General features: G+C 42.8%; 89 protein-coding genes and 2 pseudogenes (1 of these 91 cut by a window edge). 79 read left to right on the top strand and 12 right to left on the bottom strand.

Features of this window, described 5'->3' with window-relative positions:
* The 15 genes and pseudogenes from G601_RS27300 to G601_RS0106865 form a co-directional block, all read left to right on the top strand.
* Nucleotides 1–262 (top strand): annotated as a pseudogene (locus G601_RS27300) (group II intron reverse transcriptase/maturase); the annotation flags it as partial.
* A gap of 178 nt (nucleotides 263–440) precedes the next feature.
* Nucleotides 441–1,007, top strand: coding sequence for an RNA polymerase sigma factor (locus G601_RS0106930; RefSeq protein WP_026664930.1), 567 nt, complete (start codon nucleotides 441–443; stop codon nucleotides 1,005–1,007).
* Nucleotides 1,004–1,420 (top strand): hypothetical protein, encoded by a 417-nt coding sequence (locus G601_RS0106925; RefSeq protein WP_026492823.1) that lies wholly within the window; start codon nucleotides 1,004–1,006, stop codon nucleotides 1,418–1,420. The genes G601_RS0106930 and G601_RS0106925 overlap by 4 nt, the downstream gene beginning before the upstream one ends.
* Before the next feature lie 3 nt (nucleotides 1,421–1,423).
* On the top strand, nucleotides 1,424–2,032 hold the full coding sequence (locus tag G601_RS0106920; protein ID WP_026664929.1) for a hypothetical protein: 609 nt from the start codon (nucleotides 1,424–1,426) through the stop codon (nucleotides 2,030–2,032).
* Nucleotides 2,025–2,570: a LiaF transmembrane domain-containing protein gene (locus G601_RS24830; RefSeq protein ID WP_051205653.1), complete on the top strand. Its 546-nt coding sequence runs from the start codon at nucleotides 2,025–2,027 to the stop codon at nucleotides 2,568–2,570. The genes G601_RS0106920 and G601_RS24830 overlap by 8 nt, the downstream gene beginning before the upstream one ends.
* A gap of 258 nt (nucleotides 2,571–2,828) precedes the next feature.
* On the top strand, nucleotides 2,829–3,146 hold the full coding sequence (gene trxA, locus G601_RS0106910; protein WP_026492821.1) for a thioredoxin: 318 nt from the start codon (nucleotides 2,829–2,831) through the stop codon (nucleotides 3,144–3,146).
* Nucleotides 3,147–3,230: 84 nt separating this feature from the next.
* Nucleotides 3,231–4,001, top strand: a complete 771-nt coding sequence (locus G601_RS0106905; RefSeq protein WP_330368813.1) for an SDR family NAD(P)-dependent oxidoreductase — start codon at nucleotides 3,231–3,233, stop codon at nucleotides 3,999–4,001.
* Nucleotides 4,002–4,662: 661 nt separating this feature from the next.
* Nucleotides 4,663–5,982 carry a nickel pincer cofactor biosynthesis protein LarC gene (larC, locus tag G601_RS0106900; RefSeq protein ID WP_026664927.1) on the top strand — a complete coding sequence of 440 codons (1,320 nt, stop codon included), beginning with the start codon at nucleotides 4,663–4,665 and terminating at the stop codon, nucleotides 5,980–5,982.
* A 71-nt stretch (nucleotides 5,983–6,053) separates the two neighbouring features.
* Nucleotides 6,054–6,968, top strand: a complete 915-nt coding sequence (locus tag G601_RS22275) for an AraC family transcriptional regulator (protein WP_051205652.1) — start codon at nucleotides 6,054–6,056, stop codon at nucleotides 6,966–6,968.
* Between the two features lie 101 nt (nucleotides 6,969–7,069).
* Nucleotides 7,070–8,419 (top strand): MFS transporter, encoded by a 1,350-nt coding sequence (locus G601_RS0106890; RefSeq protein WP_026664926.1) that lies wholly within the window; start codon nucleotides 7,070–7,072, stop codon nucleotides 8,417–8,419.
* Nucleotides 8,420–8,488: 69 nt separating this feature from the next.
* Complete coding sequence (locus G601_RS0106885) at nucleotides 8,489–9,373, top strand: alpha/beta hydrolase (RefSeq protein WP_026664925.1); 885 nt, start codon at nucleotides 8,489–8,491, stop codon at nucleotides 9,371–9,373.
* 122 nt (nucleotides 9,374–9,495) lie between these two features.
* Complete coding sequence (locus G601_RS0106880) at nucleotides 9,496–10,500, top strand: substrate-binding periplasmic protein (protein ID WP_026664924.1); 1,005 nt, start codon at nucleotides 9,496–9,498, stop codon at nucleotides 10,498–10,500.
* A 178-nt stretch (nucleotides 10,501–10,678) separates the two neighbouring features.
* Complete coding sequence (locus G601_RS0106875) at nucleotides 10,679–12,109, top strand: TldD/PmbA family protein (protein ID WP_026664923.1); 1,431 nt, start codon at nucleotides 10,679–10,681, stop codon at nucleotides 12,107–12,109.
* 134 nt (nucleotides 12,110–12,243) lie between these two features.
* A complete protein-coding gene (locus G601_RS0106870) occupies nucleotides 12,244–13,524 on the top strand; it encodes a metallopeptidase TldD-related protein (RefSeq protein WP_026664922.1) in 1,281 nt (426 codons plus the stop codon).
* Nucleotides 13,525–13,605: 81 nt separating this feature from the next.
* Nucleotides 13,606–14,913 carry a GGDEF domain-containing protein gene (locus tag G601_RS0106865; RefSeq protein ID WP_026664921.1) on the top strand — a complete coding sequence of 436 codons (1,308 nt, stop codon included), beginning with the start codon at nucleotides 13,606–13,608 and terminating at the stop codon, nucleotides 14,911–14,913.
* Nucleotides 14,914–15,103: 190 nt separating this feature from the next.
* Here the strand turns inward: G601_RS0106865 and G601_RS0106860 are convergent, their stop codons facing one another.
* Nucleotides 15,104–15,904 carry an FRG domain-containing protein gene (locus G601_RS0106860; RefSeq protein ID WP_026664920.1) on the bottom strand — a complete coding sequence of 267 codons (801 nt, stop codon included), beginning with the start codon at nucleotides 15,902–15,904 and terminating at the stop codon, nucleotides 15,104–15,106.
* Nucleotides 15,905–16,056: 152 nt separating this feature from the next.
* Between G601_RS0106860 and G601_RS0106855 the strand changes: the two genes are divergently transcribed.
* From G601_RS0106855 to G601_RS0106755, 21 genes are all read left to right on the top strand, one after another.
* Complete coding sequence (locus tag G601_RS0106855) at nucleotides 16,057–16,863, top strand: alpha/beta fold hydrolase (protein WP_026664919.1); 807 nt, start codon at nucleotides 16,057–16,059, stop codon at nucleotides 16,861–16,863.
* 132 nt (nucleotides 16,864–16,995) lie between these two features.
* A complete protein-coding gene (locus G601_RS0106850; protein ID WP_026492810.1) occupies nucleotides 16,996–17,268 on the top strand; it encodes a hypothetical protein in 273 nt (90 codons plus the stop codon).
* Nucleotides 17,269–17,369: 101 nt separating this feature from the next.
* Nucleotides 17,370–18,638, top strand: a complete 1,269-nt coding sequence (gene hisS, locus G601_RS0106845) for a histidine--tRNA ligase (RefSeq protein WP_026664918.1) — start codon at nucleotides 17,370–17,372, stop codon at nucleotides 18,636–18,638.
* A gap of 148 nt (nucleotides 18,639–18,786) precedes the next feature.
* Nucleotides 18,787–20,178 carry an MATE family efflux transporter gene (locus G601_RS0106840; protein ID WP_026664917.1) on the top strand — a complete coding sequence of 464 codons (1,392 nt, stop codon included), beginning with the start codon at nucleotides 18,787–18,789 and terminating at the stop codon, nucleotides 20,176–20,178.
* Nucleotide 20,179: 1 nt separating this feature from the next.
* Entirely contained in the window at nucleotides 20,180–20,839 is a 660-nt protein-coding gene (locus G601_RS0106835) for an HAD family hydrolase (RefSeq protein ID WP_026492807.1), read from the top strand.
* Nucleotides 20,840–20,841: 2 nt separating this feature from the next.
* Nucleotides 20,842–22,146: an HlyC/CorC family transporter gene (locus tag G601_RS0106830; protein ID WP_035790422.1), complete on the top strand. Its 1,305-nt coding sequence runs from the start codon at nucleotides 20,842–20,844 to the stop codon at nucleotides 22,144–22,146.
* A 112-nt stretch (nucleotides 22,147–22,258) separates the two neighbouring features.
* Nucleotides 22,259–22,408 (top strand): six-cysteine ranthipeptide SCIFF, encoded by a 150-nt coding sequence (gene scfA, locus G601_RS22270; protein WP_022762634.1) that lies wholly within the window; start codon nucleotides 22,259–22,261, stop codon nucleotides 22,406–22,408.
* A gap of 122 nt (nucleotides 22,409–22,530) precedes the next feature.
* Entirely contained in the window at nucleotides 22,531–23,958 is a 1,428-nt protein-coding gene (scfB, locus tag G601_RS0106820; RefSeq protein ID WP_026664915.1) for a thioether cross-link-forming SCIFF peptide maturase, read from the top strand.
* A gap of 20 nt (nucleotides 23,959–23,978) precedes the next feature.
* Entirely contained in the window at nucleotides 23,979–26,258 is a 2,280-nt protein-coding gene (locus G601_RS0106815) for a protein translocase subunit SecDF (protein ID WP_026664914.1), read from the top strand.
* 352 nt (nucleotides 26,259–26,610) lie between these two features.
* Nucleotides 26,611–28,395, top strand: coding sequence for a single-stranded-DNA-specific exonuclease RecJ (gene recJ, locus G601_RS0106810; protein WP_026664913.1), 1,785 nt, complete (start codon nucleotides 26,611–26,613; stop codon nucleotides 28,393–28,395).
* 194 nt (nucleotides 28,396–28,589) lie between these two features.
* Nucleotides 28,590–30,086, top strand: a complete 1,497-nt coding sequence (locus G601_RS0106805) for a UDP-N-acetylmuramoyl-L-alanyl-D-glutamate--2,6-diaminopimelate ligase (protein WP_026492802.1) — start codon at nucleotides 28,590–28,592, stop codon at nucleotides 30,084–30,086.
* Nucleotides 30,086–32,350 (top strand): replication restart helicase PriA, encoded by a 2,265-nt coding sequence (gene priA / locus G601_RS0106800; RefSeq protein ID WP_026664912.1) that lies wholly within the window; start codon nucleotides 30,086–30,088, stop codon nucleotides 32,348–32,350. Before G601_RS0106805 ends, priA begins: the two co-directional genes overlap by 1 nt.
* Before the next feature lie 67 nt (nucleotides 32,351–32,417).
* Nucleotides 32,418–32,912, top strand: coding sequence for a peptide deformylase (def, locus tag G601_RS0106795; protein ID WP_026664911.1), 495 nt, complete (start codon nucleotides 32,418–32,420; stop codon nucleotides 32,910–32,912).
* Between the two features lie 101 nt (nucleotides 32,913–33,013).
* On the top strand, nucleotides 33,014–34,735 hold the full coding sequence (locus G601_RS22265; RefSeq protein WP_051205651.1) for a L,D-transpeptidase family protein: 1,722 nt from the start codon (nucleotides 33,014–33,016) through the stop codon (nucleotides 34,733–34,735).
* Between the two features lie 67 nt (nucleotides 34,736–34,802).
* Nucleotides 34,803–35,804, top strand: coding sequence for a lysylphosphatidylglycerol synthase transmembrane domain-containing protein (locus tag G601_RS0106785; protein WP_207638028.1), 1,002 nt, complete (start codon nucleotides 34,803–34,805; stop codon nucleotides 35,802–35,804).
* Nucleotides 35,783–36,496 (top strand): CDP-alcohol phosphatidyltransferase family protein, encoded by a 714-nt coding sequence (locus G601_RS0106780; protein ID WP_242834392.1) that lies wholly within the window; start codon nucleotides 35,783–35,785, stop codon nucleotides 36,494–36,496. Before G601_RS0106785 ends, G601_RS0106780 begins: the two co-directional genes overlap by 22 nt.
* Before the next feature lie 92 nt (nucleotides 36,497–36,588).
* Nucleotides 36,589–37,317 (top strand): phosphatidylserine decarboxylase, encoded by a 729-nt coding sequence (locus G601_RS0106775; RefSeq protein ID WP_242834391.1) that lies wholly within the window; start codon nucleotides 36,589–36,591, stop codon nucleotides 37,315–37,317.
* Nucleotides 37,318–37,490: 173 nt separating this feature from the next.
* Nucleotides 37,491–37,994: a hypothetical protein gene (locus tag G601_RS0106770; RefSeq protein ID WP_026664907.1), complete on the top strand. Its 504-nt coding sequence runs from the start codon at nucleotides 37,491–37,493 to the stop codon at nucleotides 37,992–37,994.
* Nucleotides 37,995–38,052: 58 nt separating this feature from the next.
* Nucleotides 38,053–38,541: a hypothetical protein gene (locus G601_RS0106765; RefSeq protein ID WP_026664906.1), complete on the top strand. Its 489-nt coding sequence runs from the start codon at nucleotides 38,053–38,055 to the stop codon at nucleotides 38,539–38,541.
* Nucleotides 38,542–38,686: 145 nt separating this feature from the next.
* Nucleotides 38,687–40,255, top strand: coding sequence for a hypothetical protein (locus tag G601_RS0106760; protein ID WP_026664905.1), 1,569 nt, complete (start codon nucleotides 38,687–38,689; stop codon nucleotides 40,253–40,255).
* Nucleotides 40,256–40,403: 148 nt separating this feature from the next.
* Complete coding sequence (locus G601_RS0106755; protein WP_026664904.1) at nucleotides 40,404–41,747, top strand: dicarboxylate/amino acid:cation symporter; 1,344 nt, start codon at nucleotides 40,404–40,406, stop codon at nucleotides 41,745–41,747.
* A gap of 790 nt (nucleotides 41,748–42,537) precedes the next feature.
* On the opposite strand, the gene tnpA is transcribed toward G601_RS0106755, so the two are convergent.
* A complete protein-coding gene (gene tnpA / locus G601_RS22260; protein WP_081673417.1) occupies nucleotides 42,538–42,954 on the bottom strand; it encodes an IS200/IS605 family transposase in 417 nt (138 codons plus the stop codon).
* Between the two features lie 263 nt (nucleotides 42,955–43,217).
* Between tnpA and G601_RS0106740 the strand changes: the two genes are divergently transcribed.
* The 10 genes from G601_RS0106740 (at nucleotide 43,218) to G601_RS0106695 (ending at nucleotide 52,649) form a co-directional block, all read left to right on the top strand.
* A complete protein-coding gene (locus tag G601_RS0106740; protein ID WP_026493054.1) occupies nucleotides 43,218–43,568 on the top strand; it encodes a CidA/LrgA family protein in 351 nt (116 codons plus the stop codon).
* A 1-nt stretch (nucleotide 43,569) separates the two neighbouring features.
* A complete protein-coding gene (locus tag G601_RS0106735) occupies nucleotides 43,570–44,262 on the top strand; it encodes an LrgB family protein (protein ID WP_026664903.1) in 693 nt (230 codons plus the stop codon).
* A gap of 309 nt (nucleotides 44,263–44,571) precedes the next feature.
* Complete coding sequence (fmt, locus tag G601_RS0106730) at nucleotides 44,572–45,501, top strand: methionyl-tRNA formyltransferase (RefSeq protein WP_026664902.1); 930 nt, start codon at nucleotides 44,572–44,574, stop codon at nucleotides 45,499–45,501.
* Nucleotides 45,502–45,611: 110 nt separating this feature from the next.
* Entirely contained in the window at nucleotides 45,612–46,319 is a 708-nt protein-coding gene (locus tag G601_RS0106725) for a zinc metallopeptidase (RefSeq protein ID WP_026664901.1), read from the top strand.
* A gap of 1 nt (nucleotide 46,320) precedes the next feature.
* Nucleotides 46,321–47,703, top strand: a complete 1,383-nt coding sequence (gene rsmB / locus G601_RS0106720) for a 16S rRNA (cytosine(967)-C(5))-methyltransferase RsmB (RefSeq protein ID WP_026664900.1) — start codon at nucleotides 46,321–46,323, stop codon at nucleotides 47,701–47,703.
* Nucleotides 47,703–48,743: a 23S rRNA (adenine(2503)-C(2))-methyltransferase RlmN gene (gene rlmN, locus G601_RS0106715; RefSeq protein ID WP_026664899.1), complete on the top strand. Its 1,041-nt coding sequence runs from the start codon at nucleotides 47,703–47,705 to the stop codon at nucleotides 48,741–48,743. Before rsmB ends, rlmN begins: the two co-directional genes overlap by 1 nt.
* A gap of 123 nt (nucleotides 48,744–48,866) precedes the next feature.
* Nucleotides 48,867–49,730 carry a DegV family protein gene (locus G601_RS0106710; RefSeq protein ID WP_026492955.1) on the top strand — a complete coding sequence of 288 codons (864 nt, stop codon included), beginning with the start codon at nucleotides 48,867–48,869 and terminating at the stop codon, nucleotides 49,728–49,730.
* An 18-nt stretch (nucleotides 49,731–49,748) separates the two neighbouring features.
* Nucleotides 49,749–51,230, top strand: coding sequence for a DUF1846 domain-containing protein (locus tag G601_RS0106705; protein WP_026664898.1), 1,482 nt, complete (start codon nucleotides 49,749–49,751; stop codon nucleotides 51,228–51,230).
* A gap of 154 nt (nucleotides 51,231–51,384) precedes the next feature.
* On the top strand, nucleotides 51,385–51,840 hold the full coding sequence (locus G601_RS0106700; protein WP_026492957.1) for a hypothetical protein: 456 nt from the start codon (nucleotides 51,385–51,387) through the stop codon (nucleotides 51,838–51,840).
* Between the two features lie 296 nt (nucleotides 51,841–52,136).
* On the top strand, nucleotides 52,137–52,649 hold the full coding sequence (locus G601_RS0106695) for a CarD family transcriptional regulator (protein ID WP_026664897.1): 513 nt from the start codon (nucleotides 52,137–52,139) through the stop codon (nucleotides 52,647–52,649).
* Nucleotides 52,650–52,754: 105 nt separating this feature from the next.
* On the opposite strand, the gene G601_RS0106690 is transcribed toward G601_RS0106695, so the two are convergent.
* Both G601_RS0106690 and G601_RS0106685 read right to left on the bottom strand, forming a co-directional pair.
* Nucleotides 52,755–53,513: a response regulator transcription factor gene (locus tag G601_RS0106690; protein ID WP_026492959.1), complete on the bottom strand. Its 759-nt coding sequence runs from the start codon at nucleotides 53,511–53,513 to the stop codon at nucleotides 52,755–52,757.
* Nucleotides 53,514–53,518: 5 nt separating this feature from the next.
* A complete protein-coding gene (locus G601_RS0106685) occupies nucleotides 53,519–55,210 on the bottom strand; it encodes a sensor histidine kinase (RefSeq protein WP_026664896.1) in 1,692 nt (563 codons plus the stop codon).
* A 244-nt stretch (nucleotides 55,211–55,454) separates the two neighbouring features.
* Here G601_RS0106685 and G601_RS0106680 point away from each other — a divergent pair, with 244 nt between their 5' ends.
* The 7 genes from G601_RS0106680 (at nucleotide 55,455) to G601_RS0106645 (ending at nucleotide 66,982) form a co-directional block, all read left to right on the top strand.
* Nucleotides 55,455–56,264, top strand: a complete 810-nt coding sequence (locus tag G601_RS0106680) for an ABC transporter permease (RefSeq protein WP_242834390.1) — start codon at nucleotides 55,455–55,457, stop codon at nucleotides 56,262–56,264.
* A 12-nt stretch (nucleotides 56,265–56,276) separates the two neighbouring features.
* Nucleotides 56,277–57,206, top strand: coding sequence for a carbohydrate ABC transporter permease (locus G601_RS0106675; protein ID WP_242830097.1), 930 nt, complete (start codon nucleotides 56,277–56,279; stop codon nucleotides 57,204–57,206).
* Between the two features lie 104 nt (nucleotides 57,207–57,310).
* Nucleotides 57,311–58,918 carry an extracellular solute-binding protein gene (locus tag G601_RS0106670; protein ID WP_026664894.1) on the top strand — a complete coding sequence of 536 codons (1,608 nt, stop codon included), beginning with the start codon at nucleotides 57,311–57,313 and terminating at the stop codon, nucleotides 58,916–58,918.
* A 15-nt stretch (nucleotides 58,919–58,933) separates the two neighbouring features.
* Nucleotides 58,934–61,336 (top strand): glycoside hydrolase family 31 protein, encoded by a 2,403-nt coding sequence (locus G601_RS0106665; protein ID WP_026664893.1) that lies wholly within the window; start codon nucleotides 58,934–58,936, stop codon nucleotides 61,334–61,336.
* Between the two features lie 915 nt (nucleotides 61,337–62,251).
* On the top strand, nucleotides 62,252–63,583 hold the full coding sequence (locus G601_RS0106655) for a hypothetical protein (protein ID WP_155834479.1): 1,332 nt from the start codon (nucleotides 62,252–62,254) through the stop codon (nucleotides 63,581–63,583).
* A gap of 24 nt (nucleotides 63,584–63,607) precedes the next feature.
* The gene (locus tag G601_RS24825; protein ID WP_026664891.1) at nucleotides 63,608–65,221 is read left to right on the top strand and encodes an Ig-like domain-containing protein; all 1,614 of its coding nucleotides are present in this window, start codon (nucleotides 63,608–63,610) and stop codon (nucleotides 65,219–65,221) included.
* A 237-nt stretch (nucleotides 65,222–65,458) separates the two neighbouring features.
* Nucleotides 65,459–66,982 (top strand): AbgT family transporter, encoded by a 1,524-nt coding sequence (locus G601_RS0106645; RefSeq protein ID WP_026664890.1) that lies wholly within the window; start codon nucleotides 65,459–65,461, stop codon nucleotides 66,980–66,982.
* Between the two features lie 252 nt (nucleotides 66,983–67,234).
* Here the strand turns inward: G601_RS0106645 and G601_RS0106635 are convergent, their stop codons facing one another.
* Entirely contained in the window at nucleotides 67,235–67,420 is a 186-nt protein-coding gene (locus tag G601_RS0106635; protein ID WP_207638027.1) for a hypothetical protein, read from the bottom strand.
* Between the two features lie 404 nt (nucleotides 67,421–67,824).
* Between G601_RS0106635 and G601_RS24820 the strand changes: the two genes are divergently transcribed.
* The 4 genes from G601_RS24820 to G601_RS0106610 all read left to right on the top strand — a co-directional run bounded on the left by G601_RS24820 (nucleotide 67,825) and on the right by G601_RS0106610 (nucleotide 74,755).
* Complete coding sequence (locus G601_RS24820; RefSeq protein ID WP_196808828.1) at nucleotides 67,825–70,197, top strand: RNA polymerase sigma factor; 2,373 nt, start codon at nucleotides 67,825–67,827, stop codon at nucleotides 70,195–70,197.
* Between the two features lie 158 nt (nucleotides 70,198–70,355).
* On the top strand, nucleotides 70,356–71,240 hold the full coding sequence (locus tag G601_RS0106625; RefSeq protein WP_026493312.1) for a hypothetical protein: 885 nt from the start codon (nucleotides 70,356–70,358) through the stop codon (nucleotides 71,238–71,240).
* A 150-nt stretch (nucleotides 71,241–71,390) separates the two neighbouring features.
* Nucleotides 71,391–72,539, top strand: a complete 1,149-nt coding sequence (locus G601_RS0106620; protein ID WP_035790419.1) for a hypothetical protein — start codon at nucleotides 71,391–71,393, stop codon at nucleotides 72,537–72,539.
* A 509-nt stretch (nucleotides 72,540–73,048) separates the two neighbouring features.
* Nucleotides 73,049–74,755, top strand: coding sequence for an alpha-amylase family glycosyl hydrolase (locus G601_RS0106610; RefSeq protein WP_026493314.1), 1,707 nt, complete (start codon nucleotides 73,049–73,051; stop codon nucleotides 74,753–74,755).
* A 26-nt stretch (nucleotides 74,756–74,781) separates the two neighbouring features.
* Here the strand turns inward: G601_RS0106610 and G601_RS0106605 are convergent, their stop codons facing one another.
* Entirely contained in the window at nucleotides 74,782–75,246 is a 465-nt protein-coding gene (locus tag G601_RS0106605) for a Crp/Fnr family transcriptional regulator (protein ID WP_026493315.1), read from the bottom strand.
* A 51-nt stretch (nucleotides 75,247–75,297) separates the two neighbouring features.
* Nucleotides 75,298–77,019 carry a methyl-accepting chemotaxis protein gene (locus tag G601_RS0106600; protein WP_026493316.1) on the bottom strand — a complete coding sequence of 574 codons (1,722 nt, stop codon included), beginning with the start codon at nucleotides 77,017–77,019 and terminating at the stop codon, nucleotides 75,298–75,300.
* A 173-nt stretch (nucleotides 77,020–77,192) separates the two neighbouring features.
* Between G601_RS0106600 and G601_RS0106595 the strand changes: the two genes are divergently transcribed.
* The 12 genes from G601_RS0106595 (at nucleotide 77,193) to G601_RS22245 (ending at nucleotide 86,227) form a co-directional block, all read left to right on the top strand.
* Nucleotides 77,193–78,440: an alanyl-tRNA editing protein gene (locus G601_RS0106595; RefSeq protein ID WP_035787278.1), complete on the top strand. Its 1,248-nt coding sequence runs from the start codon at nucleotides 77,193–77,195 to the stop codon at nucleotides 78,438–78,440.
* 44 nt (nucleotides 78,441–78,484) lie between these two features.
* Nucleotides 78,485–79,204 carry an AzlC family ABC transporter permease gene (locus G601_RS0106590; protein ID WP_442852392.1) on the top strand — a complete coding sequence of 240 codons (720 nt, stop codon included), beginning with the start codon at nucleotides 78,485–78,487 and terminating at the stop codon, nucleotides 79,202–79,204.
* Complete coding sequence (locus tag G601_RS0106585; protein WP_026664887.1) at nucleotides 79,197–79,505, top strand: AzlD domain-containing protein; 309 nt, start codon at nucleotides 79,197–79,199, stop codon at nucleotides 79,503–79,505. The genes G601_RS0106590 and G601_RS0106585 overlap by 8 nt, the downstream gene beginning before the upstream one ends.
* 13 nt (nucleotides 79,506–79,518) lie before the next feature.
* Nucleotides 79,519–80,091 carry a 2-C-methyl-D-erythritol 2,4-cyclodiphosphate synthase gene (gene ispF / locus G601_RS0106580; protein WP_026493320.1) on the top strand — a complete coding sequence of 191 codons (573 nt, stop codon included), beginning with the start codon at nucleotides 79,519–79,521 and terminating at the stop codon, nucleotides 80,089–80,091.
* Between the two features lie 19 nt (nucleotides 80,092–80,110).
* Nucleotides 80,111–80,620 carry a Mini-ribonuclease 3 gene (locus G601_RS0106575; protein WP_242834389.1) on the top strand — a complete coding sequence of 170 codons (510 nt, stop codon included), beginning with the start codon at nucleotides 80,111–80,113 and terminating at the stop codon, nucleotides 80,618–80,620.
* Nucleotides 80,617–81,378, top strand: coding sequence for a 23S rRNA (guanosine(2251)-2'-O)-methyltransferase RlmB (gene rlmB / locus G601_RS0106570; RefSeq protein ID WP_026493322.1), 762 nt, complete (start codon nucleotides 80,617–80,619; stop codon nucleotides 81,376–81,378). The genes G601_RS0106575 and rlmB overlap by 4 nt, the downstream gene beginning before the upstream one ends.
* A gap of 14 nt (nucleotides 81,379–81,392) precedes the next feature.
* Nucleotides 81,393–82,025: an RNA polymerase sporulation sigma factor SigH gene (gene sigH / locus G601_RS0106565; protein WP_026493323.1), complete on the top strand. Its 633-nt coding sequence runs from the start codon at nucleotides 81,393–81,395 to the stop codon at nucleotides 82,023–82,025.
* Between the two features lie 160 nt (nucleotides 82,026–82,185).
* Nucleotides 82,186–82,395: a 50S ribosomal protein L31 gene (gene rpmE, locus G601_RS0106560; protein WP_026493324.1), complete on the top strand. Its 210-nt coding sequence runs from the start codon at nucleotides 82,186–82,188 to the stop codon at nucleotides 82,393–82,395.
* 249 nt (nucleotides 82,396–82,644) lie between these two features.
* Complete coding sequence (locus G601_RS0106555) at nucleotides 82,645–83,607, top strand: DUF1385 domain-containing protein (RefSeq protein WP_026493325.1); 963 nt, start codon at nucleotides 82,645–82,647, stop codon at nucleotides 83,605–83,607.
* A gap of 39 nt (nucleotides 83,608–83,646) precedes the next feature.
* Entirely contained in the window at nucleotides 83,647–84,483 is an 837-nt protein-coding gene (prmC, locus tag G601_RS0106550; protein WP_026664886.1) for a peptide chain release factor N(5)-glutamine methyltransferase, read from the top strand.
* 133 nt (nucleotides 84,484–84,616) lie between these two features.
* A complete protein-coding gene (gene prfA / locus G601_RS0106545; RefSeq protein ID WP_026493327.1) occupies nucleotides 84,617–85,687 on the top strand; it encodes a peptide chain release factor 1 in 1,071 nt (356 codons plus the stop codon).
* Between the two features lie 180 nt (nucleotides 85,688–85,867).
* Nucleotides 85,868–86,227 (top strand): Hpt domain-containing protein, encoded by a 360-nt coding sequence (locus G601_RS22245; protein WP_051205649.1) that lies wholly within the window; start codon nucleotides 85,868–85,870, stop codon nucleotides 86,225–86,227.
* Nucleotides 86,228–86,350: 123 nt separating this feature from the next.
* Here the strand turns inward: G601_RS22245 and G601_RS0106535 are convergent, their stop codons facing one another.
* Nucleotides 86,351–87,187 (bottom strand): DegV family protein, encoded by an 837-nt coding sequence (locus G601_RS0106535; RefSeq protein WP_026493328.1) that lies wholly within the window; start codon nucleotides 87,185–87,187, stop codon nucleotides 86,351–86,353.
* A gap of 785 nt (nucleotides 87,188–87,972) precedes the next feature.
* Here G601_RS0106535 and G601_RS24815 point away from each other — a divergent pair.
* The 5 genes from G601_RS24815 to G601_RS0106505 all read left to right on the top strand — a co-directional run bounded on the left by G601_RS24815 (nucleotide 87,973) and on the right by G601_RS0106505 (nucleotide 91,710).
* Nucleotides 87,973–88,773 carry a hypothetical protein gene (locus tag G601_RS24815; protein ID WP_051205648.1) on the top strand — a complete coding sequence of 267 codons (801 nt, stop codon included), beginning with the start codon at nucleotides 87,973–87,975 and terminating at the stop codon, nucleotides 88,771–88,773.
* Nucleotides 88,774–88,838: 65 nt separating this feature from the next.
* Nucleotides 88,839–89,315 (top strand): DUF5721 family protein, encoded by a 477-nt coding sequence (locus tag G601_RS0106520; RefSeq protein ID WP_026664885.1) that lies wholly within the window; start codon nucleotides 88,839–88,841, stop codon nucleotides 89,313–89,315.
* Nucleotides 89,316–89,389: 74 nt separating this feature from the next.
* The gene (locus G601_RS0106515) at nucleotides 89,390–90,475 is read left to right on the top strand and encodes a S66 family peptidase (RefSeq protein WP_081673415.1); all 1,086 of its coding nucleotides are present in this window, start codon (nucleotides 89,390–89,392) and stop codon (nucleotides 90,473–90,475) included.
* 95 nt (nucleotides 90,476–90,570) lie between these two features.
* The gene (locus G601_RS0106510; protein WP_026493331.1) at nucleotides 90,571–90,864 is read left to right on the top strand and encodes a DUF1294 domain-containing protein; all 294 of its coding nucleotides are present in this window, start codon (nucleotides 90,571–90,573) and stop codon (nucleotides 90,862–90,864) included.
* Nucleotides 90,865–90,945: 81 nt separating this feature from the next.
* A complete protein-coding gene (locus G601_RS0106505; protein WP_026664883.1) occupies nucleotides 90,946–91,710 on the top strand; it encodes a hypothetical protein in 765 nt (254 codons plus the stop codon).
* A gap of 65 nt (nucleotides 91,711–91,775) precedes the next feature.
* Here G601_RS0106505 and G601_RS0106500 read toward each other — a convergent pair whose 3' ends face one another.
* Together G601_RS0106500 and G601_RS22235 are read right to left on the bottom strand one after the other, a co-directional pair.
* Nucleotides 91,776–92,804: a type II TA system antitoxin MqsA family protein gene (locus tag G601_RS0106500; RefSeq protein WP_035787249.1), complete on the bottom strand. Its 1,029-nt coding sequence runs from the start codon at nucleotides 92,802–92,804 to the stop codon at nucleotides 91,776–91,778.
* A complete protein-coding gene (locus tag G601_RS22235; protein ID WP_035790418.1) occupies nucleotides 92,779–93,249 on the bottom strand; it encodes a hypothetical protein in 471 nt (156 codons plus the stop codon). Before G601_RS22235 ends, G601_RS0106500 begins: the two co-directional genes overlap by 26 nt.
* A 53-nt stretch (nucleotides 93,250–93,302) precedes the next feature.
* Between G601_RS22235 and G601_RS27145 the strand changes: the two are divergent.
* A pseudogene (locus G601_RS27145) lies at nucleotides 93,303–94,300 on the top strand (YwqG family protein).
* A gap of 91 nt (nucleotides 94,301–94,391) precedes the next feature.
* Nucleotides 94,392–95,084 carry a YczE/YyaS/YitT family protein gene (locus tag G601_RS0106480; RefSeq protein ID WP_026664880.1) on the top strand — a complete coding sequence of 231 codons (693 nt, stop codon included), beginning with the start codon at nucleotides 94,392–94,394 and terminating at the stop codon, nucleotides 95,082–95,084.
* A gap of 21 nt (nucleotides 95,085–95,105) precedes the next feature.
* Here G601_RS0106480 and G601_RS22230 read toward each other — a convergent pair whose 3' ends face one another.
* Nucleotides 95,106–96,437, bottom strand: coding sequence for an MATE family efflux transporter (locus tag G601_RS22230; RefSeq protein ID WP_155834478.1), 1,332 nt, complete (start codon nucleotides 96,435–96,437; stop codon nucleotides 95,106–95,108).
* A gap of 170 nt (nucleotides 96,438–96,607) precedes the next feature.
* On the opposite strand from G601_RS22230, the gene G601_RS0106470 reads away from it, so the two are divergent.
* Both G601_RS0106470 and G601_RS0106465 read left to right on the top strand, forming a co-directional pair.
* Nucleotides 96,608–97,918 (top strand): hypothetical protein, encoded by a 1,311-nt coding sequence (locus G601_RS0106470; protein WP_155834477.1) that lies wholly within the window; start codon nucleotides 96,608–96,610, stop codon nucleotides 97,916–97,918.
* Nucleotides 97,919–97,943: 25 nt separating this feature from the next.
* Entirely contained in the window at nucleotides 97,944–99,776 is a 1,833-nt protein-coding gene (locus G601_RS0106465) for a hypothetical protein (protein ID WP_026664878.1), read from the top strand.
* Nucleotides 99,777–99,852: 76 nt separating this feature from the next.
* Here the strand turns inward: G601_RS0106465 and G601_RS0106460 are convergent, their stop codons facing one another.
* Nucleotides 99,853–101,079: an argininosuccinate synthase gene (locus G601_RS0106460; RefSeq protein ID WP_026493338.1), complete on the bottom strand. Its 1,227-nt coding sequence runs from the start codon at nucleotides 101,077–101,079 to the stop codon at nucleotides 99,853–99,855.
* Between the two features lie 363 nt (nucleotides 101,080–101,442).
* Between G601_RS0106460 and argC the strand changes: the two genes are divergently transcribed.
* Nucleotides 101,443–101,723 carry the beginning of an N-acetyl-gamma-glutamyl-phosphate reductase gene (argC, locus tag G601_RS0106455; protein WP_026664877.1) on the top strand. It continues 775 nt past the right edge of the window, so only the first 281 of its 1,056 coding nucleotides appear in the window; the start codon lies at nucleotides 101,443–101,445; the stop codon falls past the right edge of the window.

Raw genomic sequence — 101,723 nt, 5'->3', positions numbered from 1 at the left:
TACAGAACTTGATAGAAATATCAGGTATCGACTTCGCATGTGCATTTGGAAACACTGGAAAACTCCACAGAACAGAGCGAAGAACTTGGTAAAGCTAGGAATACCCAAATGGGCGGCATATAGAACCGCCTATAACGGAAAAGCGATTGCAAGCGTATGCTCAAAGACAGATGTGCAGAGAGCAATAAGCCCGAAAAGGCTTAAGCAATTTGGACTTATCTCAATGTTAGATTACTACACCGAGAGGTGTGTCACTTGTTAAGTTGATTGAACCGCCGTGTACGGAACCGTACGCACGGTGGTGTGAGAGGTCGAAAATGTCTCTATAATGAGACATTTTCTCCTACTCGATTCCAAATAGGGCTTTAAAAAATTTTTTTATCTTTTTTGAAAAAATCGTGAAGACATTTTTATGATACACTCGTTATATGTAATGAGAGATGAAAAAAGCACGAAGGGAGGTGGAAAAAATAGAGGCGAATGAAAACTTAATACGCTGGATGGGTGAGTACAAGAACCTGATTTTTTCCATCTGTCTGAGAATGACCGGTGACTATTTTACCGCGGAGGACATTGCTCAGGAAACCTTCCTCTCAGCATATATGCACATGGACAAGTTTGATGGGAATAATGAAAAGGCCTGGCTTTGCAGGATCGCAGCCAATAAGTGCACTGATTACCTAAGGAGCGCAGCTGCAAAATCGGTACCGACGGCAGAGGACGAGATGCCGACTGCAGCACAAAGCGCCTACGTGGCTGCCAGCGAAGCGGCTAATAATCCGGCAGATATTTATGAAACAGAAGATGTAATGAATACTTTTACCCGGTGTTGCGAAGAGCTTCCGGAAGCCTATAGTGACATAGCGCTGCAACACTTTATCAGAGGACGGACAGCAAAGGAGATCGCCGAAGAAAAGGGCGACAATCTTAAAACTATACAGACAAGGATCTTCAGGGCAAAAGAAATGCTGAAGAAAACTTGTAGAAAGGAGTGGCTGGAAGCATGAATGAAGAATTCGAATATTTAAGCGATGAAGAATTACAAAAGCTAATAGATGAAACTGAAAGCGCAGGACTGCTCCAGGCGCCTCCGGATTTTGAAGCATCTGTAATGAAAAGAATTAACCAGGATGAATCAAAAACCAGTGAAGAAAGTAACAACACAATTTCATTTGAGGAAAAGAAAAAGCAATATGCAAGATTCAGGTTTCAGGTTTGTATGGCGATGGCCGCTGCGATTCTGTTTTTACTGGTGGCACCGTTCTTAGCTGCCAATGAAAACTTCGTTGCAATAAAGGAAGCGGCAGCAACAACCCAGCTTGAAAAGAAAAATGACAATACAAAATACATATCTAATATTTTTGGAAGCCACGTTATAAGCGACACTATTTCCAATACAGGTTTTAATATGGAGGACTAAAAAATGAGACCACAGCAGAAAAGAGGATTATTTAATTTTTTATGCGCATTCATGCCCGGCGCTTCAGAGATGAATATGGGCTTTATGAAAATGGGACTGAGCATCATGGCGGTGTTCGTGATTTCCTTCGGACTTATTCCGCTTCTTAGCCTTAACGATATTTTCATGGTAGTACCTATGATCATGTGGTTTTATGGATTTTTCCATGCGAGAAATCTTACACATTCAGCCCCGGAAGTATTCGCATCCTTAAAGGACGATTTCTTCTGGAATGAGCTGGTTACCGGCAAGGCAATCAATATCAAGTCAGAGACTCTCCGCAAGTGCGGCGCATGGGCTCTTATAGTTATGGGCGTACTCATGCTCTGGAACATCGTATGGGATCCGATCTCAGATTATCTGCAGTATCTTATGTATGAGCAGGAGCACGGCAGAATCGCAGGATACATTTATCAGCTTGTTTATTCATTCCCTAAGTGTGTGGTTGGTGCACTTATCATCGTGATCGGTGTGAAGCTTATTTTAGGAAAAAAGCAGCAGCTCTACATAACCGACACTTCATCAAACCCTATTCTTATAGCGGATGATAAAAAGGAGGAGAAAAATGCCTGATAATATCACAGCAAGTGCTGTTAACAAGGAAGTTCTGCTCTCGCAAGGTTCGACGGAACACGCTCGCACTAGCTTCGATAATACCTCAGCAAGTGCTGTTAACAAAGAAGTTCTGCTCTCGCGAAGCTCGCCAGAACACGCTCGCACTAGCTTCGACAATACCTCAGCAAGTGCTGTTAAAAAGGAAGTTCTGCTCTCGCGAAGCTCGCCAGAACACGCTCGCACTAGCTTCGATAAAACCTCAGCAAGTGCTCGCAGCCATCGCGTCGGAACTATAACTACCGGGTTATGCTTTATCGGATTTGGCGTTGCTTTTCTGCTTCATACCACACTTGGCATGTTTTCCTATGAAAATATCCTCTCTGTATGGCCGCTGATCCTCATATCCCTTGGAATAGAAGTTCTCGCTGCCAGCAAGTTCTGTAAGACCTTTGTTTATGACAAGGCAGGCGCATTCATGATGATCATGATGGGATTTTTCTCCATGAGCATGGCCTTCGCAGATATATGCTTAAAGCACGCAGAAGTATTTTGGTAAAAAGATATCCTCATCCCGTTTTTCTTAAAAAGGAAGAATGGGATGAGGATTTTGCTTTTGTTGGGACACTTCTATCTGCGCATTGTGTATCGCTGGTTTCTTTTCTTTAGGGTAGTATACTTTTCCGTACCAGGTACATACAAACTGCGTAGTTGATATATTTTTTATACCACATATAATGTAAGTATCAACTAAGAAAAGCAGTTTACTATCAACAAAGATAGAGAAAGGCGCCACAAAGGCGAGACGGTGATATATATGGAATACAAATTTACAAGTGAGAATTTTGATGCAGAGGTTGTAAACAGCGAGGTTCCGGTACTGGTTGATTTCTATGCAAACTGGTGCGGCCCCTGCAAGATGATGGGACCTGTTGTCGATGAGCTTGCAAAGGAATATGACGGCAGGATCAAGGTTGGCAAGGTAAATATTGATGAGGAACCTCAGCTCGCTCAGAAGTATGGAGTAATGAGCATTCCCTATTTCGCATTCATTAAAAACGGTAAGATAGTTGATGATGAGCTCGGTGCAGTTCCCAAGGCAAGACTTGAGAGCAAAATACAGAGTATTGCGTAAGTTTAATTGTTTGGCATATCAATTTTTTGTATAATTATCTATGTAGAATTGGTAAGCTTGAAAAAAGTTTTATGAGAGGAGACCATGATGACCAAAACGGTTTTCATAACCGGTGCAACCTCCGGAATCGGAAGAGAGTTTGCTAAAGCTTACGCATCCAAAGGATACAGGCTTATCCTGACAGGAAGGCGTACTGACAGACTAAACGATATACGTGGTAAGATTGGGGACAATTGCAGAATTATAACGACTGACCTTTCGGGGGAGGAGGACTGCAAGAAGCTCCTTCAAGAAATTGATGATGAGCATATAGATATTTTCATAAATAATGCAGGCTTTGGAACCGCCGGAACCTTTCTGGAGACGGATCTTGATAAAGAGATTTCCATGGTGAAGGTCAATGATATAGCCATGCATATTCTGTTTAAGGGTATTCTTGCAAAGATGAACAAGCAGGGTAAGGGCACCATCCTTAACGTTGCTTCATCAGCAGGGCTTCTTCCTGCCGGCCCCTACATGGCAACCTACTACGCCTCCAAGGCTTATGTAGTGTCTTTGACAAAGGCAGTTGCCAGGGAACTGAAGGAAAAGGGCAGCCCTGTGTACGTCTGCTGCCTCTGCCCCGGACCTGTGGATACAGAGTTTAACAGTAATGCTGACGTAACCTTTGCACTAAAGGGAATCTCAGCAAGGCAGTGCGTCCGCGAGTGCCTAAGGGAAATGAATAAGAGAAAAACAGTGATAGTACCTACTCTTCGAATGAAGCTTGCCGTGGCCTTCCAGCGCTTTGTGCCTGACAGTATTTTGGTGAGCATGGTGGGACATCAGCAGAAAAAGAAGATATATGCGGAGTGATATGATTTAAGCTGGTTAGCTGTATTTGGGAATCTCTTGAAACATATATTGTTGTTGATGTTTCCAGATGGGCTCTAGGGTTTGGGGTTATTTCCACGGGGTATTTCCGCGGGTTATTTCCAGGTTGCTTCCAGAGGGGCTTTCTGGTGGCGGTAAGTCTGAAAGTGAGATTGCGCGTAAGTAGACGTAATCGAAATTTATTTTTGAAGAGGCCGTTACGCCGGGAATAAGATTGGACATTAAATTGACGCAACGGAGGACCGGAGAGAAGAGAGGCTGTTACGCCGGTAATAGTGTTGGGCTCTAAATAGACGTAACGGCGGATGGAAGTGGAGAGAAGCTGTTACACCGGTTTTAAGAATGGCCTAGGAATTGACGCAACGGAAATCGGAAGTGAAGAATAACCGTTACGTCAGAATAGAGAATAGCAATAGGATAGACTTAAAGGCTTTTGATAATTCATATTTTTAGTAAGTCAGAAAAGTATATATAGCTCCAATAGACGTAACACAGTCCACAGATATGAAATAGCAAGTCAACCGGGAAAAAGAATAATCAGATGATAGACGTAACGTGCAAGAGAGACTTAAACAACAAGTCAGTCTGTAAAGGGAGATAATACAGATAGACTTAATTCAATAACACAAATGAGGAATAGAGCATGAAAACACTTTACATAGAATGCAAAATGGGAGTTGCGGGAGACATGTTATCGGCGGCGCTTCTGGAGCTTTGCGATAACAGGGATGAGATGCTGGGAAAGCTTGCAGGACTTGGGATTCCCGGAGTGACTTTCTCGCTTGATAAGACAGAGAAGTGTGGGATCATGGGAAGCCATCTTACAGTCAAGGTAAATGGTGAGGAAGAGATAAGTGAGGATGTGGAGCATCACCATCATGAGGAAGCTCCGCACTCGCATGGCTCGCCGGAACATCATCACCATGATCACAAGGAAGTTCCGTTCTCGCAAGGCTCGACGGAACACGTTCACACTAGCCTCGAAGAAACCTCGGCAAGTGTTCACAGCCACCACAGCCATCGCCACCTCTCAGACATCGAGCATATTGTGAGCTCCCTGAACACAACCGCCGAAGTTAAAAAGGACATCATGAATGTCTACAAGCTTATTGCTGAAGCTGAGAGCACTGTTCACGGAACAACAGTATCAGAGGTGCATTTCCATGAAGTTGGCAGCATGGATGCAGTTGCGGATATATCTGCAACCTGCCTTATCATGAATGGGCTTGCACCTGGAAAAATAATCGCTTCGCCCATAAATGTGGGAAGCGGTCAGGTGAAGTGCGCCCATGGAATTCTTCCGGTGCCGACGCCTGCGACAGCGCTTCTTCTTAAGGGGATTCCCTTCTATAGTTCAGACGTAAAGGGTGAGCTGTGCACTCCCACAGGAGCGGCTCTCATTAAATATTTTGCCAAGGAATTCGGGGCTCAGCCTGCTATGAACATTGACGCAATCGGCTATGGTATGGGCAAAAAAGACTTTCCTCAGGCTAACTGCGTAAGGACATTCTATGGAACAGGCATAAATTCAGATGCAGATAAAACAGGAACAGCTTCAGATTCTGACCTCACAGACACCATTTCAGAGCTTGTCTGCAATCTTGATGATATGACACCCGAGGCCATCGGCTTTGCAACAGAGCGCCTCATGGAGGAGGGAGCCCTTGATGTGTTTACGACCTCCATTGGCATGAAGAAGAACCGCCCGGGTACAATGCTGACAGTACTCTGCAGAGAAAATGAGAAGGACAGCTTTGTCAGGAAAATCTTCAAATACACAACAACTATCGGGGTTCGTGAGAATATCTGCAAGCGCTATATTTTAAAGCGTGAAGAGGATACCATCACCACACCTGATGGAGATATAAGGGTAAAAAAGGTGAGCGGCTATGGCGTAAGCCGGGAAAAGCAGGAATACGAGGACCGCGCTAAAATAGCCAGAAAGAATGACACGGCATTATAAATGATGCACGAACCAGAAAAGCAATAATCTATTGGATACTGCATCAAAATATTTAAAAGTAAGTAATACCTATGAGTGAAAAAAACGTAAGCTACGAACAATTTGAATACACCGCAGAAGCGCCCTTTCAGATTCTGAATGTCTACTACAATAGCAACATGTCTGAGGGCGCTGAAAAGCTTGAGCACCACTGGCACTCTGAGCTGGAGCTGACCCATATACTTAAGGGGGATAAGACTGTTCACGTGGTGGACGGGCAGAAGATAAACGACACCTGCGGGAAGACGATAATAGTTAATTCGGACAGTATCCACAACATTATTGCAGATTACTCTGATATTGAGCTTGGTGATGTTGCGGCTACGGTCCTTATTATTTCCAGGACTTTTCTTAAGGAAACACTTCCGCGATATGAAGAGATGTACTTTATTCCGGACAGTAAAAATGGCAGCGAAGAAATTGGCAGCATCATGAAAAGGCTGACAAAATATGGCAATGACATCGATGGCAATCCGCGGATGGAAGAATATGATTACCTGTTTGTGAAGGGCCTGGTTTACGAGCTCCTTCACTGCCTTATGAAATACCGGCTTGCCTGGAGAAGAGATGAGTTCCCTATCAACAAGGCCAAGAATTTTGAGCGCATAAAGGGTGCGATTTCTTACATCGAGAATCACTATGATGAACCGCTTTCTCAGGAAGAAATAGCAAAAAAGTTCTACTTTTCCAGCGGCTATTTTTCAAGATGCTTTCATAATGCAATGAACATGACCTTCGTGGAGTACGTATCAAAGTGCAGAGTTCATCAGGCAAGATTCCTTTTAATAAGCACGGATAAGTCAGTTTTGGAAATTGCTCTGGAGTGCGGATTTTCCGACAGCAGACGCTTTATTTTGAGCTTCAAAAAAAGGAATATGGAATTACGCCGTTACAGTATAGAAAAACTGAGCAATCACATTCTAATGTCAAAAAACGGTAATTTTTAAGACCGAATTAGCAAAGAAAAAGACACCACCTATTTTATATAATCCTACTTGTCCCAAAGAGGACAGGACGTTATGAAATTTTTAGGAGGTGTCTTTTTAAAATGGAAGGTAGATCAAAAAAACTATCATTTTGGGAAAAAGTTTCTTATGGTATGGGTGACTGCGGAGCGAATGTTGTAGTAGCAATGTGCTCAACATTCCTTACCGCTTATTACACAGATACAGTAGGTATCGCTGCAGCAGCGATCGGAACAATGATGCTGCTTGCGAGAGTGTTCGATGGTGTTACAGACATTCTCATGGGAACAATTGTTGATAAGACAAAGACCAGATGGGGTAAGGCTCGTCCGTGGCTTCTCTGGACAGCACCTTTTATGGGATTGTCACTGGTACTTCTCTTTAATGTTCCGGCAGGAATGAGCGATAGCGGCAAGCTTATCTGGGCTTATCTTACATACATTTTCCAGAGCTGCATCGTTTACACAGCTAACAACCTGCCTTACAATGCTCTTCTTTCCCGTATGACTCTTGACGTTCAGGACAGAGGAAGCACAGCAGCAATGAGATTCGTAATGACACAGATCACAACACTTATCATCAACGCTGTTACATCAAAACTTCTTGAGTCAACAGGATGGTTCAAGCTTTCAGTAATCTATGCGATTATCGCATGCGCACTCTGCATCGTAAGCTTCCTTGGATGTAAGGAGCACATCGGTGAGAACGAGGCAACAGGTGAAGTTAAGGTTGATACAGTTCCTCTTAAGGATGCTTTCGGAGCACTTCTTAAGAACAGATATTTCTTCATCCAGAGTCTTCTGTTCCTTTTCCTCTATGTTGGAGTTGTAAGCACAGGAACAATGACATTCTACTTCTGCGATAACATTCTTGGTAACATCGGAGTTATCACACTTACATCAATGGCAACAACAATTCCTGCCATGATCGTAAACCTTATTCTTCCCGGACTTATCGCTAAGTTTGGTAAGTGGAAGATGATGATCGGTGGATGTGTTCTTATGATACTCGGTTCAATCGTTGTAGGCGCTGCAGGCGCAAGCATCCCGCTTGTTATGACAGGTCTTGTAATCAAGGGTATCGGTATGGGACCCATCATGAGTGGTATCTTTGCTATGACAGCTGACGTTGTTGACTACGGTGAATGGAAAACAGGAATCCGTTCAGAGGGTCTTGTAAACAGCTGCACATCCTTCGGTATGAAGGTTGGTATCGGTGTTGGTTCAGCACTTGGAACATGGATCATCGCATTCGGTGGATACGACGGCATGGCTGAGGTTCAGACACAGACTGCACTTAACAGCATCAGATTTGGATTTGGTTACAACGGCGCTATCATCGGTGCTATCTGCCTTGTTCTTTGCATAATGATGAACATCGACAAGTACATCGAGGATATCCAGAGAGATCTTGAAGCTAAGAGAATCAAATAAGAAATAAAAAGTAATTACAAATATCGCTAACTCTAACGCGGTTTTATAGAAAAATGGGAGGGTTACAAAATGTCAGAATTATCAGATATGATAAGAAAAATGTTCAAGGAGGGTGATGATATCCGCGATGCGGGTCTCACCACTCCTGAAGATATAAAGCGCTTTGACGACATTGTTTACGGAAGTGATGAAAATTGGCAGGTTTTGGATGTATATCGTCCGAAAAATGCAGAGGGTAAGCTCCCTGTCATCATCAGCGTTCACGGCGGCGGCTGGGTTTACGGCGACAAGGAGCGCTACCAGTTTTACTGCATGAGTCTTGCACAGCGCGGCTTTGCAGTTGTTAACTTCACTTACAGACTTGCACCGGAATTCAAGTTCCCGTCATCCTTGGAGGATACAAACCTTGTAGCTGAATTTGTCATGAAAAATGCAGAGGAGTACGGCTTCGATACAGAGAATATCTTTGCTGTAGGAGATTCAGCAGGTGCTCATCTTTTAGGACTGTATTCAGGCTTCCTTACAAACAAGGAATATGCTAATAAGTATGAGTTCAAGGCACCTGAGGGCTTTTCACTAAAAGCTGTTGCCCTTAACTGTGGCGTATCCAGAATTACTTCTGATGATAAGGAGTCCCAGGACTTCCAGCTTATGAAGGAGCTCCTTCCCGGAGGTGCAACAGACGAAGAGATTGAAAACATCTCAGTTGTTAACTTTATCACCCATGATTATCCTGCAACCTTTGTTATGACTGCAGATGGTGATTTCCTCAAGGATAAACAGCTTCCCCTTGTGGCTAAGCTCATGGAGTGCAATGTTCCTAACGTATTCAGATACTACTATGTTCCCGGCGACCAGCCCTTGGGACATGTTTTCCACTGCAATATGAAGCTCGATGAAGCTGCAAGATGCAACGACGAGGAATGCAATTTCTTTAAATCATTTATCAGATAATGACCGAATCCTGGCTGAAAGGCCGGGGATTTTTTGGTGTTATTTGCCGATTTTTTTAGATTTATTTAATCGAATTTCCGTTATATTTTTGCTAACATTTTCGTAACAGGAGGACTTTGGCCTTGAAAAGAAAATGGAAGGTGTGGCGGGGATTTTATCTGCTGTCACTTATTTTTATACTCCTAATTACATATACAGGCTGCGCGGGAGATGATAATAAAGAAATCACGTCCCTTGAGCAGCTGTGTGACCCCGGAAGAAAAATCGGTGTGAGCCTTAACTGCCCTGAGGAAAAGCAGATGAAGGAGGATTTTCCCGAGGCAGAGATAATAGTATATACCGATATTCAGATTGGCTATAAGGACGTGGCAACCGGCCGCATTGATGCTTATGTGGCTTCAAAGGTACAGATGAGGACTGCAATAAAGCATGGCACGCAGGGTGTGCGCCTTTTGGATGCCGTTTATGCCGGGAATCCGGTAGCAGTCGGCATATCTCCCAAGTGTGCTATTCCTGATTTTAAGGAAAAACTGGACAGTTTTATTGATGAACTCAAGACCGATGGAACAATTGATGATATGCGAAAAAGGTGGGTGGAGGATGACAACTACACCATGCCGGATATTCCTGAGGCACAGGAACCTTCTACGCATCTGAGAGTTGCTACAGTTGGTACATTGGAACCATATTCATATTATGAGGGTAATGAGTTAACCGGACTGGATATAGAGCTGGCTAAAAGATTCGCATATTGGCTTAATGCTGATCTGGAGTTCAAAGTATATGACTTTAGCGGCATTATAGCGGCAGCACAGAGTGGAGATGCAGATTGCGTTATGGCTAATCTCTACTATGATGCTGAGCGTGCGGAGGCGATTCCGTTTTCTGAGGTCCTCTTTGATGAGGAGGTAGCTGTTATGGTAAGGGATGATGCCTCAGGGGCTGGGCCGGTCAGCTTAACGGGATTGTGGAAATCATTAAAATTCAGCTTTGAAAGAACCTTTATACGTGAAGACCGCTGGCTGCTTTTTGTGAATGGAATTATCACTACGCTACTTATAACAGTTTTGTCTGTTGCTTTGGGGACAATACTGGGGCTTGTCATGTATATTAAAAATATAATTTAATAATATAGCAGGGCTGTGAAAATTATTGTTCACAGTCCTATATTTTTGCCTACGAAATGGTTTGAGTAAATAGGGCAGAACATTTATAATGGACAAGTGGCCTTAATGTCCGCTAAGGCCGCCAAAAAGTTCAGCTTGCAGAGATTTTACTTAAATAAAATGAAAGGAAATAAAACAGATGAAAGCAAAGTTTTCAACATACCTTGAGAGCCTCGCTCCCAGCCTTAAAAAGCTGATTGATGAGCTCTCAAAGGATTATGATTATGTAAGTATACTTGCCAGTGATTCCAAGGGTTTTGGCATTCAGGCATCACAGAAGAGCAAGACCATAACCGGTGAAAATATGACAACCGAGAGAGGCTGCGTTGTAAGAGTATATAAGGATGGCCTTTACAGCGAGTACTCCTTTAATAAGCCTGAGTCAGACATCAGTGCACAGGCAGCAAAATTGAAGAGCATTCTCGACGATCAGCTTGCAATTATAAAAAGAACCTCAACAGAGGTTTTCGATACAGCAAAGCTTGATGACGAGCCCTGCGAGCTTTTTGTTGAGATGGAGACAGATATCCTTCCTAAGGATGTAGACCTTGGCGCACTTATGGTGAAGCTCCAGAGCTACAGCGACAAAGCAATGGCTATGAAGGATTACATGATCGACGCTCCTGCTTCCGCTAAGTCAACCCATGTGTGCAAGATGTTCCTTACCAAGAACCGCGACATGCGTCAGAGCTACGTTTACACAGAGGGAACCATCCTTGCGATCGGAGCAAAGAACGGCAGAAATACCATGACAATCGAGGGTGTTTCAGGTCGTACCGGTGCCGGAATCTTAGACGGCCTTGAGGAGAAGATCGAAGTGGCTGTAAACGCAGTAGGTGATATGCTTGATGCTTCACCCGTTGTGCCCGGAGAATACGAGATCATCACAAGCCCTGAGGTTACAGGACTTATTGCTCACGAGGCCTTTGGTCACGGCGTTGAGATGGATATGTTTGTAAAGGGAAGAGCTCTCGGCGCAGAGTATATCGACAAGCGCGTGGGTTCAGATCTTGTTTCCATGCACGAGGGTGCAAACTGCGTTGTTGACGTTGCAAGCTATGCCTTCGATGATGAGGGAACTCTGGCAGGAGATGTTACTGAGATCGACCACGGTATCTTAAAGACCGGTGTATGCGACGCTCTTGCTGCGCTTCGCCTTGGCACCAAGCCTACAGGTAACGGTAAGCGTGAGAACTTTGAGCACAAGGTTTACACCAGAATGACTAATACAATGTTTGACAGCGGCAGCGACTCCAAGGAGGATATGATCGCTTCGGTGAAGAAGGGCTATTACCTTGAGGGTATGTTCTCAGGTATGGAGGATCCCAAGCACTGGGGTATTCAGTGTATTGTGGCAAGAGGACGTGAGATCATTGATGGCAAGTTCACAGGAAAAGTGGTTGCGCCCGTGGTTATGACAGGCTATGTACCGGACCTTCTTGGCTCAATTTCCATGGTCAGCACCGACCGCGAATCCTTCGGAAACGGCGGCTGCGGAAAGGGACACAAGGAATGGGTTAAGGTTTCCGACGGTGGTCCGTACCTGAAGGCAGTTGCAAGACTCGGTTAAGTATTTTATAAAGCCTTCCCCCTTAGGGGGCGCACGATGTCCAGTGGACATCGGTTTTGCGCGAACCGAAGCGGAGCGAAGACAGGTGCCCGAAGGGCGGATGAGGGGAATACACATAAAGGTGGGTAATTGAGATGATAGAAAAACTACTAAATATACTCAAAGCCTCAAACGCAGATGGCTTTGAAATTACAGACACAACAACACTGGCATACGAATTCTATTTCATAAAGCACAGGCTGGATCAGAACAGAGTAAGAGACGTCCAGCACATTAACGTCAAGGTTTACAAGAAGCTTGATGATGGCAAGATGCTTGGAAGTGCATCAGGTGAAATTTATCCTACACTCACAGAGGATGAGATTAAGGATGAGGTCGATAAGCTTATATCAAGAGCTGAGAACGTTAAGAATCCGTTCTATGAACTTAATAAGCCTGCAGACTTTTATATATCCAAAAATGAGAAGGTGGATGTTTCAAAAATCGCCGAGAACTTTGTAGAAGCTATGAAGTCCGTACCTGAGACAGATACTGAGTACATCAACTCCTACGAAATTTTTGCTGAGAAAAATATAAGACACTTCATTAATTCGGAAGGCATTGATATCACCTTCGAATATCCTTCATCGATGGTGGAGGTTGTTGTTAATGCAAGAGAGGGTGAGCACGAGATTGAGCTGTATCGCCTTTATAAAGCAGGAAGCTGCGACGGCGAAAACCTTAAGAAGGAGATTGCAGAGGTTCTTAAGTATGGTAAGGACAAGCTCATCGCTAAGCCCACACCCAAGCTTGGTAAGGCAGCAGTTGTATTCCCCACAAGCGATGCGGTTCAGATTTACAGCTGGTTTGTTGAGAAGTGCAACGCAGGCTTCATCTACAGTAAGTACTCTGACTGGGAAATCGGAAAAGATATTGCATCTAATGCAAAGGGTGACAAGGTGACACTTTGCTCTGTAAAGAACCTTCCCAATTCATCAAGGAACTTTGATGTGGACGACGAGGGTGCGCCTATCTATGACATGACAGTAATCGAAAACAATGTGCCCAAGACCTTCTTTGGCGGACGAAGATTCAGATATTATCTTGGAATCAAGGATTCATATCTTGCCTGCAATTTTGATGTGACAGGCGGAAGCAAGACCTCTGAAGAGATTAGAGATGGCAAGTATCTTGAGGTTGTTGAGTTTTCCGATTTTGAAGTTGATCCCATCTCAGGCGATATCGCCGGTGAGATCAGACTTGGCTATTATCACGACGGAGACAAGGTGACACCTGTAAGCGGTGGTTCTATCTCCGGTTGCATGACTGATTTTGTAAAAGAGATGTATATGTCCAAAGAAAAGCGCCAGTACGACAATTTCTACATCCCTGCGCTCACAAGGCTTGAGAATGTCAGCGTTACAGGAGCTGAATAATAGAACATGATAAATCTTTTCATCAGCGAATAAAAAGAGTAAAATGGTTCTATATTTTTTTATATAGAGGGGTTGTAGGGTATGAGCAATAAAGCACTTGAAAACTACTCAGTGGAAGAAGTTTTGGGGCTCCTTCAGGATAGTTATGATGCTGTTGTTTTGGTAGATTCCAAAGAACACAGATACAGATCGCTCAGACGCAAAGGCGTTTTTGAAACTTACATTGACGAATATGGTGATTATCATGAACTTATTCAGAAGCTATGGTTTCATTTATATGACACTAATCAAGAGATAACGGATGACTACAAGGCGTTTATTTCTTTTTATGATGAATACGAAGGAAAATACAGCAGAAGATTTAAAATCGTAGGCGGTGAGAATAACAAACCTTATACCGGTCAGATGACGGTCTATCCGTTGAAGGATGAGAAGAAGTATATTTTTGTCCTGAATGTGTTGGATGATATCACAACCGTTGATGATCTTATGACAGACAAAAAGGTTCATACGATCCAGAATACATTTCTGTTTTCAATGTACGTGGATCTGGTGAGAGATACTACCAACAGTATTAGTATTACGGAAATATCCGAGGATACAGTTAATTACAACATAAAGTACAGTCAGTGGCGTTCCATGGTCGTTGGAATGATCTGGCCGGAGGACAGGGAGCAGTTCCTTCAGCTGACTGATCCTGAATATTTGAAGAAAAATCTGGCTCCCGGACGTACCACCACCTTTGATTGTCAGATGAAGAACCTCGAGGGAGTTTATATCTGGGTAAAGCTGATCTTCAGCAGAACAAAAACCACCATGCCGGATGATTTCCGTTTCGTATTCATGGTTCAGAATATTCATGAACATGCGCTGGAGATTATGTCTACTCTGAAGGTCTATGAAAATCGTGCGATCACTGATGCGCTGACAGGACTTTACAACTACGGCGGCATTAAGACCGAGATGCTCAATGCTATCGACATGTTCAATAAGGATAGCGTGCCTGTGTCTCTTATCATGCTTGATCTGGATTTCTTTAAAAACGTTAATGATACCTACGGACATTCTGCAGGAGATAAGACGCTTAAGGCTTTTGCGGATATTCTTATTGAAACCGCAAAGGGCAAGAGGGCTTCTGTAGGCCGCTGGGGCGGTGAGGAATTCCTTATCGTCTGCTCTGAGAAGACTCTTGAAGAGCTCAGCCCCTGTGCAGAGGAGCTTAGGAAAAATGTGGAAGAGACTGATTTTCCTGAGGTTGGACATCTCACCTGCTCTATCGGTGTCACACAGATAAAAGAGGGGGATTCCTTCGACGACGCATTTAAGCGTGTGGACAAAGCTCTGTACGAGTCAAAGAACAACGGTAGAAACAGAGTTACAGTTTTATAAATTCATAATGAATCGAGTAGGCTGACTCCTACTCGATTTCGCACACGAACATTCCGCACTTCGTGCTCCATGTTCTTACAACCGGCAAATGAATTTGTATGCAAGCATCCATTCGCTTGCCGGTCTTGTGCAACAAATAAAAAAAGTTTCCTCAAATTGTTTTGGGGAAACTTTTTGCTTTATATAGGATTTACTTAACGAAGTAGTGTCTTCCGAGCCATCTGGACAACCCGTCCAGACCCGGATATACGATACGCTCTGAGATATTCTGGTGGTCAAGCATATCGCGGATCTGCCATCGAAGCTCCTTGTCGATTATGTATTTGTAAGTGTTTTTTGTGTTTTTATCAAGGAAGCCTTCTATATCATTCATGTCGCTTGGAATGACTGAGAAGAAGGAATACTGGTTAACTATGCGCCTGTCCACGGAAGGCGGCTCAATGATGACCATTGACCTGTCGCCCATGTCTGAGTCGTACATCTCAAGGCTTGCGCAGACATCCTGCATCATGTCCACTGAGAATACGGTGTTACTAAGGCGCTCGCTTTCCTTTTTATATTTCTCAGGTAAAAGATCGTGGATCTCATGTATATCAATTCGCCACACAGCGCTGTCGTGCTGTGACATCTGATTCATATCGAACTCGGAGGTTGAAAAGTGGAGTGCGATAAGCGGCGAGTAGGACCAGTCAAGGAGTCTTGTGGGAAGTCCGTGGTGCTGCCCGAATATCATCTGCCTCCACACGGAACGCTCGATGGAGGGCTCCTCAAGGGCGGCGTATTTGGTGAAGTTTCTTAAGATACAGGGCTCCAGTGCTTTTCGCATATCCTTGCAATTACGCATGAGACTTGTCACAAGCTTAAATTCTGAGTTTGGCTGACCTCTGTAGACGAAGAGATTCCTGTATCTCCCGAGGTCGCTACGAAAATCCTGTTCCGAAATCATTGAGAAAAGTGAGCTCATATCACTGATTTTTACCGTGTTTATCATATAGAAGCCCTCCATATATTAATCATATACATTAAGCGGCAGCGTTACAATTATGAAAGAATAAAAGAAAAATAAAGCATTGATACCTTTTTGAATGGTATAATTTATATGTTGTTTCTATATAATGATTACAAAATGAGGGGTGTGATTATATGGCTACAGTTTCTTGTGTTAAAACAAAAGATTTTGAAATGGATTACTGCAAGTTTGGACATGGTGAGAGGATTTTTGCAATAATCCCGGGACTCAGTGTGCAGAGCGTTATGAGCGCTGCCACAGCCATTGAGGACAGCTATAAGACCATATCGGATCAGTTCACAACCTATGTATTTGATAGAAGAAAAGAGGTTCCGGAGGATTATTCCATAGAGGATATGGCCAGGGATACTGCAAAAGCCATGAAGGAGCTTGGACTTAAGGATACATATCTCTTCGGGGCTTCCCAGGGTGGAATGATATCTATGGTCATCGCAATGGAATATCCTGAGCTTGTAAAAAAGCTAGCGCTCGGCTCAACCTCATCCCAGATTCATCCCGAGCAGCGCAAGGTTATAGATAAATGGATAAGCCTTGCTGAAGCCGGAGATAAAGAGGGGCTCTACCAGGAATTTGGAAAAGAGATATATCCGCCCGCTGTTTACGAGCAGTTTAAGGACTATTTTTCAGAAGTAAGTAAGACCGTCACTGACGCGGAGCTTAAAAAGTTCATAATCCTTGCAAAAAGCATTCCGAAGTTTAATGTGACAGACGGACTTAAAAAGATAAATTGTCCTGTGCTTGCTCTTGGAGTTTATGAGGACTCCGTTCTTGATGCCGACGCCACTATGGAAATAGCTCAGGAACTTGACGAAAGACCTGATTTCAAGCTCTACATGTACATTGGCTACGGTCATGCGGCCTTTGACACGGCACCTGATTACAAGCAGAGAGTGCTGGATTTTTACCTTGAAGGAGAATGATTTATGAAAAATGGCGGCGCCGCACTTGTATTTTTGCCGCTGTCCATTTATCATGTTTGAGATGTATCTTTTGTGGTATTCTAATAAAGATATTTTGGCTTATATTTAAAAGCCTTTGCTTATGGGGGAAATATGGCAAAGAACTTTGGTCAGGAACTTAAGATGACACAGACAGGATTCCTTACTTCCAAGTCCGGGAAAACCTTTATCAGGATTTACTTTTCCCGCCGCAGGACACTCACTGAGGATGATACTGCGGAAGGTATTATTCCGGGCTACAAGATTCTGAAATCCGACGGATTTGAGGAAGAGGAGATTGCTGCACTTGAGTTTTACATCAAGCACAACCGTGAGGAGATCGTGAAAAGAGCGAAGGTTCTTTCAAATCCCTTGAATTGGCTGTGAAGACTTGGTGAGGTATTTTCGAACCTGGTCTGAACGTGTTCTGGCGAGCGGTAGCGAGAGCAGAACTTCCTTATCAACAAGAAAAAAGAAAGAGGTATGTAATGGCACTTATCAAAAAGCCCGTAACAGGCATGAAGGATATTCTCCCTGAAGAGATGAAACTTAGAGACTACGTGATTGGAATTATCAAGGATACCTATGCGGGATTCGGTTTTACTTCAATAGATACTCCCTGCGTTGAGTCACTTGCTAACCTTAACAGCAAGCAGGGCGGTGAGAACGAGAAGCTTATTTTCAAGATCATGAAAAGAGGAGAGAAGCTTAAGCTCGAGAGCGCTAAGGAGGAGAACGACCTCACTGATTCAGGACTTCGCTATGACCTGACAGTTCCGCTCGTAAGATATTATTCAAATCACCAGAATGAGCTTCCTTCACCCTTCAAGGCACTTCAGATGGGCTATGTATGGAGAGCTGACAGACCTCAGAAGGGCAGATATCGCCAGTTCATGCAGTGCGACATCGATATTCTTGGTGAGCCCACTAACCTTGCAGAGATAGAGCTTATCCTTGCAACCACAACTACACTTGGAAGACTTGGCTTTAAGGGCTTCCAGATCAGAATAAATGAGAGACGTATGCTCAAGGCTATGGCTGCCTACAGCGGATTCCCGGAGGAGAGCTATGATTCAGTTTTCATAACTCTTGATAAGATGGATAAGATCGGCTTAGAGGGCGTTGCTGAGGAGCTTGAAAAGGACGGCTTTGCCAAGGAGAGCATCGATAAGTACCTCAACCTGTTCAAGAACGTAGAGGGTAAGGGCGCTATCGACGGAATCAGATTCCTTGCTGAGGAGCTTGGTGAGTTCCTTGACGCTGACGTTAAGAGCAATCTTGAGGAGATCATCTCCAGCGTTGATGCTACTAAGAGTGCGGAGTTTGAGCTTGTATTTGATCCCACACTTGTTCGTGGAATGTCATATTATACAGGAACTATTTTTGAGGTTGCTATGCCTCAGTACGGCGGAAGCTGCGGTGGCGGCGGACGCTACGACAAGATGGTTGGTAAGTTCACAGGTCAGGACACACCTGCATGTGGATTCTCCATCGGCTTTGAGCGTATCATCATGATCATGATGGACGAGGGCTTCCAGATTCCCGATGAAAAGGCCAAGGTAGCCTTCCTTGTTGAAAAGGGTATCGGCGGAGAGCAGCTTTCAGAGATCATCGCTGAGGCTCAGAAGGAAAGAGCAGACGGCAGACAGGTTCTTGTTGTCCGCATGAATAAGAACAAGAAATTCCAGAAGGAGCAGCTCACAACTCAGGGCTACACAGAATTCAAGGATTTCTATAAGACTGAATTAAAACACTGATTTATTCTTCCACAATGGAAGGCTGATGCAATTCAAGCCTTCTCCCTCTGGGGCGCACGACGTCCAGTGGACGTCGGTTCTGCGCGGACCGAAGCGGAGCGGAGACAGGTGTCAGCGAAGCTGACGGATGAGGGTATCATTATTTAAAATGAGAAAGAACAAAAGTTACGAGATAGACATGACTAAGGGGGCTCTTCTTCCGAAGATTCTCCTTTTTTCCATTCCACTTATTTTATCAAGTGTGATGCAGCTTCTCTTTAATGCGGCTGATATCGTGGTTGTCGGCCAGTTTTCAGGAGACCAGACACTTGGTGCCAACTGCGTTGCAGCTATCGGCTCAACGGGTTCGGTAATAAACATGCTCCTTAGCGTGTTCATGGGGCTGTCTGTGGGAGTTAACGTTCTTGCAGCCAGATACTATGCTGCAAGACAGCAAAAGGAACTTGAAGAAACAGTTCATACTACAGTTGCCCTGGCGCTTATCGGTGGCGTTATCATTGCGATAATAGGCCTGGTCGCTGCCAGACCTATTCTGGAGCTCATGGGATCTCCGGAGGAGGTCATCGGTCTGTCAACAACGTATATGAAGATATATTTTATCGGAATGCCGGTAACAATGCTCTATAATTTTGGAGCAGCGGTACTTCGCGCAGCAGGTGATACCAGAAGACCTCTGTATTATCTGATGAACGCCGGTGTTATAAATGTGATTCTGAATCTTATCTTTGTTATAGGATTTCAGATGAACGTTGCAGGTGTTGCTCTTGCAACCATCATTTCACAGGCAGTATCTGCATTTTTGATAGTAAAGGCTCTTGTTAATACAAATGAGATATATAAGCTTGATATTAAGAAGGTCAGAGTAAATGCTGATAAAGCAAAGAGAATCATCAGGGTGGGGCTTCCCGCAGGACTTCAGGGAACCATCTTTTCATTCTCAAATGTGCTTATCCAGTCATCCATAAACGAATTCGGTTCTGTGGCAATGGCAGGAAGCGCAGCAGCTGCCAATATCGAGGGCTTTGTTTACATGGCTATGAACGCTGTTTATCAGGCCTGCGTATCCTTTACAAGCCAGAACGTGGGAGCCAATAAGCCTGACAGAATCGGCAAGGTTCTTAGAACCTGTCTGGCGGTGGTGTTCGTTGTAGGCGCTGCCATGGGTAATCTGTTCTACTTTTTTGGAAGTCAGCTTGTTGGAATTTACACCAAGGAGCCCGCGACAATTCAGTACGGCGTTCAGCGTATGGCTGTAATCTGCACGGTTTATTTTCTGTGCGGCTTCATGGATGTTATCTGCGGAAGTCTCAGGGGAATGGGATATTCTACAGTACCTATGATCGTATCCATAATCGGTGCCTGCGGACTTAGAATAGTCTGGATCCTGACAGTGTTCAGACTTTATCATAACCTTACGGTTTTGTTTATTTCATACCCGGTGACCTGGTTCATCACGGCCTCGGCTCACCTCATAAGCTATTTTATTATAAAGAAAAAGGTCGTCTCCAAAATGGGCGGCGGAAAGGCAGTAACTGCATAAAATGTCACAATATAAGGCTGTAATTTTTGATTTGGACGGAACACTTCTGTACACACTTGAGGACCTTAAAAACAGTGCCAACTACGCATTAGAAAAGCATGGGATGGACACCTGCAGCCTTCATGAAATTCAGTACAGAGTTGGAAACGGCGTTCAGAAGCTGATGGAGCGATGCGTTCCGGAGGGACTGGAGAACCCTGAATTTGAAGCTGTATTTGCTGATTTTAAAGAACATTATAAAATACATTGTAACGACAACAGTGGTCCCTATGATGGGATACCGGAGGTACTTGCAAGATTAAAGGAGCAGGGCTACAAGCTCGCCATAGTATCCAACAAATTCATGGATGCCACCAGGGAGCTGGCAAAGCTTTATTTTAAGGATACGATAGACGTTGCTATCGGCGAGACCAAGGATATCCGCAAAAAGCCTGCACCGGACACTGTTATCGAGGCTATGAAAATTCTTGGCGTAACAGCAGATGAATGCATCTATGTAGGTGATTCGGACGTGGACATCAACACTGCCAGGAATTCGGGAATGCCCTGTATATGCGTTGAATGGGGCTTCAGAACAAGGAAGGAACAGGAAGAAGCAGGTGGGGTGATTTTTGCAAATAAGCCTGCGGACATCTTTGACATAGTTGAAGGGGGTAAATAAATTTGCAACAGAACATAATACAGCTGATCGTTTTGATTATTCTTGTGTTTTTATCTGCGTTTTTCTCATCTGCAGAGACAGCCATGAGCTGCGTCAGCAGGGTGAGAATCAAGACTCTTGTGGATGAAAATAATAAGAAAGCTGTCAAGGTTCAGAAGATTCTTGATAATTATCAGGACATGCTTTCTGCGGTTCTTATCGGCAACAATATAGTCAATATTTCAGCGTCTGCCCTTATGACCATTTTTGTTCAGAGGATATGGGGCGACTGGGCGATAAGTATCGGAACCGGAGTTCTCACAATCGTTGTTCTCATAATCGGTGAGATCATTCCCAAGACAATCGCTACAACCTATGCGGAAAATCTGGCACTTTTCTATGCCGGAATAATCCTTCTTATCATGAAGATACTCACTCCCGTTATCTGGATCGTCAATGCGGTTGCGGATATAGTCCTTAAGGTGCTGAGAGTTGATAAGAACAGCCACAAGCTCATGACTGAAAACGAGCTTAAGACCTACGTTGACGTAAGCCATGAGGACGGTGTCATCGAGAGTGGTGAAAAGGAAATGATCTATAACGTGTTCGAATTTTCGGATGCGGTTGCAAAGGACGTAATGATCCCCAGAATCGACATGGTTTGTGTCAGCGCTGATGCTGAGTATCATGAGGTTCTCAGGATTTTTAAGCAGGAGATGTACACAAGAATCCCTGTTTACGAGGATAATCAGGACAATATCATTGGTCTTATCAATATTAAGGACATGGTTCTGGTGTCTGACAAGGACAACTTCAAGATAAGCGATTATCTCCGCGAGGCTTATTACACCTATGAGTATAAAAAGACCGCTGATCTTCTTCTGGAGATGAGGAAAAATGCTCAGAACGTAGCCTTTGTACTTAGCGAATACGGAGCAACTGTCGGAATGATCACTCTTGAGGACCTTCTTGAGGAGATCGTCGGTGAGATCCGAGACGAGTACGATTCTGATGAGGAAGAGCAGATCAGAGAGCTGGGCGACGGCCGCTTCATTGTTGAAGGTAATATGAAGCTTGATGATGTAAACGATGCTCTCGGAACTGCCTTTGAATCCGATGATTATGATTCAATCGGCGGACTTATGATCGAGAGCCTCGACAGACTCCCCAGAGGAGGAGAAACCACAAAGCTTGAAAATGGCGTGGAACTCACAGCTAACGGCATTAAGAGAAACCGTATCACGGATGTTCTTGTGTATATTCCGGAGGGCGCTTTTGAGGTTAAGGAGAGCGCGGCTGAAAACGAGCAAAGCTCAGAAGATAAGTAATTTTTTACTTGAAAAATATATCTTTTCCCAAGACTTAAACTATGGTATACTATAGAACTGTGGAAAACTGTTGTTTTTCAGTATTAATCCTGTATGAAAAGGAGACGAGACTATGAAGCACGTAAAGACACTTGCAACAAGAAATCTTAAGGAGTCTATGAAGAAGGGCGGCTGCGGCGAATGCCAGACATCTTGCCAGTCTGCTTGCAAGACTTCCTGCACTGTTGGTAACCAGAGCTGCGAGCAGGTTGCTAATAAGTAATTGTGTGTTTAACTAAATAGTTTTAATAAAACAGGCAGCGGCCATGCCGCTGCTTGATTTATGAAAACTATGATAAAAATGCACGAATAATCCTAAATTAGAAAAGGTAGTGAGAATTTTATATGGTACATGCATACAAGAACAACGGCTACGATATTGTTCTGGATGTAAACAGTGGTTCCGTTCACGTTGTGGATGACATTGTTTTTGATCTTATTCATCCTGTGGAGGAACAATTGATAAAGCGCTTTAAGTCTGCTGATATCACTGCAGAGGGCGCGGAGGCTGTAAGTGATGAATCACTTATTCCTGAGCTTGTTTCAGAGCTTTCAGGCAGCTTTTCACAGTACAGCACAGAGGATTTATCTGATGCTATATCCGATATACTTGAGCTTCGCAGAGGCGAGGTGCTTTATACGGATGATGTTTACGAGAATTACGTAGAAGAGTTCAAGGAGAGAGATACAGTAATCAAGGCGCTTTGTCTTAATATCGCCCATGATTGCAACCTCAGATGTAAATACTGCTTTGCGGACGAGGGTGAGTATCACGGAAGAAAGGCACTGATGACCGAGGAGGTCGGTAAGGCTGCTCTTGATTTCCTTATCAAGCATTCCGGAGGAAGGAAGAACCTTGAGGTTGACTTTTTCGGAGGAGAGCCACTTCTCAACTGGGACGTTGTTAAGAAGATAGTTGAGTACGGACGAAGCCTTGAGAAGGAACACGATAAGAACTTCCGCTTCACACTTACAACTAACGGTACTCTTCTTACAGATGAGATACTTGAATTTGCCAATAAGGAGATGGGGAACATCGTCCTTTCAATAGACGGACGTAAGGAAGTCAACGACAAGATGCGTCCCATGCGTGGCGGTCAGGGAACATACGATAACATCGTTCCCAAGTTTAAGAAGGTTGCGGAGAGCCGTCACCAGCTCAGATACTTTGTAAGAGGTACATTTACACATAACAATCTGGATTTCTGTGAGGATGTTAAGCATCTTGCGGATCTCGGTTTCAAGCAGATATCTGTTGAGCCTGTTGTAGCGAAGCCGGAAGATTGGTATGCTATTAAGGAAGAGGATATTCCTTATCTTTGTGAGCAGTATGATGAGCTTGCAAAGTTCTATCTCCAGAGACAGAAGGAAGGAAATGGCTTTAACTTCTTCCATTTCAACATAGACCTTGAAGGTGGTCCGTGTGTTGCCAAGAGACTTTCAGGTTGTGGCTCAGGATGTGAATATCTTGGTGTTACACCTTGGGGAGACCTTTATCCCTGTCACCAGTTTGTTGGTAACGAAGACTTTATTATGGGTAATGTTTTTGAAGGAATCACACGACCTGATCTTCAGAAACAGTTTAAAGAGAGCAATGTGTACTCCAGACCTGAGTGTCAGAAGTGCTTTGCAAGATATTATTGCAGCGGAGGTTGTGCTGCAAACGCCTATAACTTTAATGGCGACATAAATACAACCTATCATACGGGATGTGAGCTTCAGAGAAAGCGTGTAGAGTGCGCGATAATGATCAAAGCTGCACAGGCCGAATGAGTAAAACGGAGGGTGAAAAGATGAAAAGAGTAAAATCAGTAGTCGCTTTGCTTGTAGCATTACTGCTGCTTGGAGGGCTTGGATACACATCAGTGTACGGTCTTGGAAGCGATAAGTCAGGATCACTTAAGAGTATCAATCTCGGACTTGATCTTGCAGGTGGTGTAAGTATCACCTATGAAGTACTTGGTGATGGTACACCCAGTGCTGAGGATATGTCAGATACAATCTACAAGCTTCAGCAGCGTGTAGATCAGTACAGTACAGAGTCACAGGTTTATCAGGAAGGTTCAAACAGAATTAACATCGAGATTCCCGGTGTTACAGATGCGAACAAGATTCTTGAGGAACTTGGTCAGCCCGGTAACCTTTACTTCATCGCACAGACTGATAGTGAGGGTAATGAGAACTACACATACAATTCAGGCTTCACAGTAGATGAGGATGGCAATTACGTCCTTAGCGAAGATGGCCAGATCGGTTACGTTCTCAACAAGTCAATTGAAGAGCTTGAGAAAGAGGGCTCAATTGTACTTAAGGGTGAAGATGTAGCAGATGCTCAGGCAGGCTACCAGAATTCCGGAACAGCTAACACTCAGGAAGTAGTTGTTTCTCTTGATTTCACAGATGCAGGTAAGACAAAGTTTGCTGAGGCTACTAAGAAGGCATTTGCAAACGGCGAGTCTATCGCAATCTATTATGACGGCGAGTTCATCTCAGTTCCTAACGTACAGGCTGAGATCACAGACGGTAGAGCTATCATCACCGGTGAGAAGACATTCGAGGATGCATCAAACCTTGCATCAATGATCCGTATCGGTGGACTTAAGCTTCAGCTTAACGAGCTCCGTTCTAACGTAGTAGGTGCTCAGCTCGGTTCTGACGCTATTCATACAAGTATGATCGCAGCAATTGCAGGTTTCATTGCAATCATCCTGTTCATGATCATCGTTTATAAGCTTCTCGGTGTTGCAGCAAGTATTGCTCTTATGTTCTATTGCGGACTTGAGATACTTCTTCTTTCAGCATTTGAGATCACACTTACACTTCCCGGTATCGCAGGTATCATCCTTTCAGTAGGTATGGCCGTAGATGCTAACGTGCTTGTATTCGCACGTATTAGAGAAGAGATTTCAAGTGGTAAGGATGTTAAGGCTGCTATCAAGGCAGGTTACGGAAAAGCTCTTTCAGCTATCCTTGACGGTAACATCACAACACTTATTGCAGCAGCAATCCTTGGCCTTCGCGGAACAGGTACAGTTAAGGGATTTGCTTCAACACTTGCACTTGGTATTGTTGTATCAATGTTCACAGCTCTCTTTGTTACAAGAGCTATTACAAATATCTTCTATGGTCTTGGCCTTGAGGATAAGAAGTGGTATGGAAAAGCTAAGGAGCTTAAGCTCTTTGATTTCACAACCAAGAGAAAGCTTTTCTACGGCATTTCCGTTGCAATCATCGTTATTGGCTTCGTAGTAATGGGTATCAACGGTGGACGCGGAGAAGGCGCATTCAACTACAGTCTTGACTTCGTAGGTGGTACATCCACAAGCGTAACCTTCAACGAGCAGTGGACAACTGAGAAGCTTGACAGCGAGATCGTTCCTAAGATCAGAGAGCTCACCGGTGTAGATTCAGTTCAGGTTCAGACTGTTGCAGGATCTAACCAGGTTATCTTTAAGACAGTAACACTTACAGTTGATCAGCGTGAAGCTGTAGACAACATGTTCAAGACTGATTACTCAGTACCTGCTGACAGCATCGCAGCTGAGTCCATCAGTTCAACAATCAGTAATGAGATGCGTGCAGACGCAACATCAGCTATGATCATCGCTCTTATCCTTATGCTTGCATACATCTGGGTAAGATTCAGAGATATCAAGTTTGGTGCAGCAGCTATCATCGCACTTGCACATGACGCACTTGTCGTTATCACATGCTATGCACTTACAAGAATTCAGGTTGGTGGTACATTCATCGCAGCAATTCTTACCATCATCGGTTACTCCATAAACGATACCATCGTTACATTCGACCGTATCCGTGAGAATCAGGTATTCCTGAATCGTAAGGATCAGCTTGATGATCTTGTTAACAAGAGTGTAAGCCAGACAATTACACGAAGCTTGTTCACATCAGTAACAACCTTCATCATGGTTCTTGCACTTGCAATCTTCGGTGTGCCGGATATCCGCAACTTTGCACTTCCTCTTATGGTCGGTGTTGTTGCTGGTACATATTCATCAATCTTTATCGCATCACCGGTATGGCTTGATCTCAAGAAGAAGTTCACAAAATAAATCAAGATGATGAGGGGCTGTCACAGTAATGTGGCAGCCCATAATTTTTTTAGGGATAGAAGGTCTGGGGCTCAGGTGAAACGGCAAAATATATAATATTTGCTCGTGTTAAACCAAGAACTCCGGTGAGCCCAAGACACAATCTCTGCGTGCAATGGCACTTGAGATTGTTGGTCTCACCTCCGTGGTTTAAATCTCGCAAAGTATTATATATTTTTGCCTTACCACCTGAGCCCCAGACCTTTTATTCCTACCGAAACGTTGTGGATGTAGAATACAATGACTACAACAATATTCATTACAAAGTTTATATTGTAGGATATAAAAGAAATAATGATTTAAGAGGTTATAAATGGCTAAGTGGTTAGTAATAGCTAAAGGCGCGGATTTTCAGAAAATAGCAAAGGAACACGGGATTTCGCCTATTACAGCAAGGATTCTTAGAAATAGGGACGTAGTTACGGATGAAGATATTGAAATGTACCTCAAGGCAGATGAGAAGTATCTTCATAACCCTCATTTGCTCAAAGATATAGATTTGGCTGCAGATATCATGAAGCAGCGAATAGAAGCGGGAGATCCCATACGAGTTATCGGTGACTATGACGTTGACGGAATCTGTTCTTCATACATTCTCTTATCCGGAATTAAGCTCTGTGGCGGTAATGTTGATGTGGTTCTGCCTCATAGAATTACTGACGGCTATGGTCTTAGTATCAACCTCGTAGATAAGGCTCATGTTGATGGTAAGAAGACCATTATAACCTGTGATAACGGTATTGCAGCGATAGAGCAGATTGCTCACGCAAAAGAGCTGGGAATGACTGTAATAGTTACTGACCACCATGAGGTTAGCTACAGTGAGGTGGATAAGGAGAAGATGATTCTTCCTCCTGCTGATGCGGTTGTTGATCCCAAGCGCAGGGATGATGAGTATCCCTATCATGAGATCTGTGGAGCCATGGTTGCGTTTAAGTTTATCCAGGTGCTCACAGAGAAGATGGGACTTAAGAAGGATACAGTGCTTGAGAGATTCTTTGATGAGATGACCATCTTTGCGGGATGGGCTACAGTTTGTGACGTAATGCCTCTTAAGGATGAAAACAGAGTTATTGTGAAGAAGTCCTTTGAGTGTATCTCAAGGACTGAGAATCCCGGAGTAAGAGCGCTTCTTATGGCTAACGAGATTGAGCCGGATAAGGTTAGCTGCTATATTTATGGATTTGTAATAGGACCCTGCCTTAATGCGACGGGAAGACTTGATACTGCCATGAGAGGGCTTGAGCTTTTAACAGAGACTAATTCAAATAAAGCAGCCAGAATAGCCCTGGAGCTTAAGCAGTTAAATGATGAACGTAAGAATATGACCCAGCAGGGCAAGGATGAGGCGATGGAGATTCTGGATGGCTATGGAGATAACCTTCCGGATGTCCTTGTTATTTACATGCCAGAGCTTCATGAATCCCTTGCGGGAATTATTGCAGGTAAGATAAGAGAAGAGTTTAATCACCCTGTGTTTGTAATTACAGATGCAGGAGAAGGCCTTATTAAGGGCTCAGGTCGTTCAATTGAGAGCTATCACATGTTTGATGCCTTAAGTGAATGTAGAGAACTTATGACCAAGTACGGTGGACATAAGATGGCTGCCGGTTTTTCACTTCCAAAGGATAACCTTGAAGCCTTCAGGGATGCTCTTAATGCCAACAGTAAGCTTACAGCGGATGACTTTGTTGAGATTATCCGTCTTGATATGGAGCTTCCTTTAAGATATGTCTCAATGGGACTTCTTAAAGAACTAAAGACCCTTGAACCCTTTGGACAGGGCAATCCTGAGCCTGTATTTGCAGCAAGGGATGTTGAGCTTGTTAAAGGTAGAATTATGGGTAAAAATGCCAACGTGGCCAAGATAGTAGTAAAAGATCCTGAGGGACAAAGTCTTGATATGATGGTATTTGGAAGTCTCTTTGATAGATGGAATGAATTTCTTGATAATAATTTTGGAGTCAGTCAGAGAGAAAAGCTATATAACGGAGGATTTCATGATAAAATGGTAGTTAAGATTGCGTATCAGCCCAAGATAAATGAATTCAGAGGCGAAGAGAGCATTCAGATAGTTTTGAAAGATTTTCTTCCATAAAACCACAAAACACACGCTCTTTGGGAAGCGTGTGTCTGCGGTTTCTTATGAGGGGGAGATAGTTAGTTCATCAACTATCTTGGTTATAATATACATTCTAAATGTGAACTGTTTGTGTTCAAATACTTAAGAAAAACAGTAGATTTATTTATGAATTTATTAAGAAAAAATTTATAAAAGAGGAGAAAGAGGAAATGAAACTGGAAAACCTGCTTAAAAAACTTGATTATGACGCAACTGTCGGTAATTCAGGAACTAAGGCAGATGTAGCATCTGTAGAGATTACCGAGGTTGTAAAGGACAACAGAAAGATTACCGAGGGATGCCTTTTTATCTGTATAGAGGGTATGAACTTCGATGGACATTCTGCAGCTAAGGAAGCCGCTGAAAAGGGTGCTGCAGCTATAGTAGTAGAGAAGGATGTGGAGCTTCCTGAGGGAACATCGACTGTAGTAGTCAAAGTTGAGAGCACCAGATATGCAATGGCTTTCATCTCAGCAGAGTGGTTCGGTAACCCCGCTGAGAGCCTTAAGACTGTAGGTATCACAGGAACAAAGGGTAAGACCACAACTACTTACCTTATCAGAAATATGCTCGAGGACGCCGGACACAAGTGCGGACTTATCGGAACCATCGAGGTTATCATCGGCGATGAACACATTCACGCTGAGAACACCACACCTGAGTCATACGATCTTCAGGAATATATGAGAAAAATGGTTGATGCAGGATGTGACACAGTTGTCATGGAGGTGTCTTCACAGGCTCTTATGCTTCACAGAAGTCAGGGATTCGTTTATGACATTGGTGTCTTTACTAATATTGAGCCTGATCACATCGGCCCCGGAGAGCACAAGGACTTCGATGACTACATGCACTGCAAGGGACTTCTTTTCAAGCAGTGTAGAGTAGGTATTGCCAATGCGGATGATCCCCATGTAGAGGACGTTACTGAGGGACATACCTGTGAGCTTACAACCTATGGCTTCTCAGATCAGGCTGACCTTCGTGCGATCAACCTTGCATACCTTCATAAGCCCGGTGAACTTGGAGTTATGTTTGATACTGAGGGTGCTATTCAGATGCATGCACAGGTTCCCACACCAGGAAGATTCAGCGTTTACAACGCACTCTGTGCAATTGATGTTGCCAAGCACCTTGGCTGCAAGGAGGATGTGATCGCTGAAGCTCTTAAGAAGGCTCACGTAAAGGGCAGAATCGAGATGGTGAAGGTTTCAGACGAGTTCACACTTATGATCGACTACGCTCACAATGCGATGGCACTTAAGAGTCTCCTTAGCACTCTTCGCGACTACCATCCCACAAGACTTGTCAGCGTATTTGGCTGTGGCGGTAACCGCTCCAAGCTCAGAAGATTCGAGATGGGTGAGGTTTCCGGTAAGCTTGCGGATTTCACGATCATCACATCTGACAATCCGAGATTCGAGGAGCCTGCTGATATCATGAACGATATCGAGACAGGTATGAAGAAGACTGATGGCGAGTACATCAAGATCGAGGACAGAAAGGAAGCCATCCGCTATGCCATCGAGCACGGCGAGCAGGGCGATATCATAGTTCTTGCAGGTAAAGGACACGAGGACTATCAGGAAATCAAGGGAGTTAAATATCCCATGGATGAGAGAGTGCTCATTCAGGAGATTTTGAAGGAGATACAGGAAAAGGCTTGATGGAAAAAGGGAGCTTATCTTTTGCAAACATAATAATCGATATCTCCCACGAGAAAGTGGACAGACCTTTTCAATACATAATCCCTGAGAGGTTAAAGGACAGAATCCGCCCGGGGAGCTGCGTCAGCATTCCATTTGGAAAGGGAAACACCGTAAGGCAGGGCTATGTTATCGGAATCACTGACAGGCCTGAGTTCGACCCGGCCAAGACCAAGGAAATCCTTGATATCACAGAGGGTGAGATGTCTGCCGAGGGTATCATGGTTCAGCTGGCTGCCTGGATGAGGGAGAGCTACGGCTCAACCATGATAAATGCGCTAAGGACGGTAATCCCCGTAAGGAAGAAGTCCAAAACTCTGGTACACAGATATATAAGGCTCATGATGGATGAGACTGAGGCCAGAGCCTTTTATGAAAACTGCGTAAAAAAGCATCAGGTGGCAAGAGGAAGGCTCTTAGAGGCCCTTTTGGAGAACCCCTCAGAGAGGATTCCCTACGAGCTTGTCACAGGTAAGCTTAATGTAAATGCAGCTGTAATAAGGGCACTTTCAGATAAGAACGTGATAGCTGTTGACAGCGAGGAATACTACAGGAATCCTGTGGGTGATGTTAATGTTCATAAAAAGGATATCACCTTAAGCCCCGAGCAGCAGCGCATCGTGGATGAAGTCATAGCGGATTACGATGCCGGAAAACGCGGAACTTACCTCATTCACGGAATCACGGGAAGCGGTAAGACCGAGGTTTACATAGAGATGATAGATGCCATTATCTCAAGGGGAAAACAGGCCATTGTGCTTATCCCTGAGATAGCACTCACCTATCAGACCCTTATGAGGTTTTACAGACACTTCGGGGAGAGGGTTTCGGTTATGAACTCCACACTGTCTCCCGGAGAAAAGTACGACCAGGCGCAGCGCGCTAAGGAAGGCGATATAGACATTATCATCGGACCGAGATCTGCGCTGTTTACGCCTTTTCCCAATGTGGGACTTATTATCATAGACGAGGAGCATGAGACCTCATACAAAAGTGAGACCATGCCCAAGTACCACGCAAGGGAGACGGCCATAGAGCTTGCAAAGCTTGTTCCGGGCGGAGCAAGTGTGGTTCTTGGTTCAGCGACACCCTCACTTGAAGCCTATTACAGGGCAAAGAATGGCGAATACAAGCTCTTTGAATTAAACAGAAGACTTACGGGAGGAACACTGCCGGAGGTTGAGATTGCTGACCTCAGGGAGGAGCTTCGCTCAGGTAACCGCTCGATATTTAGCAGAAGCCTTCAGGAAAAAATGCAGGAGACTTTAGATACCGGTCATCAGGCCATGCTTTTCATAAACAGAAGAGGGCTTGCTGGCTTCGTGTCCTGCAGATCCTGCGGATATGTGTTTAAGTGCCCCCACTGCGACGTCTCAATGTCGGAGCACAGAGGTGGTATGCTGGTGTGCCATTACTGCGGCTATACACAGCCCATATCAAGAACCTGCCCTGAGTGCGGCTCAAGATACGTATCAGCCTTCAGAGCGGGAACACAGCAGATAGAAAAAGAGGTAAACAAGATTTTTCCTAAGGCCAGGGTGCTCAGGATGGACGCTGATACCACAAGGACCAAGGGCAGTTATGAAAAGATACTCTCTGCCTTTGCTTCCGAAGAGGCGGATGTGCTTGTGGGCACGCAGATGATAGTAAAAGGGCACGATTTTCCTAATGTTACTCTTGTTGGAATTCTGGCAGCTGATATGTCCCTCAATGCAGGGGATTACAGAGCCGGAGAGCGCACCTTCCAGCTGCTGACACAGGCCGCGGGAAGAGCGGGAAGAGGAACACACCCCGGGAACGTTGTCATCCAGACCTATCAGCCGGATAACTATGCGATAATCAGCGCTGCGGAGCAGGATTATAAGGCCTTTTACGAGGAGGAAATATCCTACAGGAGCCTTCTCAGGTATCCGCCGGCAGCTCATATGCTTGCTATCCAGATGTGGGCCAAGGATGAGAACTTTGGTAAGGAAAAGGCCAATCAGCTAAGGGCATACATCGACAGAATGCGCATTGAGGATACGATCATTATCGGTCCTGCAATGGCCGCCATAAGTAAGATAAACGACGTTTACAGAATGGTCATCTATGTGAAAAATGCGGATTTTGATGTTTTGACAAAAATAAAGGATGCCCTTGAAAATATTTTGGATGAATGGGAAAGCAGGGGAATTACAAGGCAGATTCAGGTTCAGTTTGATTTTGATCCCATGAACTTCATGTAAAGTTTGATTAAATTGTGATATACTGAAATGTACATGTTTAGTTTTGCACAATAGAAAGGTAATAGTAATGGCACTTAGAGAAATCAGAGAATATGGTGATGATGTACTTGCACGTCCCTGCAAGGAAGTTAAGGAAGTAACTCCCAGGATCCGCGAGCTTATAGATGATATGTTTGAGACAATGTATGACGCTAACGGCGTTGGACTCGCTGCTCCCCAGGTTGGAGTTTTGAAGAGAATAGTTGTTATTGATTGTTCACCTGAGTGTGACGATCCTCATCTTTTAATAAACCCTGTGATCCTTGAGACATCAGGAGAGCAGACAGGTTATGAGGGATGTCTTTCACTTCCCGGCAAATCCGGCGTTGTGACAAGACCTAATTATGTTAAGGTTAGAGCTCTTGATATTGATATGAAGCCCTTCGAGCTTGAAGGAACAGAGCTTCTTGCAAGAGCTATTTGCCACGAATGCGATCATCTCGACGGACATATGTATGTCGAGAAGGTTGAAGGCGATCTTGTAAATAACGAAGATTTACAGCAGCCTTCAGAAGAGGAATAATTATATAAGATATTTAACTGCCATGGATACTTAGTGTATTTATGGCAGACATTTTAATGAGGGGTGCGGATGTTATTTCTTAATTCGCATTATGAGACAATATGAGTAGGACAAAAGCTAAACGAAGCATAGCAGGAATCATCCTGGGAATAACATTTATTATATTTTTGCTCTTCTATATGGGAGTATCGATTTATTTCATGAGTCATTTTGCATTTAATGTCTACGTGAATGATATTCCGGCATATAAGATGACGGCAAAGGAAATTGAGACGGAAGTAACTGACGGACTGATGAAATACGTCCTTACCATCAAGGGAAGGGGAGATATCACAGAGACTATTTCTGCGAACGATATAAATCTTTCACTTCGAATGGACGGACAGTTTGACAGAGCATTAAAAGAGCAGAATCCTCTTTTGTGGCCTGCATATCTGTTCAAGGACACTCATCTTACGACAGATAATATAGTAGTGTATTCAAAGGAAACAGTAGAGAACAAGATAGACTCCCTGGCATATTTTTCTCCTGAAAATATTAAGGAGCCAGTTGATGCATACGTATCCGAGGAGTCCGGAGAGGACGGCTTCTATATTGTTCCCGAGGATTATGGTCAGTCTCCCATAAGAGATATCGTTGTGGAGAAGATATGCTCTGCAATAGATGTCTTAGAGCCTGAGGTTACACTTGACGATGAATGCTATAAAGCACCGGAGCTGTTTTCAGATAATCCGGAGATGACAGCTCTGTGTGATAACCTTAATAACTTCTGCAAAGCCAATATTGTCTACGAATTTGGCGCTGATACCGTTGTTGTGGATGGCACAAAGATAAGAGAGTGGTGTGCCATAAACGGGACAGAGGTCAGCCTTGATGAGGAAAAGGTTAAGGACTTTGTAAACAGTATTGCAAGGCAGTATGACACCTTCGGTAAGACCAGGACCATCATTTCCCACAGCGGTGAGGAAGTGACTGTTTCCGGCGGAGATTACGGTTGGTGGATGGACAGAAGTACAGAGACTTCTGAGCTTATCGCAGCTATTAAAAATGGCGATAAGGGTACCCGCGTTCCCGTGTATTTCGGAACCGCGGCAGCCTATGGTGAGCAGGACTATGGCACCTCCTATGTGGAGATCGACCTTACAGCGCAGCATCTCTGGGTTTATCAGGATGGTCAGGTCGTAGAGGATTCCGATTTCGTATCAGGCTGTGTTAACAAGTCCAGAGTGACTCCCGTGGGAACCTACGGAATTACCTATAAGGAGAGAGACGCTACACTTGTAGGTGAGAACTATTCTTCTCCTGTTAAATACTGGATGCCCTTTAATGGAAATGTAGGGATGCATGATGCCAGCTGGAGATCCAAGTTCGGTGGATATGACTATATTCTGAACGGATCCCACGGATGTATTAATCTTCCCACAGAAAAAGCCGAAAAAATATATGATTTGGTTTCCAAGGGCGAAGCAGTTCTCGTATACGGAGGACTTACATCTCCCGTGCCTGTTGTGGAGGTCGAAGTGACAGATCCCAAAACAGGTGAGGTGAAGGTTGAAAAGCGCCCTGTTATCAATGGTAAAGTAGCCGGAACTGATTCTGAGGCTTCTACAGAAAATAATACTTCTGAGGAGAATCAGACTACCGAAGAAAATACTACTTCGGGAGAAAGTACTACAACAGAAGAAAATACAGGCGCAGGAGAAGCTACTTCCACAGAGGGTGAGACTCCTTCTGAAAACAGTTTGGATAATGTGAACGGAGAGGGGGCTACAGGCGAAAGCACTGCTCCTTCAGAGGGTGGCGAAACGACACCACAAAATTAAAAATACTTGGGAAGGTTTTTTTGGAATGGCTAAGGATAAAAAGTCAAATTTCAAAAAAATATTTTGGATGCTATTTTCCGTCCTTCTTGCTGCTTTGACAGTGTGGACCATACTTAGAGAGAGTAAGACGCTTTCCCTGCCAAAGCTATTGGAAGTGGTAGCGGATGGTAATAAGTTCTATCTGATCGTTGCTATGATATGTGCCGTGGGATATGTGTTTTTTGAGGCGGTTGCCATATGCTCGATCCTTAACGGCATTAACTATAAAAGGAGCCTGTGGAACGGTATTATCTATAGCACCTCAGATGTTTATTTTTCAGCGATAACTCCTTCAGCAACTGGAGGACAGCCTGCCAGTGCATATTTTATGCATGAAGATGGTATTCCCGGAGGAGTGGTATCTGCCACGCTGATTCTGAACCTTATGATGTATACCGCAGCAATCGGATTTCTGGGGATTGTTGCGATAATCCTTAATCCCGACTTTTTCAGGGAATTCGGATTGGCACCAAGAGTGCTTATAATGGTTGGATTTGTAGTACTTATCCTGCTTATTATGGTGTTCTTTACCATGCTTAAGGACAGTGACAAGGTTTTTGGTATTCTTAAGCGCGTAGTTGTATTTTTGAAGGATAAAAGACTTTTAAGGCACGGCGAAGACAGACTTGCAAGACTTGATAAAGCTCACAAGGACTACAGTAACTGTGCGAAGATGTTTGCGGGAAGAAGTGATATCCTTATAAAAGCATTTATATGGAATGTCCTGCAGAGAGCATCACAGATAGCGATTCCGATGTTTATGAACCTGTCCTTTGGCGGATTTAAGAGAGATGCTATTACGCTTTTTTCAAAGCAGTGTCTCATAACAATCGGTTATAACTTTGTTCCGGTTCCCGGAGCTATGGGAATAGCAGACTATCTGATGATAGACGGCTTTTCAAAGATAATGACACATGAGGCTGCACTGCAGCTGGATATGGTCAGCAGAGCAATATCATTTTATATTTGCGTTACTATAAGCGGTCTGATAACGCTTGGAGGATATCTATGGAAAAAGAGAGAAAATTGATAGGTGTGTATGATTACACGATTATTCTTACATATCTTTCGACTATATCAGGTGCACTTGGAATAATAATAACCATGACAGGAATTGGTCATCCCTATGGTGGAACGTTGTTTTTGATGGCGTCTGGACTTTTTGATGCCTTCGATGGAACGGTTGCAAGGACCAAGAAGAACCGCACCGATTTTGAGAAGGAGTTCGGAGCACAGATCGATTCACTTTCTGATCTTATCTGCTTCGGCGTGCTCCCTGCATCTATAGGTGTTGCACAGCTTAGAATCCATGGTGCTTTCAGGGATGTCATTAAGGAGAGCGGCAATAGTGCCAAGACATCTCTTGTGCTGATTCTTTTACTGATCGCTGTTTTTTATGTTCTGTCAGCTCTTGTAAGACTTGCGTATTTTAATGCCACAGCAGGAGAGAGAGCAAAGCAGAAGCAGGAGTTTGGAAGAGAGTATTACACAGGACTTCCTGTTACAGCAGCTGCCCTTATTTTTCCGCTTACACTGATCATCCATTACTTTACAATCCTTGACCTTACCTTCTTTTACTTTTTTATGCTGCTCCTGGTTGGGATTCTCTTTATTGGCAATTTTAAGATTCCGAAGCCCGGACTTAAGATGATTTTGGTTGGAACTTTGATTGGTGTTGCTGAGTTTTCAGCAGTAGTTTACATACTGGTATCTAATTTATGAGCATACTTGAATTTTTATATAAAACAAAAACCGGAAGAATTTTACTTAAGCCTTTGACCTTAAAACCCCTGTCAGACATGATGGGGGCTTTTATGGATTCCGGGGTTTCTGCTATTTTTATTAAGCCCTTTGCCAGAAAAAACGGAATAAGGATGGAAGATTATATACTTGATGACATCCGCTCCTTTAACGACTTTTTCTGCAGAAGGATAAAGAGCGGACTTCGTCCCATCAGCCCTGACGAAGATACTGTGATTGCGCCCTGCGACGGCCTTCTTAAGGTGAGCAGGATAACGAACAGAACTGTGCTGAACGTGAAGCAGAGCAGATTTTCAATAAGAACCCTGCTCCGTGACAAGAAGCTTGCGGATAGCCTGGAGGGCGGATACTGCCTTGTTTACAGGCTTTGCGTTAATCATTATCACAGATATGTCTACTTTACTGATGGATTCAAGTTCCCTGACCGTAAGATAAATGGCTTTTACCACACCGTAAGACCTGTAGCCCTCGAGGAGATACCTGTGTTTACGGAAAACAGCAGGCAGTACTCTGTAATAGACAGCGATAAGCTGGGCAAATGTGTTCAGATGGAAGTAGGCGCAATGATGGTTGGCAGAATTGCTAATGAGAAGCACAGCGCCGGCAGGGTTATAAGGGGAATGGAAAAGGGACACTTTGAGTTTGGCGGATCGACCATAATCGTCCTTATTCCCAAGGGTAAATTCAATCCCAGAGCAGATATCCTTGAGAATTCACGAAAGGGCATTGAAACATCAGTAAAACTCGGCGAAGCAGTGGGTAAGCTTATACAAAATAACTGAATTTATGCGATAGAGATAATATCTATTTAATTTTTTGAGAACGTCGTTAATTTTTTGATTATACGATGTTCTTTCTTTTTTTAGGAAAAGTTTATGTGCCATATATGGGGGTCAAAACTATAATTATAAGTGTAGAAGGGGTTTTTGCTTCTTATGTATGGAGAATTACAATCATGATGACATTAAAGGAATACGCTAAGAGTCGTACTATCAGTTATGAAAGCGTAAGAGCACAGGCACAGAAATATAAGGAAGAGCTCGAAGGTCATGTGACAATAGAGGATAACCATCGCGTGATAGATGACTATGCCTGCAATTTTCTTGACCAGCACAGGCTTAAAAGAATTATTGTAATGCAGTCGGATAACGATGACTTAAAGCATGAGCTTGAACGTGTTCAGGAAGAAAACGAAGAGCTTAAGTATGCGATAATTGAGCTTCAGAAGGAACTTCAGGATATGGCCAAAAAGAATGCAGACTTGAAGGAGGATCTGGCAAGAACGGATACGCTGCTTATGCTTGCGGACAAGGAACACGAGCACATGGTCAAGGTTCAGGATGAAATAAGGCAGTCTCATGATGCGCTTCTTGAATCCCAAAAGGACCTGATCGAGGCAACAGAGGAACTGGCAAGATATCACAGAACATTTTTTGGATTATATATTAGGGAACTCTGAATAATAGTGGATTCCTGATTTCTTTTGGTGAGCAATCCGGGGGCTGAAGAGGGTGATTATGAAGTTAGCTGACAAGAGTATTGGAAAAACTCCTGAAAGAATAAATGATTATATACCTGTAGTGACTCCGTCCATATGGGTTTTCTTAGCAACACTTCTGGCTTTTCTTGGAGTTGTAATTATATGGGGAAATGTTGGAAGAGTACCCTTAAAGCTTACAACGACAGGGGTTGGCTATAATTACGAGCATCGGCTGGAAATAGAAGATATCACCTACGAGCAGATGATTAGTGGTGATTTTGATGTTGATACAAATTTTTGCTTACTTAATCCTGATGGAATAACAAGTGAAAATATTCACAAAAAGCCGGCGACAGTAATTCTAAAAGATGGCAGGCAGATTAGCGGATATGCGGAGCTTACCTATACAACTCCATGTACTGAAAAAGAAATAAAGGAAACTTTAAAGGAATACGATCTGGATACCGATTGGGTATATAAGGGTCTGGATATGGGGCAGTATAGATATGTTGTTTATGTAAACTGAAAAGGGCAGCGCTTCATCTGTTGATAGTCTGGCGAAGCTGGAGATCCTTGATAAGATCGCCTGGGATAAAAATGAGAGATGGAAAATAGAAGATAATGAGCTTTTGCCTCTTCAAAACCCTCCTAAAAAAGAAGGGCTTGTTTTGATGACTGAAAAGGACGAAGAGGGAAATGATATTGAACTTATAGATTTGCTCACTGAAGCGGTGACAGCGTGGGCAAAAGGCGCCAGGACCATGATAGCCGCAGAAGGGGATGAGGAGGGTATCGGATGGATGAGGTCAAAAACGATAGAAACTCTCCTTGCGGCATGCCATGGATTTGATACTAAGCTTACAGACAGTGCTTTTGATAAGAAGATTCTTCCGATATTACTTGATAAAATATATGTCGGATTGGATAAACATGAGGGACTGGTTTTAACATCAATCAATCTGGATGAAAATATTGTTGACGGATTTAAGAATGCTTTTAACCGTTTTTGCAGATGCCTTGCGGTAAGGATGAGGGAAGCACCTGGCCAAATGTACAGGCTTCTTGCGGGGATAAGGGATAAGTCCCAGAAAATTGATGAGTATAGCGTAGACCTTGGGCTCTGGGCAAGGAACCTTGCTGCTTCAGAATATTTGCGTGCGGATAAGGTCTTTATCAGCAATTATGAGGCGCTTGCAAAGAGTATCAGGGAGATGATCATAAGGCTATATGCTTCGCCCGAGGTTTTTTTCAGGGATATATCGGGAATTTCCTTATTTTTTCCAAATACAGATTCAACGACTGATAATTCCAATTTGGAGAAATATTTATTTAGTCACAGGGTGAGCCATAGAGATGGATTTAAGACCTGGCCCTTTCATGGCTATGTTATAGGACTTGCGAGGCCGGGAACCGATGAGGAAGCACAGGATTTTTGTCCTGAGTACGATTATCTAAAGGACGGTTATTGGGAGCTTGCAGCTCTGTATAATGCCATGAGAGAAGCGGCAAGACTTATGGAAGATAACGAGAATAGTGTGGATGAGATATATGACAAAATAAAGCAGGAGCTTTTCATATATGGAAAGTCATATCTGCTTTCGGAAAGCGATGCCAGGAAGTTAGCCACTGAGTTATTGAATGTAACGGATGGCGTTTTTGAGCAGGATTTGGTAGTCCGATACATATACGAGGGAGATGAGGGCAAATACTCAAGAAACAGAGGCCTCGGATATCTGCCGCTTAATAAGTGCGATGGTGGCAACCTGGATGATGGTGCTTGGTGGTTTTGGGCAAAGGATAATAATTCAAGGTTTTTCATTCATGTATATGGCATAGAAGGCAGGGATTATCTAAACGGTGAAATTACAATTCTGGTGCCCGTATTATTGGACAGTAAAATTTTCATGCTGAGAGTTAGATTTGACGAAGGCGCAGCATATGGGCAGATAGAAGGATATTACAGATACTATTTTCAATATGACAGGATAACGGATTATATCAGCGGCGATGCAGCGCTTATAGGAAAGGAGATGGCTTTCCCTGGCTCAGTATCGGAGGGAGCAAGATATGAGATGGCGTTTGACAATGAAAAAGCCGAGAACTTTGTAATTGGCACTATCAGGTACGGAAAGGATTCTGCCTTAGTCAGGGACCGCTTTGCGGAGAATGAGCTGCCATCTCAGTATGAGTCCATAAGTGTTAAGCGGTACAGGCGGGATGTATTTGGGAATAAATATTAGGATGATATTCTTTTTTTCTAATCTATTCCTTATAGGAATGATCCTGCTTGTCGTATGGATTATATTCCTTATAGGCTGGCTAACGCTTGGACTTCCTATTGGACCGTAATGGCGGTATATGGTTTTTGAAAGCTGTAAAGGGGGTAAAATGGTGAAAAAGAATGATGCTAATGATATTGAAATGCTAATTAAGAATGCTCGGGGGTTCTTTGAAAAGAGAAAGGTTCAGATGGAACAATCAAAGTATAAACAGCTTATACTGAACTTTTCAGCACTTTTTGCAGGTGTATTATTGGGAATAATTCTTAAGTATACATGTCCCGATGCTGTAATTCAGGCGCTTATAAAGAATCTGCTCAGTCCTGTGACTACCATGTTTCTAAATGCACTGAAGGTTATCGTTGGACCGCTGGTATTCTTTTCAATAACATCAAGTATAGCGGATTTTGGGGATATGAAGTCTCTTGGGCGCATTGCGGGTAAGGTAATTACCGGCTATTCCATTACATCCTTTATAGCAATTGGGATAGGAGCATTGGTGTGGTTCATTTTTCCTATAGGTGATCCCTCATTAAAGGCTCTTGTTTCTGATGCGGCGGACTCCACAATTGCCAATGGTCAAAATGTATCTACATCTGTTCTCGATGAGATTATAGATATAGTTCCAAGCGAGATTGTGTCTCCGTTTTTGAAGGAAGATATGCTTCAGATTATTTTCCTTGCGGTGCTTATGGGAGTTGCAGTTTCAGCGGTGGCAGATAAGCTGCATGTTTTCAAGGATATAATAAGTGACGGCTATCTTGTCTGCTCCAGGATTACAACAATAATAATAAATATCATGCCGTTGGCAATTTTCTGTTCAATGGCAAAGATGGTTTTCAACATGGAGATCAAGTCACTTTTGTCAGTGTTTGTGTGGGTTCCTGTCATATATTTGGGAGATATCATGATGCTTGGAGTCTACAGCCTGATAATAATGATATTTGCAAGGTTGAATCCGATTACGTTCTTCAAGAAATATTATCCTACGATGGTGGTTGCATTTACTCTTGCTTCAAGTAATGCAGCACTTCCGACCTCAATGGAAACCTGCGGGAAATCCCTTGGAATTTCCAAGAAGATATATGCATTTTCGCTGCCTCTGGGAGCAACTATCAACATGGACGGAAGCTGCGTTACTCTCATGTTAAGCTCTCTGTTTATGGCAAAAATATATGGAATCTCAATCACTCCTGCGATAATATTGCAGCTTGTATTTTCAATATATATACTCTCGGTAGGCGCCCCTGGCGTTCCGGGAGCAGCCCTTATCTGCCTGTCACTTCTTGTTCCGCAGATTGGTGTGCCGTCAAATTCAATAAGCATAGTCATGGGACTTTATGCTTTGGTGGGAATGATGCAGGTACTTACCAATGTAACAGGAGATGCGGTGGTAACTCTGGCTGTTGCCAGAGGAGAGAAGCTTGTGGATGTGGAGAAATTTAAGGCATAGGGGGAATCTCCGGCTCGGAATCTAAGAACAATCAGAAGTGCGGTATTGCACGGATACAGTATGGGGGCTCGTGGCGGTGGGGTGTCGGTGGTGTTTTTGGTGGGCAGCAGTTGAGTCAGGAATAGGAGAAAAGGGGTAACTGGTGTACTGGAAATATGCTGCAGATAGCTGTGGATCCACCAGAAGAAGGAATGGGAAGATTATTGGTGTAACGGGAACTGAGGTAAGTGGACACCAGTTGAGTCAGAAGCAGAGAAGAAGAGATAACAGGTGTAATAGGGGGTTAGGTAGGGGGATTATAGTTACGTCAGGAGCAAAGAAATAGAGGGAATTGGTGTAAAGATAATTTGCTATAGAATAATTGGTTGAGTCAGGAATAAGAAAAAAAGGATAACTGGCGTATTGATGATATGATGCTAAGATTTGCTGTTACACCAGAAGAAGGCAAAGGCATATACTTGGTGGAATATGTACTCAGACGGATGAATTGCAGTTGAGTCGGAAGTAAAGATTAAGCGGGAATTGGTGTAAAGATGTTCTGCTATGGAAGAATTCGTTGAGTCAGGAATAGGAAAAAGATATAACTGGTGTATTGGAAATATTATATTGAGACTTGCAATTACACCAAAAGAAGAGGAAGACAGATAATTGGTGGAATAAGAATCGAGGCTGGTAGATTGAAGTTGAGTCGAAATCAGGAAATAAGTGTTAACAGGTGTAATGTAAAATTATAAATAATTAGCGAGAAAACCCCTTCCGACGCTGTCGGTCGGGGATGAATCGCCGGTCTTCAACGCTTTGCTTTAACATGTTTTCCAGATTTCTCATATTTTCTTCGATGGTCATCAGTGCGCTGTTCTTCTATGTATTTTTTGACGGTTTCCATGGATACGGAACCGGTAGTAGCGCAGAAATAACTGGCGCTCCAGAATGGTGAATCACCCCAGAGATACTTTTCGATATGCTCTTTGTATCTTAAATGAACCTCTCGTGAAAGTACGGTCTTTAATGTGTTGATCAGCTTTACCGGTGCCACATCTGGAGCCATTGAGATAAGAAGGTGCATGTGATCCCTGTCTGTTTCAGCTGAGAGCAGGTCACAGTCCATCCTTCCACAGAGATATGCGGCGTGGTTTTTCATGAAATCACCCATCTCGTCTGTGATGACCTTTTTCCTTCCACTTGAATGCGGAATTAAATTCCGCATTCAAGTGGAAGGGGTTTTTCGCTAAGTATTTATAAAAAGAAAAATATCATAGTTATGGCAATGATACGGGCTCTTTTTTATTTACGATTACAGGCTTTGCCTGTTCAGATAAAATAACTTTAAGTCTAATTTAATCGACCATTTCATTAAATTTTTTGTGAGATATTATTCTTGAATTTTAAAATATCCCTGATGTAGAATACACAATGTTTGCAGATGGTATGGCAAAAGATAGTGTCTGCTGTAGAATCGAGGATGTTTTTATGAAGTATATAAAACAGTTTTTGGTAATTCTTGCGTTTTCATTTACGGGTGAACTTTTGAAGCTCATTCTACCGTTCCCAATTCCTGCAAGTATATATGGAATGGCACTGTTATTTACTGCCTTGATTACAGGAGTGGTGAAGTATACAGATGTTAAGGATGCAGGATCTTTTTTGATTGAGATAATGCCTGTTATGTTCATTCCTGCAGGTGTGGGTCTTGTTAACAGCTGGGTTAATCTCAAACCGATTCTTATACCAGTTAGCATTATTACTGTTGTAACGATTATAACAGTAATGCTTTCTACCGGTTGGATTTCACAGATTATTATCAGAAGGACAAAAAAGTAAGATGAACGCTTTATTTCAAAATTCCCTGTTCGCAGGAGTTACATTAAGTCTTGTTTCATACATGATAGGAGTTTCCCTAAAGAAAAAGTTTAAACTTGGAATATTTAATCCGCTGCTTATAGCTATTATTCTGTCCTGTGGTACTTTAGTAATAGGAAAAGTGGATTATGAAGTTTATAACGAAGGAGCAAAATACCTAAGCTATTTACTTACTCCTGCAACAGTTTGCCTTGCAATCCCTCTTTATGAGCAGTTTGAATTACTGAAGAAAAATTATAAGGCTGTTCTGCTGGGACTGCTGGCAGGTACAGTGACAAGTTTAGTAACAGTTTTAGTACTGTCTGTGTTATGTGGATTGTCTCATGAAGAATATGTGACACTTTTACCAAAGTCTATTACAACAGCTATTGGAATGGGTGTTTCTGAAGAATTAGGCGGTTACGTTACCATTACTGTGGCTGTCATAATAATAACAGGCGTTCTTGGAAATATGTTTGGAGAATTCATCTGCAAAGCTGCGCATATTGAGGAGCCTATAGCAAAAGGACTGGCTTTTGGTGCAAGTTCCCACGCCATTGGAACAGCTAAGGCAATCGAGATAGGTGATGTAGAAGGCGCAATGAGTGGCCTTGCTATTGCAGTATCAGGTATTTTTACTGTTCTCTTGGCTTCTGTTTTTGCAGGTCTGCACTGATTGTAATTATTTACAATGTATATAAATAATGGTATATTTTAACTGTTATTTGTAGTATTTCATAATTTTATAAAAAACGAAACTGCAGAATTTACATTCAACGAGAGCATTCCGGTGGGAATATATCCGGGATTTGAATTGAAAATTAATATGTGATCATACAGTAATAATTCCAAACTCCGGCTTATTTACCGCCGTTGTGCAAAAGAGTCCAAAATGCTACACTGTTAGTGGGTGTTTTGGGCTTTTGTATTGCGTGAAAATGCCTATTAAAACATTATATTATTTAACGAGGAGAATAGATTCAGAATGAAAATAGTTTACATGGGTACTCCGGATTTTTCGGTGCCACCCCTTGAAAAGATGATAGAGGCAGGTCATGAGATAGTAGCAGTTGTGACACAGCCGGATAAGCCTAAGGGAAGAAGTGGAGAGCCAGCACCTTCACCGGTTAAGGAATGTGCACTTGGGCACGGACTTAAGATTCTGCAGCCCAAGAAGATAAGAGAGGCCGAGGTTGTGGCTGAGCTTAAGACACTTGGCGCAGACATATTTGTTGTGGCAGCATTTGGACAGATTCTCTCTCAGGAAGTTCTTGATATACCTAAGTTTGGATGCGTGAATATCCATGCATCATTACTTCCTAAATACAGAGGTGCTGCACCGATTCAGATGTGCATACTGAACGGTGACAAGACTACCGGAGTCACGATCATGCAGATGAATGCAGGCATGGATACAGGTGACATCCTGATAACCAAGGAGATTCCGATAGAGGAAGATGACACAGCAGGAACACTTTTTGATAAACTCATGTATCTTGGAGCTGATCTTATTGTAGAAGCACTTCCCAAGATTGAAAATGGCGAACTTACACCTACACCTCAGAATGATGCTGAGGCTACAAAGTGTGGCAAGATCAGTAAGGACATGGGCTGCATTAACTGGAGCGACTCAGCAGAGAAGATATCATACCTTGTAAGAGGCATGAATCCTTGGCCCAGTGCCTTCACAAAGCTTAACGGCAAGATGCTGAAAATCTGGAAAGCAAAAAAGGTAGCAGGGGAAGCTACAGGAGATGTCGGAACTGTTGCAGCTGTATCAAAAGAAAGCTTCACAGTAAACACAGGAGAAGGCCTTCTGGAAATTACAGAATTACAGCTCGAAGGTAAAAAGCGAATGGCAACCTCAGCATTCCTTGTTGGATATAAACTCAATGCGGGAGACAACCTCGGCTAATTCCTTGAATCAGATGAATTAGGATACCTGAATCCTAAATCTCTTCATTGTGCCTTCACATGATGGCTACTACAATTAAATTATATTACTTAATAAACGGAGGAGTTTGTATGTACAGATATGGATATTACGGAATTGATCCGACTTATATTTTGGTTTTGATTGGTGCGATACTTTGCGTTGCTGCCAGTGCTATGGTTAAGTCAACCTACAGCAAATACGCAAGAGTAAGAAGTATGTCAGGAATGACAGGAGCGCAGGTTGCTACCGAGATACTTAGAAGAAATGGAATAACAGATGTGGCAGTAGTACATGTGCCGGGAGATCTGACGGACCACTATGATCCCAGGAACCACACGGTTAACCTCTCAGACAGCACATACGGATCTACAAGCGTTGCTGCCATAGGCGTTGCGGCACATGAGTGCGGGCACGTGCTTCAGCACTATAAGGGCTACATACCGATTAAGATCAGAACAGCTCTTGTACCTGCTGCTAACATTGGTTCAAAGCTTGGACTTCCTATCATCTTCCTGGGACTTATCATTGGCATGACACCCCTTGCAAGGATAGGAATCTGGGTATTTGCACTTGCTGTAGCTTTTCAGATTGTGACACTTCCCGTTGAGTTCGACGCATCTCACAGGGCACTTGTGATGCTTGGAGATTACGGCTTCCTTGCTAATGATGAGGTTGCTCTTTCACGAAAAGTTCTTACCGCAGCTGCACTTACATACGTTGCGTCAGCTGCTTCATCTATTTTGCAGCTTCTTCGCCTTATTTTAGTAGTTAACGGCGGAAGCAGAAACAGGAGGTAAGATGGCTGGGGAAATCAATGAAAGGCGCGTAGCGCTTGATATCCTTACTGAGATGGGTAAAAGCGAATCCCACCAGAAGGCCGTGATCAAGCTTGCCCTTAACAAGTATGATTATCTCGAGGCAAAGCAGAAATCCTTTATAAAATGTCTGGCGGAAGGAACGATAGAACGCCAGATTACGCTGGATTATGTCATAGGCCAGTTTTCCAAAACGCCTATAAAGAAGATGGCGAAGCCTATTCTGTATATTCTCAGAATGGGAGTGTACCAGATTCTCTATATGGACTTAGTGCCTGATTCAGCGGCGGTTAATGAAGCTGTTAAGCTCGCTCAAAAGCTTCATTTCATAGGGCTGAAGGGCTTTGTTAATGCTGTGCTTAGGAACGTATCAAGGAAAAAGGACGAGATCGTATGGCCTGATCCCGGCGAATCAACGGAATCAAGGGTTAGCTATCTCTCTGTAAAATATTCAGAGCCCGAGTGGCTTGCTGCTATGTTTATGGAGGAGTTTGGCTTTAAGCAGACTGCTGAGATATTCAAGTTTTTCTTAGAGCCAAGACCTGTAACTGTGAGATTTAGCAGCAGGTTCAGCGCAGAGCAGCTCCGAAGTATTCTGGCTAAGATGAAGAGTGCCAATAACGGCAATATCGTGATGAAGCCAAGTCCGCTTCTTCACTACGCAATGGACCTTTATCACACAGACAATATAAAGTACATCCCCGGATTTGAGGAGGGAGCCTTCATGGTTCAGGACATAAGCTCAATGCTTGTGACTGAAGTGGCTGAGCTTCACAAGGGAGATACGGTTATAGACGTGTGTGCTGCTCCAGGAGGTAAGAGCCTCCACGCAGCCGACGTACTCAGTAATACAGGAAAAGTCATATCAAGAGATATATCTGAAAATAAGTGCATTTTAATACGTGATAACATAACGAGAATGGGCTATACCAACGTTACTGTTCAGGAGTATGATGCAGAAAGGCACGATGCTTCACTGGAAAATAGAGCAGACGTGCTCTACTGCGACCTTCCCTGCTCAGGATTTGGTGTAATCGGAAGAAAGCCTGACATCAAGATGAACACAGACATGAATGCTATCATGAACCTTCAGCAGAAGCAGAGAAACATTCTGAACAGTGTCTGGAATTATGTTAAGCCGGGCGGAACGCTTATTTACAGCACCTGTACACTTTCTATTCAGGAAAATGAGGATAACTTCAGGTGGATACTTGATAACCTACCATTTGAGGCGGTTAGTATAGTGGACAGACTCCCCGAAAAAATGAAGGAGATGCCAACAGCCGGTGCAGGCTATATTCGCATCATCCCCGGAGAGTTCGGAACAGATGGATTTTTCATAGCAAAGTTCAAACGTAAGGAATAATGATGACAGATATTAAATCACTTACAAAAGAAGAATTAACAAATATGGTTAAGGACATGGGGGAGCCCGGCTTTCGAGCCGGGCAGCTTTATGACTGGATGCACAAAAAGCAGGCAAGAAGCTTTGATGAGATGACAAATCTCTCTAAAAGCCTTAGAGAAAAGCTGAGCTCAGAGTGCAGTTATGTTTCCCTTAAGGTCGTAAGAGTTCAGGAATCAAAGCTCGATGGCACAAGAAAATACCTGTTTGAGCTTCATGACGGAAACCTCATAGAGAGCGTTTTCATGAAGTATCGCTTTGGTAACAGTGTGTGCGTATCATCCCAGGTGGGATGTCGCATGGGCTGCCGTTTTTGCGCATCGACAATAGACGGCGTGGAGAGAAATCTTGAGCCTTCAGAGATCCTAGACCAGATATATGCCATAACAAGAGATACCGGTGAGAAGGTCTCAAGAGTAGTTGTGATGGGAAGTGGAGAGCCCCTTGATAACTACGACAACATCCTTAAGTTCATAAGGCTTCTCACAGATGAAAACGGGCTGAATCTAGGACAGAGGAATCTCACGATTTCAACCTGCGGAATAGTGCCCAACATGAAGCGCCTTGCAGATGAAAAGCTGCAGATAAACCTTGCAATATCGCTCCATGCGTCCAATCAGGCAAAGAGACAGGAGCTTATGCCTATCGCCAATAAATATTCGATAGATGAGCTTCTTGATGCCTGCAGATATTATTTTGACAAGACAGGAAGACAGCTTACCTTCGAGTACTCACTGGTGGGCGGAGTTAACGACACCGATGAGGATGCGGACGAGCTTGCGGATATTCTCGGTAAGCTTAACTGCGTCGTGAACCTCATTCCGGTCAATCCCATTAAGGAGAGAGACTTCGTGGAGAGTACCTCCGAGAGAGTCCAGGCCTTTAAGAGGAAGCTTGAAAAGCGCCATATCAACGCCACAGTCAGAAGAGAGATGGGCCGCGATATAGACGGCGCCTGCGGACAGCTTCGCAGAAGACATATAGCGGAAGAGAATACATAACAGCAGGTGGAAACGCACTTTAGGAAAATCGTTTGCAATTGATTTACGTAAATCTCCTTGTTATACTGAATTAGTTAAAAATGTTTAAAGTATTTTCAGGTCAGTAAAAACAGGAGAATTATAATGGGAGTTAGTATAATCACAGATTCAGCAAGCGATATATCTCAGGAAACCGCCGCTAAATGGGGGATTACTGTTATACCCTTAAAGGTAAGATTCGGGGAAGAGGAGTTTCTTGACGGAGTTACTCTTCCCTATACCACGTTCTATGAAAGGCTTGTAGAAAGCGATACTCTGCCTAAGACAAGCCAGATTCCACCCTTTGAATATGAGGAAATTTTCCAAAAAGAAGTTGATAAGGGTAATGAAGTTGTTTACATAAGCCTTTCCTATGGAGTTTCAGGCTGCTATCAGAGCGCCTGCCTTGCTGCCGAGGAGGTAGGAGAGAAGGTTCATGTAATAGATTCTATGCAATTTTGTATTTCTCAGTATATAATTGTAGCCAGGGCTGTTGAACTTCGAGATGCAGGCAAAAGTGCATCTGAGATTGCTTCCATAATCGAAGAGGAAAAGAAGAGTGCCAGAGTCATCTCGGTTTTTGATACTCTTGAGTATTTAAAGCTCGGCGGAAGAATATCAGCTGCAGCTGCTTTGGCGGGCGGTGTTCTTTCCATCAAACCCGTCATTACCATTGAAAACGGTGTGGTAGCTGTTGTCGGAAAAGCCAGAGGCTCCAAGAACGGCAACAATCTTCTTATGCAATTCATAGAAAAAAATGGCGGTATCGATTTTAGCAGACCAATATGTCTTGCATATTCCGGTCTATCGGATATAATGCTAAAGAAATATATTGAAGACAGTAAACACCTTTATGAGGGTAATTATAAAGGTGATGTGAGTGAAATACCGATCGCGCATGTAGGTGCGACCATAGGAACCTATGCGGGGCCCGGGGCGATCGCGTTTGCTTACTTTCATAATAAGTAATCAAAAGGAGATGGAAACATGAAACAGGCATTTGACAATGACAAATATCTTCAGATGCAGTCAGAGAAAATCCGCGAGAGAATTGGAAAATTCGGCGGCAAGCTGTATATGGAGTTTGGAGGAAAGCTTTTCGATGATTATCACGCATCAAGAGTTTTACCGGGATTCCAGCCGGATTCCAAGATCCGTATGCTCACTCAGCTCAAGGAGGATGTTGAGATTGTTATAGTCATTAACGCAGGAGATATCGAGAAAAATAAGGTTAGAGGAGACCTTGGTATCACCTATGATATGGACGTTCTTCGTCTCATCGATGCCTTTCATGGTTACGGATTGTACGTTGGTTCTGTAGTCCTTACACGCTATGACGGAACAGAGCAGGTTGTGGCTTATCAGAAGAAGCTCGAGGCTCTTGGCCTTAAGGTTTACAGACACTACTCAATCCCCGGATATCCTTCCAATATACCGCTTATCATCAGTGAAGAGGGCTATGGTAAGAACGAGTACATCGAGACCAAGCATTCACTTGTAGTCGTAACTGCACCCGGCCCCGGAAGCGGAAAAATGGCTGTTTGTCTTTCACAGCTTTATCATGAAAACAGACACGGAGTTAAGGCCGGATACGCTAAATTTGAGACCTTCCCCATTTGGAATATACCGCTTCAGCACCCGGTTAACCTGGCGTACGAAGCAGCTACTGTAGACCTCGCTGATATGAACATGATCGATCCTTATCACCTTGAGGCTTACGGCGAGACCACAGTTAACTACAACCGTGATGTTGCAGTTTTCCCTGTGCTTAACACTATGTTCAAGGAGATTTACGGAGATTCTCCTTACAAGTCACCTACAGATATGGGTGTTAACATGGCCGGTAACTGTATCATTGATGATGAGGCAGCTCAGGCAGCAGGAAAACAGGAGATCATCAGACGTTATTACAAGGAACTCTGCGAGGTAAGAAAGGGTGAGAGCACTCAGGACAGAGTAGATACCCTCGAGATCCTCATGCAGAAGGCAGGCTGCAGCATTCAGGACAGACCTGCAGTTGCAGCAGCTAACCTTAAGGCAGAGCTTACAGGAGCTCCCGCAGCAGCTATTGAGCTTCCTGACGGACAGGTTGTTACAGGAAAAACAAGTGCTCTCATGGGCGCAACCAGTGCAATGCTTATGAATGCTCTTAAGGTTATGGCGGGCGTTCCCGACGATATAGACTTAATCGCACCTTCAATCATCGAACCTATCCAGAATCTGAAGGTTCAGCAGCTGGGCGGACACAACCCTCATCTGCATGTAGGCGAGATCCTCATAGCGCTCACTATCTGCGCTGCAACTGACGATCATGCCAAGGCTGCACTTGAGCAGGTTGATAAGCTTCGTGGACTTGAGGTTCACTCAACGGTTATCCTTTCCCCCGTTGATGAATCCACCTTCCACAAGCTCGGTGTCAACCTCACCTGCGAGCCTAAATATCAGACAAAGAAGCTGTTCCACGGCTGATTTGTTCATAATTTAATTGTAATATCGTAATAGATTTTTAACGAAAAAACATTTAATTCATAATGATTTAAGAGAATTATTAGAATTAAATGTTTTTTTGCGTGCTATAATAACCATATGGAACTAATGAATCGGCATGAGTTGGAGGCTTAGTATGAATCAGAGCTTATATGATGCTGTATTTTGTGTAGACGTAGGTGGTCAGAAAATCGATCCCTTCGCAGCAGCAACAGTTGATTTTGGAAAAGTTATCTCCGATATGAAGCTTGGCGGATATGCTATTACTTCCCTCAATGTTGCAGAGTTCATGGTTCTTCATCAGCTTGACGACATGAGGAAGTTCAAGAACCAGATCATTAGTGAGACCATGGAGATGGACAACCGCGAAGATTATTGCAGGGAAAAATATGGATTGTCCTTCAAGGACATACACGCTCTTGAACCTACATCAGACTTTGAGTTTGATATTAAGAGCGGACAGGTAATCCTGTTTCTTTCACATGATGCGCAGTATATGGAAGATGCTTATATGAAATTATTCGGGCAGGAACTCAACAAGTTCTGCCAGGAAACAGGATTTATGTATACGAAGCTCGGCGAGACTATTTGACTGTCTTGCTTATGCAATTTATTCCTCCTTTCCTTTCTAAATATTGTCACAAAGACGGCCTGACGAGAGTATACCTCCGCCGGGTCGACTTTTTTTCAGAAATAATGCTGAAATACGGCCTCGGTTTCCCTGATTTTGCGGTGAATACTGGGCTTTAACGTGCTACCGACTTAACCGTTTTCGTTTCTTAAGATTTTCTTAAAAAAGGCTCCCGATTATTACATTTCACTTAATTATTTGCTACGATTATTCTAGTGTCGCCCTTGTTTTTTGTTTTGCATAAAGGAGGATTAAATATGCTAAATAGAGGAGATTGCGTTGTTTACGGTAACCATGGTCTTTGCGAGGTAAAGGATATTCTTGTTCCGGCTTTCCTCGAGAGAGGCAACGAAACACTCTACTACAGCATGGTATCCAGCATAGACAGCAAGGGGGTGCTCTATGTTCCGGTTGACGGAGCTGAGGAGAAGATGCGTGACGCTATTGATGCCGATGAGGCTGAGGAGCTTATCGGTGAGATTGATGAGCTTGAGGTTTATGACATTCCTCAGGGAAAGAAGGCAGAGGCTGTTATTGTCGACGTTATCAAGAGAAATAAGGCTTCTGAGATGATGTGCCTTGTCAAGTCTCTTCGTCAGATCAAGGCTACCAGAGCCGCTGAGGGTAAGAAGTTCGCATCTATGGATGAGAAGTACCTCGGAATCGCTGAGAAGCTTCTTTATTCTGAGATGGCTTACTCCATGGAGTCCAAGCTTGACGCTATCAAGGAGCGTGTTACAAGCGAGCTTTCACAGCTTACTCTTGTATAATTTAATACTAAGTAGTTGATTAAAAATAATTTAATATAGCTGAGATAAGGTGCCAAAAATAATTTTTGGCACCTTTATTTTTGCGAATTTATTTATCTGTAAAAATTATTCCTGACCGTTTCCTCTAAACTCAATAGGTGTTACGCCAAAGCTCTTTTTAAAGAGCCTTGTGAAATAGGAGTAGTTATCGTAGCCCACGTACTGGGAGATGTCGTGGATAGGATAATCGGACTCTGTTAAAAGCTCCTTCGCAAGGGACAGTCGCTTTTCAATCACATAATTTTTGTAGCTCATGCCTGTCTCTTTCTTGAAGATTTTTGTAATGTAATCAGGGTCAAAGAAGAACATGACAGAGAGCTGCTCGCGGCTTATATCCTCGCGGAAATGCTCATCCACATACTTAAGAAGTGCCTTGATGTTGGATTCGTTTTCTGCAGAATCCGTGGGTATTTCCGGAATGGAAGATGTCTTTGCAGCCTCGGCTTCCTGTATCCTTTGTGCCTCGGACAGAGCTTTTTTTATTATCCTTGTAAGCTCTGCATAATCAATTGGCTTTAGGAAGTAGTGGAAGCTCTTTAGCTCAATTGCCTTCTGGGCATAGGAAAAATCCGCATAGTTAGTAAGGAAAATCGTGGGCACGGGATTTTCCTGTTCGCGAAGATAGGAGAGGAGATCAAGACCTGATCCATGTGGCATATCAATGTCACTAAGGAGAAGGTCTATTTTGTTATCCTGCATTATCTCTTTTGCGGTATTTATATTATTGGCTGTGAAAACCCCGGTTATTCCCAGGCTTTCCCAGGCTATTCCCTTTTGCAGGGCCGCTATAACAAAGCGGTCATCATCAACAAGCAGAACTTGCATTATGGTTATTCCTTTCTGGGAATCCTTATAACAACGGCGGCACCTCCGGCCGTGCTGTTTTCAAGATAAAATTCAAAGTCGTCACCATATAGGAGCTTAAGTCTTCGGATACAGTTGGTTATGCCTATATGGGAGCCACTGTCTGTGGTGAGGTATTCGCCGTTACTGATCTTCGTGATGACCTCCTCAGGGAATCCCTGACCGTTATCCTTTATACATATTTCGATGTAATCGGCATCATTCTTTACATAGTCACTTCCTGTTATGGAGATCTGCAGGCTGTCACCTGCGGGCTCTGCGTACTTTATGATGTTCTCCACGAAGGTAATAAGAAGGAGCGGCGGAATCATCACATCCATGTATTTGTCATCGATATCGCAGCTGTATTCTATGTTCTCAGAAAGGCGCATCATCTGGATATCAAGGTAGTCCTCGGTGTGGGCAATCTCACTGCTAAGTGGCACAAAGTCCTTATCTGCCTGGAAGAGGTATCTGAAGTACTTGGAAGTAAACTGCAGCATTTTCTGGGCTGCGGATACATCACCGAGACTCAGCATACTGTCGATTGTTGTGAGGCAGTTTAAGTAAAAGTGTGGCTTTATCTGCTGCTGAAGGAAGTGAATCCTGAATTTATTCTGATCAAGCTCTGCCTCGTAGACGTTGATCCTGAGCCTTGTTATCTCATGGATGAGGCTCTTGAACTGGTCATTTATCTGGTTTAATTCCTGCATCTTGCTGTCTGTCAGATCGAGGTTTGCTGACTCTGCATCTGACAGAGAATCCATTCTGGACAGATTGCTTGAAAAGATCTTTATGGGCAGTATGACCTTTTTATAGGTGGCAAGTATGTAGCTGCCCATTATAAGGCTAAGAGCAAGGGCCGCCAGAAATACCAAAAACTGCAGCAGGAAGATTTTTCCGTAATTACCCAGCATGTCTGATTCAATGACGAGGGTGAAGGGGAGGCCTGCGTCCTCTCCGCGAAAATGCAGCTCGTTGTAGTAATGCTTAAGGAGCCCCTCGGGACGTGTAGCACTCTGATAATAGGTGTTGCCATCAAGACTCTGGAACTTGATATTTCCATGGGAGCCAAGGTTTATGTTAGAGAGCGGAGCCAGGATATCCTCGATTGAAACAAGGGATACAAAGGTGCGGTGCCTATAGGTTATGGAGTAGTACAGATAGGTTTTTCCTCCTATTACGCTTGGCATCCATGAAAAGCCTTCAGTATTATCCACGTTTTCAAAATCATCTATGACCTTCTTTTTTATCTTCTTATAGGTCTCGTAGTCCACTGTGAGCTCCGAGGCATTTATGAAAATGTCCCCCTCGTCCCAGTAGAAAAAGTACATAAATTCAGAGCCTGTAGAGTACTGCATATCGCTAACCCTAAGGCGCAGGTCATTGCCAGCCTGTCTGAAATCCCCCACATGTCCGTCTGTCTTGAAGGGATCAAGGATGGGATCGTGAACAACGGTCCACTGAACGAAGTGGGCTATTGCATCAAGCCGGTGGCTCAGATCGGTTTGATAAATGGTTATGGCATTTTCCAGTGACAGATTATTTTGTCTTCTTATTTCCCAAAAAGAGAACCCGCTTACGAACATAAAAATGATCACAACAGGTATCGCTGTCCATAGAGTTTTCCTTAAAATCTGCACCACCGGATATGCTGTGGTTCTTCTTGCGTTTTTCATAACTTCATTATAATTAAAAGATTTTCATACGACCACCGTTTTTGGTTTCCTGTTCGGAAAAGTGCTATCCATAAATCTGAAAAGTGCTATTTTTGATTTTTTAAAAAATATAAGATTTGTACTTGTAAGGAGGAACACAAAAAACATGAAAGAAAAAGTTCTAAAAAATTTCAAAAAGTATTATCAGCTATACTTGTTACTTTTGCCCTCGGCAATTTTACTGTTTTGCTTTGCGTACCTGCCAATGGTGGGAATCATTATAGCTTTTCAGAATTATTCACCGGCACTTGGAATACTCGGAAGTCCCTTTGTGGGAATGAAAAACTTCATCCAGTACTTCAAGTCATATCAGTTTACGGTGACTATCAAAAATACATTACTTCTTAGCTTGTACAGCATAGTGGTAGGCTTCCCCCTTCCGATCCTGCTTGCACTTATGTGTAACCAGATGAAGACCAAGATGTTTAAAAAGGTCTTCCAGGTTGTGACCTACCTTCCGCATTTCATCTCAACAATGGTAATGTGCGGACTTGTACTAATCTTCCTGTCACCCAGCAGCGGACTTTTCGCCAATCTGTTCAGACTGTTCGGGCAGGAGTTCCCCAACGTGATGTCAAGTGCAGGCGCCTTCAAGCACGTGTATGTGTGGAGTGACATCTGGCAGCATCTCGGCTGGGACAGCATCATCTATCTGGCGGCTCTTGCAGGAATCGATCCTACATATTACGAGGCAGCAACAGTGGATGGAGCCAGCACCCTGCAGAAGATAAGATACATCGACATTCCAATGATCATGCCCACAGCAATGGTACTTCTCATCATGAGAGCCGGAAGCATCCTGGGTATAGGTTTTGAAAAGGTATTCCTTCTTCAGAATGTACAGAACATTATGAGCAGTGAGATCATTTCAACCTATGTTTACAAAATGGGTATGCAGAGTATGCAGTACAGCCTCTCAACAGCGATTGGTCTGTTCAACACGGTAGTAAATGTAATAGTGCTTCTTCTTGTTAACTTCTTCGCAAAGAAGATGACAGACAGCAGTTTGTTCTAAATGGAGGTACCCATGGAAAATATATTAAAACTGGAAGCGGATGCTTCCCCAAAAATAAAAAAGAAAAGCAAATTCACACAGGACAATATGGTAAACATCCTGTTTCACCTGATAGCAGTTTTGATGATCATCGCGGTCATTTATCCTTTATGGTTTGTAATCATTGCGTCCTTTAGTAATCCGGCGGATGTTGCAAATGGTAAGGTCTGGATATGGCCCAAGGTTATAGATGTAAGGGGATACCAAAAGCTCTTCGAGCAGAGTCAGATCTGGAAGAGTTACTGGAATACCATTTTATATACCTTCACCGGCACTGCGGTTGCTCTGTTCGTTAATATCACTGCCGGATATGCAATGTCAAGAAAGGACCTGCCCGGAAGAAAATGGATCAACATTTTCTACCTTATACCAATGTTCGTTGGTGGCGGGCTTATCCCTACCTACCTTGTAGTAAAACAGTTTGGTCTTCTTGATAGTTTCCTCGTTATGGTACTTCCATTTGCGGTATCCACTTACAACATCATCGTAGCGAGGACATTTTTCCAGAACTCTCTGCCTGAGTCCCTGTGGGAGGCAGCGCAGATTGATGGCTGCAGCACAATGAGATACTTCATTCAGTTTGCTGTGCCTCTGTCCAAGGCGGTAATCGCCGTAGTCGGACTCTGGACAGCGGTAGGTCTCTGGAATTCATGGTTTAACGCACTTATTTATCTGCAAAACGAAGACCTGATACCGTTGCAGCTTCTTCTGAGGAGAATCCTCATTTCCAATGAGTCACTCCTTGGGGCAGCGACAGGAACAATGGCTCAGGAATTGAGACAGCTTTCAGACATGATGAAATATGCTTCAATTGTGGTTTCTACATTGCCGATCATGGCCCTGTATCCGTTCTTACAAAAGTACTTCAATCAGGGCGTAATGATAGGAGCAGTGAAGGGATAAAGAACATTACAAAGGTTAAGTAATACTGCCATTCTTCATGACAAATATTTCGACAATTATTAGCCTTTAGTAATACAACATTTTTTAAGAGAAGGAGAAATGAAATGAGAAAGAAACTAAAAATGACAGCAGGGGTACTTGCACTTACAACAGTACTGGCAGCTTGTGGTCAGAGCGCAGAGGTTAATACAGCCGGAACAGAGAGTTCACAGGCTGAGAGCTCAGTAAGTACCGATTCGGCAGATGCAAGTTCAGGTTCAGCTTACGAAGTTGCTACAGTAAGATGGGCAGACTGGGGTGAGGATTATCACACGGGTTTTCCGGATACCGCTGCAAGCGAGGCAGGAATTGCCGTAACATGGGACACCATTCTCAATTCAGACTGGGCAGATAAGAAGGCTGTACTTCTTGCAGGTGGTGACCTTCCGGATGCATTCATGGGATCAATCTGCTTTTCAGAATCAGATATCCTTACAAATACAGGTTCATTTATCGCACTTGATGACTACATCGATGAGTATATGCCCAACTTCAAGGCTATCATCGAGAGCGATCCTACAATGAAGGCACTTGCAACATCAGCAGACGGCCACATCTACGGTCTTCCCTCCAAGAAGCCCTGCAGACCTACAGTTGCAAACCAGATGTTCATCAACAAGCAGTGGCTCGATAACCTCGGCCTTGAGGTTCCTACAACCTATGAAGAGTTTGAGAACGTTCTTACAGCCTTCAAGGAGCAGGATGCTAACGGCAATGGCGATCCTACAGATGAGATTCCCTTCGGTCAGGGTTATGCAGATTCAGTTATGTTCTTCTGTCTTCCCTTCGGAACAACCATCGGTGCTGACGGCACATACATGATGGCTATTCAGAACGGCGAGCCTGTTTACCTTCCTGTAACAGAAGGATATAAGAGTGGTATTGAGTGGATGCACGACTGCTTCGAGAAGGGACTTATCGATCCTGAGCTTTTCACAGAGGATTCCTCAATGCGTGATGCCAAGCTCATGAACGAGACTCCTATCGTAGGCGCAGCTCCCGGATGGACAGCAGATTCTACATTCGGTGCAAACGCAGATCAGTACATTGCACTTCCTGCACTTGCAGGTCCTGAGGGTGAGGGCTACATCTCATCTGATCCTGAGCACTGGAACTACAGCAGATATGAGTTCGTTGTAACTTCTTCCTGTGAGAATCCCGGTCCCCTTCTTTCATGGGTTGACAAGTTCTACACAGAGGATGCTTCAATCCAGAACTTCTACGGTTCCTTCGGTGTTGGTACTGAGAAGAACGATGCAGATGGCACATACACAGTACTTGAGCCCCAGGATGGCAACTCAGCTGATACCTTTGCATGGATCCAGTCTCTTCGTGACTTTGGTCCCAAGTATGTAAAGGAGGGCTTCAACGATAAGGTTAATTATGCAGCAGAAAATGGTGATGCATCTAAGCTTGCCCTTGATAAGGAGCTTGGAAAATATGCTAAGGAAGCATTCCCTAACGTAAGTTACACAACAGATCAGCTGAACACACTTGCAACACTCTTCACAGACCTTGATGCTTATGTTGCTTCTAACCAGGCTACATGGGTAACTGAGGGCGGAATTGAAGAACAGTGGGATAGTTATGTTAAAACATTGGAAACAATGGGTTATAATGACTTTATCCAGATTCAGCAGGATGCTTACAATACTTACAATGCTAATAAATAATTTTTGAGGACACACATGAAAACATTTGATTTTAACCCGATATGTCCGGAGGAGAATCAGATTCAGGGAGCAGTCTATCGCATTAGCGTTTTGACGGATAGCTTGCTCCGTCTTGAGTATGAAAAAGACGGACATTTCACAGACAATGCAACACAGGTTGTACTTAACAGAGATTTCCCTGTGGTGAAATACAAAATTCTCGAAGACAGCGATGAAAAGCTTGTCTTCAAAACCGCAAAGCTGAAAGTCACTTATGACAAGAAGGAGTTTACACCAAGAGGCCTTCAGATAGAGCTTTTCGACAACTGTAAATCGGATAGTAATTCAGAGAAAAATAATGCCGGGAACTGTAGTAATAATTCCATAATCTGGAACTATGGAGAAAATGGCAGAAACTTCTTTGGAACAGTAAGAACCCTTGATGAGACTAACGGAGTGGTTCTATATGAAAAGGGCCTGTTTTCACGGGAAGGCTATTCCTGGTTCGACGATGGTGAGAGCTGTGAGCTCTGCGGTGAGGACATCTTCGACAGAACTAATCCTGAAAAGGACATATATTTCTGGGGCTATGGCACGAGTTACAAGGATGCTCTGAAGGACTTCTATCATCTCTGCGGAAAAGCGCCCATGATTCCAAGATATGCTCTCGGAAACTGGTGGAGCAAATATGAGAAGTACACTGAAAAGAGCTACCTTGAGCTCATGGACAATTTTGACAAGGAAAACATTCCGATTACGGTTGCAGTAATAGATATGGACTGGCACCTCACTGAGATTGACTCCAGGTACGGAACCGGATGGACAGGGTATACCTGGAATGAGGACTATTTCCCGGATTATAAGAGATTTCTGGCTGAGCTTCACAGGAGAGGAAAAGCTGTTACCCTTAACTTACATCCCGCAGATGGAATAAGAGCCTTTGAGACTATGTATGAAAAGGTTGCAACCCGCATGGGCATTGATCCAAAGTCTGAAGAGCCTGTAGATTTTGACCTGATGAATAAGGACTTTGTGGATGCTTATTTTGAGGATGTTATGCAGCCCTATGAAGAGGACGGTGTGGATTTCTGGTGGATTGACTGGCAGCAGGGTACAAAGGCCAAGTCCGGAAGCGTAGACCCCTTGTGGATTCTGAATCACTATCATTATCTTGATCAGCTTCGCAGAGGAAAAAGGGCTATGATCTTTTCACGCTTTGCAGGAATCGGAAGTCACAGATATCCCATAGGATTCTCCGGAGATACCTGTGCGACCTGGACAAGTCTTGATATTCAGCCATTTTTCACGGCAACAGCTTCAAACGTGGGCTATGGCTGGTGGAGCCACGATATCGGCGGACATATGCACGGCGAGGAGGACACAGAGAGAACCTGCAGGTGGGTGCAGTTCGGCGTCTTTTCACCAATCATGAGACTTCACAGCTCCTGCAATCCTTTCTTCTTCAAGGAGCCCTGGAATCTTCCGGAGCCCATGAGAAGTATTGTGGGGGATTTCATGAGACTTAGGCACAGCATGATTCCGTACCTTTACACCGCTAATTACGAGGCCTATAAGAGTGATGAGCCGCTGATGCAGCCTTTGTATTACGGAAGCCCCGAAACTGAAGCAGCTTATCACTGCAGAAATGGATACTACTTCGGAAGTGAGCTTGTGGTCTATCCTATCACAAGACCTCTTGATGATGAGCTCCAGATGGCAGAGGTTCAGGCATTTATTCCGGAAGGAAGATGGATCGATATCTTCAACGGCAATGTCTATGAAGGTGAGATGACCCGCAAGCTCTACAGACCGATCGAGCAGATGCCGGTTCTCATCAAGGCCGGCGGAATCGTGCCTATGGATGATGATAATACTTCAGATGTAAATGAGCTTCCTAAAAAACTTAAGATATATCTGGGAGTCGGCGCAGACGGCAGTTACACACTTTTTGAGGACGACGGCAACTCCAATGCCTACATGGAGGATGAAGGCGTTTTTACCACCATAACTCAAAAGTATGATGCTGAAACCTGCAGATTGTCAGTTGAAATCGCCGCTGTCGAAGGCTTGATCAATCTCATCACCAAGAATAGAGAATATACACTTGTTCTCTGCGGTGTTGAGAATATTGAAGGAACAAATATTGCTTCAGGCATTGGCTCTTACAGCTATGATGAAGACCGCAAGCAGGCTGTTATCCAGATTGGTCAGGTGGACAGGCTTAAGGGCACGAAGCTCACTATCGATAATGTAGTTCTTAGTGGTAATGCCAGAGAAAAAGAACTCTTCAAACTTCTTAAGAGATGCAAGTTCAGCTATGACATGAAGCAGAGGATCTATGATAGATTCATGCGCGGCGAACTCAGAACTGAGGAGGAAGTTCGTGTTTTGGATATCTCAGAGAAGATGAAGGATGCAATGCTGGAGATAATTTTATAAAGTAGAATTAGTTACAGATGTTTGCTTTATTTTTGTTTTGATTTTGTGAGAATAATTATTTATAAATAACCAATATAGTTTATAGAGGTGCTGAGCTTTTTTGATAGGCTCAGCACCTTTTTCTCTGTTGCAGTTACGTCTATTACTGAAGGATTGTTGTTGCTGGTCTAACGGTGGTAGCACTATGCAGGAGGAGTTCAGTCAATCTACGAAGAATTATGATAACTGTCCCAACTGAGATAGCTGTTGCGAGAAGGGAGTTACGTCTATTGCTGAAGAAGCATTCAAATTGATTGTTCTGCGGGAAGCGTGTGGAGGTGGGTAATAAGTCAAGTCGCGAAGAATTGTAATAGCTGGTCTACCAGTGGAAATCTTGCGGTGAGGGAGTTACGTCTATTGCTGAAGAAGCATTCAAATTGATTGCTCTGCGGAAAATATGTTGAGGTAGGAGTTACGTCAGGACGCGAAGAATTTTATTAGTTGGGCTATTGGGTGAAGTTGCTGCTAAGTTGGAGTTACGTCAACCAGCGAAGAATTATAATAACTGGGCCATCTGCAGTTGGCGCTGTCCTATAGGAGTTAGGTCAGTGAGAAAAGAATTCTGGAAACAGATTGACCTGCGAAAATCATGTTGAAATTGGAGTTTCTGATGATTATTGATGAAAATACATTATACCAATAATATTACGAGATTGCGACATATTCATATCGATTTGCGATTTATTTTAGAATTATTAATCCAATTTTTAGAAAGCAATCTGTATAATTAATTCAGAAATGATTTTATACGATTAGTTTGTACAGGGGGATATAGGGTGCTTTCTAAAATTGAGTTGAAAAAACATCACGTCATATAGGGAAATAATACCCTATTGGTTGTGATGTTTTTTGTTGTGGGGAAAGGGGAAATTTTAAATGAAAAAAGGATTACGAATACCGGTAACGATAATTTTGACAATGGCTGTATGTATTTTGCTGCTGATAGCGAGTGCGTGTATACCAAGGGATATGATTCAAAAGCAGTCTGAGATCAGTGCAGAGTACTTTTCTAAAAGAGAGCCCTTTCAGATTCTGATTAAGGATTATGTAAATGCAATGCAGGACAATTATTCCGATACGGTTCTCTGTGATATTGCCTATTGCATAGATACAGCGCATCCGTTTTCGTCGGTAATCCGGGCAGAATTTGCGCAGGGGGAGTATGAGCAGGCATATGAAGGTTATCATGCGACTGTGTTTGAGAAAACAGAGCCTAATCAGGAATATGGCAGATACTGGCATGGAAGTCTTGTTTTCATAAGACCACTGCTCACAATAATGCCTATAAAAACAATACGTCTGTTATGCGGAGTAGTCTCACTTATCCTGCAAATGATAATAGTAGCTCTTCTGATAAGAAAAAAGAATAAAGGGCTTGCTATCTGTTGGCTTTTGGCATTACTTCTCATACATCCATGGATGCTGATGTCGTCACTTGAATATGGAACAGCATTTCTTGTAGCATCGGTTGCTTCATTTGGAATACTGCTAAAGAAAAATGATGAGGACGCTGATACAATGCCATTTTTTGCCGCCATCGGAGTGATCACATGTTTTGCGGACTTCCTTACTACTGAGACGCTATCCTTCACGTTGCCAATGATACTTCTTCTGGCTGACAGGATGCTTGAAGGGGATAAAGACATATGTGGAAAACATCACCATTCATTTTCTGCAAAGGAGGGTTTTGTATCAATCATTAAAAATGGTGCCTGCTGGCTTGTAGGATATCTTACCATGTTCGCAACAAAGATAATTCTTCTCGGACTGGTCGCAGGAAAAGAGGTTGTTATTTCCTCGCTTGACGAAGGTATTTTGAGACTTGGAGGAGAGGTCAGGAATGCTAACATTTCTACTGCACCGGTAGTGGATTTCGCTGAACGTTTTAGCGGATCCATCTGGCATAACCTGGCCTGCCTGTATCCTGTACACAGCGGAGAAATGAAGGCTGGAGGGGTGTGGCTTATAACCTTTGGAATAATTTTAGTGGGATTAGCTGTGGTATATCTGCTTCATGACAAGATTGATAGCGCAATGTTTTTGCCGATGGGAATGGTTGCACTCATTCCTTTTCTGAGATTCTTAGTGTTGTCGAATCATTCCTACATACATTTTTTTATAACTTATCGAGCATTAATGGTCACAATTGTTGTATTCCTTCTTTTTGTTTTTGAAAACGGAATACGTCAATTAAAAATAGAAAAGTAATCTTATGAAAGGAGAAAGTGACTTATGAAGGGAAAACAAAAATCAATGATTCTAAAAAGAATCGGTAGTCGTATGAAAGGACTGGCAGCGCTTCTCATGGCTATGGCATTGATAGTGGGGATGATGCCAGGGATGGAGGCAAGGGCAAGAAGTGAACCAGAATATTATTTAGTTGTGGCAATTGGTGGGGAAGAGGGTGCTATTTTAGGTTCTGGCAATAGTGACGTTGATCATTTGTATGATACTTCAACGAGTGGAGCCATTCATTTTGAATATCCAATCTTAGAGTTTAGACCGAATAGAAATATTACGTTGGTAAGTAAACTGGGCCAAGAAACTGGAAGCGCTCCGGTAAAAATTACAGCGGCTGCGGATACATATTTTTATTATGGAACTGTCCAAACAGGAAATATTGTAGTTATCTTTAATGGCGATAGAAAGGATGCCACTACACATAGTAATCAAAATTTCAAATTTCCTTTGCCTGCAGGAAAATATACAGTTCGGCATACTCAATCAGAAAGGACAAGTGGTGGGAATCCTTTATGGACTTTTGAAGTAAATTCAGTTGGCGGAGACGAAGGCCAAATTGACACAGAAACCGACACAGAAGGTAATGTCCCCAAACCTAAAGCAAATATGAGTAAAGAATTTGCGATGAGCCTGCTAAATGCTGATGAGAAAGGTTTGGTCGCGGAAGGAGCTTCGGTAAAACTAACCTTCAGAATAACGGACAGCAACATCCCAGCCGGAGATAAACAACAGATAGAAAGTAAGCTTCCTGAGTATAATAATGCAAAAATTGGACTGCTTTTCGATGCATCTTTGTGGCTGCAGGTTGCACGAAATGCAGCGCGAAAAGTTTCCAACTTCAATAAACAAAAGCTTACTGCAGAATTTGAAGTTCCCCAAAGCCTTCTTCCTGGTAATGGCATAAAAAGGACTTTCATGCTTTTCAATGTACATGACAATGTTGCAAAGCTTCTGGCGAAAACAACAGAGAAAACTATCGTTACTGAACTGGATGGTTTATCAACCTTCGCAATTGCTTATCAGGATGAGCCTATAAATTCTTTCATGTCAGGCCTTAAGCTTTCATGGAAAAAGGATGGACTCGGGGTTAAGTGGGATAAGACAGAAGGCGCCTCAAAGTATGAAGTATATGCTACATACTGCGGCAAGAAATTTTCAAAGAAAGCAACAAAGAAGACGTCTTCCAACAAGGTGACAATAAAGAAAATCAAGAAAAAGGACATTGATCTTACAAAGAACGTAAAGGTCTATGTTAAAGCTTATGATTCTGAAGGAAAAGAAATCGGAGAAACCATCACAGCCCATTTTGTAGGAAAAGGAAATCCGAAGTTTACAAATCCCAAGAATATTAAGCTCTCAACCAAGAGCATTACTGTGGACAAAGGACAGAGCTCCAAGATCAAGGCTTCAGTAAAGCGTGAAGACAGTAAGAAGAAGCTGCTGAAGGAAGCTCATGATGCAAAACTTCGCTATGCTTCATCTGACATTTCGGTTGCAACTGTTGATAAGAATGGTAATGTGACAGGCGTAGAACCCGGCAATTGTACGGTTTATGTATATGCAGTAAGCGGCATTGCCAAGAAGGTATCGGTTACAGTTAAATAATCTTTCTCTCACATACCACCAAAATACATGACAGAGGTGCTGGGCTCTTTTGGAGAGTTCAGCATCTCTTTTTTGGGGTATGTCTATTTTTGAAGAAGTATTGTTAAAGCAGATTCACAAAAAAGCGTTGCATTTTTGTTTCCTTTTCGATGAGATTTTATTTTTATTTAATTCCTTCTACCGACATTATGTGCTAATAATCATTATGGGAAGCAATTTGAATTCTTGGAGGCAGATATGGTCAAGGAACGCAAACAATTAAAACTCTTGAATCTTATAGAACGTGGTTGCGATAAATTGCCGGCTCCTGCGATACTATTTCTGCTTTTATTCCTGATCACTGCAGTTTTATCGGCGGTCTTAAGCATGCTCCATGTTTCTGTCTACAATCCTGCTACTGAGATAGAAACCCCTATTAATAATTTCTTTTCAAATGAGGGATTATACTGGTTTCTGTGCAACATGGTCACGAATTTTACTACTTTCCCTCCACTTGGTATAGTTCTGGTCATGTCCGTAGCTGTGGGATTCTGCGAGCAGACCGGAATGATTGAGATGATACTTAATGAAAAGCTAAAGCATATCTATCCTCCGCTTTTACCATATGCTGTTGTTTTCATCGGAATACTGGGGAACCTTGCTTCTGATACGGCCTGTATTGTTATTCCTCCGCTGGCGGGCCTGCTATTTCTGGCGGCCGGAAGGCACCCTATCGGAGGGATGATCTGTGGGTATGCAGGCGTCAACGCAGGCTTTAGTGCCAATTTATTTATAGCGGGGACAGATGGACTTGTTGCAGCTATTACGCAGGAAGCAGCAAATGATTTTTTTGGAGAAAATGTAGTTAACGTAGATATTACCTGCAACTGGTATTTCATGGCGGCATCCACCTTTTTATGTACAATTGTTATCGGGCTTGTTTATACAAAACTTGTTGAGCCTCGTCTTGCGCCTTATGATGTATTGGGAAAAAAGAAAGAGGAAGTAAAAGCGTATTCACCGCAGGAAAGAAAGGCCCTTTTCTTTGCAGGAATCTCAATGCTGGTTTATCTTGTTGTGGTCATTGCTGCCACGATCTGGGGACCCCTTGGCATTGTAGTAGGGCAGGAGAAGATTGGAACAAGAGCATTTGTGGGTTCTTATCTTTTGAAAAATCTGATTCCTGTTTTGTTTTTCTTTTTCGCCATCCCCGGAATCGTTTTTGGTATAGGTTCAGGGGCGGTAAAAGGCTTTCAGGGCATATATCAGCTTATGGTTAAAAACATGGAAAAAATGGGTGGATTTTTGGTATTCTGCTTTTTCTGTGCTCAATTCCAAAAACTGTTTACCTGGACTCATATAGATTCGCTTATTTCCGTAAATGGTGCAAATGCGCTGAAGGCGACCGGATTTACCGGAATCAACCTCATTGTGGTTTTTATTCTTTTTAGTTCCTTTATAAACATTTTTATAACCTCAGCTTCGGCAAAATGGTCCATTTTTGCTCCTATTTTTGTTCCGATGATGTACATGGCCGGAGGCTTTGGCCCTGCTATGACTCAGCTGTTTTACAGGATTGGAGATTCCGCCACCAACTGCTTTACGCCTATAATGCCTTACCTGTGGATATCATTAAAAGACGCACAGGATAAGTATGATCCTAACGTTAAGGTAGGAACTTTTGTTTCTAATCTATTTCTTATAGGAATGATCCTGCTTGTTGCATGGATACTATTCCTTATAGGATGGCTGATGCTCGGACTCCCCATTGGACCCGCCTAGAGCAGCAATAATTGATATAATCAGAACAATATTCTTTTAGAGCTTCAAGTGCCTTATGTGTTAGATTTAAATAGCATATAAGGCATTTCTTTTTATATACACATTATTTGGGAAAAGAGGAGAAGGGTATGGCTCAAAATGCAAAGATCACGGTTCATCCTTTATATGAGGTAGGTCCTATCTCTGAGAGGTTATTCTCAGCGTTTATGGAACCTATAGCCTAAAGTCCCGTCATTTTATACCAAGGTTTGATCATGTCGGGACATTTACACCCATGAACTCATAGAGTTCACACTGCTTTGCTGTTATCTCAGATAGATGATGTGCCTTTCCAGGCTGCTGATAATACTCGATAGTATCCAGTTCATCAAGTAATGACTGGATTGTGAACTTGTTAAACAAGCCATTTTCATCCATCTGCTTTTTGATATAAGACACCATCTGAAGTGCTATAAAAATTTAACTGATAAATTCGGACGCCATTCCAGGGTATTAAGTCCGTATGAAATGTAAATAAGTGTATGTAATTTCAATCTCATTGCGCAAGCGCACAATCGATTGAGAATTGCATACACTTTTTTTGCATCTGTTTATTTTTGCGAATGAATGAGCAGACGGACAAACTTTCATGTTCATCTGTCGACGCTCAGGAGCAAATATCCAGGTGTGTTTTCTGAAAAAACATAGAAAGATAATATGGTAAAATAAATCGTTATTAAATAAAAAATAATTCAAGATTATAAAACCGAAGATCTTTTTCCCGGTACTTATTAGTAGAACCAGGGAAAGGAGGAGAGCGGTTTCGACAACTATAGTAAAAATATTGAATGGAGATATGGAGAATGGATGAAAAGTTGAAAAGAGCCATCGAGGAGATGGCTGAGGGAAGAGAAGAGGGCTTTAATGCGGTATATTCTGCTACATACAATCATGTTTATTTTCGTGCAAAGGCATACATGAAGGATGAAGCTGATGCGCAGGACCTTACACAGATTGTATATATTGAGGCCTACAAGAACATAAAGAGCCTGCAGAATGCGGAGTCTCTTTTCGGATGGTTGGACGGAATCTGCCATAATCAGGGAATGAAAATTTTTCGTAAGAAAAAGGATGTGCTTCCAAATGTTGATGAGGAAGGAAAGGATATCTTTGAGACACTTGAGAGTAATGACATTACATCGCTGCCTGAATTATCGACAGACCAGAAGGAAACAAGCAGGATTATTCAGGAATTTATAGGTGAACTTCCGGAGGTTCAGAAGGCTGCTGTCATCGCATATTATTTCGACGGTTTTTCAGTCGGAGAAATTGCGCAGATGCAGGACTGTTCAGAAGGAACGGTTAAGAGCCGCCTGAACTATGCCCGAAAATTCCTTAAGGATAAGGTTGAAGGAACGGAAAAACGCGACGGTATCAGACTTCATGTTGTTGCACTTCCTACATTGTACTATGCAATCAAGCTTATGTCCGAGAATACAAAGCTTTCAGCTAAAGCTGCAGAGGGCATCTACGTAGGAAGCTGTGCAAAGGTCGGCCTTACACCCGGAGCTATTGCGCTCGGTAATGCAGGAGCAGGTATGTCAGCAAAAATGGCTGTGTCGGGAGCTGTAAAGGTGGCAGAGGCAGGATCTGCTGTTGGAGCTAATGCTGCAGTGGCTTCTTCAGGTGCCGGTGCAGCTGTCGGTTCAGGTGCGGCGGCAGGAATAGCAGGCTCTGGTATTGCAGGTGCGGCAGGAACAGCAGCTGCTACAGGTGCAGGATTATCCCTAAGTGTTAAGACATTGATCATAGCGGGGGCAATTCTGGTGGGAGCAGGCGCCGGGGCTGGTGCGACATATTATGCTGTTAAACAGAGTTCGCAGGAAGCTGAGATTATTGAAGATGAAGGGGATGTTGATTCAGAAGAGATAACGAATCAAGATGCTGATGAAAACCCGAATAATGATACAGAGAAAGTGGCGGAGTCTCAAACTAATGACATGGAAGATGATTCAGCTAGTGAAAAAGCTCTGAAAGAAGCACTAGAGGATGAAGAAGTAAAAAATAAAGAGGCAGAGGATATTGTTCTGTCTGAGAGTGCAAAAATACAGATTGTTGATGCTGTTGGGTATTTTTTGCAATTCGGATTACCTGAATCTGATTATGTTACGGGGGCAAGATATTATGCAGTGGAAACGTTATATATAAATCCGGCAGGAAAAGCAGGTTTTCCATGGAAAGAATCAGACAAATTAGATGCTCAGTTTATAAAAGATTTTTATAATTCTTTGGGTATTACAATACCAGATGATTATGATTACGATGATGATGGTGTTACGCCAGATTCTGATAATGTATTTGGACAAGTGGATTTTCCTGAAGATTATATTGTTTTCAAAAATCTTGATATAACGAACAATGGTGATGGGACTTATATTTTAAATGGTCAATATAGTTGGGAATCACCATATTTTGAAACAAGCGATAGTAATGATATTATTTCGTTTACCGCAAAGGCTGTAAGTGGTGGGAATCCTGAGATATTTGACGGACTTATTATTACTGAGTTCAAAGAAGCAGAGGATGATCCAATCAAAAATGAAGATTCTGCGAAGACAGATGATAAAGAACTGTATGAAAAATTCCTGGCAAACTCGGTTCCGGTTCATTTTTCTTCGAGAAATAATAAGGGAGATGTCAGTTATCTTGATTTATCAAGCTATTATGAGCAGGATTTATATCTTGATGAGCTTATTGATGCAGTAGTTGGATATCTTCGAAAGGACTGGGGTGAAGAATTTGTTATTCTGGAAGAAGTCGATTATGCATATATAGATTGTGGAGATGATGGAATCCCGGAATTGGCACTTCATATAATTAGTCCAGTACCGGATATTGAACCCTGGAATGAATATATAGTAATTAAAAACATAGATGGAAGGCTGGAGACTATTTATTCAAATATTGCATGGAGCAGATACACTATAGAAATGAACGAGTACGGCTATATTTCATCTTCTGGTAGTGGCGGAGCATATAGCAACGGTAAGGAGAACGGTTTTCTTAACAAAGAAGGAAATTATTATGACACATACATTAACGATGTAGAAATAAATCCTGAAACGAATGAAGAAACGGATAATGTAACGGGAATGTCCGAAGAAGAAAGTAGTGCAATAGGTTTAACACAGAAAATAAAGGATGGAAAAGTACCAGTTTGGATGAAACTAAAATAAACTTTCACAATCCGGGAATCTTAAGATATTCTTAAAGATTTCCGGATTCTTTTTTGTGCAAAAATTTTTTGAAAGATTTTTCAAAAATATAAAACCGAATCAAAACTCGCCGGTACTTATAGATAGAACAACATAATACAATACGGAGGGAGAAAAGCATGAAGAAAACAATTATTTTTACAATCACATTACTTGCAATTTGCATCACTGGCTGCGGAAAGAAGTATGATGAGAGTCCGCTGAGTCTTGCAGAAGGGTACAATGCAATAATCAGTGAGGCAAAGGCTGATGGCAGGGAAGAGGAAATTTATGAAATGCAAAATGCCATACAGTCTGAGTATGAGGCAGATATGAAGAAGAGAGCGGAAGAGGAAGCAGAGGTTGAAGCGCAGAAACAGGATCCTCACCCAGAGTGGCTTGTCGATACGACTGAAGTCCATATTGGAACAATTGAAGAAAATGGAATTGGGTACGGAGTTGTGGCACCGGTACCTAGGAAACTCATTGAATACAGAGAAAATCTTCTAAAAGGTGTTGGTCGTGAAATATATAGTGAGGATGTCCTTCCGGGATATAAGAGCTTTGCAAACCTGGATGGAGCTAATATAAATTCAAATGGGGTACACTCTATCAATGTAAAATCTGAGCATGATGGTTATTTTGATCATCATAATGAGAGTGGAAGAGCAGTTAAGGATTTTGCCGATGATGATGTGTTTGGGATTTTTTCGGAAACTGATCATGTAGACAGGGCAAAATCAACCGTCATACGAAAGGACGGATTTATTTATGTATTTCAACGTGAAGATGCTGTTGTTGATGAAAAGTATGGTGTATCAAAGACATTAAAATTTTACATAATACTTCCCGGAGATGAAACGGATACATATTATGTTCATGCAATTGGTGGAAGAGTATCAATAAACACGCTATATGATGTTAAAGATGCTGCGGATTATGCAGAGGAGTATGTTCAGCTTTTCCAAAAAGAACTTAAGATTGTAGAAGGTGCAGATGTCGAGGCAGCGAAAAACTTACGATAAATTTGAAGTGAAAAGCAAGGTTGCTAGATACCTATAAAACTATGTTGTGATATAATTAACAGGTTGTATGAGGACAGAACATAAGAAAAATGTTCAAGAAATTCGCTTTTTGCGGATGCCTGGAATTAAAAAGAAAAGAGGGAAATGAAGATGAAGAAAAGTGGTTTACTAAAAAAAGCGGGAGCATTGCTTCTGGCAATGTCTATGACAGTTGCATCTTTTAGCACATTTGCTCCTGAGACAAAACTTACGGCTAAGGCAGCAGGTGAAACACAGGATACTGCAACTATACTAACGCCTAATTCGGAATGGACAGCATGGACACCACTTGTTGATGAAGGAACACACTTCTACAAAGTGGTTTTGACCGAAGATGGGGAGTTTACATTAAGTGCTGCATTTAAGAATTGTTATGGAGTGAGCGCATTTCTTCGTAAAGAGAAGAACACGGATATCTTGTGTCATGTACAAACTATTTTCGGGACAGAAGAAGATGCTCCTGTGACAGAATCCGATAAACGTGTTTTATCAGCGGGAACTTACTACATTGAAGTTACTGGAAAGGGTGTCAGAAATAAAGATAAGGGCAATGGTTACCAGAATTATAAGATACAAATAGGCTTTAATGGTTTTGGAGTATCTGAAACAAATGAAGATAGTTATGATAATCCGAAGAAATATGTTATTAACTCAGTAGTTACAGATTCCGGTACAAGTACAGATCAGGTAGATTGGTATAGATTTAGTATTGATAAGGAAGGGAAATACACATTTAATATTACAATTTATGGAACCTATGAGACATCTCAATTTGAAGCAAAAATCTATAATTCCGATCTTACTGAAGAAAAGTTATCACTAAAAGGTGGAAATCACGATGAGTCAGGTGTTAATCGAACAGGAGAATTATACCTTGTGCCTGGTGTGTATTATATAAAAATAAATGCTAAAGACACAAAATACTCTTTTTCTGTAAAGGGATCTACTATCGAAGCGAGTAAAGTAACCAAAGTGAAATCTTCAAAGAAGAAAAAGGCAGATGTTACCTTTAAGGAAACTACAGGTGTTAGCGGCTATCAGATCCAGTACTCAACAGACAAAAAATTTAACAAGAAAGTTAAAACAAAAACATTCAAGGCTGAAAAGACTGAAAGTGCAGGAAATAGCAAAAGGAAGGTTACAATAAGCAAGCTTAAGAGACATAAGAAGTATTACTTCAGAGTAAGAACTTATGTTGAAAATAACAATGCCAGATTCTATTCAGATTGGTCAAAGGCAAAGAGTGCAAAAATAAAGTAAATGAAATAAACTATCAAAATCCGGAAATCTCGTAGGTTTCCGGATTTTTTATGCAACAATCTCATCCAATCACAATTATATATAAAATTGGATAACGAATTTTAGGATAAATTATTACCATATATCAGATGTTTTGTGGTACAATGGAAAAGTTGTATGACATTTTAAACCTAAAGTCTCGTCATTTTATACCAAGGTTTGATCATGTCGGGACATTTACACCCATGAACTCATAGAGTTCACACTGCTTTGCTGTTATCTCAGATAGATGATGTGCCTTTCCAGGCTGCTGATAATACTCGATAGTATCCAGTTCATCCATGGAATGTGTTTGTATTTGCCAAACAATAATGCTACCTACAAGTTTCAATAAATATTAATCTCAGATAAAATTTGATGTTAAGTAAGCAGTCCGCACATTTTATTGCGGGCTGTTTTATTTTTTTGATACAATATTATTATCGATATTACGTTAGCGATTTATGTTCTTTATGAGGAGGAACTGCTATATGGCTTGGTATGACGAGGCAATATTTTACCACATCTATCCGCTTGGACTTCTTGGCGCGCCCAGGGAAAATTCCTACGACTCGGTAACCCACAGACTAAAGGAACTTAATCCGTGGATAGATCACATCAAGGAGATAGGCTGTAATGCCCTTTACATAGGACCACTTTTCGAGTCGGTGGGTCATGGCTATGAGACTACTGATTACAGGAAGCTTGATTCCCGTCTCGGTGATAATAATGATCTTAAGATATTTGTGAAGAAGTGTCATGACAGCGGAATAAGAGTTATTCTGGATGGCGTGTTTAATCACACGGGAAGAGATTTCTTTGCGTTTAAGGACATTAAGGAAAACAGGGAAGGCTCCCGCTATAGAGACTGGTACTGCAATGTCAATTTTGGTGGAAATAACGAATATAATGATGGTTTCTCCTATGATAACTGGGGAGGCTACAACCTTCTTGTAAAGCTTAATCAGAGAAACCCCGAGGTGAAGGACTACATCTGTCACACGATCCGCTTCTGGGTTGATGAATTCGATATAGACGGAATAAGGCTTGATGCTGCGGACGTGCTGGATTTTGATTTCATGAAGGCACTCAGAGAAGTGGCAAATGAGGTTAAGCCTGATTTCTGGCTTATGGGAGAGGTTATTCACGGCGATTATTCCAGATGGGTTAATGACGGAACCCTCCACTCAGTAACTAACTATGTTATGCATAAGGCGCTGTATTCAGGCCATAATGACCATAACTATTTTGAGATAGCCCACACCCAGAGGAATCTTGAGGGTATGCATGCCAGTGGCGGAAGCGGCTTTAAGCTCTATAACTTTGTGGATAACCACGACGTTGAGAGGATTTATACGAAGCTAAATAACAAGGCGCACTTTACGCCTGTTCACATTCTTCTCTATACACTTCCGGGAATTCCTTCTGTTTATTATGGTTCGGAATTCGCAATTGAGGGTAGGAAGGAGCAGGGCTCTGACGCTTCCTTAAGGCCTGCGTTAAATATCAGGGACTATAAGGATGCGGTAAAGGATAATCCTGCAACAAAGCTTATAGCAGCCCTTGGAAAGGTAAGAAAGGAAAATCCGGAGCTATCCTATGGCGATTACAGGGAGCTTTTACTTAATAACAGACAGTTTGCATTCTCAAGAAGCTATAATGGAAAAACGGTTGTTGTTACGGTAAATAATGATGACAATGACTTTGGTATGACTGTTCCTGTCGGCGATGCACCTGAGTATATGGGCGCTCTGTCGGGAGAAAAGGTGCCTGTTAACAACGGATGCATACAGGTAAATATTAAGGCTAATTCAGGAGAGATATGGGTTCCTGTCTGCAAGGGTGATAAGAAATCTGCTGCCGGAAAACCTGAGGTGGTTAAGGAAGCTGGAAAGGTTTCCGGTAAGATATCAGAGCCTAAACCGGAGAAAATAAAGGAAACAACGAAAGAAAAGGCTGAGCCTTCAAAGGATAAAAAGAAGGAGGAGAAGCCCGCGGAGAGCATCGCACCTGTGCAGCCGGTACAGGAGGAGAAAGCCAAAGGCTCTTATGAGGATGGCGTTATCGATGGCTTACAGGAAGCAATCATCGCTATCATGGAGAAAAATGGATACGTAACAGATCAGATGAGAAATGATGTTTATAACAACAGACATCACGAATCTTTAGTCAACTGGGTAAAAAGCTTCATTCGCTAAGAAAAAAGCCCTGCACTGTGAATGAATCAGTGCAGGGTTTTATATTTGGTGGATGCTTCTCCATCAACATTATATTTTGAAAACGATTTTGAAAAGAATCCTTTGTAGGATGAAGGAGCAGCGTTTCCTTTCATAAGATCATCCACAAAGCTGTCCATGCTGTATTTTAAGCTATACATGGCCTGTGCCATTTTTGTCATTATGGCCATGGCATCGCGGTGATTCTCCTCCATATAAAGATCTATTTCTGTCATGGTGATTCGCAAAACCACGACATCCGAATATGCAACGGCAGTATAGATCGCAGGCTTTTGCGCGAGTAATCCTACCTCACCAATAAAGGAGTCCTTTGACTGTATGCCAAGAATCGTTTCCTTTTTGGTGCGGTAGCCGGTGTAAAGCTCTACATGTCCGCTGATTATTTTATACATATCCATGGACACTTCGCCTTCCCGGATAATGACGGTTCCTTCGGGGATTTTCATCATCATAATAGTTATTCCTCGCTTATTACAATCTCACAGGAGAGTTCCTTGTGAGGTTTACGGTTTGAAGTAGCTTATAGCCTCTGTCATGTTGGATGCCAGATCCTGAAGGTTACTTGCTGCTTCTGTGATGATCGTGAAGGTAGCGTTGAGCTCCTGCATGGAGGCGTTGGTTTCCTCGGCGGAAGCTGCATTTTCCTGTGATACTGCGGACAGATCGGAGATGATATTAACAAGCTGATCCTTGGCTGCATTCAGCTCCTCGATTCGGGATGAGATATTCTCTGTACTCTCTGCCACGTTATCTACGTTATCCGCCATGCTCTGCATGTTGGTCTTTGTGTCATCAAGCTGTGTTTCCTGAACCTCGAAGTTGGAGTTCAGCTTATGCATAACCTCTACGGATGCTTCTGAATCCGCTACAAGCTTGTCGACGATCTTCTTGATTTCATCTGCGCTGTCACTACTCTGAACAGCCAGCTGGCCAATCTCTGTAGCTACAACAGCGAAGCCCTTTCCCGCATCACCTGCTCTTGCAGCCTCGATGGAGGCGTTGAGGGACAGGAGATTAGTCTGTGATGCGATGCTTGTGATGGCCTCTGAGAACTTGGAGATCTCTCTTGCTGATTCATTGGTGGAATCAATGGTCTGGCCGATCTCACGAACTGATGCCTGAACTTCATTACTCTGTGCAATAAGTCTGTTCAGGGCGTCCATAGCTGCTATGCAGGATTCCTTCATCTGCTTTGCATAATCCTGAAGCTGATTTACATTGTCAGTTACAACATCGATATTGTTGCCCATTTCCTGGGTGTTGCCTGCTGCGTTTTCTACGCTCTCAGCCTGGGAAACGGCGCCCTTTGAAATCTCGTCGATTGCTTCACTTACCTGACCTGAAGCCTGGGATGCCTGGCTGGCTGAATCGGACAGGTCTGAGCCTGATTTTTTCAGCTCGTTTGACATGTCCATGGTGGTTCTTATTACGGTACCAAGCTTATCACTAAGGGTCTTGGCACCATCTGCCAAAAGACCGATTTCATCATTTCGTGCAACGGAGGTTTCATCTATGTTGAGCTTGAGATTACCCTGTGAGAGACTACCAAGCTCATCAGCAATGGCGCGCATTTTAACGGAGATTTTGCTGGCGATAATATAACCGATAATGGAAAGGATAATTACAAGGGCAGCAGCGATAATGACCATTGTGAGAATGATCTTGGTTATTCTTGCTTCCACGTCATGAACGGCGCGGCCTGCAAATACCATTCCTGCTATGGATCCGTCGGATTGGAGCATGGGAGCATAGTAGATGTAATATCTTTCGTCAGTGCCCTGAATCTGGGACTTTATAGCATAATATTCAGATTTTGTTTTGAGTACATGGTCAGCTATATCAGTAGAGCACTTATAACCGGTCAGTCTTGTTCCGTTATTGGTAACGGTTGTAAGGACCTGGGTATCCCCATAGAAAAGGGAATACTCGATTCCTGTTTTTTCATGGAGCTCATCCATAAGATCCTGATATTCCCCCATGATGTTTTCTTCGCCCTTGTAAACATCACCATTTACATAGGACCAGTCACCATCCCATACAGAATTCATCTCGCTCTGGAGATGCTCAGCACCGATCTTCAATTCCTCTTCGATCATATCGTTGTAGGTGTTGGTGATCTCAATAGAGCTGATAATTGTGAGAAGTGCGGAAATTCCAATTATTGCACCTATTGCCACAAGAATGAGATTTTGTATAAGCTTACCCTTCCTTACCTTCGCCTCCATATATGCCTCCATTTTTGAAAACAAAGTTATATATTTGCTATTTTATTTTACACCCAGCCGATTATATTTGTTTGTAATACGAGCAAAAGTTATCAATTTTTAATAAATATATATTTCTTTAATAAATAGAGATAATGTATCTGCTTAAAAGGATTTGTGATACAATTGGCATTATGAATTCAAAGACAATAAAACTTTATGATGAAAATGCATACAGCACAGCCTTTACTGCGAAGGTTTGCAGCTGTGCACCTGATGAAAAACGAGAAAACACCTTTACTGTCGTACTTGACAAGACGTTGTTTTTCCCTGAGGAGGGCGGACAGACACCGGATAAGGGTGTGATTTTTGCGCTAACGGATGAGGATCTGCAAAAGCTGAAGGCGGAAGACGACTCCTTCCTTAAGGACGACAGGGTGATCAGGGTTCTGGACGTTCAGATTAAGGACGAGGTTATCTATCATTATCTTGATAAGGAGATTCCTGAAGGAACTTCAATTTACGGGAAAATCGACTGGGAGCACCGCTTCTCCAATATGCAGCAGCACTCCGCAGAGCACATTTTCTCCGGAATAGTTAATTCAAGATTCGGATATGACAACGTGGGATTCCATCTCAGTGATTCCATCGTGACCATGGACTACAGCGGACAGCTCTCGGAGGAGGAGCTTAAGGATATTGAGAAGAGCGTAAACCGCGCAATCTATGAAAACCGCGAGATAAGGACCTGGTATCCCAGCTCCGATGAGCTCTCTGACATCAATTACCGCAGTAAGAAGGAGCTTACAGGAGCTGTCAGAATAGTTGAGGTTGACGGCTACGACATCTGTGCCTGCTGCGCACCCCATGTGAAAAGAACAGGCGAAATCGGAATCCTGAAGCTTATAACATCACAAAATTATAAGGGCGGAACAAGAGTCAGCATTCTGTGCGGCTTCAGAGCCCTTGAGTATTTTTATAATGAGCACTCTATGATACAGAAGCTTGCCGGCGAGATGTCCACGGGAATAGAGAATGTCCCTGCCCAGTTTAAGAAGCAGCAGGAGGAGATGGGTGAACTTAAGAGGAAGCTCTCCGAAGCCTGCGAGAAGCTTTTACTTAAGGAAGCGGACGCACTTCCTGCGGATGCTAAGAACGCCTGCCTGTTTACAGATGGCGGAACAGATGCCAATGTAATAAGAAGAGTCGTTAATACCCTTGTTGCTGATAAGGGCGGCTACTGCGGCATATTCTTTGGGAGTGATGATGAGGGCTACAGATTTATCATCGGCTGCGGAGAAGGCTTAAACAGTAACGACGTGCTTGCTGAGCTTCGTAAGAACCATGAGGTTCGCGGCGGCGGAAAGCCTGTAATGGTGCAGGGAAGTATTGAAGGAGCAGGTGAAAAGGATATAAGGGCCGTTTTTGACAGCTTATCCTGATGTGGTTTTTATAGGGGCTGATCAGCCCTGTGTTTTGAGGAGTAATTATGAAAAATAAAGGGGAGTTCGGGTTGGGACTTATAGACGGAATCCCAATCTGTCTTGGATACCTGGCGGTGTCCTTTGCTTTCGGAATTCAGGCTTCGGAAGCGGGACTGTCCGTTTTTCAGGCATCGCTAATGTCACTTACTAATGTAACCAGCGCGGGCCAGTTTTCATCACTTGATCTTATTCGCTCAAATGCTGCCTTCGCTGAGATGGCGCTGTTGCAGCTGGTTGTTAACCTTAGATATATGCTCATGAGTACAGCGCTTTCACAGAAGCTCTCATCCAAGGTGGACACCCTTAAGAGGTGCATGGTCGCCTACGGTGTTACAGATGAGATATTCGCCCTTAGCGTAGTGAGAAAGGGAAGACTTAATCCCGCATATTCCTACGGACTTATTGTGGTTTCTGTTTTTGGCTGGGTTATGGGAACCTTCCTTGGCGCCTTCGCCGGACAGATAATGCCCCAGAGACTTATAAGCGCCCTGGGACTTGCCATATACGGAATGTTCCTTGCCATCATAATTCCAGAGGCAAGAGAAAAAATGTCAGTATTTCTGGTGGTTGCAGGAGCCATGGCTATGAGCACTGTATTTACTTATGCTCCTGTTTTGAAAAATATATCATCAGGCTTTAGAATAATTATAGTAACAGTCGTGATCGCAGGTGCAGCCGCTGCTCTTGCCCCTAAGGAAGAGGAGGAGACAGCAGATGCATAACGTTTACGGATATATACTTGTAATGGCGGTTGTGACCTATCTTATAAGGATGCTTCCGCTCACACTGATTAGGAAGGACATAAACTCACGCTTCGTGAAGTCCTTCTTGTACTACGTGCCCTACGCAACACTGGCAGCTATGACTTTTCCTGCAATACTCCACGCATCGGATGACATGAGAGCGTCAATTGCGGGCTTTGCGGTGGCTATTATTCTTTCTTTTAGAAAAAAGAGCCTCCTCACGGTTGCTGTCTGCGCCTGTGCGGTAGTATTTGTTGCAGAACTTTTCTTGATTCCCTGATTTGGAGGTAAATATGCATATTGGAACAGGTTATGACGTTCACAGATTAGTAGAGGGCAGAAAGCTCATTCTCGGAGGGGTGGAAATCCCATATGAAAAGGGCCTTCTTGGTCACTCTGATGCGGACGTGCTTCTTCATGCCATAAGCGATGCGCTCCTTGGGGCAGCAGCTCTTGGTGATATCGGTAAGCACTTCCCGGATTCAGATCCCAAGTACAAGGGAGCTGATTCCTTGAAGCTTCTTTCAGAGGTTGGAAAGCTTCTTGAGGAGAACAGATATTTAATAGAAAACATTGATTCAACTATTTTGTGTCAGGCGCCCAAGCTCAGACCTCACATAGATACCATGCGCCAGAACATCGCGGATGCACTTGGCATAAATGTGGAGCAGGTGAGCGTTAAGGCTACAACCGAGGAAGGCCTTGGCTTCACAGGCGCCGGCGAGGGTATCGCAGCTCAGGCAGTCTGCCTTATTGAGAGCCCCATCGCCTATTACACAAAAAATGTGACCTATCAGACAGGCGAGGCACCCCAGGGTAGCTGTGAGGAATGCCCCGGATGCTCTAAGCTTAAGCGCGACGAATAAAGTCCATCGGAGATAAGATATGGAAGAAAATGAAATGAATATCCCGGAGCATGGCGAAGCTGCATTACAGAGCGATAACAGCGCTTTGTCGGGGAGTGGTGATACAGGGCTTGACCTGGCAGCGATTATCAGAGATAATTTCGGAGTTCCGGGCGAACCCATGAACAGATACAGCCCGCTTGCGCTGGCGTTTATGGGTGACAGTGTGTATGAAATCGTCATCAGAAGCATGGTTGTTCAGGAGGCCAACAGACCTGCGGGACAGCTTAACAAGATGAAGATCAAATATGTAAACGCTGCTGCACAGGCTAAGATAATAGAGTATCTCGAGCCCAGGCTCACGGAAGAAGAGAGCGAAGTGTACAAGCGCGGAAGAAATGCGAAGTCATATACCAGTGCCAAGAACCAGAGCGTCACTGATTATAGAAAGGCCACCGGACTTGAGGCCCTCTGCGGTTATCTCTATCTTAAGGGAGATATGGCGAGGCTCCTTGAGCTTTTGAAGGACGGTGTGAGTGTAATAGAATGAGAGATAATTTTAATGAAAGCTCCTCACTTACAATTGAGGGTAGAAATGCGGTAATCGAGGCTCTTAGAAGCGGAAGGACAATCGATAAGATTTTCATACTTGATGGTTGTCAGGACGGTCCTATCGCTACTATCAGAAAAGAGGCCAAGAAGGCCGGAATCATGATGAAGTTTGTCAGCAGAGACAGACTTGACCAGATATCCGAGACCGGTGCGCACCAGGGTGTTATCGCTTATGCTGCGGCTTACGATTACTCTGAAATGGATGACATCTTTAATCTTGCTGAGGAAAAAGGTGAAGCGCCCTTTGTTTTCCTGCTTGATAATATCGAGGATCCTCACAATTTAGGTGCGATCATAAGAACCGCCAATATCGCCGGTGCTCATGGCGTGATCATTCCTAAGAACCGCGCGGTTGGTCTTACTGCGACAGTTGCCAAGACCAGTGCAGGTGCGCTTAACTACACACCTGTTGTAAAGGTAACAAACATGGCCAGAACCATCGAGGAGCTCAAGAACCGCGGCATGTGGTTTGTCTGCGCCGATATGGACGGCACAACAATGTATGACCTTGATCTCAAGGGCTCAATCGGCCTTGTAATAGGAAACGAGGGCTCAGGTGTCAGCAAGCTCGTCCGTGAAAAGTGTGACATGATTGCTGCTATTCCCATGAAGGGTGAGATCAATTCTCTTAATGCTTCAGTGGCAGCAGGCGTTCTCGGTTTTGAAATTGTAAGACAGCGTGGCTTTAGCAAATAATAAAGGATATACCTATGGCAAAAATATCCATGGATGAATCCGATGAGGAGCTTATAACAAGGCTTCGCGAGGGTGAGTCCGACGTAACCGATTATATAATGAATAAATATAAGGATATGGTTAAAAACAAGGCTGCGTCCATGTATATTCTGGGAGCGGACAAGGATGACCTTATTCAGGAGGGCATGATAGGGCTTTTCAAGGCAATCAGGGACTACGATCCCGGAAGAGATGCCAGCTTTAAGACCTTCGCTGACCTGTGTGTGTCGAGGCAGATTTATACTGCAATTCAGGCATCCAATAGGAAAAAGCATGCGCCCTTAAATAGTTATATTTCTCTCTATGCCAAAATGGACGGCCATGATGAGGATAAGGATTTTTCCCTGGATCAGGTTCTCGAGGACATGAATGACAGAAACCCTGAGGCCATGATGATCGATAAGGAGAACACCAGGGATATCGAGGAGTTCATAGAGAACGGTCTTAGTGATTTTGAAAAATCCGTTTTGGAGCTCCACATGACAGGAATGAGCTATGTTGAAATAGCCAAGGTCCTCGGCCGTGATGAGAAGTCCACGGACAATGCACTGCAGAGATTAAAGAACAAAATTCGCAAATATCTGAACCAGAGCACAAAAGAGCAGTGAAGGCATTTTGAACGCTTTGGGGGATGAAAATTGAAAAATGTTCTTGCGATTATAATCACATTATGCTACAATAAACAAGCTGTTGTGATAAAACAGTAAAAGTAACTAAAGTATAATATTGAAAAATATTAAGAATCATTGATATAAAAGAGGTGAGAAGATGAGACAGGATATTCAGCCCGAGTACTATCAGGCAACAGTTACCTGCAACTGCGGTAACACATTTACAGTAGGTTCAACAAAGAAGGAGATTCACGTAGAAATCTGTGCTAAGTGTCATCCTTTCTATACAGGAACACAGAAGGCTACTGCTGCTCGCGGACGTATTGATAAGTTCAACCGTAAGTATGGCATGACTTCTAACAACTAATTACTGGAAATGCAAAGAGGTTGAGGCAGACGCCTCGGCCTCTTTTTTTTCTTCTTACGAAGAAAAAAAGAGATTTGTTTGATGCACACTCGCGCGATAGGAATTTGTTGCATACAGCAAACGCGTCTACGTTCCACTTCGGTCGTTGCAAAGCAGATGTCCCCCGGACATCTTGCAACGGCGCGAGAATGTCGCAAGCGAAATTCTAATAGAGTTATGAATTATTAAACTCTTTTATGGGAGGCTACTATGGCAAAGAAAAAGATAAATCATTACTCCGGAATTGGCGGACAGGCTGTTCTTGAGGGTGTAATGATGCGCAATAAGGATATGTACGCTGTTGCTGTAAGGAAGGAAGACGGCGATATCGCAGTGGAGGTTGATCACTACCTCGGTAAGGCTGAGAGTCTTGGAGTATCACATATTCCCTTTATAAGAGGAGTATTTGTTTTCTGGGATTCACTTGTTCTTGGTATGAAGTCTCTTAACTACTCAGCTTCACTTTTCGGAGAGGAAGAGATCGCTTCATCTAAGGATCCCATAGCTGCTGAGAGTAAAGAGAAGCTCGCCATGAGCATTACATCTGTAATAGCCTTCGTAATGGCAATCGGAATTTTCATGGTGCTTCCTTATTATCTGAGTTCTCTGTTTTCAAGTCACATCAGAAACAACTCACTTATGGTGCTTCTTGAGGGACTTCTGAGAATTCTGATCTTTGTGATTTATGTGCTTCTTATCTCATGCATGAAGGATATCAGGAGACTTTTCAGATATCACGGCGCAGAGCATAAGTGCATCAACTGCCTTGAGAGAGGTAAGCCTCTTACACTTGAAAATGTTAAGGCAAGTACCAGACTTCATAAGCGATGCGGAAGCAGCTTCCTTTTGTTCGTAATGCTTGTGAGCATCATTTTGTTCTTCTTTATAAGAGTTGAGTCTATTCCGCTCAGAATACTTGTAAGAATAGCGCTTATTCCTGTTATTGCAGGTATTTCCTATGAGATCATAAGACTTGCCGGAAGAAGCAATAATATTATCATGAGAATTATTTCAGCGCCCGGTATGCTTCTGCAGATGCTGACTACAAGAGAGCCTGATGATGATATGATCGAGGTCGGAATGAAGTCAGTTGAGGCTGTTTTTGACTGGAAAGAGTTTTTATCCGATTCCTTTGGATATAAGTTTGAGGATGAGGAAGATATTGCTCAGTGAAGAGATAATTTTTGAAATTTTGTAGAGGATTTATTCAGGATGGAGTACGCATTACTTTTTAAAGAGGGAGAGGAAAAACTTAATAGTGTCGGCATTTCAGAAGCTTCCCTGGATGCGAGGCTTCTTCTTGAGCATGTGTGCGGAACAAGCCACAACACACTTTTATCCCATGGAGATATGGTGGTTGAGGATGAGAAGGTTTTTGCGTACAGAGAGATGATAGCTAAGAGGATGGAGAGAGTTCCGGTGGCCTATATCACAGGCAGCTGCGAATTCATGGGCATTGAGTTTGATGTTACAGGCGATGTCCTTATTCCCAATCAGGATACAGAGACTCTTGCTGAGGAGGCGCTTCGTTATATTCATGACGGCATGAGCGTGATGGACCTTTGCACAGGCTCCGGTTGCATTGCTCTTAGCATTCTTAAATACACCAATGATACCAAGGCTGTTGGAACTGACCTTTCAGAGGCAGCGCTTTCAATAGCTGAGAAAAATGCAGAGAAGCTCGGTATGACCGACAGATTTAAGACTGTTAATACCGATCTTTTCCCGGAGACAGAGGAGAAGTTTGATCTTATAGTTTCAAACCCTCCCTATATACCGACTAAGGTTATCGAGACCTTGGAGCCCGAGGTTAAGACCTACGAGCCCTATATGGCCCTTGATGGAAGCGAGGATGGCCTTGTTTTTTACAGAAGGATCGTTCCCGGGGCTAAGGACTTTTTATACAAGAGTGGCTATCTTCTTTTGGAGATAGGCTACGATCAGGGACCTTCCGTTAAGGAGCTTATGGAACAGAACGGATATAAGGATGTTCAGGTTATCAAGGACCTTGGCGGAAACGACCGCGTGGTCAGCGGATGCTTCTATTAGCTGCGCAAGTATTAGTGTTTTCGTCCTTTAGGACGGGGATGAGAAGAACACACCTATTAAAGCCTTCTCCCTGGGAGAAGGTGGTGCGAAGCGCCGGATTAGGGGAATACTAGCAAGCTAAGGAGAATAAAATATGTTCAATAAGTTAGAAGATATAGTTCGCAGGTATGAGGATATAACCATGGAACTCGGCGAGCCCGGTGTGGCTTCCGACCAGAATCGTTTCAGAGCTCTCATGAAGGAGCAGAGCGACCTTCTGCCCATACTTGAGGAATACAATAAATATAAAAAGTGTAAGGAAACAATTGCTGACAGCGAGGAGCTTTTGTCAGCAGAATCTGATGAGGATATGAAGGAGATGCTTCGCGAGGAGCTCTCAGAAGCAAAGAATGAGCTTCCTGAGATTGAGCAGCGCCTTAAGGTTCTCATGATTCCCAAGGACCCTAACGATGATAAGAATGTTATCGTGGAGATCCGCGCAGGTGCAGGCGGAGACGAGGCTGCACTTTTTGCATCAGATATGTACCGTGTCTACACCAGATATGCTGACAGACACGGCTGGAAGATAGAGACTATGTCTGTGGAGGATACAGGAATTGGCGGAATGAAGTCCGTTAGCTTTATGCTTTCAGGAACCGGGGCTTATTCAAGACTTAAGTTCGAGAGTGGCGTTCACCGCGTTCAGAGAATTCCGGTGACTGAGTCCGGAGGAAGAATTCATACCTCAACCATCACAGTGGCTATCATGCCCGAAGTAGAGGATGTTGAAGTTAATATCGATATGAACGACTGTAAATTCGATGTTTTCAGAGCTTCCGGTAACGGTGGACAGTGCGTCAACACCACCGATTCTGCCGTAAGACTGACACATATTCCCACAGGAATCGTAATCTCCTGTCAGGATGAAAAGAGCCAGATTAAGAACAAGGCTAAGGCTCTCAAGGTACTTCGTGCAAAGCTGTTTGATCTTGAGATGCAGAAGGCTCATGATTCCGAAGCAGCTCTTAGAAAGAGTCAGGTAGGAACTGGTGACAGATCCGAGAAGATCAGAACCTACAATTTCCATCAGGGAAGAGTGACAGATCACCGCATCAACCTCACTCTTTACAAGATTGATTCCATTATGGATGGCGATCTTGAGGAGCTGATCGATGCTCTTACAACCGCAAGTCAGGCTGAGAAGCTTGCCGGAATGAGCGAATAATAATGACTAATAAAGCCTTCGGTGCGTGTACTTTTAGTACAGGTGCCGGAGGTTTTTTCGTGAATTAATTATTCAGTGATTTTAGAATATTTTAATTAAATTATTATTTTATAGTGGTGGCGTTGTTGCTACAATGATTGTAGCTATGGAAACGGATTGCCCATAGGGCAGGAGGCCGCCATGAATGAAGATATGAAGAAGGAACTGATAACCTGGGGAGTTAACTGGGACGATGTCAAGGACAGGTTCATGGGAAATGAGGATCTTGTCGAGCGGTTTATGATCAAATTTTTGAAGGACAAGAGCTTTTCAGATCTGACTTATGGTATGGAGAAGAAGGATGCGAAGGAAGCCTTCGCCGGTTGTCATTCCTTAAAGGGTGTCACCGGTAATCTTGCACTTGATGCCATGAAGGAGGATGTTCTGGAACTGACGGAGATTCTGAGGAAGGGATCGCTGGAAGGGGCAGAGGAGAGGTATCAGAGGATCAAGAAATCCTACGATGACCTCATTGAAATTTTGAAAAAATACAAAGTATAACAGAAAAAGCCCGGCACAGTGTGCCGGGTTTTGCAATAGTCATTAGTGCATTGCAAAAAGAAAGCTCTGCTCTTGCTTTGCTCGTCAGAGCAACTCACCAATATTCGCCAAGTGAAGGGGACGTTAGCAGGTTACCACGATTCCGCCATCGCCGGCGTAGGTGGTTGCAACACCTGCTCCATCAACGATCAAAACATTCTTGAAGGTAAGCTTTGAAAGGATGAGGTTCTTAACAACCTCAGCTCTCTCGTAGCAGTTAATATGTGTGATCATAAGAGTCTTTTCTTCTGAATTCTTGGTGCGCTTTGCAACAAGCTCAGTCATCTTGATCAGGGCTTTTCTCATGCCTACACCCTGTCCCCACTGTGCAATCTCGCCTTCGATAGCGTAGCACACGGGCTTGATGTTAAGGGTAGTAGCAACGATAGCCTTCATACCTGTAAGTCTGCCGTTTTTCCTGAGTGTATCAAGTGAATCAAGAACGAAGTAGGTATCCATACCATCGCGGTATTCCTCAACCTTCTGCACAACCTCCTCGAAGGGAAGTCCTGCTTCTGCATATTCCATGATCTTAAATGCTACATTTGTCTGACCGCAGCAAGCGGATAATGAATCAAATACGTGGATGTTCTTTTCTCCAATGTCCTCGTGATAGATATCTCTGGCGAGGATAGCACTGTTGTAGCTTCCGCTAAGCTTTGATGAAAGTGTTACAACATAAATATCATCAGCGTCACATTCGTAAGCCTTCTTGTATCTGTCGGGAGAGGGGCACGCGGATTTAGCACAGGTCTCGCATTCAGCAACTCTCTTTATATAGTCGAGCTGATCAAAACTTTCATCATCAAGAACTGTATAATCCCCAACTGAAAGAATAAGCGGGATGATCTCAAAACGTTTGTCGGTGTGGTACTCAGCCGGCAAATCAGTACAACTGTCAACAACTATTTTATAACTCATATTTAAAATGTTCCTCCTGTTTGACCGCATTTGCTTTGTGTATAGAAAGCCGCGGAAACATGTAGTTTTTTATACGACATATTCTAGCATGAAAAGCAATGTGGGTAAATAAAGTGAGGGGGAGAAATTATTATTGGGGATATTTTGGGGGGATTCTTTCGGAATTCTTTTTGGAATTATTTTTGAGGATATTTTCGGAATTATTTTGTTTGGCTATAAGCCAATAATATTATTGGTGAATAATGTTATATATTGACAAATATATTATTTGATAATATTATGGTTAAGCCTTGAATGGCAATCTTATTTAATCTATGCGACTTAATAATTGTGATTTCGTCGCGATTTTCCAATGTTTATTGCATAGTCTGAATTAGTTTTCACCGCATGTGCACACCCTTTTTGTGGCGTAGCAGTTGTGTAGTGGTATTAAGAGCCCTGACTATGGCGCTATATTCTGTTTTTACGCGACTTTTATGTTTTAGAGCAATAGTCCCGTAGTAAGTTGATTTGAAAATTGCAGGCTTAAGTGTGTTACTGCTGAAAAATGGAAAAGTCACGTAGGATTCTGGGATTATTTTGAACATCGTACTTGAGAATTTGTGGAAACGGAACAATGTCTAGTAGGGAGGGGATTATTAAGAACGAAAACTACGTGAACAAGAGCTGAGCTAAGAAAAGGTCAAGTAGGATAGCGATGAAGGTCAATTTTGCCTACGCGATATGCATAAGAGTGGGGAAAAGGTCAAGTAAAAAGCGTTTAATATAGAAAGGAAGAATTATAAATGGAGAATTACAAAGAAAGTCTTGAAGCACAATTAAAGGAAATAGACTTGTTGATTGCAAAAACCGAAAAGCATTTGGAAAAGCTGAAGAATCTACCTGATAAAAGAATAGGGACAAGTAAGAGCAATGGATGTGATCAGTACTTTTGGATTGATAGAAATTCTAAAAAGCGCAAGTACGCAAAGACAAGTGAAATTCCTATGCTAAGAAAAATTGCTCAGAGAGACTATGAAGTAAAAGTAAATAGAAAGCTGAAGCGAATCAAGAAAAAGCTTGCTGACTTTATAGATCAGTATGATATTTCTGAGATAGAAAGAGCTTTTGAAAATATGTCGGAAGCCAGAAAGAAGCTTATTGTCCCGATAATTGAGCCTGATGAGTTGTTTATTCAGCATTGGAAGGAAGTGGAATATGAACCAATGGAATTTAGGGATGAAGCATCAATATTCTATACGGAGAAAGGGGTGAAGGTAAGGTCGAAATCTGAATTGCTGATAGCGAATGCCTTAGAGAAAAGAGGAATACCCTATAGATATGAGTATCCGATTAAGATAAAAGGAATAGGAAACGTGAGGCCGGACTTTACATGTCTTAATTGTAGAACAAGAAAAGAGTTCATCTGGGAACATTTTGGAATGATGGATGATATGGGATATGTAAACAGGAATATTCCTAAGCTCAATTCTTATGAGCAGAGCGGGTACTTTCCGGGAGAAAACATGATAACGACATTTGAAACCTCTCAGAATCCATTAGGTTCCGGAACAATAAAGATGATGATTGAAAAGTATCTTTTATAATAATATGTGTAAAACATGCTATAATTTAGTTTGTTTTATGAATACGAATTAGTTAAGGAAAAAGAATGATAGCTTTACAGATAAAAAACACAAAGCAGTTTATGTCAGCACTGCTGGCGTCGGAGGCTTTTGACGGATTTTTGCTTGATAGTGCTGAGCTTAAAACTGCCAATACCTACACCATAGATGGACATGTAAACAAGGATTTCTTCGGCGAGGACGATAAGCCGGAATATGACCTTTCTTCCTGGAAAAGCATGAGACCTGTGTGCTACGAGCTCATAAAGGGAAAACATACGCCTGTGTCCTTCAAATTTATACTGTGTCTTACTCCTGATAAAAAGGAAGAGCTTCTGGAAGCATCGCTGTCAGCCGTAGTATCATCCCTTGTTTTCATAATAAAATTTGCAGAGGGACACATTACTATAACAACCGGAGCTGCGCTGGCCGGATTTGCCCTTGATAAATCCTACGAGAAGATCTGGGATGAGTATATGAAGCGTTTTTTAGACAGCGCAAATTTGGAGTATGAGGAACTGTGAGTAAATTACAATCAGGAACCTAAGAACATAATCCTGATTGCCAACTGATAGATGTAAAGAAAAAGGAGGAAAGTATGATAAAAAGACCTGAATACATTAAGCCCGGATGCAGCATTGGAATTACAGCACCTTCCTTTGGTCCGTCAACAGAGCCCTATCGTTCCATGTATTTCTTTGCAAAGAAGAACCTTGAGAACAGAGGGTATAAGATTGTTGAAGGGGATACACTTTTTAAAACAGATGGCGTCGGTATCAACACCGATCCCAAGGTGGCAGCAGCTGAGCTTGTAGAGTTTTACAAGAGAAGCGATATTGATGCAATTATCTCTGCAGGTGGCGGGGAGCTCATGAATGAGACTATAACACATGTTGATTTTGAGAGTTTAAAGGACGTAAAACCAAAGTGGTATATTGGATATTCCGACAATACTAATTTCATTTTTCCGCTGGTGACAATAGCCGGAGTACAGGGAATATACGGTCCGTGCATTTCAGGCTTTTCGAAGAAGTGGGAGGAACCTGAGTTTGATGCGGTGGCACTTTTAGAGGGAACAAAGACAGAGTTTTCCGGTTATGAGAAGTATGTCAATCCCTTCCTGGAAAAACCGGAGGCTGAAAAATCAGAGGAGCCTGTAGATTACACCACTTTTAACTTCGATATTCCCTATGAATATAATTCTGATAAGGTGCTCACAAGCTATGTATGCGAGGGCGGAAAAGCTGTAAAGGCAGATCCCGACAAAGAGATTTCCATGGAGGGAATCCTTCTTGGAGGCTGCGTTGACGTACTTGCCAATCTTGTTGGAACTCGCTTTGACAATATGAAGGAATTTAATAAAAACCATAAGGATGTTATCTGGGTTCTTGAAGCCTGCGACCTCACGCCCATGAGCTACAGAAGAGCTCTGTGGAATTTAAGAGAGGCTGGATGGTTCGACAGTGCGAAGGGCTTCGTCATTGGCCGACCTTACACTGCCTTTGGAAAAGAGATGATGGGTGCAGACCACTACAACGCCGTGACAGCGGTGGTGGAAGAGCTCGGACTTCCTGTCATAATGGACGCGGACATCGGACATATCGATCCTATGATTCCTGTTGCGATGGGCGCAGAGGCTAAAGTTACTGCAAAGGGTAACGACCTTAAGATAAGCTACAAGTGATGTGCTGGCTCATTTTGCGTGAAAAGTCATACGTATTATTAAAAACCTGCTATGCTTTGTTGCGCAGCAGGTTTTTATAAGTTAGAATATTTTGCATGAACTCATTAGAATTTATTTTATGTTATCTGGGAATTATAAATGTCATAAGCTTTCTTGCCATGGGAAGTGACAAGAGAAAGGCCAAAAGGAATGCTTTCAGAACACCGGAATCTATCCTTTTTATTTTTGCGTTAATGGGTGGAAGTATAGGAAGTATTCTTGGGATGTATATTTTCAGGCATAAGACCAAGCACTGGTATTTCGTGGTTGGAATGCCGCTTATACTCCTGATTCAGATAGGAATCGTGGTGGCTATCAAGATGTCACCGGTGGAGGTGCTCTTTAGATAAGGGCGTCTTTGTGTGAAAAATGGAGTGCCATCAGCTTATGAGGGCGCTTTTGAAGTATAAAAATTGGGGTTGTAAAAGAAGATGCATATAGCAGTTTTTGATGACAATATAGCAGACAGAAAGCAGATGGAGCGCCTTTTGAGACGCCAGTCCGACAGATATCAGAAGGAAGGTAAGGAGCATTTTTATATTGATCTTTATGGAAATATTCAGGCTCTGATGCGCTTCCCTCAGCTTTATGACATTATTTTTATTGATATGTCTGAGCCTGAGTCGGAGGACAGCCGCTACAGGAACGGAATCGATGTTGCCAGAATCCTATTCGAAGCAGGCGGCATCAAGAATGTGGTTATGTGTTCAGGTAAGCATGATTACAAGGCCCTCGCAAAGGAAGAGGGGCTCTACGATAAGCTGCTGTTTTTGGAAAAAGCGATTAAGGTGAAGGACCTTGAGGCTATGCTGACAGAGTGCGAGACCCGCTTAGGAGATCCTGTACCAACTCTTGAGCTTCGTGGTGAAAAGGAAACCTTCTACGCTACTCAGGATGACATCGTCTGTGCTGAGATGATAGGAGAGCACCAGCTCACTGTTTACTTCACGGAGGGCAGACAGCTCGACGTAATCACTGATATCTATAATTTGTACGAACAGTGCGAGATATTCGATTCAATATGCCCCATTTCCCAGAACGCTTTGATAAACGTTCATCACATCAAGGACGAGGGCTTCAGCTGGGTTCTTATGGACAATGACAGGAAGGTCAAGGTTGCCTTTGCATACAGAGGTAATATCAAGGAAATCAGAAGACGCCTGGCTGCGAAGGCAAAGGCAGAGGAACGGAAATAAATATAAAGGCTGTGGATATGAGAGAAACACGAGTGATGTTTGTCATATTTCACAGCCTTTTTGTGCTATATTTGCAGTTGGTTAGCATATTCAAATGATATTATTTCTTTTGAAGCTGTATTCTTATAAGCAGCTTCGGAATGCATGAATTCAATAATATCGTTCTTAGTGAGTTTCCCTAACTTTTTGATGACTATATCGAGAATTTTCTTTTCATCATAAGAAAGAGAAGGAAATGTATTTTTGCCATTTAGTGAAAAATGATATGCTGTGGTTTCGCCCATATCAATTTCTTCGCAGGGGATTCCTTTTAAATCTATAATGGAATTATGACCGATTGGTACGGCACCCATTGGTAGAGATTGATAAGCCAAACCGGTTATTGCATATCCTCTTTCTTTATAGGATAGGGCATCGGCATACCACATCAGCTTCATGAGCTTGACTTTATATAAGTCCGTAACTTTTTGCGAAGCTGCGAAATATCGGATAACATCAACAACTTTATCCAGGGATAGAGATGCATTACCCTGGGCGATCTTATTTTCTTCGAATCTTGCATAATCCGCTTTGATCGCACGTCTTAAATAAATATCTCGCTCTGTTTCATATAGTTCGATGGCTGTACTGAGATATTTTTTATAAGCTGCTTCTGAAAAGCTACTTTTTGAATCTGTCAGTAATGATATGAACCACTCAGGATCAGAGTCGATTTTTCTTAGTATGGTGTCATGAGCTCTGTCCTGCACTTGATGAGTCTCGTATCTCGTAATGGTTTTTCCACCCCAGCCAAGAAGCATGCATAGATCACTTTGAGAAATTGCATATTTTGTGCGGATAGCAATAATCTCTTTGGAAGTCAATAAACCTAAAGCTTTTCTATAGGCGTCTTTAAGGGATATATCATTATCCTGCATCTGTGTTTCATCTGCATAGAATTCATCAGCTTTGTCGCAATAAGTGTACTGGGCTTGATAATTAACCTTTTGACCTTTGAAAGTCTGCGTTTCATCGATTAAAACATATTTGACTATGTGTTCTTCCATGCAACAGGTACATAGACGGTGCTCAGTTTTTAGAGTTTTTATTTTCATGATTGTGCCTCTCTTTCCTATAGGGAAACATTTCTGGACTAAAAGCCTTTTCGGCGAAATGGAATGACATTACAAATGTAGTCGGATGACCATAGATGCCAAGGATTTCTACACGTATTTTTATATAGACATCTTCATCATTATAAGCTTTTCCAAACTCTCGCATATCACTACGCTTGGGAAATCGTATATCTTTCACTGTTTGGATATAATCTTCTGTGGTAAGAGTAAGCAGTTCTCTTTTTAATGCTTCAGAAGGATTTTCATCTGGAAAAAGGGTGCTGACGGTATACTTGTTTGTGTATTTTTCGTCGCGCATATCATCAACCCGGCGTTGTATCTGAAACTCTATTTTTGCCCCATTGTCTAATGCGTACTTAAGGTTTTGAATATAAGAGGTTACTTCGAGTTCGCTTTCTATATATGAGACTGAATCTAATGACATAAGTTACTCCTAAAAGGTATCAATTGATACCATCATAATACACCGAAAGTACAATGATTGTCAATTTTTATGCATTTCTACTTTTGCAAAAGCTACAAGAAGCTTATAATAGACACCGATACAAAATGAATCATTTGGGGGATAAAGAAGCGCGAATGATTGTAGCGCCACGTTATATACGTATACAAGAGGGAAAGAGTATGGAAAAAGAAGAAGTACGTAAAATTATTCAGGACAATATCAGAAATCAGATTGAGCTGGATATTAAGGAAAATAATGATGGTGTAGCTGTGATATCCAGTAAGATTGGCGGAAAGCCTTCAGTTCCGGCTGATTTTGAATGGCCAAAATATCATGCAAAATGGTTTGAAGAGGGAGAGAGTAGACCGCTTACTTTCTGGGCTCAGTTCAATTTGGAAGAGGTGTCTAAATATGATAAAGACGGAATTCTTCCTAAAAAAGGAATACTCAGCTTTTTCTACTGTCTGACAGAGGATGAACTTTTCTGGGGAACTAATCCTTCCGAAAAAGCTCTGCCAGAATATATTATTTTGAAGACGTATCAAGCCTGGTGGAAGCGGAGTTTCCTGAAGACCTTTCAGATGAATTCACGATTTCTGAAAAGGCTGTGACATTTAAAGAAAATATAAGTTATCCGACATCGGAATATTTATGTGAGAAATACAGAACCTGTCCGTGGGATGAGTATCACGAATGCATGGAGGAGACAGGATACTATGAGCTCCCATTATGTCATGATAAGCTCCTGGGACATTCTGAGTTTGTACAGCATTGCTCCGAGTATTTGTGCGAGGTGGTTCATCGTGGCTACAATGCAGATTTTCCTAATGGCAGGGAGTTTTCAGACGAAGAGGAAAAATTGATTCTTGGAGAATTAGATAATTGGGTTCACTTATACCAGTTGGATCCCTCATTTGCTCCATATGATTACAAGCTCGGAGTGGATGGAACAATTCATTTCTACATCAAACGAGAGGACCTCCAGGCTCTGAACTTCGATAATATAGAGTATATTCTGGATTGTTCATAATAATGAGAATCATGAAAGATGGGATAATCCATCATAGGAGAAACCGGAAAAATGGATGCAAATACAATTATCAGAAGGTTTTTGGTGATAAATGATTAAGAAATATGCTTTAAAAGAAAATAGAACAGCAGGAGCAATCCTTGTAAACATGCTTCTTGCAGCGATTAGTTTATTTGCAAACGGTTTTGGTGTATATCTCACTATCCAGGCCAATATTGGCGCCGGTCCGTGGGATGTCCTGAATCTTGGAGTATCACATACTTTCGGAATACTGTACGGCACCGCATCAGTTGCGATTTCTTATGCGATTTTGGGTATAGATATCGCATTTAAGGAACCCATTGGAATTGCCATGTTCATCGACGCATTTGTTGTAGGAAAAGCGGTTGACCTTTTTAACAAGCTTGATGTAGTTCACAAATGTGATTCATTAAAGACGGGAATTCCCGTGATGTTCCTTGGTCTGGTGATCATGGCATACACTCATTATACATATATGAGCGCCTCACTTGGCTGCGGACCCAGAGATACTCTGCTTGTTGCGCTTGCAAAGCGTGCGAAAAAGATTCCTATCGGAATTGTAAGTATTACGCTTCTTAGTCTTGCCACCTTTATAGGATGGCTTCTGGGCGGCCCTGTCGGTATCGGAACGCTCATCTGTGCATTTGCAACAGGCCCTATTATGCAGCTTGCATTCGCCACCGTGAGATTTAATGCCACAAGTGTACATCATCAGCACCTTGCGACATCCTTCAGAGTTTTTATGAAGAAAAAGATCGCCTGATCAAGGGCGTAGTCAGAATGGTCATGACTCTTTACCTATCAAGATAAAGTAGGTCATGGCCAGCATTATAAATGCGCCAATCCAGGCAGAGACCTCGGAGATGGCGATTCCTCTAAAGGACATTCTTCCAATTGTAAATCCAAATCCCAGTCTCATAGCAACCTCCAGAAATCCTGAAAACATGGGAATCATGGTGTTTCCAAGACCCTGTACTGAATAGCGGAATACGAATAGCCATCCAAGTGCGAAAAGACTTACTCCAAGGATTGGCATAAATTCTGCGCAATATCCTATGGTGACAGGATCGCTTAGCATCAGTCTTGAAATTGTTCCCGGAATGACAACCTGTATTAGTACCAAAGGAATATTTACAAGGACAGACAGAGCAAGTCCCTGTCTTACGCCTTTGCGGATTCTGCCGTATTTTCCTGCACCCTTATTCTGCCCAACAAAGGTGAGGATAGCGAGGCCCACAGAGATTCCGAACTGTTCGAATAGTCCTGCGAATTTCATGCAGACAGAATAGGCTGCAACGTAAGCGCTTCCCATGAGGTTTACAAAATACTGCAATATCATTCCGCCGGCAGCAGTGACTGAATTCATAAAAGCAACAGGAAGACCGATCTTAAGAAGGCCAAGGCATAATGAAGGCTGAGGCATTATTAAAAACCTTCTGTTTTCATCAGTTTCATCACACAGAATCGGAATCTTACGAAGTCCCATGCGGCAGTAGATGTAGGAAACAGCCTGTGCTATGACTGTGGCAATGGCAGCTCCTCTGACTCCGAAATGCATCACCATTACAAGTAAAACATCCAGAATGATATTCGTTATTGATGAGATTATCATCGCAGTCAGTGGTGTCTTGCTGTCGCCAAGAGACTGAAGTATGGTGATCGCAAGGTTGTTGAGTACAGTAATGATTATTCCGGCGAGTATTATTGCAAAATAGTCATAGGCATCCTTGAAAATATCTGACGGTGTTTCAAGAAATGTCAGCATGCCCTTTAATGACAGAAGACAAAGGACAGTGAACAGAATACTCATAGCCGTGCTTATATACTGTGCAGCCAGGACATATCCGCGAAGAAGCTTGGAATCGCCTTTTCCAAAGGATTGTGAAAAGCTTATTCCAAATCCTCTTGTGAGTCCTACTACGAATCCCAATATAAGAAAATTAAGAGTCCCAGAAGCGCCGACGGCTGCCAGTGCCTTATCACCGATTCCTTTTCCTACGATTATGCTGTCAACAAGGCTGTATACCTGCTGAAAAAGATTACCGAAAAGTAGTGGCAGGAAAAACAACACTATCTGCTTCATGCTGTTTCCTGACGTCATGTTATTAGTCTTCAAATTTTTAATTCCTATCGATTTATTACAATTTAGTTTTCATAGCTAAGCATATATTCTATATTTGTACCGGTAAGTATGCAATAGAGTTTTTTATATGGAGATTGTTGTCTGCAATACACACAAATGCTATTGTAGTTAGTGACAACGAAAAACTAACAAAGGATACATATATGAAAAGAAAAGCATTATTCATCACATTTGCACTAACTATAGCTTTATGCGGATGTGCGGAAAAAAAGAATACAGAAACCATTTCCAATGAGAATGGAAAGGCTGACTTTGCAGAACTTATTGATGATTCAAGTAAAGAGAATTATTCAGAGCCCGAGGAACATACAGATACTGATGAGACTGCTACTGATAGTGAAGAAATAACCGACGCTTCTTCGGAAGAAAGTACAGATGATACGACCTATTCAGATATTGCAGATTCTTCAGATATTAATGATGAGAGTATGACTACAGCTTCTGCAGGCACCTACAAAGAAGCATACATTGCCAAAATTAAAGAAGAGCAAAAAATAGCTGCTGATCTTGAAGGTGATTTTGATAATGAGAACTATGAGGAGACCATAGACTCTTACTGGCTGTACGACATCGATAAGGACGGAACACCTGAGCTATTTATTAAATACGGCCACGATGAAGCCTCTTTTCATGGGATGGTGTTTACATGCGTTGACGGCGAAATTAAAAGCTTAGATGGCCTTAACATGGGACATTCTGCATACTATGGAATTCCTAATGAGAATGGAATCTTAAGCTATTGGGGACACATGGGATATGGCGAGTGCATGAAGGTCACGCTAAATAACGGTGAGCTCAGCGGTGAAACCCTGTATGCAGAAGATATAAACGAGAAACTGGACAACGGAGAGGATGTATGGTACAAGGCTGCTGATGAGATAGTGCCGGGGGCTTACCTCCTGGATTCTTACGATTATAACAATCTGTATCCGATCGAGGAATACGAGAAGACCTTGGAGTTTTCATACAAGGAAGGCTCTTCTGCCGGAGAATATAAATTCCCGGAGGATGATCCTGAATATTATACGAAGATTGTGGACAGCGATACCATTGTCAATGCATTTGCCCTTAGTCAGTTTATGAAAAGTCCCGGGGAAGTGCCATTTAGCGATCTTTTAAAGGATAAAGTCATATATGAGTATGCAAAAGCTCCGTTAAAAGTACACGACTTTAGCTACGCTGATCTTAATGATGACGGTAACTATGAGTGTGTTTTCTATATTGATCCGGATGACGATAGCGTTCAGAGAAACCAAAGTGAATACGGCGGAATCATGACAGTGCAGGATGGTGACATATATGTTTACTTAACGTTTTATCCGTCTGTTTCCCGCATCACCGAGGATGGCTTCTTTGTTACGGATCCCGATGAGTACTCGAATGAACGCTATGTCAGAAGAATTATGTATGATAAGGAAAAGTGCTTTAGATTTGCAGTTCCACAAGTAGATTGATAACTAAAAAAGAGGGGGAAAAGCCATGAAAAGAATTCGGGTTTTTATGTTAGTTGGTCTTATGTGTAGTGCACTTCTTGCAGGATGTCAGAAAGCCAGTGAGCAGGCTGTAGAAAGTAATGCTGCCCACTCTGTTACTACGGATAGAACTGGTGAAAATGATGAGTCTACAAAGGCAGAGACCACATCGGAAAATGATGATTCTTCAACCGGGAAAAGTGTTGAAGATACTTCCGAAGATAATGCTGACGCTGAAACACCGATAGAAGAGAAAGAGGAGAATGCAACTGAATCGGAAGCAGAGGCGCTTTCATCAGATGATGCTCCTGCAAGGGGAAAGAGCAGCCTTATCTCAGGTCTTCGAATCTTTCACAAAGACAACAACTACTATGGTGAAAGCTATTCGAGGCTTTTCATCGGCCATAACTATGAGCACCTTGCTCTTTCAGATGATACGAAAAAAGCATACCCCGAGCTTGAAAAAGCCATCCTGATGGTAAACGACCTCATAGCTACGGATGAAGCAAACAGTTATTACGCAGCGTACAGACAGTTGATGAAGAACGGAGAAAATAATAACAATGACTATCCGGTTGAAGACAGGGACTGGAATATCCTTGTACGCAGGGCTGACAGTGATGTGCTAAGTGTCCTGGTCGAGATAACGACGGCATCCTATGAAGACTACAACCATGTGAGATACATGGCTTACAATATCAAACCGGACACAGGAGAGGTGCTTAAGCTTTCAGATATCATCGAGGATGAGGATGCTTTGTATGAAAAGCTCGCCCGGAAATTCCTTGAAGAGATGAAGAAAGACTACGAAGCGCTTTCTGTAGGTTCATCCGAGATGAGCGAAGCAGAGATGAAAGAAAAACTGCAGCAGAGTGCTCATGATGAGCAGCTGGTATGGACACTGGAACCGCAGGGTGTTTCGTTTTGGCTAAACTCTATGAACCTGTCCCCGCTTAGCATGAATTCGCAGCTCTTGTTTTGCGAGGACGAGAAGGGCAGTATTTTCACAAGTGATGTCAGAGATAATATTCCTGACACATGGGTGACTCAGCTTCATCCTAGTTCTAATGAACTTATAGACGCCGATGATGATGGAAAACCGGATACCATTTACGCGATGGAAACGAAGGAATATGTACCTGAGTCGAATTATGAAATAACGACAGGAATGCTTGTGAACTATAACGGAACAGATTACGAATTTCCTAGTGAGGACGATGATTATGACTTTGAATTTTCGTTAGTACACCAGAAGGGGAAAAGCGTACTTCTTTCGCAGTACAAGGAATACGAAGCTGATATTCAGCAGTTATATACAATTGATGATTCGGGTGTCAAAGAGACAGATCTTTTGTGTGGCTGGGTTTGCGGAAATCCTGACGAAAGCTTTACTGACTTTGATAACTACTTGTATGTTACACATATTATGACTGATCCTGCATATTTTCATATTGCGATTACATCATGGTTGTTGTCCACTACTGATGTAGTTACTGAATATAGGATTACAGAGGATGGAAAATTCGAGTGTCTGTCGGGGCGGAGTGAAATCATGGAGGGCTCCAGGTATGAGCTATCACTGAAGATGCCTTTGGATGATATTGAAGTTGTGAATGCTGCAACGGGAGAAGTGACAAAGGAGACAGAGAGTCTTAAAGCCGGTGACACCTTAAAGCTGATGTTTACTGATGTAGATAATTATGTGGACTGCCTCACCAAGGATAATAAGCTTGTCAGAATACGTGTTTACATGGATGATGATCTCGGCAAATGTACAAAAGTAAATGGCGAAAATGTGAGTGTATTGGAAGTGTTTGATGACATGTTTTTCGCAGGATAAAAAGTGCGGTTGACCTAGTCTCTACACAAAAATATATCCCCAGTGTTCGACTGAACACTGGGGATTTTCTATGTTTTTACTTGTTGTTCTTTTCAACTTCCTGCATCTTCATAGCGCGTACCTTTGAAGCAAGACCGAAGAGGTTAATGAAACCTTCTGCGTCGTGGTGATCATAAAGGTCACCTGTCTTGAAGGAAGCGATTGACTCATTGTAGAGAGAGTAGGGTGATGTTGTGCCTGCCTTGATGATGTTACCCTTGTAAAGCTGGAATGTAACTTCACCTGTTACATACTTCTGAGTTGACTCGATGAATGCCTGCTCAGCTTCACGAAGAGGTGTGAACCATTTTCCTTCATATACAAGATCAGCAAACTTGTTGCCCATATCCTTCTTCATTGTGTAGGTGTCGCGGTCGAGGATGAGCTCCTCGAGCTGCTGGTGTGCTTCGTAAAGGATTGTTCCGCCGGGTGTCTCATAAACGCCACGGGACTTCATGCCTACAACACGGTTCTCTACGATATCAACGATACCGATTCCGTTCTCACCGCCGAGCTTGTTAAGTGTGCGGATGATGTCTGAAACCTTCATCTCTTTTCCGTTAACTGACTTAGGTACGCCGCCCTCAAAGGTCATTGTAACTGTGGTCGGCTTGTCGGGAGCATCCTCAGGAGTGCAGCCAAGAACAAGAAGATGCTTGTAATTGGGAGCCTGTCCGGGATCCTCGAGCTCAAGTCCCTCGTGGGAGATATGCCAGAGGTTACGATCACGGCTGTAGCTGCTGTCAGCAGAGAAGGGAAGGTTGATTCCGTGCTGCTTGCAGTACTCAATCTCAGACTCACGGGAATCCATGGTCCACTTGTCATTTCTCCATGCAGCGATGATCTTGATGTCGGGAGCAAGTGCCTTGATTCCGAGCTCGAAACGGATCTGGTCGTTACCCTTTCCTGTAGCGCCGTGGCAGATAGCAACAGCACCTTCTTTTCTGGCGATCTCAACGAGCTTCTTAGCAATAAGAGGACGAGCCATGGAAGTTCCAAGGAGATACTTGTTCTCATATACAGCGTGTGCCTGTACGCAGGGAACTACATATTCATCACAGAACTCGTCAATTACATCTAATATGTAAAGCTTGGATGCACCGCAGCTTGTAGCTCTCTCTTCAAGTCCATCAAGTTCTTCTTCCTGTCCGCAGTCTATGCATACACAAACTACTTCATAATCAAAATTCTCCTTCAACCACGGAATGATCGCCGTTGTATCCAAACCACCCGAGTACGCAAGTATAACCTTATCCTTAGCCATGATATCCTCCTTTTAATCCAGGCCTCCGTCAGGGGACTTGCTCTTGGTATGTCCCCTGAGAAGACCATTGATTTACGTATGATTTTTCAATGAACTCTTGATTCAATGATTTACAAGGTGAATATACAACCATGTTGAATAAAATGCAAGTACTTTATGCATAAAAATTTATAAAAATATCGTTTTAGTGCATAAATATAAATAATGCTTGCATAAATTACTGATATTGATTATACTCAATTGCAAAGCATATAATAGATGTTGCATGGGGAAACGAAATACATGAGAGTTTCCAAATATGCATAATGTTTTAAAAAGATGCAGAAACGCTCTGTGAATATACTATAGGAAAGAAGGGATTACATGGTTAAGGTAGGAATTATTGGTGCTACTGGTTATGCGGGAGCAGAAATTGCAAGGTTGATATACAGTCATCCCCAGGCGGAGATTGTGTGGTATGGCTCCAGAAGTTATATAGATGAGAGATTTAGTTCTGTGTATGGAAACTTCTTTAATATAGTAGATGCGAAATGCATGGACGATAACATGGATGAGCTGGCTAAGGAGGTTGACGTTATTTTTACTGCTACACCTCAGGGCCTTTGTGCAGGACTTGTTAATGATGAAGTTCTTAATAAGGTAAA

The sequence above is a fragment of the Butyrivibrio sp. FC2001 genome (assembly GCF_000424125.1).
Classification (GTDB): Bacteria; Bacillota; Clostridia; order Lachnospirales; family Lachnospiraceae; genus Butyrivibrio.
Note: the sequence above shows the minus strand (reverse complement) of the source record. Positions and strands in the feature narration are given on the sequence as shown.

Bases quoted from the DNA above. Each gene is read 5' to 3' on its own strand.
- G601_RS0106605 (WP_026493315.1), bottom strand. From the start codon at position 75,246: ATGATGATGAAAATCCCCGAAGGAACCGTCATTATCCGGGAAGGCGAA.
- G601_RS24815 (WP_051205648.1), top strand. From the start codon at position 87,973: ATGGAGAATTACAAAGAAAGTCTTGAAGCACAATTAAAGGAAATAGAC.
- G601_RS0106665 (WP_026664893.1), top strand. From the start codon at position 58,934: ATGAAAACATTTGATTTTAACCCGATATGTCCGGAGGAGAATCAGATT.
- G601_RS0106860 (WP_026664920.1), bottom strand. From the start codon at position 15,904: ATGATAAACACGGTAAAAATCAGTGATATGAGCTCACTTTTCTCAATG.
- G601_RS0106515 (WP_081673415.1), top strand. From the start codon at position 89,390: ATGATAAAAAGACCTGAATACATTAAGCCCGGATGCAGCATTGGAATT.
- G601_RS0106760 (WP_026664905.1), top strand. From the start codon at position 38,687: ATGACTGAAAAGGACGAAGAGGGAAATGATATTGAACTTATAGATTTG.
- G601_RS24825 (WP_026664891.1), top strand. From the start codon at position 63,608: ATGAAGGGAAAACAAAAATCAATGATTCTAAAAAGAATCGGTAGTCGT.
- G601_RS0106835 (WP_026492807.1), top strand. From the start codon at position 20,180: ATGTCACAATATAAGGCTGTAATTTTTGATTTGGACGGAACACTTCTG.
- G601_RS0106645 (WP_026664890.1), top strand. From the start codon at position 65,459: ATGGTCAAGGAACGCAAACAATTAAAACTCTTGAATCTTATAGAACGT.
- ispF (WP_026493320.1), top strand. From the start codon at position 79,519: ATGCATATTGGAACAGGTTATGACGTTCACAGATTAGTAGAGGGCAGA.
- G601_RS0106885 (WP_026664925.1), top strand. From the start codon at position 8,489: ATGTCAGAATTATCAGATATGATAAGAAAAATGTTCAAGGAGGGTGAT.
- G601_RS0106625 (WP_026493312.1), top strand. From the start codon at position 70,356: ATGAAGAAAACAATTATTTTTACAATCACATTACTTGCAATTTGCATC.
- G601_RS0106675 (WP_242830097.1), top strand. From the start codon at position 56,277: ATGGAAAATATATTAAAACTGGAAGCGGATGCTTCCCCAAAAATAAAA.
- G601_RS0106535 (WP_026493328.1), bottom strand. From the start codon at position 87,187: ATGAGTTATAAAATAGTTGTTGACAGTTGTACTGATTTGCCGGCTGAG.
- G601_RS0106600 (WP_026493316.1), bottom strand. From the start codon at position 77,019: ATGGAGGCGAAGGTAAGGAAGGGTAAGCTTATACAAAATCTCATTCTT.
- G601_RS0106840 (WP_026664917.1), top strand. From the start codon at position 18,787: ATGAGAAAGAACAAAAGTTACGAGATAGACATGACTAAGGGGGCTCTT.
- G601_RS0106575 (WP_242834389.1), top strand. From the start codon at position 80,111: ATGGAAGAAAATGAAATGAATATCCCGGAGCATGGCGAAGCTGCATTA.
- G601_RS0106875 (WP_026664923.1), top strand. From the start codon at position 10,679: ATGAAAGCAAAGTTTTCAACATACCTTGAGAGCCTCGCTCCCAGCCTT.
- G601_RS0106510 (WP_026493331.1), top strand. From the start codon at position 90,571: ATGAACTCATTAGAATTTATTTTATGTTATCTGGGAATTATAAATGTC.
- G601_RS0106870 (WP_026664922.1), top strand. From the start codon at position 12,244: ATGATAGAAAAACTACTAAATATACTCAAAGCCTCAAACGCAGATGGC.
- scfB (WP_026664915.1), top strand. From the start codon at position 22,531: ATGGTACATGCATACAAGAACAACGGCTACGATATTGTTCTGGATGTA.
- hisS (WP_026664918.1), top strand. From the start codon at position 17,370: ATGGCACTTATCAAAAAGCCCGTAACAGGCATGAAGGATATTCTCCCT.
- G601_RS0106655 (WP_155834479.1), top strand. From the start codon at position 62,252: ATGAAAAAAGGATTACGAATACCGGTAACGATAATTTTGACAATGGCT.
- G601_RS0106520 (WP_026664885.1), top strand. From the start codon at position 88,839: ATGATAGCTTTACAGATAAAAAACACAAAGCAGTTTATGTCAGCACTG.
- sigH (WP_026493323.1), top strand. From the start codon at position 81,393: ATGGCAAAAATATCCATGGATGAATCCGATGAGGAGCTTATAACAAGG.
- G601_RS0106855 (WP_026664919.1), top strand. From the start codon at position 16,057: ATGGCTACAGTTTCTTGTGTTAAAACAAAAGATTTTGAAATGGATTAC.
- G601_RS0106705 (WP_026664898.1), top strand. From the start codon at position 49,749: ATGAAACAGGCATTTGACAATGACAAATATCTTCAGATGCAGTCAGAG.
- G601_RS0106770 (WP_026664907.1), top strand. From the start codon at position 37,491: ATGATGACATTAAAGGAATACGCTAAGAGTCGTACTATCAGTTATGAA.
- G601_RS0106755 (WP_026664904.1), top strand. From the start codon at position 40,404: ATGGTGAAAAAGAATGATGCTAATGATATTGAAATGCTAATTAAGAAT.
- recJ (WP_026664913.1), top strand. From the start codon at position 26,611: ATGGCTAAGTGGTTAGTAATAGCTAAAGGCGCGGATTTTCAGAAAATA.
- G601_RS0106775 (WP_242834391.1), top strand. From the start codon at position 36,589: ATGGATTCCGGGGTTTCTGCTATTTTTATTAAGCCCTTTGCCAGAAAA.
- G601_RS0106780 (WP_242834392.1), top strand. From the start codon at position 35,783: ATGGAAAAAGAGAGAAAATTGATAGGTGTGTATGATTACACGATTATT.
- G601_RS0106610 (WP_026493314.1), top strand. From the start codon at position 73,049: ATGGCTTGGTATGACGAGGCAATATTTTACCACATCTATCCGCTTGGA.
- G601_RS0106585 (WP_026664887.1), top strand. From the start codon at position 79,197: ATGCATAACGTTTACGGATATATACTTGTAATGGCGGTTGTGACCTAT.
- prfA (WP_026493327.1), top strand. From the start codon at position 84,617: ATGTTCAATAAGTTAGAAGATATAGTTCGCAGGTATGAGGATATAACC.
- G601_RS0106725 (WP_026664901.1), top strand. From the start codon at position 45,612: ATGTACAGATATGGATATTACGGAATTGATCCGACTTATATTTTGGTT.
- G601_RS0106740 (WP_026493054.1), top strand. From the start codon at position 43,218: ATGAAGTATATAAAACAGTTTTTGGTAATTCTTGCGTTTTCATTTACG.
- G601_RS0106465 (WP_026664878.1), top strand. From the start codon at position 97,944: ATGAAAAGAATTCGGGTTTTTATGTTAGTTGGTCTTATGTGTAGTGCA.
- G601_RS0106680 (WP_242834390.1), top strand. From the start codon at position 55,455: ATGGTGGGAATCATTATAGCTTTTCAGAATTATTCACCGGCACTTGGA.
- G601_RS0106480 (WP_026664880.1), top strand. From the start codon at position 94,392: ATGATTAAGAAATATGCTTTAAAAGAAAATAGAACAGCAGGAGCAATC.
- G601_RS0106690 (WP_026492959.1), bottom strand. From the start codon at position 53,513: ATGCAAGTTCTGCTTGTTGATGATGACCGCTTTGTTATAGCGGCCCTG.
- trxA (WP_026492821.1), top strand. From the start codon at position 2,829: ATGGAATACAAATTTACAAGTGAGAATTTTGATGCAGAGGTTGTAAAC.
- G601_RS0106685 (WP_026664896.1), bottom strand. From the start codon at position 55,210: ATGAAAAACGCAAGAAGAACCACAGCATATCCGGTGGTGCAGATTTTA.
- rlmB (WP_026493322.1), top strand. From the start codon at position 80,617: ATGAGAGATAATTTTAATGAAAGCTCCTCACTTACAATTGAGGGTAGA.
- priA (WP_026664912.1), top strand. From the start codon at position 30,086: ATGGAAAAAGGGAGCTTATCTTTTGCAAACATAATAATCGATATCTCC.
- G601_RS0106695 (WP_026664897.1), top strand. From the start codon at position 52,137: ATGCTAAATAGAGGAGATTGCGTTGTTTACGGTAACCATGGTCTTTGC.
- def (WP_026664911.1), top strand. From the start codon at position 32,418: ATGGCACTTAGAGAAATCAGAGAATATGGTGATGATGTACTTGCACGT.
- G601_RS0106805 (WP_026492802.1), top strand. From the start codon at position 28,590: ATGAAACTGGAAAACCTGCTTAAAAAACTTGATTATGACGCAACTGTC.
- tnpA (WP_081673417.1), bottom strand. From the start codon at position 42,954: ATGCGGAATTTAATTCCGCATTCAAGTGGAAGGAAAAAGGTCATCACA.
- G601_RS0106500 (WP_035787249.1), bottom strand. From the start codon at position 92,804: ATGAAAATAAAAACTCTAAAAACTGAGCACCGTCTATGTACCTGTTGC.
- G601_RS0106930 (WP_026664930.1), top strand. From the start codon at position 441: ATGAAAAAAGCACGAAGGGAGGTGGAAAAAATAGAGGCGAATGAAAAC.
- G601_RS0106865 (WP_026664921.1), top strand. From the start codon at position 13,606: ATGAGCAATAAAGCACTTGAAAACTACTCAGTGGAAGAAGTTTTGGGG.
- G601_RS0106670 (WP_026664894.1), top strand. From the start codon at position 57,311: ATGAGAAAGAAACTAAAAATGACAGCAGGGGTACTTGCACTTACAACA.
- G601_RS0106905 (WP_330368813.1), top strand. From the start codon at position 3,231: ATGATGACCAAAACGGTTTTCATAACCGGTGCAACCTCCGGAATCGGA.
- G601_RS0106460 (WP_026493338.1), bottom strand. From the start codon at position 101,079: ATGGCTAAGGATAAGGTTATACTTGCGTACTCGGGTGGTTTGGATACA.
- G601_RS0106710 (WP_026492955.1), top strand. From the start codon at position 48,867: ATGGGAGTTAGTATAATCACAGATTCAGCAAGCGATATATCTCAGGAA.
- scfA (WP_022762634.1), top strand. From the start codon at position 22,259: ATGAAGCACGTAAAGACACTTGCAACAAGAAATCTTAAGGAGTCTATG.
- G601_RS0106920 (WP_026664929.1), top strand. From the start codon at position 1,424: ATGAGACCACAGCAGAAAAGAGGATTATTTAATTTTTTATGCGCATTC.
- G601_RS0106785 (WP_207638028.1), top strand. From the start codon at position 34,803: ATGCTATTTTCCGTCCTTCTTGCTGCTTTGACAGTGTGGACCATACTT.
- G601_RS0106555 (WP_026493325.1), top strand. From the start codon at position 82,645: ATGGCAAAGAAAAAGATAAATCATTACTCCGGAATTGGCGGACAGGCT.
- G601_RS0106890 (WP_026664926.1), top strand. From the start codon at position 7,070: ATGGAAGGTAGATCAAAAAAACTATCATTTTGGGAAAAAGTTTCTTAT.
- G601_RS24830 (WP_051205653.1), top strand. From the start codon at position 2,025: ATGCCTGATAATATCACAGCAAGTGCTGTTAACAAGGAAGTTCTGCTC.
- rpmE (WP_026493324.1), top strand. From the start codon at position 82,186: ATGAGACAGGATATTCAGCCCGAGTACTATCAGGCAACAGTTACCTGC.
- rlmN (WP_026664899.1), top strand. From the start codon at position 47,703: ATGATGACAGATATTAAATCACTTACAAAAGAAGAATTAACAAATATG.
- G601_RS0106925 (WP_026492823.1), top strand. From the start codon at position 1,004: ATGAATGAAGAATTCGAATATTTAAGCGATGAAGAATTACAAAAGCTA.
- G601_RS22275 (WP_051205652.1), top strand. From the start codon at position 6,054: ATGAGTGAAAAAAACGTAAGCTACGAACAATTTGAATACACCGCAGAA.
- G601_RS0106620 (WP_035790419.1), top strand. From the start codon at position 71,391: ATGAAGAAAAGTGGTTTACTAAAAAAAGCGGGAGCATTGCTTCTGGCA.
- G601_RS22235 (WP_035790418.1), bottom strand. From the start codon at position 93,249: ATGTCATTAGATTCAGTCTCATATATAGAAAGCGAACTCGAAGTAACC.
- G601_RS0106505 (WP_026664883.1), top strand. From the start codon at position 90,946: ATGCATATAGCAGTTTTTGATGACAATATAGCAGACAGAAAGCAGATG.
- fmt (WP_026664902.1), top strand. From the start codon at position 44,572: ATGAAAATAGTTTACATGGGTACTCCGGATTTTTCGGTGCCACCCCTT.
- larC (WP_026664927.1), top strand. From the start codon at position 4,663: ATGAAAACACTTTACATAGAATGCAAAATGGGAGTTGCGGGAGACATG.
- G601_RS0106595 (WP_035787278.1), top strand. From the start codon at position 77,193: ATGAATTCAAAGACAATAAAACTTTATGATGAAAATGCATACAGCACA.
- G601_RS22245 (WP_051205649.1), top strand. From the start codon at position 85,868: ATGAATGAAGATATGAAGAAGGAACTGATAACCTGGGGAGTTAACTGG.
- G601_RS0106765 (WP_026664906.1), top strand. From the start codon at position 38,053: ATGAAGTTAGCTGACAAGAGTATTGGAAAAACTCCTGAAAGAATAAAT.
- prmC (WP_026664886.1), top strand. From the start codon at position 83,647: ATGGAGTACGCATTACTTTTTAAAGAGGGAGAGGAAAAACTTAATAGT.
- G601_RS0106700 (WP_026492957.1), top strand. From the start codon at position 51,385: ATGAATCAGAGCTTATATGATGCTGTATTTTGTGTAGACGTAGGTGGT.
- rsmB (WP_026664900.1), top strand. From the start codon at position 46,321: ATGGCTGGGGAAATCAATGAAAGGCGCGTAGCGCTTGATATCCTTACT.
- G601_RS0106850 (WP_026492810.1), top strand. From the start codon at position 16,996: ATGGCAAAGAACTTTGGTCAGGAACTTAAGATGACACAGACAGGATTC.
- G601_RS24820 (WP_196808828.1), top strand. From the start codon at position 67,825: ATGGATGAAAAGTTGAAAAGAGCCATCGAGGAGATGGCTGAGGGAAGA.
- G601_RS22265 (WP_051205651.1), top strand. From the start codon at position 33,014: ATGAGTAGGACAAAAGCTAAACGAAGCATAGCAGGAATCATCCTGGGA.
- G601_RS0106470 (WP_155834477.1), top strand. From the start codon at position 96,608: ATGAAAAGAAAAGCATTATTCATCACATTTGCACTAACTATAGCTTTA.
- G601_RS0106815 (WP_026664914.1), top strand. From the start codon at position 23,979: ATGAAAAGAGTAAAATCAGTAGTCGCTTTGCTTGTAGCATTACTGCTG.
- G601_RS0106735 (WP_026664903.1), top strand. From the start codon at position 43,570: ATGAACGCTTTATTTCAAAATTCCCTGTTCGCAGGAGTTACATTAAGT.